Below are 115,343 nucleotides of genomic sequence, written 5' to 3'. Positions count from 1 at the left end.
GTTCCAATCGCGTGTGCAGCACTTCCTAGCCCTACCCCTCTCCCAATTACGCCATTTATGTTAAATAGCTTTAATAGAAGCGGTCCAAAGACAACCCCTCCAATTCCAGCTACCATAACAAAAACAGCTGCAAGAGCAGGAATTCCTCCCAACATAGACGCTACCTCCATAGCCACAGGTGTTGTTACAGACTTAGGCATAATCGAATAGATAATTACATCTTCAATCCCTAGGATTTTTGATAATTGGAAACCACTGATGATCCCAAGCAAAGCTCCAAAAGTTACAGCAATGCTTAATGGGATAAAGTACGTTTTTAACAATCTTCTTTGCTTGTAAAGTGGAAATGCAAGGGCAACAACTGCTGGGCCTAATAGCTGTTCAATCCACTTTCCACCAACCATGTAGGTGTCATAAGGAATACCACTGACTGTTAGTAGCGTGATGATTAGTAACGTTCCTATCAATAATGGTAATGTAAAAGGAAACGGATAGTGAATGTATAGTTTTTTTGAGATAATATAGCACGCAAATGTTGCTAGTATCGCCATTAACGCTGTTACAATAGTTATCATTGTTGTCTCTCCTTTTTCTCTACCATCTTCTGCCCAATATATGCTGAACTTACCATGACAATTAATGTGCTTACTACCACAACGACAATCAATAGCATTCCTTTTCCTTGAAAAAATGATAAATGATTAAGGATCCCAACGGTGATTGGTAAAAATATAAAAGGCATATGACTAAGTAAAAGCTCTGAGCCTTTCTCAAACCATTTAGTAGGAAATACTCCTGTTAATAACACGATAAAAAAGAGGACCATACCGATCATACTGCCAGGGACTTTTAGCTGAAGAAATGTTTGGAGCCATGTTCCGGTTAGGAAAAAGCCATATAAAACGGCTATTTGTATGATAATTTGAAAAAACTTCATGTTTATCACCTGGCTTTTCGTTTACTATTACAAAAACTGGAACGTAGCAACAACCTCATATTTTGGAATTCGCTTTAAGTGTGTTTGATAAATAACAAATGATGAAACAGTCCAGCTTTCATTTTTTAGATATTTTTGAAACGACTCTTGTAGATGTTCCTCAACGTAAGTACCTTCACCTATATATTTTCTTGCCAACGTAATATGCGGGCTATATGCTCTTTTCTCTAGTTCAATCCCTACATCAATGCAAGTTTGATATACTTCATTTTGGAGCTGAAATAATTTATTCTCTTGTTTAACACTGGCCCAAAAAATTCGTGGTGACTGCTTTTGTCCGAAATGACCTAGAGTGTCGATCGTTAATGAAAATGGGTCAAGGTTCCTAGTGATTTTTAGTAACTTATCTTTAAGAGCATCAAGGACCGGAAGTTCTAACCCACCGAGAAAAGCTAACGTTATATGCAGATCATCTTCATGTACAAATCGTTGAAATGGTGGAAGTTCCTTTGTGTTCCATTCTGAAAGCTTTTGTTTTACTACTTTATCAATAGGGATAGCAATAAAATAATGTGTTTGGGTTGTCATTCTTTCACCTTGCCTTATTTATATTTGTTATGATACAACGTAACCTGTTATAATACAATGGTTTTTTAAAATTTTTAGTTTCAAAGTTATCCTTTACCTAGTTATTTTGTACCCGAGCAGATAAATCATACTCAACTAAGATAATTCCAATTTAAATGATAGGAATTATCACTATAATTATGATAAAATGTTATGTAAATAATAGTAGTAAATCCGACTCTTTAAAAAAGGAAGTGTAGGTAAATGCGCGTAGTTAACAATATTGCTGATTTAATAGGCAATACCCCATTAGTAAAGTTAAATCATCTTCCGAGTAAAACAGGAGCTGATGTTTACTTAAAATTAGAATTTATGAACCCTAGTGGCAGTGTAAAGGATCGGGCTGCTTATCAAATGATTTTACAAGCAGAACGCGATGGCTTAATAAAAAAAGGAGCTACCATTATTGAGCCCACTAGCGGAAATACTGGAATTGGGCTTGCCATGACTGCAGCTGCCCGAGGCTATAAGGCTATTTTAACAATGCCTGATACGATGTCCAAAGAACGAATTAACATTTTAAAAGCATACGGTGCAGAAGTTGTATTAACTCCTGGTGATGAAAAAATGCCTGGAGCAATTCAAAAAGCCCATGAGCTTGTCAATGAAGTGCCAAACAGCTTTATGCCTATGCAATTTGAAAATGATGCAAATCCCGAAGCACATCGCCTAACAACCGCCTTAGAAATAAAAGACGCATTAGATAGTATCGGCAAGCAACTTAACGCCTTTGTTGCAGCATCTGGTACTGGCGGGACCATTACAGGTACTGGAGAAAAATTAAAAGAACTTTACCCAGGGGTTAGTATTCATGTCGTAGAACCAGCTGGTTCTCCTGTTTTATCAGGTGGAAAGCCTGGCCCACATAAACTCGTCGGAACTAGCCCTGGCTTCATTCCACCAATCTTAAATGAGGACGTCTATGGTGAAATCTTTAAAATTGAAGATAATGATGCATACAACGTAACGAGACGACTTGCTCGTGAAGAAGGAATTCTAGTAGGCCCTTCATCAGGTGCAGCTTGCTTCGCTGCTCTCGAAGTAGCAAAACGCCTTTCACCAAGTGATGTAGTCGTTGCCATCGCTTGCGACACCGGCGAACGCTACTTATCAACAGACTTGTTTGATTTATAAGGTGCCACTATAAGGTGCCTGGCACCCTTCGTGGACAATTCTTGTAAAATGTCCGCCTGGAATGCACACTGCATGATCCCGCTGAGATACTCAGTGGGATTTTTATCATGAGGCAATCTGTGCTAACAAGTGGCAGCATATATATAAATTGAAACTGTTAAAATATTCGACTTTATCAGAAAACCATGAAATAATAGTATAGGAGAAAAATTTAATAATACTAGATAAGGGGTAACTATACTATGAATAGACAAGCAAAAATCACAAAAATAAAATCGTCAATCGCTACAGTATTAGTAGGAAAAGAAGAGATGACTGAACTAGTTGTTATTTCTATTCTTGCTCGTGGACATATTCTCCTTGAAGATGTGCCAGGAACGGGAAAAACAATGTTGGCGAAATCGATCGCTAAATGTCTTGATGCAAAGTTTCGTCGCGTACAATTTACACCTGATGTATTACCGAGTGACGTTACCGGAATTCAATTCTTTAATCCAAAAGAACAGGCATTTGAGCTAAGACCAGGCCCTGTGATGACGAACATTTTGTTAGCAGATGAAATTAACCGAGCGACACCGCGAACTCAATCTAGTTTACTAGAAGTTATGGAAGAACGTCAGGTTACGATTGATGGTGAGACATTAGCACTACCAAAGCCATTTATCGTCATTGCTACGCAAAATCCTATTGATTCACAACAAGGAACTTTTTCATTACCTGAAGCGCAAATGGATCGTTTTTTACTTTTAATTAAAGTTGGTTATCCGACATTAGCAGAAGAAAGACAAATGCTCTCGATGTACCGCGAGTCAGAGCCGATTGATACACTTGAAGTTGTGCTTACTTTAGAAGAAATTGAAGAAATGCAAAATGAATTAAAGAAGGTCACTATATCAGAAGATATTGAAACATATATGCTGAAAATTGTTGCCGCAACGAGACAATCAGAATTTGTAGAGGTTGGTGTTAGTCCACGGGGAACGCTTGGCTTAATGAGGGCCATCCAAGCACGTGCCTATATTCACGGTAGAGATTACTGTCTTCCTGAGGATGTAAAAGTGATGGCACCTTATGTCCTTGCCCATCGTCTAGTCCTTTCTATTGAAGGCTCAATGCGAAAAACAAAAGAAGATGTTCTTCTCGAAATTTTAAAAAGTATTGAAGTGCCGGTCGAAGCTGGAGCTGTCCGTTAATGCGTTGGAACCAAGAACATAGTATTCCAAGAAAAATTTATGGGACATTGTTTTGGTCAGTTCCAATTCTACTGTTTATCGCACTTGTGATGAAATCACCGCTGATTTTTGGTTTAGCAACTGTTTTTGCCTTGTTTATTCTTTTAAACCATTATTATTTAAAGTACGTCTCAGAAAAGACAGATGTCTTTGATGAAATTGAAGTTGTCCGTTTATTCCCTAACGATATAAGAAACATTACTATACCACTTGAAAACAAAGGAAAGCTGCCAATATTAAATGCGCAAGTATCATTTACTTTCTATGATTACGATGGCGCAATCGAAGTGATCGGTAACGGAGACGCACAACAAGAATCGTATACATTTCCGTTTTCGCTATTGCCTTTAACACAAAAGAAGCGAAATGTAGAAGTGAGAGCATTAAAACGTGGAGTTGCGCAAATAAGGGCGATCGAATATACCGTTTATGACTTATTGAAGCTGAGTTCTTTACGACTTCACTATCTTGATTATTTCCGTCGCGAAATGATCGTTTATCCAACACCAACGCCAATCAAAGGGCTTGATCAAGTTGTTCAGCAAAAGCAAGGCGACATTCCTAGGCAGAGATCCCCCCATGAGGATGTGATGATGACGATGGGCACTAGAGATTATGTTGCTGGTGATCCATTTAATCGAGTTCATTGGAAAGCATCCGCAAGAAGTAACTCATTGCAAACAAAACTATATGAAAAAACAACAATCTTAAATTGGACAATTGTCGTAAATATTTATAATAAAGATCGTTCTAAATTAACAGTAGAAAACCTTGAGGAAGTTTTATCTCATGTTGCCTTTCTATGTCAGTTTGCTACAAAGCATCACATTTCCTTTGAACTTTATATAAACACTAGAGTGCCAAAGTTGATTTTTATTCACTTACCTCCTGCTAATGGGAAAGATCATTTAATGAAAGCATTGGAGCTACTAGCAAGAGTAAGTAAATATACGATTACAACCCATCCAATTGAAGTGTTAAAAATGGTCAAGAAGCGAATTGGACCGACCCCATTTATTTTTCATTTGGGCGGTTATAGTCAAACTGAAGAAAATTATTACCTAGAATGGAAAAGAGCCGGTGCAACCATTTACCGCGTAAAATCAAATGGTTATGTCGGACAGGTAGCCACAATTGGAGGTGGAAAAAATGAAACCTTGGCAAATTAAGCTGACACGTTTTTTCCACCTAAGCTTAGAAATGGTACTCCTATTTTTGATTATGATCCCGCTCTATTTTATGGAGGGAAAAGAGCTACCTATCATTGCTTTTAGCGTGCTAGTTGTGACGGCAATGATTTTTTATGATCCGTTTATCCGAAAATTTAAGAACGAAAAAATAGGTCTTCTATTAATTCCAATTATGTCTTTACTAGGCATTTCAGTTGGGTTTCACTTCTTTTTGTCACTTATTATAGTGACGACCGTCTTTTGGCGGGTATTATTTCATAATAAAGATAATGATCCTAATGAAATGGGACTGTTTATTGCTACTTTCGTGATAGGTGTAGTCTTTTATCTCCACTTTTTCTATATTGGAGCAAATGACATCTTTTTGCTAATTATCTTTTTGCAATTCTTTTTAGTTCTTAGCTTAAAGACCATTAAGCTAGCCTTTCAATCGACAAAATCTAGCACCGATAAATGGACACAAATGAAATGGCAACTAGGTAGTTTCGCTGCTTTAGGTGGTATTACTATTGTAGCAATCTTCTCTTACGAAATAATCTACAGCGTTGTTACTTTTATTTTAAAACAGATTTTCTATCTTATTTGGTTATTAGGCGTTCCTTTCATTTATTTGGCTTCGCTCTTTAATTTTGATCTTAGACGAAGAGGACCAGCAGAGGAAGGCGGGTTTTATGAAAATCCTGGCGAGCCAAATTTAATTGAAGAAGCTACAACGTCAAATCTTGATATGATCATTTGGATTGTCGGAGCTGTCCTCTTAGTTGTTGTCCTATTCTTTATTTTTAAAAGATCAGGATCATTTATACTTCGCGAATACATGAATACGAATGACCAAGAACAACTATCTTCAATTACGCATGTTAAAACGAAAAAAGGTTGGTTTCGCAGCAATCGTCCAAAAAATGAAATACGTCGTTTAATTCACGACTTTGAAAAATTTACGGCAAAACTTGGACAAGGACGAAATTACAATGAAACGATTGAAGATTGGTTTACGAGAATAAATGCTAGTGAAGAGCTCAAAAATAGTATCGCCAAAACATACCGTAGAGTACGGTATGGTGAAAAAGAGATTACAAAAGAGGAGAAAGCTCAATTTATTCGTGCACTTAAAGAACTAAAAAAAGCAATCAAAAAGGGTACCTAACCCCCTTTTTGATTGCTTTTATTTATTTATCTGTTAATAAATGATTTAACTGTTCCGAAAGCTGTTTCATTTCGTTTACTTTGTCAGCCATATAAGCAATTTTTGAATTTTGTTCTTCAATACTTGCCAACACCTCTTCAACTGAAGCGTTCAACTCTTCAGAAACGCTTGAAACTGAATTCACTTCCTCAACTACGACATTAGAGGATTTACTCAATGTTTTTACCTTAGCATCAATTTCATTGGAGCGAACTTGTAATTCACTAACAAGATTTTCGATTGAGTTAAATGTCATTCCGGTTTCTGTTGTTAATTGTTTACCAAGTCTAAACGAATTTTCACTATCTCCAACTCTATTTGCTGCTGTTCTTGCTTTCTTTTGAATCATTGTTAGTATAGTGCTGATCTCGTCAGTTGACCGAATTGAATGTTCTGCTAGTTTTCTTACTTCTTGGGCAACAACAGCGAATCCCTTGCCACTCTCCCCAGCTCGAGCTGCTTCAATCGCAGCATTCAATGCTAATAAATTTGTTTGGTCCGCAATCTCTGAGATCGTCTTTAAAATGTCCCCTACTTTAGATGTTGATTGATTTAATTCACTCATCTCTTTTGCTGTTAATTGGAGAGTATCATCCACTTCATGAATCGTTTCGTCTAGTAGCTTCACTTTTGCTGATCCTTCTAACACAAGGCTACTAGCACTTGTTGCATTCTCCTTCATCGTTCTAGCGCCACCGGAGATCACATTTACTTCTTGATCGATCGAAAAAATTGATTCATTCATTTCTGTTGCGCTATGCGCTTGACTCTCTACTCCACCAGCAATTTCATTAAATGTCGTCATCAGTTCAGCTGAGAAGTTACTCGTTGATTGAGAATGACTATTTAACTGTTCTGTTAGCTCGTCAAGCTTATCCACTGTATAGCGAACTTGATTAATCATTGCTTCCATACTCTCTTTTGATTTTAGAGCTTCAGAGGCAGCATCTTCTGAGTCCTTTTGCATATTTTTCCCGATGATACTTTGTGCGACTAAGAAACTAGTCATTAACAAAAAGAGTAGATTGAAGGATACTAAATAAACTGAGCTATATCCAACAATTGTTTGCTCACCAAAAGACAATAAAAAGTAATTTGTAATAACTAACCCCGCAAATCCTGAGACAAGGACGTAAAGATAATTATGATATAAAGACATGATAATAATGCTGTAATAAACAAGCAAGTATGTAGAAATCGCTGGTCTATTTCCGAGCATAAAGATAGTCATCAAAGCTAAACTAATAATTAATATATATGGAATCCAATTTGTCTTTTTGTTTAATTTATACAGAATAAACACAACTAAAATTGATGCCAAACCAAATGCCGTACCGATTATATTTGTCATCAACGGTAAGCCTCCAGCAAATAAGATAATTGCTGCTAGAACTACTGAAAGAATATATAACCTAATTAGTAACAGATTTCTTGCTTGAAAAGTGTAATTCTTTAATGCCATTACAATGATCCTCCTGAAAAAAATATTTAAGATTTAAAATGACTATTACTATCATACACTAACATTTTTAGACAATGTTAGACATTTTTTGAAAATCTCTAAAAAATATTAAAAAAAGCATTAAATAGAAAAAGCTGTCCCATAAATTTCAGCACCCTCAACGTGCTACAATAAATAGAAATGTATGGTTTGTACATAATCTAATTATTGTAGACGAGGTCACTGATACTTGGGACAGCCTTCTCCTTTTGTTCAAATAGCAAATTATGATAATGCCTCCACTTTCTCTTCTCCACTTAACATATTTACGACTAATGTAATTGCTCCTAATGTTGTTAATCCGCCAAAAAATAGATAAACAGTAAAAATGTCAAAGCGGTCTAACAGGAGACCAGCTACAAATGTGCAAAAAGATGTACCAATTCCACCACCTACCGACGAATAGATAGCAACTGCTGTTACCTTAACGTCTTGTGGCGCGATTTTTCTCACATATTGTAGAGCTGCAGGAATAAATAATCCGATCGATATTCCTTGAGCAATCGTTGTCATATAAATCAAGATAGGCGAGGGTTCGAAAGCATAAAAAAACCACCGTAATGCCGATACAACTGTTGCAATGAATAGGATTTGTATTAATCCGGCACGTTGTATCCAATAGCCGACCCATTTCATGAACGGGATTTCACTACCTGCTGCAAGTAAAAATGCAATTCCAACCCCTGTTAACGTTCCACCTGCATCTTGAATAAGTAAACCAAAATAAAAGTTATTCGCAAAAATTGGACCGAACACGAAAAATGTCGTCAACATAAAAAGAACAAATTTTTTGTTATAAAAGAGCTGCGCGATCCCCCTACGTAATTGAACTTTAGGTAATCTACCTTCCTTTGGCATTTTTCTTGTGAAGTAGGCACACACCCAAAGGGAAACGGCAAAAACATAAAAGATAATCGTGAGACCAAACATATCGGAAAGACTTCCTACTAATAAGACAGAAATAGCAAACCCAGCTGCTCCCCAAAGTCGAATATCACCGTAGTTTCTCCCTTTTTCCTGAACATAATTGAGCGTAATACTATCCGAAATCGGGACAATTGAACCTTGGAAAACGGCTACTAATGCGGCGATAAACACAAAGGTCATGTAGTTTGAAAAAGGAAGATACAACAAAGCTATACCACCTGTGATAACCATTGTCATTGATAGTATTTCTCTCGGTTTTTGTGTATAGTCGCTCACCATTCCCCATAACGGTTGCGCAAAAATCATGATGATTGGACCTATTGAGATGATCACACCAATTTCTGCTCCCGATAATCCTTCAATCTCTCGTAAATAAACACTTAATAGCGGAAACAGTCCGCCAAAACCAAAAAAGATTAAAAAATAGACTGATTTTAAATAGACGGTGACAAACCGCTCCTGTTCCATTGACCTCACCCCATAGATTGTAAAGTTGCGATAGCTACTTTCAATCATTTTATTGCTTATCGTTATTTCGCTAACTCGTAGATTGCTTCTGCGTAGATCGCTGCAGCCTTCATTAAATCGTCAACTTCAATATATTCGTCCTTTTGGTGGGCTAATTCCGGACGCCCTGGAAATAATGCCCCAAATGCTACTCCAGCACTAAGACTTCTAGCGTATGTACCTCCACCAGTAGAGAGTAATGTTGCTTTTTCACCGGTTTGTCGTTCATAAACTCTCTGTAAAGTTTGAATTAATGGGTGATCTGCTTTTACATAGTGAGGCTTTGCATGTGTTTTAATATCAATAACAATTCCGAATTTATCAACAAATGCCTCTAATGACTTTAAGCCTTCTGCAAACGAATACGTTACTGGATAACGTAAATTAAGCCCAAGTTTTCCACCTTTATCACTAAATTCAATAATGCCAACATTAATCGTTAAAGGACCAGTTTGTTCATCCTCAAAATTTAAACCAAACGTTCTCCCTCTTGAATCCTCATAAAAATGTTCTTTAATAAAAGCTACAAATTTAGCTCCGTCACCTTGAAGTTGTAGCGTATTCAAAAATTGGGCCAGAAAAATTCCGGCATTCTTCCCCTTATTGGGCTCCATTCCGTGAGCTGAAACACCGATAAGTTTAAAGCTAATCTCTTGACCAACTACTTTGGTTTCCCCTTTCAAGCCGTTTTGTTCAAGATATAAGCTAAATTGACGAGTCACCTCTGTTGTATTATCAGTCTTAACAACTGCTGTCGCTAAGTCTGGCACCATATTAAATCTTCTCCCGGCCTGGAACGAGAGTAAGGAACCTTCTTCAACTCCGCTTGAAAAGACAAGTTCCATATCACAAATACCCTTCTCTGCATTAATAATTGGAAAATCAGCATCAGGTGCAAACCCCATCGTTGGCATCTCTTCTTTTTGAAAATAATGATCTACACACCGCCATTGACTTTCTTCATCTGCACCGATAATTAGCCGGACCCTTTTCGAGAGTGATAATCCTAATTCCTTAATAATTTTCATTCCATAAAAGGCAGCCATTGTCGGGCCTTTATCATCTATTGCACCACGGGCAAATATCTTTCCATCTCTAATTTCAGCACGATAAGGGTCGCTCGACCAACCATCGCCTTCAGGAACAACATCGATATGCCCTAAAATTCCAATTAAGTCTTCCCCTTCGCCAAATTCAATGTGACCCGCATAACCATCCACGTTTTTAGTAACAAAGCCAAACTCCTTGCCTTTATCGAGCATAAATTGAAGTGCTTCATTAATTCCTTCTCCAAAAGGAGCAACAACCGTCGAACCTTCTTCATCTAATACGCTTTTAATTTTTAGTAAGTGACAAGTATCAGAAACTAAATCCTCACTTCTTTTTTGAACTTCTTCATTCCAATTGATTGCCATAGTTATAGCCTCCTGTATTATGTAGTAATTTTATCATTTGGGGCCAGAAGACCCCCACTTCAGATTTCCAAGATAAATTTAAGTGGCGGGTAGTTCACTTTTTAACATGATTGTAATCTTTTAACACAAAATTAACACCCTATTTTACCGCTTTCCTTTGCTAAACAATTTAAATTATTGTACAATTGCGATAAAGGAGGGGTAAACAAAAAACGCGTATAATGCTCATGTATTCACCATAAAAATGAAGTAACCTTCATTTTGCAACTGCTGTCTAGTTGCATTAGAAATACACCGTATTTCTTTATGATTGAAGAAATGAAAATGATAAGGAGTGGTTTTTTGGAAACTTCAACTGATCGGATGTTAAACCGAATTAAGTCCGTCTACCTCTATATCAAAAAAAGGGGAACCGTCACGACGAATGAATTGGTTGAAGAATTTGGAATTACCCCGCGGACAATTCAACGAGATTTAAATGTCTTAGAGTATAACAAACTCGTCAAAAGTACTACTCGTGGCAAATGGACCACAACTAGCAAAAGAACGAAAGTTTCCTAATTCATTCTGGTAAATGAAAAAAGCTTATATAGCACCAATTGTGGTTGTCCCCTAAGTAACAGCTCACCTCGTTAGGCACGAATTTTGTATTGTTTTCTACTGTAACTTTACAAGTCGTAGCTAAGGTGACTGTTACTAGAGCTTGGGATAACCTCCTTTTATTTTATGAAGTACTTGTGTATCTATTGTTCGCGATTTACTAACAACTCAATTTCCTCATCAGTGAGCTCTCTGTACTCTCCTAATTCTAATGTGGGATCTAGTTTTAAAGGACCGATCGATAATCGTTTTAAGTATGTAACTTTTTTATCTACTGCGATAAACATTCGTTTTACTTGATGAAACTTCCCTTCTGTAATTGTCAGTTCAATTTCAGATATCTCCCCTGATTTTAAAATCACTAGATCTGCCGGCTTAGTTTCATAGCCATCATCAAGCGTGACTCCAATTTTAAATTTGGCGACGTCTTCTTCTGTAACTACACCTTGAATGCGTGCATAGTAAGTTTTCGGTACATGTTTTTTTGGTGATAGTAACTCATGGGCAAGCTTTCCGTTATTTGTTAGTAAAACAAACCCTTCTGTATCTTTATCTAGTCTGCCAACTGGGAAAGGCTCATAGCGTGCGTCCTCAAGCTGTAACAAATCGACCACTGTTTCATCTTTTGAGTCTTCCGTTGCCGAAATAACTCCTTGCGGCTTGTTCATCATTAAGTAAATAAATTCTTTGTACTCAATTACCTCGCCATTTACAATAACTGAATCTCTGTTTACATCAATATGTACCTTCGCATCTTTGACCGTTTCATCATTCAGACGAACCGTCCCAGTTTTTAAAAGCTTTTTAACCTCTTTTCTCGTACCAAAGCCCATATTCGCTAAAAATTTATCTATCCTCAATTTATTGCCTCCCTTTAAACATTTATCATAAATGAATATTCTATGAGTACTTCTTCTTCGGTTCCATAAACCAGTGCAATACTCTCTCGGCTAGTTTACCAAATCAGATGAGTAAATACATAATAACATCCCCTAAATTTGTAAAACAAAGAAAAGGCTGCAATCAATTGATTAACAACCTTTCTAATGTTTACACTAATTCCTCAGAACCAAACATATAATGTCTTGTTCGGATATTAACATTAAGAACAATCCCAATGGCAATCATGTTTGTTAAAAGCGCACTTCCCCCGTAGCTAATAAATGGAAGAGCTAAACCAGTGATCGGCATAAGTCCAATCGTCATACCAATATTTTGAAAGATTTGAAAGACAAGGAGACCGATAACTCCAGCAACTAAATAGCTTCCATAAATATTATTGCAACTGAAAGCAATGATAATCATTCGGTAAAAAAGAATGAAGTAAATGACGATTAAAACTGTCGCTCCTAGAAACCCAAATTCCTCGCCAATGACTGTGAAAATAAAATCGGTGTGGATTTCAGGTACAGCACCACTTTTTGATATTACTCCTTCTGTAAATCCTTTCCCGTAAAGTTTCCCTGAGCCAATTCCTTGTATCGCATTTAAAAGTTGATAACCCATACCAACGGGATCACTTTCGGGGTCTAACCAACCATAAATACGTTTTAATTGATGGATTCTTATTATATGTTCTGAGAAAAAATCAAAGTAATTGTTATGAAGCCAAACCAATGTCCCTAAAAAGGACACGACAAGTGCACCGAGGGCAGTAAAAATTTTCCACGATATGCCCGCCATTAGGAGCATCGTCGCCATAATACTTGCAATGACTAAAGCTGTTCCTAAATCAGGTTGGATAAGGATTAAGAAAAATGGCGGAAATCCGACAGCGACTACTTTTAATACGATCATACAATCTTCTTTTAGCGTTCGCTCACGATTTTCTTTTGTAATGATAAAGAGCAGGTGGGCGAGGGCAAGGACTAGAAAAATTTTGACAAACTCCGAAGGTTGAAAGTCATTTCCAGCAATACTAATCCACCGTTGTGAGCCATTTCGTTCAATCCCAAAGAAGTGAACCCATACTAAAAGAATAATTCCAATGACATAGAGAGGAATTGTAAAGTTTTTAAACATATCATAATCGATTAACATTGCTCCAACCATTACCAATGTCCCAATGATAAAGAAAACCACTTGTCGCTTAACAAAATATGATGGATCGAATTTATACTGACCTGCAAGTGCAGCACTATATATAGCAAGTAAAGAAATACACATTAATAAAAAAATCAAAAACAGTAATGTATAATCCAACTGTTGAATAAAATTTTTGCGTTCATTCACGGCACATATTTCCTCCTATATAAATTAAGAAAAGACTAAGCATACCGGTTAGCTAGCCATCTTTCCAATTCAAATATGTCTTCCTAACATTCGACTCCGGACTGTGAAAGTCCTTTCTAATGTTATCATAGCCACTTTATTAAAACAAAGGTATTTTTAACAAATATGGAGGAGAAAACGCTACCGCTAAGTAACATCTGTTTTTCGCTGTCAACTAAAATAAAACCGTTGGATTTCCTCACACTTCGCTGTAAATCTCTAACGAATTTTAGAGACTTGTTCAAGTAAATTCAGCGACATCTATTTTCTCACAAAAAGAGCTATCTCAAAATATAATGAGTAGCCCCTATCATTATTCAGGTTTAGTTATTTGCTTAGGTAAAACAATATCAACAGTTGTCCCTTTTCCTTCTTCACTTGTAAAGTTCAGTTTTCCTTGATGTCCTTCAATAATCTTGTAAGTAACTAGAAGACCTACGCCAGTTCCTTTTTCTTTTGTCGAGTAAAAAGGTTCTCCTAACTTAGGAAGTCGCTCACTTGAGATTCCACAACCTTCATCAGCAATTCGTATCATTATATATTCATCGTCTAACGCTTTTAGTGAGACATGAATTGAACTATTTTTACCACTCGCCTCAATTGCATTTTGAATGATATTAAGAAATACTTGTTTCATTTGATTGCCATTGCACTCAATTACAAGATTTTCTTCCTCAGTATTATTAACTATTTTTACCCCATGGATAAGAGCTTGGGCCTCAAGTAGATGAATGACATTATCTAGAATTACATTAATACTTGTTTTTTCCATCGCTGACGTTTCGTTCGGCTTTGCCAATGATAAAAATTCATAAATGATTGCCTCCGTTCGTTCCAGTTCAGATAAAATAATATCAATGTAAAAATCTTTAAATTCCTTCGTTGATTTTACTAATTGCATAAATCCTCTAATCGAGGTCATTGGATTTCTAATTTCATGGGCAACACCAGCGGCAAGTTGTCCAACCAACGATAACTTCTCGGTTTTCTTTAGCCATTCTTCCATTTTTTTCTGTTCAGTTATATCAAGAAAATAGATTGAAATAATATCCTCTATCGGATACATCCGTATCGCAAAGGTCGCCTCTAAGTTCTCACTGTACATTTCAAATTGCGCAGCTTTTTTTTCCTGTTTAACGACTTCATAGTAGCGTAAAAGTTCAGGTGTGATAAATTCAGGAAGGACTTCCTCACATACATAACCTAATAATTTATCTCTACTCGTTTTTAAAATTTCAACAGCTGCTCTATTCACAAATATAAAACGAGCCTCATTATCTATAGCAACAAAACCATCTGAAATACTTTCTAGTATATTATGTATTCTTCGATTAGACTCATAGAGTTTTTTTTCTATTTTTTTACGTTCTGTAATATCGCGGCACATTAGTAAGATTTCATTTCGATGACCATTACCTTTGTTTTTTATGCATTTTAAGTTAGACTCTGTCCATACATAGTGACCTTCTTTATGCTGGATACGGTAGGTAATTGAGACCGTAGAATCTATATCGCTTTCTACTACCGATTTAATTGCATGATGAAATGATTGTTTATCATCATCGTGAATTAAATCTAGTGCACTTAGGCCAGTTAATTCCGATTGTTCAAACCCAAGCTGAGTAGTAAAAGCTGGTGAAACATAAATATAGTTACTATTTTCATTTAGGACAATAATTCGATCAGAGGAATTTTCTGCTATGATCCGAAACTTTTTTTCTTTTTCTAGCAATGTAGCTTCTATTTCCTTTTTTTCCGTTATGTTTTGAATTTGTGCCATAATATACTCCGGCGATCCAAATTCATCATAGATTAAATTGACACTTAATAACCCCCACACAACTTGTCCGTTTTTGTGGATGTAGCGCTTTTCTATTTGAAAATGACAAATTCTACCCTCAAGTAAATCTGCTATTTTTTTTGAGTTAACTTCTATATCGTTAGGATGGGTAAATTTTTCATGCGTTTCATTAATAATTTCTTCTTTTTTATAACCTAGTAGATTACAAAAAGCATCGTTTACAAATAGGAGCCTTCCATCAATAGTAGTAATAGCCATTGCTATTATAGATTGTCGGAACATTGCGTTAAATAGATTCGAGTTCATATTACTCCCCCTGATTCAACTACTGCTTTTATAATTAGACATTTATCGTCAATATCCTTTTTAAAGTCATTAGAAATTTCTAATTTCTTATTTAGTTTCAATTTTAGTTACCCGTGCTCCACCATCTTCATTGAAAAGTCGTAATCTTCCCTTTTTGAAAAAAAGTCTGTATCGTAGATTACATTGTAATCTACGATACAGACTTTAATCTTAGGTAACTGGATGTCCTTTGATTAATTATTGATCCAATTTCTAATTTTTCCATTAACTAACTTTAGTAAGTTCAACTGAATTTTCTTCTGTTTTTTTCCTTGAGCTTCTGGCGATATTTGCTAAAATCCCTAAACTTATCGCTGTTATCATCAATGAGGAACCGCCGTAACTCATAAACGGAAGTGGAATACCTGTAATCGGAAGTACTCCTGACATTGCTCCTACATTCAAACAGATTTGTAAAGCAATTTGAAAGGAGATCCCAAAAGCTAATAGACTACCAAATGGTGTACTAGCCCTCGTCCCAATGACAATTCCCCGAAAGACAATTGTTCCTAAACAAAGAAAGACAAATAAGACTCCTAACATACCTAGCTCTTCGGCAACAATAGATAGTATAAAATCAGTATGCGCCTCAGGTAAATAAAACAGTTTCTGAACACTTTGGCCAAAGCCAGCCCCTGATACTCCGCCATGAGCCATTGCAATATAGGACTGAATTAATTGATAGCCTGTCCCTGTTTCATCTGCAAATGGGTCCATAAAGCCAGTTATTCGATTCATTCGATATACCTCAGACTTGGCATATGTCCAGACAACAAATCCTGAAATACTTGCTAAAGAGATCAAATGAAACATTTTTGCCCCTGAACAGAACACCATTAAGCCAGCAACCGCCAAAATTAAAGAAGCAGTTCCTAAATCGGGTTGCGCCATTATGAGAGCGAAAATACCAACGATGATGATTAATGGCGGTAAAACCCCTCTAACAAACTGATTAATATACGTTTGCTTTCTGGAGTAGACGTGAGCTAAATAAATGATCATCCATAGCTTCACGAATTCAGATGGTTGAAGATTCGTAAAACCAAGATTAATCCAACGTGTCGCACCTTTGACCTCATATCCCAAGGGGGTAAGCACTAACCCTAATGAGATAAATGAAACAAGGACAATCGGAAAAACTAACTTTTGATAAAGACGATATGGAAACATCATAAAAAAGATAAAAAAGACCGATGAAATGACGATCCATTGAAGCTGTTTTTTAAAGAAGTATAAATAATCACCATTATGGCGATCAAAGCCAATCACATAACTAGCACTATAAATCATAATCAAGCCAAATGAGGCTAGTAGAATTACAGCTGCTATTAATATCCAATCCGTCTCTTTTTTTGTTGAGCTTGCCATAATAACCTCCCGTCTTTGACTCTATCGATGTTTTAATTATAGCAGACTACTATTTCAAGAAAAAGGAATTTAGATAGAAAATTGAACACATCCTTTGCCTATTTATTCATACATTAGGCATCTCCCCACGCCCTTCCACCATCTTGGGCATAGACTGTTTAATGAGTGACAATCACCTAATTGAAGGAGCGATCTTATGTACGACTATAGACAATTCCCTGGTTCACAAACACAATTTTATCCTGGTTTTCCATTTTTTCCACCAACACCTGCTCCTGGTCCAGGACCAGGTCCCTCACCACTTCCGCGCGACATCGAACGTCGTATAGTTCAATTGGAAAGAATTACACAACGCCAAGGTGAGGAAATTGAACGACTCAATCGCCGTGTTCGTCGATTGGAACGGCAAATGGGCTTTGGAATCGGAGGACCACAGTATTAGCTAGTTTAGTAAAGAGTTGTAGTGTTTGTTATTCCTGATTAGGGGATTGCAATCATGACAACTCTTTACTTTTTTGTTTTTTCTTCAAAATTTTAAAACGCGCACCTAAAATTTGCCCTGCCAAATTCGTTCTTACACCTAAATATAAGTAGACAATTCCTCCTACCACTACTGATGTTAATAAAACAACGAGTGCATTGAGGCGATTTTCGATCGGTAAAGCGAGAGTTAGTAACTCTCTCATAAAAATAACGACAGCTGCCATAATCCCAGTAAAAATAGAAATTAGGAAGAAGCGTTTCAACATAAAACGATAATTGTAATTGCCGTACTTTCCAATCGCCCAAATATTGACTCCTAAAGACGTTAGATAGCCTAACCCTGTAGCATAGATTGCCCCTCTAGTTTCAAATTGGGACAATAAAATGACATTTAAACTAAGTTTTACAAGTAAACCAGCTACTAAACCAATAACAGCGATTCGTTGCCGATTAATCCCTTGTAAAATAGCCGACGTTACTGCAAATAACGAGAAGAAAATGGCAATTGGTGCATAGTACTGGAGAATTGCTGCGCCAATTTCGATGTTTCCAACTCCGAACAACCCCCCATATGCAGGATAGGCCAAGATCGACAAGCCAACAGCTGCAGGGAGCGTTAAATAAAGAATAATTTGATATGTTTGTGTGACTTGCCGCTGCAACATCGCATGATCTTTATTAATAAAAGACTTAGTGATCGTTGGCAACAGTGTTAACGACATCGCCGTTGCAATTGACACCGGTATTAAAATAAGCTTATGGGATGCTTGTACGAAGGCGCCAAAGGCTACTTGGGCCGCATCCTCATCAACACCTATTCCTATCAATGCTTTATTAAACGTCAACATGTCTATTGTCTGATATAACGGGATCGCAAGACCGATAAACGATAACGGTAATGCATACGAGACAAGCTCTCTATACATAGAGGAAAGTGGTAAGTTGTGATTAACTTTACTCTCCTGATACTGTTTATGAAAATATTTTTTTCGTTTGAACCAGTAGATGAGAAGAACCGTCATGCCACCTAGTGCTCCTACAAATGCCCCAAACGTAGCGAACGCTACAGCTACTCCAATCGAACCGTTCATCAATGTCACAATAACAAAGGTTAAAGAAAGGATAAAAATGATCCTGACAATTTGCTCAATTACTTGGGAAACAGCCGTTGGCCCCATTGATTGATATCCTTGAAAATAGCCCCTTATCAAAGACATGATCGGCACAATTAAGAGTGCGACACTGACCATCCTTATCGTTAAAATAACGTCCGTAATCGAATTTCCTTTTAAATCCTTGTCACCTACTACTATATTTGCAATCGGCCCTGCCAATGAAAATAAGATAAGGAACGCAACAATACCCGTGACGGACATCACGATTAGACCAGACTTAAACAACCGCCGGCCAGTTTCATAATCTCCAAGTGCATTGTATTTTGATACAAATTTAGAAACGGCTAAGGGAATTCCGAGTGTAGCGACACTAAGAAGAACAGTATATGGAATATAGCCGTATGAATAAAGAGCTAACCCTTTTTCGCCGACAATTGCTGTAAACGGAAATATGTAAATAAGACCTAGTATTTTTGATATAAAGATTGAAGCCGTTAATATCATCGTACCTCTTACTAACTTCGAGTCAGTCATAAAACACCTCTTTTTACATTTAAATGGTGAGTTGTTTCTATTGTTTTAAAATGGAAATAGTAATCGAAACTTCAATCACTGTCATTCATTTTATCAGTTTGCATCTTAACGTACAATGATGAGAAGATCATTTACATAAGAAAATTCAGTAGTTTTTCACTTTTTCCCGGAAAATTCTACTCATTCCTGAAGCTCGTACTATATAATAGAGATATTATTTATCTAGGAACTTAAGGGGAGCTCAAGATGCTTTATAGACCAATTACAGAAGTAGCCTCAGGGGATATTAACGGGAGAAATATTTATGGGGCAAGTAAAACAATATTAGTTAAAGAAGATATTATTTTAACAGTTGGAATGATATCCAAGCTGAAAAAGTTAGGAATTAGTGGGATATTTGTTAAAAATAAAAACCTTCCTAATGTCGAACTTGAAGAAAACGTCTCTCAAGAAACAAAAATTGAGACGCTAGCTTGTCTTTATTATGTCGTCGATACCATCAATAGCAATCAAGAAATCGACCTCATCCCAATTCGAATGAGTGTAGAAAAATTAATCCAAGAAATTGAACTTCACAAAGATATATTAGTTCAATTTATCGATATCCGTTCCAAAGAAAATGAAGTATTCATCCATACTCTACAAGTTTGTATCGTTGCAACTACCATCGCGACAAAATTAGGAATATCAAAAGAAGGTTTAAAGACAGTAACAACAACAGCACTTCTTCACGAAATGATTAAAAATGACAATAGTAAAAAACATTTACATGAACTAAACAAGATGAGCGCAGAGGTTTACGCTTTATTTAGAGAAATGAAGCAGAAAATTCAATTTTACTTAACAGACAAAGTTCCATTCCCACCGTACAAAAGACATACGAATAATGAAGTTCAACTATATGCTGAAATCCTAGCGATTGCCGATTGCATTGATAACTTATCATCGCAATTTTCTAAGTATCCTATTTTGGCTCCGTATGAAGCTATTGAATTTATGATGACTTTAGCTGGAAAAATTGTTCACATTGATGTAATGAATGCTTTCATCCGTACTTTTTCATTATTCCCGAATGGGCATTCTGTAAAGCTCGATAACGGAAAACAAGGTTTAGTCGTTAAGCAAAATCCTGCTCTACCAACAAGACCCGTTGTTGGCGTTTTTGAGGGCGATTTTGAAAAAGACGAGGCAATTACAATAGATGTAGAAGAGTTTGACCTATCAACAATGCCTACTGTCTTCATCACAGAAATGATTAGCCCTAATAGTATCGCTTTAGAAGAAGAAAAGGAAAGAATAGAGAAAGAAAAAGTTCTACAGAACATTGATTAGGCTTCTAATATCGCAGCTTTTTTGTTGCTAGATTTTTTACCGGAATTTATGTTACAGTAAATGGGTTCTATAAAAATGAAATGCGGAGTGATAGACGTTGAAAAAAATGATTTTCATCTTTACCTGTTTATTATGCAGTTTTTTAGTAGCCTGCAATGGATCTAATAAAGAAATAGCAGAACAAAAAAATGCCCTAATCACCTTTCAAAATGTAACAATTACTGAAATGGATGCCCTAAATGCCCAGGTTACACCTGAAGAGTCATTACAAGACGCGGCAAGGGATTTGCTATTTCAAGAAATAATGATAGTCGAAGCAGAAAAAGCTGGAATTACTTATGATGAATTTAGTCTTGATGGCCTAGTAAATCAAACTCACGCCATTTTTGAGTACGATCAAGAAGCGATTACTTTCATAACTGCTAAGAGCGAATTATATAACTTAACTCCTGAAGACTACATCGATACGATTTGGAAAGAGGGTCTCAAAAAGAAGTTAATCGCGAACAATTACTTAATGGAGCATATTGACTTCAATGAGAAAGAAACAGCTGAAATAGAAGCAGAAGTAGAAGAGATCCGCAATGAACTTTTAGCAAAATATAAAGACGAAATTGAGTACCATTTTTAAATAAACTATTAGACAAGCCAACGTAGCTGATACGTTGGCTTGTTTTTCTCAGTCGCATTATAATTAAAGTCCTAATTGATTTTAAAATTAAAATAAATAATGACCTTATTCGATTACTTCGAATAAGATCATTATTAGATATTCATTCTATACTTTTAGCTTTAAAACTATTTTTCTTACTTTACTTACATTGTTTAATGCAATTCCAGTCATATGTCCATCCTCAGGAAAACAAATCATTACGTCTTCAGGATTCATTGCAATCGTACTTTCAATCTCACCATCGAAGATTATTGCATCTTTTTCTGTGTTGTATGGTTCCATCATCACTAGCCGGTCAATATGTTCAATAGCAATTTTTTCCTTGCCTTCAATAATATAATGAAGGTCTAAATTGGTTTTGTGCGATTCCCAAAAACACTTTTCCTTTTCTTTCGTTTCATATTCTATAACTACAAAGAAAGAATTTTCATCAATTTCGTGTACTCCTAATGAGTCCTTACTAAAATCATGTTCCTTTAAAAAAGCTAACCCTGCTTGGATCTTTTCTTCAAGAACCATTTTTTCTAAATCTTGAATTTTGCCATAAATCATAGGATCCATCTCCTACTATAATTAATATTATTTTATTAACGTGCTAACCAGCCACCATCGATCGCTAAAATGTGACCATTCATGTAATCAGATGCTTGGCTTGATAAAAATACAACTACTCCTTGTAAATCTGATGGATCAGCCCATCTTCCAGCAGGAATTCGTGCAAGAATTTCTGCATTACGCTTTTCATCTGCACGAATCGGTTCAGTGTTTGCAGTTGCAACATAACCAGGAGCAATCGCATTAATTTGAACGTTATGATGGCCAAGTTCATTGGCAAATGCTTTTGTAATACCTGCCACAGCATGCTTACTTGCAGTATAAGGCGGAACGAACTTCCCTCCTTGGAATGATAGCATAGACGCAATATTAATGATTTTCCCACTCTTTTGTTCAACCATCACTTTGGCTACTTCTTGACTTAAGAAATAAACCGAGTTTAAGTTGATATCCATTACGGCATTCCAATCTTCTTCTTTGAATTCAAGAAGAGGAGCACGGCGAATTGTCCCTGCATTGTTAATTAAAATGTCAATTTTTCCATACACATCTAAGCATGCGTCTACTACACCTTTAATAGCTTTAGTATCTGTTAAGTCTGCTTGATGAAAATGAACTTTTCTTCCTGCTTCTTCAATTAATTCCCTTGTTTCTTCCCAATTTTGATCATAAGTTACGATAAATAAATCTGCTCCGGCTTTAGCTAATGCAACTGCATAGCCTTGACCAAGACCTGTGTTTCCTCCTGTAACGATCGCAACTTTATCTGTTAATGCAAAATAGTCTAATGAAAAATTTCCTAAGCTCATGTTAGCACCCCTATTATTTTATTTTTGGTTTCTTGCTTCTTGTACTTTATTTACATATTGCTTTGCAAGTTGAATAACCTTCTGATAATTCCCATCTTTTTTAGCTGCATTTACCAAATTACCTCCGACACCAACAGCAATACAACCACTTTGTAGCCATTCACCAATATTATCCAAACTCACTCCCCCAGTTGGCATAATATCTGCTTGTGGTAAAGGAGCTTTAACTGCCTTTACATAATCTGGACTTACAACACTTCCTGGAAATAGCTTTATTACATCTGCACCATAAGTGAGTGCTTCTTTCATTTCACCAATAGTTAAGCAGCCTGGCATATACGGAACACGATATAGATTACAAAGCTTTGCAACTGATCTATCAAAAGCTGGACTTACGATAAATTCAGACCCTGCTAGTATGGCTAATCTTGCAGTTGTCTCATCTAACACTGTTCCTGCACCAACCACTACGTCACTTTGTTCTTTGTATAGCTTTACAAGCTCTTTGATTGCTAAGTCTACATCAGGTGTGGTGTAAGTAACTTCTATCGTCTTTATACCACCCTCGATACAAGCATTTGAAATATCTATCGCTTCTGAAGCTGAATCTGCTCGAACTACGGCTACAATGCCCGTTTCAGCAATTTGTAATATTGTCTTCATTTTTTTCATGGTATGTTCCTTTCCTAAGTAAGAAAGTTTATTTTATTTGATCCATTGTTACTTGATCCATGTCTGTATACGTTTTGTTTTCTCCAGCCATTGCCCAAACAAATGTGTAGTTACTAGTTGCACAACCACAATGAATTGACCATGGCGGTGAAATAACTGCTTGTTCGTTTTTCATAACAAGATGTCTCGTATGTGTTGGTTCACCCATGAAATGAAACATTCTGGAGTTTTCATCTAGATCGATGTATAAGTATGCTTCCATTCTGCGATCATGAGTATGTGTAGGCATAGAATTCCAGACACTTCCACTATTTAATTGAGTCATGCCCATAACAACCTGACAGCTCTGAATACCATCGTTGTGTATCATACGGCGAATTACTCGATCATTAGCATTTTCTTGGGAACCAAGTTTATTACCTTCAATATCCTTAAATGATACCTGCTGAATAGGGTATTCCTTGTGAGCAGGAGCCGAAAAAATATAAAACTTTGCTAGCTCACTATTGCTCTCACTTGAAAAAAGTAATTCTTTTTTTCCAAGTCCTACATATAAACAATCCTTGTTCTCCATATTGAACTCTTCGCCATCAACCACTACTTTTCCATTGCCACCTACGTTAATAATTCCAACTTCTCTACGCTCTAAAAAATATTCAGCTTTAATTTGATCTGAACCTTCTAAAGCAATAGGAGCATCGATAGGTGTTATACCACCAATAATCGTGCGATCTTCCATTGAATAAACAAGCTTGATTTCTCCAGGAACGAATAATTCCTCTACTAAATAATGTTTTCTTAACTCATCCGTTCCCATTGTTTTCGTATGTTCTGGGTGTGTCGAATATCTCATTTCCATTTCATATCTCTCCTTTTAAAAATCTGTTATCTACCAAGCCAACCGCCATCGACTGCCATCGTAAAACCATTTACATAATCAGAGGCAGAAGATGCTAGAAAAATGGCTGCACCTTTCATATCTTCAGGTTTCCCCCAACGACCGGCTGGAATTCTTTCTAATATTTGTGTATTTCTTTTTTCATCAGCTATTATCGCTGTATTCATTTCTGTTGTCATATAGCCAGGTGCTATACAATTTACATTAATTCCATACTTAGCCCATTCATTCGATAGAGATTTTGTAAACTGCATAACAGCGCCCTTACTTGCAGCATAAGCTGGGACTGTAAGCCCACCTTGAAAAGAAAGTAATGATGCAATATTTATAATCTTTCCATATCCCTTTTCTAGCATAAGCTTTCCAACCTTTTGGCACATAAAAAACACTGCATTGGCATTTACATCCATTACAAAGTCCCAATCATCTTTAGGAAAGTCAACAGAAGGATGACGTTTCTGTACACCAGCGTTGTTTAATAAAATATCTATTTGACCCATCTTATTAACAATCTGATCAATCAAAGCATCATATTGATCAAAATCTAATAAATCAAAGCTGATACCTAGAGCTCTAACACCTTCATTTTCAATTTCTTTAACAACTTGAGGATCTACAGTTCTTCCAATGATAACTACATCAGCACCTGCATTTGCTAAGCCTAATGCCATATCCTTTCCGAGACCTCTCGTACCACCTGTTACAACTGCTACTTTTCCACTTAAGTCAAATAAATTAGTCATTATAGTCTCCTTCCAATTTTAGTCGAAGCAATACATGACCTTAATAGCATCAGAAGCATTTGTTAATAAATCAAAGCCATTTTGAGCTTCTTCTACTGAAAGTACATGAGTTATGATTTTTTCAAAAGCTGGCTCTGTTTCAAGCAGATCTTGAGCCAATTGAAAATCTTTTTGTGTATATACTCTAACGAAACTCATATTTAATTCCTTGAACATTCCTTGTAATAGGTTCACTTCTGGTGGTTTTTTGTAAGCTGCAACAATGATAATTTTCCCTCGAACCTTTACAGTTTCTGTTAACTGCGGAACTACTGAAGGGTGTCCAGCACAATCAATCACAAAATCTGCACCTACACCATGAGTATTTTTCAAAATCTTTTCTTTCACGTTATCCGTTAATGGATTAATTGTTTTAAAGCCTAGCTCCTCGATTTTCTTGATTCGTAATTGGTTTGGCTCAACAATCATAATATTAGTAGCTCCATAACATTTTAAGGTCATAGCCACACATAATCCAATCGTCCCCCCGCCAAAAACTACTACACTATCTCCAGGAATGTAAACACCTTGTCTTGCTGCATGAACCGCAACTGCAACAGGTTCCATTAATGCTGCTAGTTTAATAGATAAATCTGCAGATAAAGGGAGAATACGATCTATTGGGGCTAAGACATATTCTGCCATTGCCCCGTCACAATCAATGCCTACTAATTTCAATGTTTCACATACATGACTTTGACCCGTCACACATGGTGTACAAGTCCCACAAGTGAGCAGTGGATTTACCGTTACACGAGTTCCTTCCTGTAAGGTTGGATGACCAGCTGCAATATAACCTGAAAATTCATGACCCATTACTAGCGGAGCAGTAGCTCTTGGATGTGCTCCAGCAAAGATATTTAAATCAGTTCCACAAATACCTACATGAGACGTTTTAATTAGAGCCCATCCCTCTCTTATTTCAGGAATTTCTTTTTCTGAAACAGAAACAGTATTTGCCCCTTCATAAATAATTGCCTTCACCTTCGACACTTCCTTAATATAGAGATTTCTTTACACTTTTTGCGATAAAATAAATTGATCAATATATTCCTTCGTTGGTAAACCTTCATTATCACTAGGAGATAACAGTTGAATAGCTCCTATTGCATTACCTCTTGTTACAGCTTCTTCAATAGAAAGGCCTTCTACCAAGCCACTAATGACACCTACAGCAAAACCATCTCCGGCCCCTACTGTATCAATGACTTCGTCTACTTTAAAACCTTCAACAAACATTCCTGGTTGATCGATACCTTTAATATAAGCACCTTTATCGCCTAGTTTAATTACAACAAGCTTGGCATGATTAGAAAGATAAAAATCAGCTATTTCTTCAGGCTGATCTGATCCAGTTAATATTTTCCCTTCAGCTATTCCTGGCATAATAATGTCACATTTATACGCTAATTCATTAATTGTATTTTTCATTTCTTCCTGACTTTCCCAAAGATTAAATCTCAAATTTGGATCAAAGGTAATCATTTTCCCATTTTTCCTTGCTTCATCCGCAAAAAAGTGAGAGACAGCCTTTGTTTCAGGAGAAAGTGCTAAGAATATGCCACTAAGATGTACAAGATCAAAGCTATCAAGTTGAAAATTAGTAAAGTACTCCATACTAAGCTTTGATGCTGCACTGCCTTTTCGAAAGCTAGCTACATAAGGATCGCCTGTAAGAGTTCTTTCCTTCATCATTAATCCAGTAAAAAATTTATCGTTTTCATACACAAAGTCACTTTTAATGTTTTCCTTTTTAATAAATTTTTTAATGAATTTACCAATAGGATCATTACCGACCATCGTTACGTAATAAGCTTCATGATTAAGCCGGGCTAATCCAACGCAAACATTAAATTCAGCTCCCGCAATGTAACGTGTAAATTTATCTACATCCTCTAGGTTACCTATCTGATCTGCAACAAATAAACCCATTGCTTCACCTATCGTTATTATCTTTTTTTTCACGGTCATCTTCCTCATATTGTAAATATTTTGTAATACAAGGGTCCTTTTCAAGTTTTCACACTTATTAGGACCCTTAATTAGTATGAACTTAAAGTCTAGCTTTATTTAATTAAGTCTAAAAGTCTTGGAATTGTTAAAGATATTTCTGGAATAAACGTTATTATTAGTAACATAACAACAGCTACTGCAAAAAACGGTAATAGAGGCCTTATGACACTCTCAATTTTTAAGTTAGCTACCTTACAACCAACAAAGAGAACTGGTCCCACCGGTGGCGTAATTGTACCAATACATAAATTAAAGACCATCAGAATTCCAAAATGAACAGGATCAATTCCTAAACTCAGCGCTATTGGTAATAATATTGGTGTGAAGATTAATACCGCTGGTGTAGGATCCATAAAAGTTCCAATAATGAGTAGGATTAAGTTCATGATTAAAAGGATCATAATAGGGTTGCTTGTAAAATCTAACAACGCTTGTGCTAGCATCCCTGGAATATTTGTAAAGGCCATTACCCATGACATGATTGATGATACACCGATCATAAAAATAACAATCGCTGTAGTTCTAGCCGAATCTAATAATATTTTCGGCAAATCCCTCACTTTTATCGTTCGATAAATAAATGACAACAATAACGCGTATACAACTGCAATCGCTGAGCCTTCTGTAGCTGTAAAAACTCCACCAATAATCCCACCGATTACGATAACGATTAACATGAGGCTTGGTATGGCATCCAAAAATACGAGTAAAGCTTGCTTGAAACTTATACCTTTATCATTTTTATAACCATATTTTCTTGCTAAAAAGTAAGCTACGATCATACAACCTAGTCCCCATAGAAGGCCTGGAAGATATCCAGCCATAAAAAGAGCTGCAACAGAGGTACCACCGCTGACTAATGAGTAAACTATTAATGTATTACTCGGTGGAATAAGCATACCAGCAGGGGCAGAGCCAATGTTCACTGCAGCGCTAAATTCTCTTTTATAGCCTTCTTTTTCCTGAAGAGGTGACATTGTTCCACCAACTGCTGCTGCAGCCGCAACAGCAGATCCACTGATAGAACCAAAAAGCATATTTGCAACAATATTCGTATGCGCTAAAGATCCAGGTAACCTTCCACTTACAACCTTTGCACAATTCACTAGCCTTATGGCAATTCCTCCATTATTCATAATGACACCAGCCAAGATGAAAAATGGTATCGCTAGCAGTGAGAAGGAGTTTATCCCTGTAAACATTCGTTGTGATGATGTTAGCATTGCCTTATCTAAGTCCATCAAAGATAAAATGGCAACTGCTGAGCCTATACCGATACTAATACTAATTGGGGTTCCAATAAGGAGTAACACCCCAACGATAACTAACAAGATTAATGCAACCTGAACTGCTGCATCCATATGATCGACTCCCTTCTACCAAATAAGCACATCATTAATTTTGAACACTTTTTAGTTTACCAACATTTTCAAAGATGTTATTAACACAATAGAAGACAACAATTACTCCACTAGTTGGCAAAGCTGCATACAAGTAGCCTATTGGTATTTGAAGAGCAGCCGACAATTGGCCCATAGTCATAGAAGTTGCATCAAAGCCACCTTTTATTAACACTAGAGTAGCGAAAACAATGATAACTACTTCAATAAAAATCTCCACTACTGACTTTATTTTTTCAGGCAATTTATCCTTTAGAAATTCAATAGCCATATGACCACGTTCACCAAAGACAAAGGCTGAACCGAACAATACGAGCCAAACAAAACAATACTTTGCAAGTTCCTCGGAAATTACACTAGGGTTATTTAAAACAAACCTAGTAAAGACTTGCCAAGTAACAAGGAGAACTAAGAAGGCAAATAGCATAATGCAAAATGTTCCTAATACTTTATCTACATATTTTTTTATAACCGACATGGGTATCACTCCAATTATTTAGCGGCTTGTCTTACCTTTTCATATAATGCTTTAGCAGTATCTCCAACTACTTTTTCGTCATGAAGAGGAAGAACTTCGTCTTGGAAAACCTTAATATCTACAGTATGGAATATTCCTCCTGCTGCTTCTGCTGCTGCTTTCGCTGTTTCTACATCTACAACCCATAATTCAATTGCATAATCTACTGCTTCTTGGAATAGTTGCATAAATAGCGCTTGGTGCTCGGCACTCATCATATTAAATACATCTGAATTCGTAATTAAATAGTCAGGAATCATTAAGTGTTGTGTATACGTAAAGTGTGGTGCTACTTCTACATGCTTTAAGTTTGAGTAAATTAACTCGTTATTCTCTCCACCGTCTAGTACACCTGATTGAATAGCTGTATATACTTCACCTTGACCCATTGGTGTACCTGTACCACCCATGGCTGCCATCATCTTAATGTTCGTATCACTTTCCATTACACGAATTTTTAATCCCTTTAGATCAGCTGGCGACAATACTGGCTTCTTCGTGTAAACGTTACGAGTCCCACTGTGGAAGGTACCTAATACGAACATCCCTTGTGATTCAGTAGAGCGGAAAAGATCACCTACGATTTCTTGATCGTTTAATACTGACATTTGGTGCTCTCGACTGTCGTAAACATAAGGAAGGTTGAACACTGCATAATCTTGGTTAAAATTTTCCATTAAGCTTCCTGCCACAATCGACATAGCGATTGTACCTGATTGAACTAACTCGATTGTTTCACGTTGTGATCCTAATAATTCATTTGGAAAGATCTTAATTTCATACTCATTATTTGTTTGTTCGGCGAATTTCTTACTTAATTGTTCCATTGCTTTGTACTGTGGATGATTTTCTGGTTGGTTAAAAGCTAACTTTAATTCTTTTGTTTTTACAGTTGCCGGTGCTTCTGTTCCACCTGTTTGTGGTTTTTCATTTGTTTTATCGGCGCTTTGGTCTGAGCCTCCACAACCTACTACTGCAACGATTGCTAGTAGAAGTGTAATCAATAACGTTAATGTTTTTTTTCTCATTGGTAAACCCACCTTTTTTTATTTTTGTATAATATCTCCATTAAGGAGTATTTACTGGATAATGTACTTTCTCGTTTTGTAAAAACCTTATAACTTCCTCAGCAACCTTACGTTTTAATTCTTTTGCAGATTGCTCTGAATACCACCCCATGTGAGGTGTACATAAGAAATTTTCATGCTTTAGCAAAGGTGATGCAACACCGAGTGGTTCTTTTTGAGCAACATCTACAGCAGCCCCTGCAATCCAACCTTCTCTTAAAGCCTTATCAAGAGCTGTTTCATTTACAATACCGCCTCTAGATACATTTATCAGGTAGGCAGTTGACTTCATGCTTTTCAACTGCTGCTCATTAATTAAATCCTCAGCTGTTTCTAATGGACAATGTATAGAAATTACATCTGAATGCTCTAATAATTCTTGAAAAGAAACCATTTCTACAAACTTACTTTGATTTTCTTTTTTACGAGGATCAAATCCAATAACCTTACAGCCTAGCGACTGAACTTTTTGTGCAAAGGCTGTTCCTATTCTACCTAAACCTATTACTCCTATAATTTGTTCACTATGTCGAAAGACAGGAATACTCTTTTGATAGTCCCAAATTCCATTTCGGATCAAATTGTTCATTTGAGTTATTTTCCTTGTAAGGTTAAGCATCATTGCAAGTGCATGATCTGCTACCTCGTGAGTTCCGTAATCTGGGATATTACAAATTTGAACTCCAAGGGCTGTAGCCGCTTCCAAATCAACCGTATTAACTCCAACACCATAGCGAACTACCAATCTTAAATCTGGTAAATATTCTAAAACCCTTTTGGTAATTGGGGCATATTGAATCGCAAAAGCCGCTGCTCCTTGGCACTCATCAATTAATTCATCTTCTGTTTTACATTGCTTTAATTCAAATGGTATTGAGTAATCTTGAAACAATTTTGTTTCTATATGAATATTGTCATGATCAAGATCTGTAATAATAACTTTAGCCCGTGACATAATCACACCCCTATGGATCAAGTTAGAACTAATTCCGTTCCGTATCGTGGAACGCTGTTCTATTAATTTAATTATAGCGCTTTCAGTGTTGTTGTCAATAAGCCTTTTTTTCGAAAAAAACACAACATTTCAAGGAAAAACTGTGTATTTGCCTATGTTTTTTGCAATTTTAATCTCGAGTTAAACACCTTCAGAATAGCAATTTTCACAAAAAAATCATAATTAGTCTTAAACATTGTTAACCGTTTACAAATTAGAAAAAATAGATTATTATAAAATGAAACGAAGTTCCATTTAGGAATGTAAGCGAGGGATAATGATGAGTAATAATGTACAATCAATTGAACGGGCATTAACGTTATTAGATATGTTATCTGAATATCCAGACGGTATCCAAATAACTCGATTATCTGACTTAGTCGGACTGAACAAAAGTACAACTCATAGACTTTTATCCACATTAGTGAATATGAATTATGTAGTAAAAGACGAGACTACTGATAAATATAAGCTTGGGCTTCAAATTGTCTATCTATCTAGAAATATTCTTAGTAATATGAATATTACAGAAGTATCAAAGCCTTATTTAGAGAAATTAGTTAAAGACGTAAATGAAACTGTCCATTTATGTATCGAAGATAATGGAGAGATTATGTATATTGATAAAATTGAAAGTAATCAAACGATTCGAATGTATTCTCGTATTGGTAGCCGAGCTCCCATGTATTGTACTGGAGTAGGAAAAGTTCTACTTTCAGGAATGTCAGAAACGAAATTTAACAAAATCATATCGAAGATGGAATTCTATCCAAGAACCTCTACAACGATTACTTCAAAGGAAGAGCTTATTGAAGAGGTTGAAAAAGTAAAGAAACAACAATATTCTATCGATAATCTTGAATACCAGGATGGTGTTAGATGTATAGCTGCACCCATTTATGACTACAACGGTAATATCATTGCTACATTTAGTATTTCAGGTCCTAGTAACCGAGTAACTATGGATGTAGTTAACAACTTACTCATAGATAAGGTTAGACAAACTACAGCAGAAATTTCGTTAAACTTTGGTTATGTTGAAAAGAAAACTAATACTGCATTCTAAATAACAAAAAAAAACGCATAAGCTCATGCGTTTTTTTGTTTAACTTCTATATTTAATTTCAATTTCCGTAATACTATTGCATATTTGAGTAAAAACAGACTTTGCCTTTTAGTTTTAGCAGATCGATCATTTGTAGCTACTTTATTGATGACAGCTCATATGTTAGTTGATCAATGTTTTGCATATTACGAGCGATTTCTTTTGCCTCAGACGATGATTTAGTCTGACGAAGCAAAAGTTGAGTTATACTATGCTATAATACAGAAAATAAATAAGAGATAAATTTTGGTAGGTGTATAGAAATGTACGACGTAATCGTAATAGGTGGTGGTCCTTCTGGACTTATGGCGGCTATATCCGCAAGTAAACATGGCAGTAAAGTTCTGCTTGTCGACAAGGGTGACAAGCTTGGTCGGAAGCTAGCGATTTCTGGTGGTGGACGCTGCAATGTCACTAACCGGATGGCGACAGATGAGCTTATTAAACACATTCCTGGAAATGGGCGCTTTATGCATAGTCCTTTTTCGGTATTTAATAATGAAGATATCATTAAGTTTTTTGAAAAACTCGGAATTAAGTTAAAGGAAGAAGATCGTGGGAGGATGTTTCCTGTCAGTGATAAAGCAACTACTGTCGTTGAAACGTTATTGCAAAAGGCGCGTGACTTACGTGTCGAGATGTGGACAAATACTGCGGTCAAAGATGTCCTTTATGAAGATCAACAAGTTGTCGGGATTAAACTAGAAAATGGGAAAGTGATTAATAGTAAGGCTGTCATTATTGCTGTTGGGGGCAAAAGTGTTCCTCATACCGGCAGCACAGGTGACGGCTACCCGTGGGCTCGTAAAGCTGGGCATACGATTACAGAGTTGTTTCCAACAGAAGTGCCGATTACTTCGAACGAGTCGTTTATTCAAAAGAAAGTGCTACAAGGATTGTCATTACGAGATGTACAATTATCGGTGATCAATCCAAAAGGAAAAATAATTAAAGCTCACCAAGGCGATATGCTATTTACCCATTTTGGCATTTCAGGTCCAATTGCACTACGCTGTAGCCAATATGTCGTTAAAGCTTTGCAGAAATTTGCTGTGAACGAAGTCGAGATGAGTGTTGATCTTTTTCCGAATAAAAATGAGGAAACGATCTTTCAAGAGTTAAGACAAATTGTAAAAGAAGCGGAAAAGAAAGCGGTCAAAAACGGTTTAAAAGGCTATGTTACGGAAAGACTGTTACAGTTTTTTCTAGAAAAAGTTGAAATTGACGCAAATGAAACCTTTTCTAATGTTCCCCATGAGAAACTACGTGAGTTGGCGAAGCTGATGAAAAACTTTTCATTTAAAGTTAACGGAACCTTATCAATCGAAAAAGCTTTCGTTACTGGTGGCGGCGTATCTGTTAAAGAAATTCATCCAAAAACAATGGAATCAAAACTAATGAATGGTCTTTTCTTTTGTGGAGAAGTACTAGATATTCATGGTTATACAGGTGGCTATAATATTACCGTGGCATTCTCAACAGGGTATACTGCCGGAAAAGGGGCAGCCGACAGCCTTCGTTCTTAGAGTGAATAGTGATACCAAATATTAACTTGAAAAGAACTGTCTAGAAAGTGCGTTCGCCTCCCTTAAACGAGCTACTAAAATTGGTTACTGTTTTAAAGTAAGGGAAATGAATTTGAACGACTTTTCAATCTAAATGTATAAGAAAAAGGCTGTCCCATGGCAAAGTATCAGTCACCTCGTCGACTAGAAATAGCATGTGTCAACGTACACTTCTATTTCCAGTATTACGACTAGGTGCTCCGACACTTATCGGACAGCCTTTCTATATTAAATTAGTTAGCGACGAAATTAACTAGCTTATTAGGGACAGCGATCACTTTACGGATTGTTTTACCTTCAAGCTCTTCGCTCACCTTCGCATCTTCTTTAGCCAATTGTTCCATCTCTTCTCGGCTCGAATCTTTCGGGATCAAGATTTTCCCTTTTAGTTTCCCATTCACTTGAACGACAACTTCCACTTCATTTTCAACAAGCATGTCTTCGTCAAATGTTGGCCAAGCTTCATATGCTAATGTACCGCTATGACCTAACTTCTCCCAAAGCTCTTCGGCAATATGTGGAGCAATTGGTGCTAATAGTTTAACAAAGCCTTCGACGAAACCTTTTGGAATTGCACTTTGCTTGTAGCTTTCATTCATGAACACCATTAATTGAGAAATTGCAACGTTGAAACGTAGTCCAGCTAAGTCATCTGTCACCTTTTTCACTGTCTGATGATAGACGCGTTGGTAAGCTTCCGTCCCTTCAGTATCAGTAATGACTGAGCTTAGCTTTCCATCTTCAGTGACGAACAAGCGCCAAATACGATCAAGGAAACGACGAGCTCCATCTAAGCCATTCTCACTCCAAGCAATTGATGCATCTAGTGGACCCATGAACATTTCATATAAACGAAGGGTGTCAGCACCGTGGCTTGAAACGATATCATCAGGATTTACGACATTTCCTTTTGATTTACTCATTTTTTCATTGTTTTCGCCTAAGATCATTCCCTGGTTATAAAGCTTTTGGAATGGCTCTTTTGTTGAAACTAAACCTAAATCGTACAAGAACTTGTGCCAGAAACGTGCATAAAGCAAGTGAAGCACGGCATGCTCAGCTCCACCAATATAGATGTCGACAGGTAACCATTTCTTTAATTTTTCCGGATCTGCCAATGCATCTGAATTTGTTGGATCAATATATCGTAAATAGTACCAACAGCTCCCTGCCCAGTTGGGCATCGTGTTTGTTTCACGTCTTCCCTTCTTACCAGTTACAGGGTCAACGACATTTAACCATTCTTTATTGTTCGCTAACGGTGATTCGCCCGTATCAGAAGGTCTGATCTGATCCATTTTTGGTAAAAGTAGCGGTAACTCTTCTTCTGGAACTGCTGTCATCGTTCCGTCTTCCCAGTGGATGATTGGAATTGGTTCACCCCAATAGCGTTGGCGACTAAATAGCCAATCACGTAATCGGAATGTGACTTTACCGTTACCTTTTTGTTGTTCTTCTAACCAAGCAATCATTTTTGCGATTGCGTCTTTTTTTGTTAAGCCGTCAAGGAAGTCGGAATTCACTAACGTACCATCACCTGTGTAAGCTGCTTCTTCAATATTTCCGCCAGAGACAACTTCAGTGATTGGTAACTCAAACGTCCGAGCAAATTCGTAGTCACGCTCATCATGTGCAGGTACTGCCATGATCGCACCAGTTCCATATGTCACTAATACATAGTCAGCAATCCAAATCGGTAGCTTTGCTCCATTTGCTGGATTAATCGCATAGGCTCCAGTAAAAACACCTGTTTTCTCTTTAGAAAGCTCAGTGCGCTCAAGATCACTCTTCATTGAGATTTGCTTTTGATAAGCTTCAACAGCTTCTTTTTGTTCTTCAGTAACAATTGACTTCACTAACTTATGTTCAGGAGCTAAAACGGCATACGTTGCTCCAAATAAAGTATCTGGACGGGTTGTAAAAACGGTAAACGATGTCTCATGAGCATCAATGTCAAAATGAATCTCTGCTCCTTCAGAACGGCCAATCCAATTACGTTGCATGTCTTTAATGCTCTCTGACCAATCAAGCTCATCTAAATCATCTAATAGTCGATCAGCATAAGCAGTGATTTTCAACATCCATTGTTTCATTGGGCGGCGTTCCACCGGGTGACCACCACGCTCACTCTTGCCATCGATCACTTCTTCATTAGCAAGAACGGTGCCAAGCGCGGGACACCAGTTAACAGCAACTTCATCAATATAAGCAAGGCCCTTTTCGTATAGCTTTAAGAAAATCCATTGGGTCCATTTATAATAGTCTGGATCTATTGTATTTACTTCACGATCCCAATCATAAGAAAATCCTAGCGACTTAATCTGGCGACGGAACGTGTCAATATTTTTGTAAGTAAATTCAGCAGGATCATTTCCTGTATCAAGCGCATATTGCTCTGCAGGTAAGCCAAATGCATCCCAGCCCATTGGGTGAAGGACATTATAGCCTTGCATACGTTTCATTCTTGAAAGAATGTCTGTTGCTGTATAACCTTCTGGGTGACCAACATGAAGACCTGCCCCTGACGGAAAAGGAAACATATCAAGAGCATAAAACTTTTCTTTCGAATTATCTTCCTCCGTTTTAAACGTTTTGTTCTCTTCCCAATACTTTTGCCACTTTTTCTCAATTTCTTGATGTGAAAAAGACATGTAAACAACCTCCTTATTTTTTCTTTTTCTAATGAAATTCATCATATGGTTTGACCGCAACTTAAGATCCTAGTTTAGAACCAAATATTCTAACTGTGACGGATTTAATGTAATGATGAACTTCTTATGTAAAACTTTGAAAACAACATAAAAAACCTCCCACCACTAACGTTAACGTTAGGGACGAGAGGTTAATAACATAATTATTCCCGCGGTACCACCCAATTTAGTGTTGGATACACTCACTTATTAGACACCTTAACGCGGCCGGACGACAAGAGCTACTTATACGTTCACCCTTGCAACTTATAGGCGAGTTCACGGATCTCGATGATTGACTTGCACCAACCGTCAATTCTCTAAGACACGAGGTTCCATTACTACTCCTCATCATTGTTTTTAACATGTAGGTTTGTTAACTCATAATTTGTATTGTATGAATATGTCGAATAAAAGTCAAGAGCTTATTTCACATTGTTGTCAAAAAAATAATATTCTATTCTATGCATTCAATAAAAAATTAGCACAAAAAACATGCATGATCCGAGCTCAATCCTGAATGAAGATATCGGCCGACTGCTTTCGCCAGTTCATGTATAAGAGGTTTGCTCAAGAACTCGCCCGAAATTTTTTTCACAGAAAGAAACTCTTCGCCATAGTATCAGTTCTCTTAGATCCAAACGCTGTTTACAATCATTTAAGTAAACGAGGTGACGATACACTACTTTAAGACAGCCTCTATCCCTTAACTTGCATGAACTTGTTTTTCTACGACAGTTTCTTGTAAGTGACGATCATACAGATACGTACTTAAAAAGCTGATCAAAAAGATAACTATTAACCCATAAAATAACGCCTGCATCCCAAACAGATCAACGACAACGCCACCAAAGAACGGACCGATCATTCGTCCACCTGTTGCAACACTGTTAACGACACCTTGATAGAAACCAGCTTTCCCTTTAGGGGCTAACTGGTGAGCGATTGTTGGAACCGCTGGCCAGACGAACATTTCTCCAATTGTTAAGATAATCATCGCTACAACAAAAATCATGAAAACTTCTGCTTGTGCGAGGATGAAAAATGACACCATGAATACAGCAAGACCAAAATATATTTGCCCCTTTAATGTATGGATCCATTTCTTAATTAACAAAGAGATTAACGGCTGCCCTAAAACGATTAAAGCTCCGTTAACTGTCCAAATAAGACTATATTGACTTAAGCTTATTCCTAGTGATTGAGTATGAACAGAAATCGTTGTTTGCCATTGAACAAAAGCCATCCAACAAATAATAAAACCGATGCAAAGAATTAATAACGCTTTAAACCTAGCCTTATTCTCGATCATAACCCCTTGTTCCAAAATACTCGTTTGCCTTGTTTCAGAGCGGTCAACCTTCATATTCTTAAATCCGAAAAAAGCAATGAGGAAGAACAGGATGTACAAAAAGCCATTTGCATAAAAGACATAATCGAATCTAATCGAAGCGACTCGACCACCTAAAGCAGCTCCAACAGCAACTCCTAGGTTTTGGGCAACGTAGATCGAGTTAAATGCCTTTCTTCCTCCTTCAGGCCAAACCGAGCCAGCCATTGCATACATCGATGGGAATGTAACCCCCGAACCAAATCCTATCCCTACCATTAATACAACATAATAAATCCAACTGTGATAAAAAGCTAACGTAAACGCACTCACCATTGTAATGGAAATTCCCAATAAAATGGTTTTGTAACCACCAATTCGATCAAAAAGTCTGCCACCAACTAAATTGCCGATAACACCAGCTCCTGCATTTAGCATAAGCACGAGTCCTGCGACACTTAAAGATTTTCCCAGCTCTTGATGAATGAATATTGTGTTAAGTGGCCACAAAAAAGAAGCGCCCGTTACGTTAATCACCATTCCGATGACAAGTAACCATAACGCCTTTGGCATAATGACCTCTACCTCTCTCTTATTTCGTCTCTCTAAGAAAAATTGTAGTTGATTTAGTTGCATTTAGCAACGCATATTTTTGTAGAAAAAAGTGGATGGAATTCTAGATCAATTTTTCTACATTGTCGTTGGATTCCCTTGAACAATCCTCTAAAATTCGTTAGAGTTTTACAGCGAAGAGAGAGGGAAGCCAGCGACGCGACTTAAAAATTTTTATTTAATATCTTACGTACGACCATTATTCAATAGCAACACAAAGCTTTTTCTAGAAGTTAGAAGTCAATGTATGATAAAATGCTGAAAAAGCGTGAATTTGGAGGATTACCATGATCGATTTACGAAGTGATACAATTACAAGACCAACAAAACAAATGCGCGAAGCTATGTTTGCGGCTGAAGTTGGCGATGATGTGTATGGGGAAGACCCAACAATCAATAAATTAGAAAAGCTAGCAGCCGAAATGTTAGGAAAAGAGGCTGCACTATTCGTTACCAGTGGCACCCAAGGAAATCAAATTGCAGTTTTAACTCATTGCAGGCAAGGCGATGAAGTCATCTTAGATGAAGACTCCCATATCGTTTTTTATGAAGGTGGGGCAATTTCTGCTTTTGCAGGTGTGCAGCCACGGACAATTAAAACAGAAGGCGGATTTATGGATCCACAAAAATTACAAGAGGCTATTCGGACGAATGATATCCATTTTCCCGATACTAGCCTCATTTGTTTGGAAAATACTCATAATCGAGCTGGCGGTGTAGCCATCCCACCGAGTCATATGGCCGAGTTGTACGATGTCGCAAACCAAGCTAAGCTTCCAATTCATTTAGACGGTGCCCGTCTCTTTAATTCCGCAGTTGCTTTAGGCGAGCCTTTAACAGCATTTACTAGGTACACGACAACTGTTCAAGTTTGTTTATCAAAAGGATTAGGTGCACCTGTCGGCTCAATTTTAGCTGGTCCTCGAGACTTCGTTGATAGAGCACGAAAATGGCGAAAACGACTAGGGGGTGGCTTAAGACAAGCTGGTATCCTTGGCGCAGCCGGAATTATCGCATTAACTGAAATGGTCGAGCGTTTATCAGAAGATCATGCTAATGCGAAAATACTTGCTAATGGCTTAAACCAGCACCCAAAACTTTCTGTCATTAATCATGTTGATACGAACATTGTTTTAATTGATATAAGTAAGACAGCAATTGATTCTTCAACATTTATCGAGAAACTTAAACAAGAAAATATTCTAGCCGTTTCCTTTGGCCCGACTACAGTTCGTTTTACGACACACTATGATGTAAAACGAGACGAAATTGAACAAGCTATTGATATCATTTCAAAAATTGATTTTTAAAATAATGAATTTCATAATTCATTATTTCCGCTACTAAGTTCTAAATGTAGTTGCGTAGAAACCATTCGCAACTACGTTTAGATTGATATAGCTCGATTAAAGTAATTATGAAATTCACTAAATTGAAAAGTGTACTTCTTTTCAAATGAGAAAGGAACAAACAATGAATATTAATTATGAACAAGTACCGATGATGTTCGGTGATAAAAGATATCATTCTTGGAATTTTCACCTCCGCCAACAATTCGGTGAAAAAATTTTTAAAATCCCTTTAGATGCCGGATTTGATTGTCCTAACCGCGATGGTTCTGTTGCTAGCGGTGGCTGCACATTTTGTAGTGAGCGAGGTTCTGGAGATTTTGCTGGTGACAGAAAAGATGACCTTATTACTCAATTTCATACAATTAAAGAGAAGATGCATTCGAAATGGCCGACTGGAAAATATTTAGGTTATTTTCAAGCGTATACAAATACGTACGCCCCTGTAGAGCAATTAAAAGAGATGTATGAGGTCATTTTAGAGCAAGAAGGTGTCGTTGGTCTTTCGATTGCAACTAGACCAGATTGTCTCCCTGATGATGTTGTTGAGTATCTTGGGGAACTTAATAAAAAAACGTATCTATGGGTGGAATTAGGTTTACAAACCGTTCACCAGCGTACGGCTGATTTAATTAATCGAGCCCACGATTATCAAACATATGTCGATGGCGTAGAAAAATTACGTAAACATAACATCCGGATTTGTTCTCATATTATTAACGGTTTACCCCTTGAAAATTATGAGATGATGATGGAGACTGCCAAAGAAGTAGCTAAGCTTGATGTTCAAGGAATTAAAATTCACCTTCTCCATCTATTAAAGAAAACACCTATGGTGAAGCAATATGAAAAAGGAATGCTTGAGTTCATGAGTGCCGAAGAATACATTAAGCTTGTCTGTGATCAGCTTGAGGTCATTCCACCAGGGATGGTCGTTCATCGTCTAACTGGTGATGGACCAGCTGATTTAATGATTGGGCCAATGTGGAGTTTAAATAAATGGCAAGTACTAAATGGCATTGAAGACGAATTAAAAAATAGAAATAGTTGGCAAGGCAAGTACTATCAAAGGGGGAATTGATTTGAAAGTATTAGGAATTCTTCCCTTTGCAAGACAACTTTTAATCAATGCAGTCACGATTGGTGATCTCGTCATTGACGGCACTGCTGGAAACGGGCATGACACACTTTTTTTAGCAGAGCTTGTAGGTGAGTCTGGCCATGTCTATTCGTTCGATATTCAAGAAACTGCGATAAACAAAACAAAAGAACGGTTAATAGACCATCAGGCTTATAGTCAAGTCAGCCTTTTTCAAAAAGGGCATGAGGAGGCAATAAATGTCATTCCAGAACATGAGCACGGAAACATCGCTGCAGCTATTTTTAACCTCGGTTACCTACCAGGTGGTGATAAAAGTATTGTTACAAAGCCTGAAACAACGGTAAAGGCACTAACTGACATTCTATCATTGCTTAAAAAGGGCGGAATTATCGTGCTCGTTATTTACCATGGTCATGAAGAAGGTAGAAAAGAAAAAGATCAGCTTCTTGAGTATGTCAGTAACATAGACCAATTAAAAGCGCATGTATTAACCTACCAATTTTTGAACCAAAAAAATAATCCACCTTTTATAATTGCCGTTGAAAAACGCTAATTCTTTTATGAAGTATTCAGAAATTTAAAATACCATTTGACTTCCCTAAAATTTTCAATAAAACTATTTAAAAAGGGGGAAGGCGAATGTCATTATTAGATCAAATTTTAACGTTTAACGAAACATTTGTAAGTGAAAAGCAGTACGAACCATTTATGACAACTAAGTTTCCGAACAAGAAATTAGTTATTCTAACTTGTATGGACACAAGACTTAAGCAGCTACTTCCTAGGGCTATAAACTTACAAAAAGGTGACGCAATTATTATTAAAAATGCCGGTGCCGTTATTTCACACCCGTTTGGAAGTATTATGCGAAGCATCATTGTCGCTATTTATGAATTAGGTGCCCAAGAAGTGCTAATCATTGGTCACCACAACTGTGGTATGGCAAAACTTGAAGCGAATTCGGTTTTAGATAAGGCTGGAGCTAGGGGGATTAACGAAGATACTCTTGAGGTCTTGCGCTATTCTGGAATTGATATCGACTCTTGGTTAAAAGGGTTTACCGAAGTAGAAGACAGTGTCAAACATAGTGTTGAAATCGTCAAAAACCACCCGTTATTACCTGTAAATGTACCAGTTCATGGTTTAATTATTGATCCTAAAACAGGTAGGTTAGATACGGTAATTAATGGCTATCATCATCCAGTTACATTGTAAAATATAAGAGAGGCTGACAAAATGTCAGCCTCTTTGCTCGTTAGACAGCTGGTGTTGCCCAAGAAGCACCAATGATCACCAATAGAATAAACAATACAACGATTAACGCAAAGCCACGTCCAGCGCCAAAACCATGCGCTACTGGAGCTGCTGGCATCGCACCAAAGCCACAAGCATCATGAGCAGCCCCATAACCATATCCAGCCATAGGAGCCGCACCGTAAGCTGCACCTGCTAGAGGCGCTGCCGGTCCTGCGAATGGAGCTGCCGCAAAGCCTGCTGCGGTACCGGCCGCTGCGCCAGTTACTGGTCCAAATCCGTACATAATAACACCACCTTCCCTGTTTCATAATTCTAACCTATGCAAGATAGGTGGAAAATGGGTTAGGCATGAGCGGAAATGCCGAAAAACTATTTATCAATTAGCGCTAGTTATACATATTCTTCCCATAGAATATTTCATCCATTTCCATAGTTAGCTTCTCTGTTATTTCATTTACTTCATCTGGAGCAAGTTTTTCCTTTTTAAATCCAAATAAGTAATTATTTAAGTCAAACTCTTTTAGCTTACACTTTGTATGAAAGATATTTTCTTGGTAAACATTTACATCAATCATATCAAATAAGTGTTTTACTTCATCAGGAATGTAGTTTTGAATAGAATTAATCTCATGGTCAATAAATAGTTTATGCCCATGAATATCCCTAGTAAAGCCACGAACACGGTAATCGATCGTCATAACATCCGTTTCAAACGAGTGAATTAAGTAATTTAGTGCTTTTAATGGAGAAATTTCTCCACATGTAGACACATCTATATCTGCTCTAAACGTACTAATCCCTTCATCTGGGTGATACTCAGGGTACGTATGAACAGTAATATGGCTTTTATCTAATGCCATGACAACCGAATCTGGCAAAGGGCCTGGTGACTCCTCAAATTGATCAGTAGGCACCTCAACAACCGGCTCCTCGGATATGAGCATCGTTACACTTGCTCCTTGTGGTACATAGTCCTGCTTGGCAATGTTTAAGACATGGGCACCGATAATATCCGAGACTGTTTTTAAAATGTGAGTTAGCCTTTCTGCACTATATTGCTCATCAATATACTCTATGTAGGCTTCTCGCTCTTCTTTAGTTTTTGTATAACAAACATCATACATATTAAAACTTAATGATTTCGTTAGATTATTAAACCCGTGTAAAGTGACTCTCTGTTCTGGTGTAAGTTTCATGATAAAACTCCCTTACTAGATAATTTGAACATATCAACAATAAATAATATTATCTTACCCAAAATAAAAGAAAAAACGCATATCCTATGGATATACGCTGTATGGAAGATAAGATACCTTCTTAGTCTAATTACTAATACTTTTTCCCATAATAAGTGATGTTGATGCTTGCGATAACACGTTTTTAATTACCCTTGCTTTACTTCTTTAATCTACGATAAATCCAACCATTTAAAAAGAAAAACATTGTTGAGCCACCGCCGACACGGATAAGCCTTCTAGCAATTTCTCTCACCTTCTTTTGCTTCCGGACTTTTTCGTCCGCAAGATAAATCGCTAACAACCCTTTGTTTATAAAGAAGTGAAATGGTTGATCAGGTAAGGTAGCAATGCTCTTATTAGCCTCAACTGCAAAACGTTCTAGGCCTTCAATTAACTGTTGATCATCTGGATAATAAAAGCAAAAATTCAAATCACCACCTTGGCGGTCCTCTTCTTGATCAATAAAATAATCAAGCATAATATGAAGTCCTTGCACCCAAGGGAAATAGCTTTTCAATACTTTATTGGCTTCGTTTTTAGTGAAAGTTTCATTTGTAGCATAGGCTACAAGGCAGAAGATACCTAACGTTGAGCCTGCGCAAGCCGAAAACTCGTACCAACTCATCTTTGGTAATTGTTCTTTATGACCATTAAACCAATCCTCAAGTCGTAAGACACGTTCTTCTTTTTTGACATGCTTATGTACTTGAAGGTCACAATAATATTGCGCAAGCTGTAAATTAAACTCTTTAATATTGTCATAGGCTAGTAAATTAGCTAATACCTCTTGACAAGTTCTCACAAGTTCATGCAAATAACCACCATCATCTTGCTCGTCACGGTAGCGATAGTAATTTTCTAGTGGTGCATCAGGTGTTAGCGCATGTAACATCGAATCATGCAAGGCACGAAAATCAGTAGGATCTAAAGATGTACTTCGATCGCAAAGATTATCTAAGTAATCACTTATTGTTTGGTAGGCAACAACAAAACGGATGACCTCTTCAATTTTTTCTTCAGCTAATAAGCCGTAAATACTGCCACCTTCACAATGAAACGTTTTTGACTCAATACTCGCTAACGCTTGTTTTCGTAGTTCCTCATTAGGGATGTTACTTGCTTTCTGTTTCCAGCTATTCAAATTTGTATGAACAACTGGCAAAACATCTTTATATATTTTCGCCATCATCGTCCATGGCTTCTTTGGAATACTCAATAGAACTACTCCTTTTTAAGAAAGTACGATTGTACGATTTTTTTGTGCAGTCCTACAAATGTAGTTCTGCAAATTGTTTTGCTACATGAAACACTGTTTCCTTTTCTGGTTCATTAAATACTTCATGGTACAATTCTGGAAATTCCTTATAATATTTATTCGTTATTTGTAATTGATTAAACCATTGCGAGACAGCTTTTTTGTCAACGATTAAATCACTTCCACCTTGCAGCACTAACAGAGGAATATCAGGGAAATTCCCTACCTCTTTATTGCTGTTTGCCATAGCTTTTGTTAGTTCGTTGTACCAGCGCACAGACACTTTTTTTACGATAAATTGATCTGTTTCATCTCGCTTTATCATTTCTTCACACCGAGTAACTGCGGCTAAATTCGTAGGTAAACGTAGCTTAGGGGTAACTTTATTAAGGATATTTGCGCTATATCTCTTTAGCTTTGATGGTGGGTCAACCAAACCTAGGCATGGTGACGATAAGATTACTGCTCTGACAGGTAGTTTTTTCTGTAACATCGTTTGGATAACCGCTAGGCCACCCATACTATGACCTAATAGGAAAATGGGTAACTGAAATTGTTTCGCTCGTTCATACCATTGTTCAATAGTATCGATATATTCCTGAAATGAATCGACATGGCCTTGCGATACCGGGTTTCGCCCTTGCCCAGGTAAGTCTCCCATGACAACATGATAACCTTCGTCAATAAGCTTTTGAATTAACCATTGATAGCGAACATGATATTCGTTTGCCCCATGGACTAACACAAAAACCCCTTTCGCTTTCTCACACTCCCAAACCCACATTAGATCATCTCCCTAGATTTTATTTCTATAAATTAGCGAAGAATTTTGATAAGCTTTATAATAAGCCTTATGTAAATATATTGGTAATTTAAAAATAACATGACTTAAAGGGGGATTCAAATATGATCTATCCTTATAAAGGAAAATTTCCTGAAATATCTGAAACTGCATATATTGCTGATTTTGTTACGGTCAGTGGTGATGTCAAAATCGGTGCCTACTCTAGTATTTGGTTTAATAGTGTTATTCGCGGCGACGTCTCACCGACGATTATTGGTGAACGCGTGAATATCCAAGACAACTGTACGCTTCATCAAAGTCCCAAGTACCCTTTAATTTTAGAAGATGATGTAACGATTGGTCATCAAGTATTACTTCATAGTTGTCATATTAAGAAGGGTGCATTGATTGGGATGGGCTCTATCATACTAGATGGTGCCGAAATAGGTGAAGGAGCATTTATTGGCGCTGGTAGCCTCGTGCCACAAGGTAAAAAAATCCCACCTAACAGCTTAGCTTTTGGTCGTCCGGCAAAAGTCATTCGCGAGCTGAATGATGATGATTTAAAAGATATGGCTCGTATCCGCAAGGAATATGTAGAAAAGGGTCAATACTATAAAAGTCTAAATGTAGAAAAATAATGGGGGGAAGCCCTCTCAATATATCATTTTTGTGAGACTTCAGGTGGTTACTCTAGGAGGTAAATGTGTCAGCCCTAAGTTCCTTTATTAAAGGACTATTTACTAAATCAAACTGGCTGACACATCTTAAACTCTATTCTATTACTCTAAACTTACCTTTGATCCACTTCCATTTTTTCTGTTTTTTGTGATGAAATTTTTCTTTCTCTTGTTCATCATCATCATCTTCTTCGTTCTCATTATCTTCATCATCATCTTTGTTTTCATCTTCATTCTCTACTTCATCAGCTTCATCTTTTTCCTCAGGTTCTTGATCGATTCCATTTTCATTATTGTTTTCATCATTATCGCCATTACCATTCTCTTCTTCTGGGCAACCAATATTTATATTTATTTCATCACCAATGACGATCTCACCTGTTTCGATTTTTGCATTCGCTTGATGCCCCTTGTGAATAGCGGGTCCAAAGTTAATCGAAGCCCCACCAGAGACATTATTTATTTTTAAATTTCCAATGGTTGTCATAGGAGTTCTAAAAGGTTTCACTAGCCGTCCTCCTTTCGTATCTCTTAATCTAAGATACGAGATAAAAGGACAACCCGTATAGATGAAAGTACTATACTCTCTTAAAATGTACGATCGTCCACGCTTTCATAGGAATTTTCATCACTAGGTAGCAGTGTAGCAAAATGCGCCCTGACTTTTGCATTTAATGAAAGGAAAGCTTATCGAGGTTTTCACTAGAGGCTAGCAAATAAAAAAAGGCTAGAGTACAAACCCAGCCTTTCATTAACTATCCAGTATTTCGCTCAAAATAACTACTTTACTGTAAACGGTCTAATTCCCCATATTTCTGTCGCATACTCGCTAATAGTTCGATCGCTAGAAAATTTCCCTGAGTGGGCAATGTTAATGATTGCTTTTTTCTGCCATTCTTTTGGATCACGGTAATGGAGATCTACTTTTTGATGCGCTTCTACATAACTATCAAAGTCTTTTAAAACAAAATATTCATCGTTATTAGATAAGATTTGATAGTAAATATCTTTGAACTCTACTTTATCATTACCACAGAAACCATTTAATAGTTGATCAAGGACTGTCCTGATACGCTGATCACTGTTATAAACATCCCGTGCGACATAACCACCATAACTATAGTAATTCAACACTTGTTGTGATGATAAGCCAAAAATAAAGATATTGTCCTTACCAACCATGTCATGAATTTCGACATTAGCCCCGTCAAGTGTACCAATAGTTAAGGCACCGTTCATCATGAACTTCATATTTCCAGTACCTGACGCCTCTTTACTCGCCGTTGAAATCTGCTCACTAACGTCAGCAGCTGGAATGATTTTTTCGGCCATTGAAACGCTGTAATTTTCCAGAAATACAACTTTTAATTTCCCTTGAATGTAAGGGTCATTATTGACGACACTTGCTACAGTGTTTATAAGTTTAATTATTTTTTTTGCAAAGATGTAACTTGGTGCGGCTTTCGCTCCAAAAATAAAGGTGCGTGGAACCATATCTATATTTGGATTTTCCTTTAGTAAATTATACAACTCCATAATATGGAAAACGTTAAGCAATTGCCTTTTATACGCATGAAGTCGTTTCACTTGCACATCAAAAATGGAATGCTCGTCCACAATAATACCCGTTTTCTCCTGAATATAAGTGGCTAAAGCTCGTTTATTTTCTAGTTTAACTTCTGCTAATTTTTCTTGGAATGAAGCATCATTTGCATATTTTATTAAACCTATTAAATCGCGCGGTTGAGTAATCCACCGCTTCCCAATTACCTCTGTAATATAGTTCGACAGTTTTGGGTTAGCATTCATAAGCCAGCGTCGATGTGTAATTCCATTTGTCTTATTATTAAATTTCGTAGGAAAAACAGTATAAAAATTGTTCATCTCTCGTTCTTTTAAAATATCTGTATGCAGTTTTGCTACACCATTAACACTAAAGCTCCCTACAATTGCAAGATGAGCCATACGAATTTGATTATGCGCAATGATTGCTAAGTTACTGATGCGATCAAACTCGCCAGGATACTTTTTCCACAACTCCTGACAAAAGCGTTCATTAATTTCTTCTACAATCATGTAAATCCGCGGCAAAAGTTCTTGAAATAAATTTATAGGCCACTTTTCTAGAGCCTCTACAAGGGTCGTATGGTTCGTATAAGCACAAGTCTTAATTGTAATATCCCATGCTTCCTCCCAGCCAAATCCTTCCTCATCGATTAATAAGCGCATAAGTTCAGGAACGATTAATGCTGGATGGGTATCATTAATGTGAAAAGTCGCCTTATTAGGTAAATCCTTTAACCCGAAATTTTTGTTTCGTTTATAAGCACTTAAGATACTTTGTAAGCCAGCAGAAACAAGAAAATACTGTTGTTTTAAACGAAGCTTTTTACCTTCAAAGTGAGAATCATCAGGATATAAAAATTCAGAAATCGACTCTATTGATCGTTTATGACTTAAAAATTTATAATAATTATCTCGATTAGATGTGTGAATATCCACATCTTTCATAGAAGGCTCAGCGCTCCATAATCGTAACGTATTAACCGTTTTGTTTTCAAAGCCAACGACTGGAACGTCATAAGGGATTGCGATAACAGTTTCATAGTTTTTATGATCAAACACAATATTAGCATCGACTACTTTCGTTTCAACGTAACCACCAAAACGAACTTGAACAGCGCGGTCAGAACGACGTACTTCCCAAACATAGTCCTCTTTTAACCAATAATCCGGTAGTTCGACTTGATAACCGTCCATAAGCTTTTGTTCAAATAGCCCATATTTATAACGAATACCACAACCGTGCCCAGGTAACTGTAAAGAAGCGATTGAGTCTAGGAAACAAGCAGCAAGACGACCTAGTCCTCCATTCCCTAAGCCAGCATCATGTTCTTGTTCTGAGATCGTGGCTAGTTCAATACCAAGTTCTTTTAGACCATCCTCTACTACATGTAAAATACTTAGATTAAGCATATTCGACTCAAGCAGTCGACCCATTAGAAACTCCATCGAAAAATAATAAACTTGCTTTTCACCATTTTGCTTATACTGCTTATTTGTATCAATCCAATTCTTACTAACATGCTTACGAATCATTAATCCTAGCGTGTTATATAAATCTCTAGAAGAAGCTTCATCAAGGGCTTTGCTACTGTTATTAGCTAGTGTCTTAATAAACTCTTTTATAAAAGTTTGTTTGTCTGTAAACAGATTTGACTCTTCTAAAACTAGAGAGGCATTTACCTCGTGGTCACTTCTCATGATTTCTTTACAACCCCTCTGCTATTTCTTTATAAAGCACCACATATTCCTTAGCAGACTTGTTCCAGCTACTATCAGTTTTGGTCATATTTCTTATCAAAGCTGCCCATAATGTTGGGTCTTGATAAACAGTTAGCGCTCTTCGAATTGTGAATAGGAAGTCGTGAGCATTGTAATTCGAGAAACTAAAACCGTTACCTAGTAACTCCTCTTCATTAAAAGCTGTAACCGTATCAACTAAACCGCCGGTCTCCCGAACAATAGGTGCACTTGCGTAACGAAGTGCAATCAGTTGACCAATTCCGCACGGTTCAAAGCGTGAAGGCATGAGAAACATATCGCTTGCTGCATATATTCGTCGGGCAAAGCCCTCATTAAAGGTAATATGAGTCGAAACCTTTTCTGGGTAACGTTCTGCTGCATGTTTGAAAAAGTGTTCATACTCCTTGTCACCCGTTCCTAAAATTACAACTTGAACATCCTCTTGGACAAGTTCATCAAAAATATGCCTAACTAAGTCAAGCCCTTTTTGTTCGACAAAACGTGTAACGATCGCTAACATCGGTACATCTTCGCGAACTGGTAAACCTAGTTGCTCTTGTAATTCCAGCTTATTTTTTTGTTTTTTAGCTCTTGCACTACGATATGGATATGTGAGATTAGGATCTTTCATTGGGTCATATTCTTTATAATCAAGACCATTCACAATACCATGTAAGTCGTTACAACGGTATCTTAAGAGACCGTCTAATTTCTCCCCATAGTATGGGTTTTGAATTTCTTTAGCATATGTGGCACTTACCGTCGTTAATAAGTCGGCATGAACAAATGCACTTTTTAAGTAATTTACACATCCATCAAACTCAACACCTTCAAAGTGCTCGTCCCCTAATGAAAGGAGTTCGTGTAGGACTTCTCTTGGAAAAATTCCTTGATACTTTAAATTATGAATGGTAAACATTGATTTTATCCCAGTATAAAACTGATTTTGTTGATAGTGTGTTTTTAAGAATAGCGGGATTAGCGCTGCCTGCCAATCATGACAGTGGATGACATCTGGGTGAAAATCAATTTCAGGCAACATTTCTAACACTGCCCGGCTAAAATAAGCAAAGCGCTCTGCATCATCGTAAAATCCATAAAGACCTGTTCGTTTGAAATAATATTCATTATCAATAAAATAAAATGTGATCTCATCTTTTACGAGCATTTCAACACCTAAGTACTGGTTTCGCCAACCTACTGGTGCGGTTCCTGTGTAAATTGTGTTCAGTTCCTTCTGAAAGCTTTCAACAATTGCCTCATATTTCGGAAGAACAACACGGACATCAATGCCTTCTTTTTTTAGTTCCTTTGGCAAAGCACCAATAACATCTGCAAGCCCCCCTGTCTTAATAAATGGGGTACACTCAGTCGCAACGAATAGGACCTTCATTTTCTCCAACATCTCCTTCTAGACTAAGTTTCAAAAAAACTGATAAACGAGCAGCATGATCTTGATTAAAAGAATAGAACGCAACAATTTTTGCTAGTTTTCATGCCGTTCGTTATCGACCATTTTGAAAAAAATGATTAGATTACTTTTTGTTTTGGAATTACAAATGGCATATGTTCATTACCAATTAATCGCTTTCCTTCTGTTAAAGTAACATCTTTATCTAGGATGACATTTTCCAATATTGTATTTTCTTGAATTTCACAACGTTGCATAATAATTGCATTTTTAACTACTGCTCCTTTTTTAACGACAACACCACGGAATAAAATGCTATTTTCAACGGTTCCTTCGATAATGCAACCATTTCCTACTAACGAATTTGTGACATCTGCTCCGTGCAAATATCTTGCTGGAGGTTCATTTTTCACCTTCGTTAAAATCGTTTGCTCGCTATAAAATAATTGACGATAAAAATCAGGATCTAATAGTTTTAGATTATTTTTGTAAAAACTTTGAACTGAATTGATCACTGAATGGACTCCCTTATATTCAAAGGCTTGAACATTCAAGTTTGCTAGTTCACTAGCAATACAATCGTTAAAGAAATGCGCTGCGCCATGAGCAATTCCATGCTCAACAAGTTGTAAGAGTAGCTTTTTATTAACAAGGTACATGTTCATATAAACGTTGTTATTGTATTCCTCATTCGTAACTTTCAGGACATGGCCCGCGTGTGATGTTTCGAGCTTTTGGCATTGCTTATGTTCTGGCTCCAACATATCGACCTTTTTATAAATAACAGTAATGTCTGCATTTGTTTTTACATGTTGTTCAAACACTTCTTGATAGTCAATGTTACAAATATGCTGGCTACCAGAGATTAGCACGTAATCAGCTTTCCCCCGATAAAAATAGTTTTTATTATTATGAAAATGCTGCAAGTCTCCTTTAGAGACATCTGTCGGATCATTCCAATCAGGAGGTAAAATAAACAATCCACCATACTTCGTGTCTAAATCCCAAGCTTTTCCCTTCCCAAGATGATCCATAAGTGAACGGTATTTTTTTCTCGTAAAAACAGCAATATCTGCCATACCTGCATTTGTCATATTAGAAATACCAAAATCAATGAGGCGGTATCTTCCCCCAAACGGGACAGCTGCACCACAACGAAAATAGGTTAATTCATTTAGAAAATCTTGCTCATTGTCCAAGTTTAAAACGCCCATAATTTCCATGTGTTACCCCTCCTAGTATGTTTCGGTACGAACTGTATCGTCTGCTACAATATGACTGTTTTCACCGATTAATGTAATGTCTCTTTCTTGGCCAATTTCAGCTCGGATAATTGCCCCATCCTCAATAATAGTGTTTTCACCGATAATCGCTTTTTCAATTACGACGTTTTTACCTATTTTTACATTAGGCATAATTACTGAGTCTTTAACTATACTTCCTTCGCCAACTTGAACACCGAAAAACAGGATCGAGTGGTCAACGGTCCCTTCAACTAAACAACCTTCATTAATTAGAGCACGGTTAACGGTCGCTGTATTAGAAATGAATTGCGGAGGTTGGTTAGGATTTACTGAGTACATCCGCCAACCAGTTTCATTTAAATTAAATTGTGGTTCATCATCTAGTAAGTCCATATTAGCTTCCCATAAGCTTTCAACTGTACCTACGTCTTTCCAATAGCCTTCAAATTGATATGCAAATAGTCGTTTACCATCCTGTAGCAAAGTTGGCAAGACGTTTTTCCCAAAATCATGACTCGAATGTGGGTTTTGAGCATCCTCAAGTAAATAGCTTTTTAATAGTTCCCAATTGAAAATATAAATTCCCATTGATGCCAGATTGCTTTGTGGGTTTGCTGGTTTTTCATCAAACGTATGAATGCGTAAATCATCGGTTGTATTTAATATTCCAAATCTACTTGCTTCCTCCCAAGGCACTTCAAGGACGGAAATCGTTACATCTGCTTCCTGTTGCTTGTGGTATTTTAACATTTGGGCGTAATTCATTTTGTAAATATGATCACCCGATAACACTAGGACATATTTCGGATTGTATTGCTCAATAAAATTAATATTTTGATAGATTGCATCAGCTGTACCCTTGTACCAATCGCCACCATTTTGGGCTTGGAATGGTGGTAAAACGGTGACCCCACCATGTTTACGATCTAAACTCCACGCAGAACCAATGCCAATGTAGGTATTTAAGACAAGCGGTTGGTATTGTGTGAGTACACCAACTGTATCAATCCCTGAGTTCGTACAATTACTTAATGGGAAATCAATAATTCGATATTTCCCACCAAAATAAACAGCCGGTTTAGCTAGGTTTTTGGTCAGAAGTTCTAATCTTTTCCCTTCTCCCCCTGCTAGTAGCATTGCGACGCATTCTTTTTTTCTTTTCAACTTTATTACCCCCCTCAATAGTTTCAGTTACTGGAAGATTGATAGGACGAAAAACAACAATCGCTAGCGGCGGAATAGTTACCTCAATATGATAAGGTTGATTATGCCAATTTTGATCGCAGGCTTTTAATGGCGTGTTGTTCTCTTGTCCAGAACCACCAAACTCAGATAAATCACTATTAAACTCTTCTTGGTACTCACAAAGAAATGGAACGCCAACTTTATAGTTATGATAGACAACAGGAGTAAAATTACATAAAATAATTAATTGCTCTTTTTCCTGGCTGCCTTTTCTTATAAATGACACAATACTTTGATCACAATTATTCGGGTCAATCCATTCAAAACCCTCTTGCTCATGATCCAATTGCCAAAGCGCAGGTTCTTTTAAATAAAATTGATTTAAGCTTTTAACAAAGTGGTGCATCTTTTTGTGCATATCGTAATCTAGTAACTCCCAATCGAGATCCTCAAGTTCCTTCCATTCATCAAACTGACCAAATTCACTCCCCATAAACAATAGCTTTTTACCAGGGTGTGTTGTCATAAATCCATGAAAGGTACGTAAATTAGCAAATTTTTGCCAATAGTCTCCAGGCATTTTATTTAATAATGACTTTTTCCCATGGACCACTTCATCATGAGAGATTGGTAATATAAAATTTTCGGAAAATGCATATAAAATAGAGAATGTAATGAGTTGGTGTTGAAACTTTCGATGGATCGGATCTAGCTCCATATATTTAAGCATGTCGTTCATCCAACCCATATTCCATTTGAAATTAAAACCAAGGCCTCCTAAATACGTAGGTCCACTTACATTTGGCCACGCCGTAGATTCTTCAGCCATCATTAACGCATTTGGGTAATAATGAAAGACCGTTTCATTTAATTTTTGTATAAATGAAATCGCTTCTAGATTCTCATAGCCTCCATATTGGTTTCTAACTACGACTTCATCATCGCTTTTACCGTGATTGAAATAAAGCATGCTAGAAACAGCATCGACGCGGAGCCCATCAATATGATAAACATCCATCCAAAAAATGGCGTTTGAAATTAAAAATGAGACAACTTCTGGACGACCAAAATCAAAGGTAAGCGTGCCCCATTCCTTTTTCTCAGCCTTTTGTATATCTTTATATTCAAAAACTGGTTCTCCATCAAAAAGACGTAAGCCGTGGTCATCTTTACAGAAGTGACCTGGAACCCAATCTAGGATGACACCAATTCCTCTTTGGTGGCAACAATCAACTAAGTATTTAAAGTCATCTGGGGTACCAAAGCGGCTTGTCACTGAAAAATACCCTGTTAACTGGTAGCCCCATGATTTATCAAATGGGTGTTCTGAAATAGGTAAGATTTCAATATGTGTATAGCCCATTTCGCTAACATAGTCCACAAGTTCATGGGCAAGCTGGCGATAAGTATACAACTCTCCATCTTTATTAACCTTCCATGAACCAAGATGAACTTCGTAAATCGAGAGTGGTTCCTCATAAATCGTTTGTTTCTGCTTTTGTTTTTGCCATTGCTCGTCTTTCCACTGGTAACCATCAAGAGAGGTTATTAAAGAGGCAGTATTGGGACGTATTTCGGAGTAAAAAGCATAAGGATCAGATTTATGAAACGTCTTACCTGACTTGCTTTCTAATTCATATTTATACAAATCGCCCTCTTTTAGACCTTTAATAAACAGTGTCCAAATTCCATTTGGTGTTACTCGTTTCATTGGGTGTTTTTCCCCAACCCATTGGTTAAAACTACCAACTACATTGACATTAACTGCATTTGGTGCCCAAACTGTAAAACGTACACCATCTTTCCCTTCCTCTACTTTAGGATGTGCCCCCATAAAGCTATAGCTTTTAAATAAGTTGCCTTGGTGAAATAAATAAAGATCGTGATCACTAGGTTTAGTTATCACAAACTCCCTCCTCAAACACTTTTTACATAATATTCTTAATATTACATTTCGACGGTAAAAATAGTAATACCTCTATATTAATCCCAAATCTATGCAATTTTCATATAATTCTTGTGACAAAATCTCTCATTATTTTCCTGATTTCATAAATACTTGGCTAGGAAAAAAATTGATATCTTTTCCTACCTACAAAGAAAGCGTTTGCCCTATTCGCTAAAAAGTGACAAAGGGTTGTGTCTATTTTTTGAACAAAAAAAAGCTGTCCAATAAGTTTCGGTTCACCTAACGTACTATATCTAGAGGTGTATGTTGTACACGATCTATTTATACTACGTTAGGTGACTTTACTTTTGGACAGCCACTTTTCTATTATTTTAGAGCTTGAGCTTTTAATGCTTCTGCTTTATCTGTGAATTCCCATGGTAACTCAATATCTGTACGTCCAAAGTGCCCATATGCAGCAGTTTGCTTATAGATCGGACGACGTAGGTCTAGCATTTTGATAATACCAGCTGGACGAAGGTCAAAGTTTGAACGAACAACTTCCACTAATATTTCTTCAGAAACTTTCCCTGTGCCAAATGTATCAATTGAAATAGATACTGGTTGCGCTACACCAATTGCATAAGCAAGTTGAACTTCACAGCGATCAGCAAGTCCTGCGGCAACAATGTTCTTCGCAACATAACGAGCTGCATAAGCTGCTGAACGGTCAACTTTTGTTGGATCCTTACCAGAGAATGCTCCACCACCATGGCGTGCATAGCCCCCATAAGTGTCAACAATGATTTTACGTCCTGTTAAACCAGCGTCACCTTGTGGTCCACCGATAACGAAACGCCCTGTTGGATTAATAAAGTATTTAGTCTCTTCATCAATTAAATGAGCAGGTACAACTGGCTTAATCACATACTCTTTTAGATTACGTTGAATTTGCTCTAACGAAATTTCTGGATGATGTTGGGTTGAAATAACAATCGTATCAATTCGTGTAGGTTTATTATTCTCATCGTACTCAACGGTTACTTGCGTCTTACCATCTGGACGTAAATAAGGAAGGATTTCTTCTTTACGAACTTCTGTTAAACGACGAGCTAGCTTGTGAGCAAGTGATATTGGTAGTGGCATTAATTCAGGTGTTTCGTTATTTGCATAGCCAAACATTAACCCTTGATCTCCTGCCCCAATTGCTTCGATTTCTTCATCTGTCATTAAACCCTCTCGTGCTTCAAGAGCTTGATCAACACCTTGGGCAATATCAGCTGATTGCTCATCAATTGATGTCAATACTGCACAAGTTTCAGAGTCAAAACCATACTTAGCGCGGTTGTAGCCAATGTTACGAACCGTCTCACGTACAATCTTAGGAATATCAACATATGTAGATGTTGTAATTTCTCCTGCAACGAGTACTAAACCAGTTGTTACTGATGTTTCACACGCAACACGGGCATTAGGATCATTAGCTAAAATAGCATCAAGAATCGAATCTGATATTTGGTCACAAATCTTATCTGGATGACCTTCAGTTACACTTTCTGATGTAAATAAACGACGTGTTTTCTTATCTGTCATTTTTTGTACCTCCTTCAACCTTTTTAGGGTATGTACTTCTTTGATACGGTACTCATTTTCCCTATTGACTGTGTAGTCAAACAGAATTTTTTGAAAGAACAAATCATTTCCTTTTAAACCTAGCTTAACCATTTTTTCTATGGTTACACTAAGATTAGACTAATTTCTTTCATCTTCGTGAAAGTCACGGTACATCGTTGACAAACACAAATAATTTTAGCCTCATATGAAAAAACCTTTCCCAAAGATGAGGAAAAGGTTTTGATTATAAGCCTTTCGCCTCTTATCGATCAAGACCGTAGTCTTGCAGGTTAGCACCTTTTCACTATGATGGAATGTTAGCTAATGAAGCAAACATTTAAGTGTTGGTTGCTGGGTTTCTTCGGGCCTGTCCCTCCACCGACTCGGGATAAGAGTATCCGTTCGGGTCATATCATATCGTAACAGTTATATAAAGTCAACCTATTTTCGTTGATCTTGCCTAGTTTTGTCGATAATTACTTTGCTTTTTTCCCTCACTCCAAATCATTCATCGAGAGTAACCAAAATGCTACTTTAATTAAGTGAATTTCATCATTACCTTAATCGAGCTATATCAAACTATATGTAGTTGCGAATGGTTTTAACGCAACTACATTTAGAACTTAGTAGCGAAAAGAAAGAATGATGAAATTCATTATTGTCGAAATAAAAAAAGGTGAATAGTATAGACTATTAATCTTAATGTGTTATACTAATTATTGACAAAGAAGGTAATTACAGCATAAATTAAAAAGTATAGTCATTGATAAACGGTCAACTGTATTTTTTAAACTTTTATTCTGACTAGCTCTTAAATCGAGTGTTGGACGCTCGTCAAAACAGGCTTTATGGAAGTCCAGAAAATTTATTCTTTAAAAAAACAATATTAGGAAGGGTTTTGGTGCGAATGAGTACACTTAGTTATGAAACAGAATTAGAAAATGTTTTGAAGGGTGATAATATTTGCCACGACTTACCGATATCACAATTAGTGGAAAGTGCTCTTGAGCGAAAAGAAGGCAAATTAACTTCCACTGGAGCCCTTCTTGCAACAACTGGTAAATACACAGGACGTTCACCTCAGGATAAGTACATCGTAGAAGAAACTTCTGTAAGAAACAAAATTAATTGGGGGGCTGTAAACCAACCGATTAGTAAAGATGTATTTGAAAATTTATATAAAAAAGTACTAGCATATTTAAAAACAAAAGATAAAGTCTATGCTTCAAAAAACTATGCAGGTGCAGATAAGGGATATCGCCTCCCAATTCGTGTTATAAATGAGTTTGCTTGGCACAATCTCTTCGCTCGCCAATTGTTCATCCGCCCTACAGAAGCTGAGCTAGCGACTCATGAGGCTGAGTTTACGATTATTTCAGCACCTGGATTTAAAGCTAATCCAACAATTGATGGTACCAATTCAGAGACGTTTATTATCATCTCTTTTGAGAAACGTACAGTTCTTATTGGTGGTACCGAATATGCTGGAGAAATAAAAAAATCAATTTTTTCAATTATGAACTATTTATTGCCTGAAAAAAATGTCCTCTCTATGCATTGCTCAGCAAACGTTGGAGATGAAGGTGATGTAGCTTTATTCTTCGGTCTATCTGGAACAGGGAAAACAACTCTCTCTGCTGATCCAGATCGCCATTTAATCGGTGATGACGAGCATGGGTGGTCACACACTGGTGTTTTTAATATCGAAGGTGGTTGCTATGCAAAATGTATCAGTCTTACCGAGGAAAAAGAACCACAAATCTACAACGCAATTCGCTTTGGCGCAGTCTTAGAGAATGTCGTTTTAGATAAAAATTTTAATCCAGATTATCATGATACATCATTAACTGAAAATACTCGTGCTGCCTACCCACTTCAATCGATTCCAAATTCAGTCATTCCAAGTGTCGCAGGCCACCCTAGTACAATTATTTTTCTAACGGCGGATGCTTTTGGAGTATTACCTCCAATTAGTAAACTAACAAAAGAACAAGCCATGTATCACTTTCTATCAGGTTACACAAGTAAGCTAGCAGGTACTGAACGTGGTGTAACAAGTCCAGAAGCAACATTCTCAACTTGCTTTGGAGCACCATTCTTACCACTTCCAGCCTACCGCTATGCCGAAATGTTAGGGGAGAAAATTAACCAACATAATGCCCAAGTATTCTTAGTAAACACTGGCTGGTCTGGTGGCGAGTATGGCGTTGGTAAACGTATGAATTTAGCTTATACTCGTGCGATGGTTCAAGCCGCTCTATTAGGCGAATTAAACTCTGTTGAAACAATTGTCGATCCGATTTTCGGATTAAATATCCCAACTCGGTGCCCAGGAGTACCTGATGAAATTCTTCAGCCTAAGGATACATGGACAGATAAAAAGGCATACGATGCCAAAGCAAAGTCTCTAGCTACTAAGTTTCAAGAAAACTTTAAAAAGTTTGCGGAAATAAGCGATGAGATCCGCAATGCCGGACCAAAATTCTAAATCTAAATTCTAAAAGAAAACCTAATTCTATAGAAAATCTTAATTCTAAAGTTGAAGAGGCTGACTTAAGAGGTTATTGTAAAATGACTTTTGAGTCCAGCCTCTTTTTTTTCCTTCCTAAAAACAAGCTAGAAATCATATTTACTTGCCTCATTTACCATTTTCCCCCTCCATTATTCTCTATTGTAAGGCTACAATATTGGCGACACAAAGAACCCTTTTCTACTATGTTTCCCTTTACGACGGCCTGGCTCTCCTGACGGGCACGTTGCCGGCTTCAATGTTCCCTTTACGACGACTCGGCTCTCCTGACGGGCACGTTGCCAGCTTCAACGTCACCTTTACGTCGACTCAGCTCTCCTGACGGGCACGTTGCCGGCTTCAACGTTACCTTTACGACGGCCTGGCTCTCCTGATGGGCACGTTGCCGGCTTCAATGTTCCCTTTACGACGACTCGGCTCTCCTGACGGGCACGTTGCCGGCTTCAACGTTACCTTTACGTCGACTCAGCTCTCCTGACGGGCACATGGCTGACTTCCATGTTACCTTTACGACGCCCTGACTCTCCTGACGGGCACGTTGCGGGCTTCAACGTGTCCCCTCTCTCCTAATCTTTTTTTAGGATTAACACACATCTGGGCGAATTGACATAGAGTATTACATCAGAAGATATCACATTGTTTATAACAGGAGGAGTTTAAATGGCAGGTTTAAGAAAAATATTATTCTTTAGTTTCATTACTGTAATGACTGCTTTTTTAGTAGTGGGCTGTTCTTCTAGTCAAGGTATAGATAAGGTTCGCGTCGCAGAGGTAACACGGTCAATCTTCTATGCTCCACAATATGTAGCGATTTCTGAAGGCTTCTTTGAAGAAGAAGGAATTGAGATTGATTTAACAACTACTTGGGGTGGGGACACGACGATGACGACTCTCTTAGCAAATGGTGCTGATGTCGCCCTAGTCGGAGCGGAAACATCAATTTACGTTTATGCTCAAGAAGCTAATGATCCACCGATAAACTTTGCCGCTTTAACGCAAACAGATGGAACCTTCCTTGTATCAAGAGAACCAATTGAAGATTTTAATTGGAGTATGTTAAAAGGGAGTACATTTCTTGGTCAACGTAAAGGTGGAATGCCTCAAATGGTAGGTGAGCATGTCTTAAGAAAGCATAATATTGATCCGCAAAATGATTTAAATTTAATCCAAAATATTGATTTCGGGAATATCCCAAGTGCCTTTGCATCTGGAACAGGTGAATTTGTCCAACTGTTTGAACCAACAGCAACACAATTCGAACTAGATGGAATTGGTCACATTGTTGCATCATTCGGTGCTGAATCTGGAGTTGTTCCTTATACTGGTTTCATGGCAAAAAAGAGCTATCTTGAAAAGAATAGCGACGTCTTAGAACGTTTTACAAGAGCTTTATATAAAGCACAGCAATGGGTTCAATCTAGTTCAACAGAAGAGATTGCGAAATCAATTCAACCTTTTTTTAATGACACATCGCTAGAAATCATTGAAAATGTCGTTGAAAATTATAAATCTCAAGGGTCATACGCTACTTCTCCGAGAATTAAAGAAGAAGCCTGGGAAAACCTTCACACGATTATGGATCAAGCTGGTGAATTACCAATGACAGTAGAATATAGTGAACTAGTGAATACAACTATCGCGGAAAACGTAACAAAGTAGTTTCAAGACTATTGAGTATCCAGAGTGCTTTGTCATAGTGTTATCACTAATAATTACAACTTCAATAACTGAGCACCAAAACTCAAAACCAAAACTTTATACTAACAAGGGAGGTTTTTTGCATTGTCGATTGTTCGTATTAAAAATGTCGATAAAACATTTTTTTCACAAGAAGCTGCAACAACCGCCCTCAACGATATTTCACTCTCTGTTGCAAACGGGGAATTCGTTTCCTTGATCGGACCTAGTGGATGCGGAAAGACAACACTCCTTTCTTTAATTGCAGGCCTCATCCAACCGACAAATGGAGAGATTCATATTGAGGGGCAGCAAATCTTCAGGCCATCCCCAAAAACTGGTTATATGCTCCAACAGGATTATTTATATCCTTGGTTAACGATTGAACAAAACATTACAATTGGTCTAAAAACAATGAAAAAACTAAATGTAGAAACGAGAAGCTATGCTTTAGCACTGCTTGAGAAAATGGGACTTCTTGATAAAAAAGATGATTATCCAAGTCAACTATCTGGAGGAATGCGGCAACGGGTCGCTCTCGTTCGCATGTTAGCAACCGAGCCAAAACTGCTACTATTAGATGAACCGTTCTCGGCCTTAGATTATCAAACAAAACTAAAACTTGAGGACCTTGTGTCATTTACGCTTAAGGATCAAGGCAAAACAGCTATTTTAGTTACCCATGATATCGGAGAAGCCATCGCCATGTCTGATCGAATTGTGCTCTTATCTGCAAGACCTGGTAGAGTGCATAATATATTTGAAGTTCCTGAAAATTTAAGATTATTAGCACCTTTTCAAGCAAGAAACCATCATAGTTTTAACAAACTCTTTCAACAAATATGGAAGGAGTTGGAGAGCTTTGAAGAAGAGCGTATCTGAGCTTCATGAGCAATACAAGCAAAAGAAACGAGTACAAAACATTCAAATTCGCTTTAGCCAATTGTGTATATTACTTCTTTTCTTTGCAACGTGGGAAATTGCCGGAAAAATGCGCTGGATCGATCCACTGCTTTTCAGTATGCCTTCTAGGGTATGGAAGTTATTTTTAGAAAAAGTCCAGGATGGTTCATTATTGACCCATACGTCAGTAACACTATTTGAAACAATTGCTGGATTTATCTTAGGGACAGTAATTGGAACATTAATTGCTGCGATGCTCTGGTGGTCACCATTTTTATCAAGAGTTTTAGATCCGTATCTTGTTGTTCTTAACTCAATGCCTAAAATTGCTCTTGGGCCAATTTTAATCGTCGGACTTGGTCCTGGGTATTTATCGATTATTGCGATGGGAGCACTAATCTCAGTCATTATTACAACTCTTGTTGTTTACAATGCCTTTAAAGGTGTTGACGAAAATTATTTAAAGGTTGTCCAAACATTTGGGGCAGATAAATCACAATCATTTAGATCAGTTATCTTACCAGCGACTATTCCAACGATTATCTCAACTTTAAAGGTCAATGTTGGCTTATCATGGGTAGGAGTCATTGTCGGGGAATTTCTCGTATCGAAACAAGGATTAGGCTATATGATTATTTACGGCTTCCAAGTTTTCAACTTCAACTTAGTTATCCTAAGCTTATTAGTTATAGCTGTATTAGCGACTATAATGTACCAAGGTGTTGAGTTGCTTGAACGAAAGTTAATAAAACATCACAGATAAGAAAGTCTATCCAATAAGTATAAATGTACCTTGGCGTGAAACTAGAAATAGCTTGTGTAGGATTGTACACAAGCTTTTTTCTAGTGGACGAGGAAACTCTTCCTTTTCTTATGGAACCTCCTCATAGAGCACCATCATTACGGTAAGAACTGTGAATAGGTGGCGCTATACTTATAGAATATCTAGTCTAACAATTAAGGCTAATAGGAGTTGTAATAGAATTTGAATGTTTAATGCAACTTGCGTGTCTGTAGTTGTTACATTAACCCCTTGAGAGCCTTCAATAACGACTTTTTGGAACGTTTGTTGCTTCGTCTTTGTTGTTTGCATTAAGTCTTGTGTAATTCTTTCCGCTTTTGAGCTATCGGCGATTGAGACGCTAATGATTAATGCAATCGCCGCTTGTAATGAAGCCTGAAGAGACACAGCAGCTTTCGTATCTGTTGTATTCACTGTCACATCACAAGAGTCGATAATATGAATAAGCTCTTCAGAAAGTTGAATATCTTTATTTATTTGATCTGCATTTTGGTTTATATTGTCACTCATGTTTGTTCCTCCTTAACTCGTGATAATGTATCCTATGTAATAGTCCACTTAATGATTGGACAATAGACCAAGGCGTTTGCTCATTTTCAAGAAAAACTAGGAGCGCTCTACTTATAATGCTCAATTATCAAAAGCGTAGAACGGCGACAAGCAACTTCTTCTCTATTTTTGATCAAAGGTCTATCTGGAGCACGACTAGCCTGTTATTAGCATTAAATCTTTTTATAATATAAAAAAAAAACAGCCTTCATCACTCTTTGAAGTGACGAAAGCTGCTATTTTAACTTCAAATTATTCTCTAGCCATTCCATACTATATTTAAGAACATCATCCTTCATTATAAAACTAAATAGATGATTAATTTTAATATTAGGAGGCAATTCTTTTAATAAAACCGGGCCAGCTGTTTCAAAGTAATGCTCTTTTGCATCAAGACCCTTAATATTGGCAAAATAAACATTTTTGATGACAACCTCTTGCTTTCCTGTGACACGGTATTGACCAATATAGGTTAGGGTTTCGACACTGCCCCCAGTTTCTTCATAAACTTCTCTTTGAGCCGCTTCCTCAGGGGTTTCCCCCGCCTCCACTTTCCCACCTGGAAATTCAATTCCACGATCTTTATGTCTAGTTAAAAGCCAATGGTTACCTAAGCGGCAAATAATCCAAACATGCCTAGGATTTGTCGAAAATGGCTGATTTTCAAATGAAAACTCCACTTTATTTTTATAAAAATCGATAAATGAATAAAATTGATTATGCAATGTACCTACTGACACTCCAATCTCCCTTGGTTTTCTTTTTATTATACACAACCTTTGCTATAAAAAGCATTGATTAACTCTTAATCGTCTTCAGTAGGTTTGATAAATGTAGTCGTGATTAAAACTGCGATGATACTTATTAAAGTTATTGCTGCAAATAAAACAAAATGAGATATCTTCATTAAAACTGCAACAACTGGCGGTCCTAAGGCAACACCAACAAAGCGCATACTACTATAAATCGAGGTAATAGTGCCTCGTTCTTCCTTTTCAATTCCTTCAGTTACTAAAGCATCTAGACTTGGCAAAGCAAAACCGATCCCAAGCCCTGACGCAAACATGGCAGTTAGTAGTACATAAATATCCTTTGAAAAGGCAACAGAAAAATTGGCAATCGTTAATATAACTAAACCAACGACAGTGATAATTTTCATTTTTTGTTTATCCTGACCTATTGTTTTACCTGTAACATATGATGAAAAACAAAGCGCAGCTAAGGGTATGGCTAATATAATTCCTTTTTTTATTCCGTCAATTTTGTGTTGTTCCTCTAACATTGTCGATAAGTAGAATAAAACACCAAACAGAACAAACATGCATATACAACCTATCGCAAAGACGGCATATAACCAACGACCTTCACTTTTAAATATATATTTTAATGAGCGAATAAATGCTTTTAGCTTTGGCGGTTCTGTAGCTAAAGGTGGTGTTTTTACGAGAAAAATCATCATTAGAATAGAAATTAAACAGAATACTGGAAATGCAAAAAATGGCATAAACCAAACGACCGCTGCAAGCACTGCACCCAATATAGGACTTAAAACTTTTCCAAACGTATTTGAGGTTTCAATTACTCCAAGTCCATTACTAACATCACTTTCATTTTGAAAAATATCACCAACTAACGGCATAACAATAGGAGCAGCCCCAGCAGCTCCCACGCCTTGAAGTAGACGGCCAATAATAATAATTCCATAAGCATCCTTTACTTGCCATGCAGCCCATCCCGAAATTAATCCCCCTATAGCTGCAATCATTAAACTAGGGATAATAATTCTTTTTCTTCCATATTGATCAGATAAATAGCCTGCAATTGGTATTAGGATAATCGCAACAACTGAATAAACCGTAATAATCATACTTACTTGTAAAGAACTGATATCCAATTCTTTTTCAATCGTCGGAAGGACAGGGATTAACATTGAATTCCCAAGTGTCATAACTAAAGGAATTGACGCTATGGATACAAGATCCCACGTTTTTTTTTCTTCCATAAGAAACCTCGCCCTCTTTTGTCATATGATCATTTTATTTTTAGTATTTTAGAATTTAACGAAACTATTCCTCTCTGTAGCAATAAACACTCAGAAGGAAAATTTGATGGGAAATTTAATTTCCATGAATAATCGAATCAGATTTAGGTCACTATAAAAAAGCCATTTACTTGAGGAACAAAAGTAAATGGAAAAATTTTAGGTTAATATTTAGGAGGAATTTTTTAATGCCACAAGGTAAAGTTAAATGGTTTAATGCTGAAAAAGGGTTTGGATTTATTGAAGTAGAAGGACAAGATGACGTTTTTGTTCATTTTTCTGCTATTCAAGGTGAAGGTTTTAAGTCACTTGATGAAGGTCAAGAGGTTAGCTTCGAAATTGAAACTGGCAACCGTGGCCCACAAGCAGTTAACGTAGAAAGAATATAATAGGATAATTTGCAAAAAACCTAGACCTCGCAAAGTTTTTCTATAGCTTTAGAAACTATGAATTTTTTCATATAATTTGGGCTTCAAAACTAAGTAACAGTCACCTTAGGTACGACATCTACTGCTATAACGACTAGATGTCAAACCTAGCCGTGGGCTGTCTCTTACGAACACCCTCATCTGAAAATTTAGAGTTACTAATGTAAAAAAAGAAAGGGAATGGATAAATTATCCATCCCCTTTCTTTTTTTATCTTCTGATATGTAATCTAGATTACATATCTTTATATTTACTCTAAATTATTTTTCGTCTTTTTCTGTTTCAGTCTTTTTCTCATCATCTAAATCGCTCGTTAATTCTCGTGTTGATTTTTTAAACTCTTTAAGCGTTTGTCCAACAGCTCTACCCATTTCTGGTAACTTTTTCGGACCAAAAATAATTAAAGCAATAACTAAGATTAATATTAAACCTGGAATTCCAATATTTCCAAACATGTTTTCTCCCCCTCAAGTAAGGTTAATTTTAAAAAAAATTGGGTACACAATCACTCACAACTTTATAGCCACCTAATTGTTCAACAGCTTTAACAAATTCTTCAGACTTAATAATTTCTAAAAATAACTGAGCTCCTTCACTTTCGTAAAAGGCCCTCGTCATTACTAGATCATAACTTTCATCCGCAACAGGGACAAAGTCAAGCCCCATTGTATTTGCAGCAGAGTAAACACCTAAGCCAACACTGTTTTCTTTTTCTTTTATTTCAGCCGCTACACTTAGGTGAGAATACATTTCTCTCTCGTAACCTTGAATATGTTCGAAAGAAAGATTATGTTTTTTTAACAATGAGTCAAATAATATTCTCGTGCCTGCCCCCCGTTGGCGATTTACATACGCTGCACGTTTCTCTACAATATCTTCTAGAGTTTTTATGTTTAAAGGATTACCTTTAGGTACAATCCACCCTTGCTCTCGCTTTAAAAAAGGAAGCATAACTACATCCTCACCAGCAAGGTATTTCTCTACATACGGTAGATTATAGGTTTCTAATTCTGGATCTAGAAGGTGGATGCCAGTAACATGTGCCTCACCTTTTCTTATTGCCATTATACCAGCCAAACTACCAACATGGGACGATATGATTTGTCTATTTACGTCCTTTTTCTTAATTAAAGTAGAGACAATGTCAATAGACAAGTCATGGCTACCAGTAAATAAAATCCCCTTTTCGATTGCCTCTATTGGTTTGTAGAGTTCTATTTCTACTTCTTCACCTTGCTCTAGACCTTGACTCTCTGGGGGCACGATTAAAATACCATCGGCACGAACCATTGACATCGTTACGCCAGCCGCTCTCGTTAACGGGTTAGCAATATATTCCCCATTTACATAACCAATATTCATTCGAACAAAATCTTCTGCTCCCATATTGGAAACGATTCTTCGGCCTAAGCGAACGGTTAACGTTTCACGTTTCGGCTCTTGAATACCTTGATAATGGTAGACCAGTGGTCTTAGGAACCATTCTAATGCAAGATAAGCAGAAACTGGGTAACCAGGGACACCAATAATCGGTTTTCCTTTCACCTCACCTAGTATTACTGGTTTGCCCGGACGAGTCGCAATCCCATGTGTATACACTTCACCTAATTCGCTAATGACATGATACGTATAGTCCTTTGATCCGGCAGAAGAACCAGCATTAATGATAATCATATCAGCCTCGGCGGCAGCTTTTTCAATAGCTTGACGAATTTGTTCTGGGTTATCGACAATAATGTTTGAAAGAAGTGGCTCTCCCCCCCATTCATGGACGAAGCTTGCAAAAACGGTGCCGTTAAACTCAATAATATCCCCTGGCTTCATTGGCGAACCAGGTTCGATAAGTTCATTTCCTGTTGGTAAAATAGCGACTTTTGGTCTTTTTATAACTGGAAGTTCAAGGACTCCCCCAGCAAGCAACGCGCCAAGATCAACTGAGCGAAGACTATGTCCTTGTGGCAAAATCATTTCCCCACAAACAACATCCTCACCAACCGGGCGAATGTGTTGCCAAGGTGTAGCAGGCGCAATAATTTCTATTGTCCTTGCATCAACCTCTTGAATATCCTCGATCATAATCACTGCGTTATATTCATTCGGAATCGGGTTCCCAGTATCAACATACACAAAATCTTGATTTTTTTCCAAGTGTAGTGGTCGTTGTTCATGGGCTTCATAGGTATCTTCTGCTCTAACTGCAATTCCATCCATTGCCGCTGCATGATAATGAGGCATCGAAAGATTTGCAAAAATTGGTAAAGCTGTAACCCTTCCTAAAGCAGTTCTTGTTGGAATTGATTCTATTTCAGGAATTAATTTTAATTTTTCCAATAACTCTTCTTTTGCTTGTATTCTTGGTTTATCTTGGAGATAAACTTTTCGGTTGAACTCCTTACTACTCAACACAACGCCCCCTAACGCAACAAAATGGCTGGTACAAATTCGCCTTGTCTTGCCCCTTCGAATTCTGCGGTAATTTCCACAATAGCATCACTTTGAACAAGTGTTGAGATAAGGCCAGATTTTCCGATAATTGGTTCTGCCCACCACTGTCCATCTTCCTCAATTAATTTTACCCTAATATAATCTGTTCGTCCCATTGAAGAATGGATGTTTTTTGTCAACCGAACTTGAACTCTGTCTAACCTGTTATGAGCTTTTTCACCGCTAAGCTTTTCAATGATTTTTTTTGCAAATAAAGAAAAGATGATCATCGCTGATGCAGGATGCCCTGGTAGGCCGATCACAGGTTTTTGATTTGCGATCGCTAAGATCGTTGGCTTTCCTGGCTTAATCGAAATCCCGTGGGTAAAAACTCCAGGCGCGCCAAGAGATTCGATTACCTTCGTTGTATAATCCTTTGCACCAACTGAACTGCCTCCCGAGAGAACAAGACAATCTACTTTTTCAAAAAGATCTTTGGCTCGGCTTTGATATTCTTGAAAGTCATCCGTAACTATCCCAGCATAAATAGCCTTGGCTCCCCATTCTTGTACTAAACTTGTAATCGTAAGAGCATTAATATCTCTTACTTGACCTATTTTTAAACTTTCAGTTTGATAAGGGACAATTTCATCACCACTAGATAAGTAACCGATCGTTAATTGCTTGTATACCGTAACTTCAGTTTGACCAAGCGCAGCAATTGCTCCTAACTCTTGAGGGCGAAGTTTCGTACCTTTCTCAATTAGGACAACGCCTTCTTTTACATCCTCTCCAATTTGAATAACATTTTCACCCGGGGCTACTTGCTTATACATATTTAGTAAGCCTGCAAGATCCTCGCAATGTTCAATCATGATAACGCTATCACTATTAGGTGGAAGCATTCCACCTGTTGGAATGTAGATAGCCTCACCCACTTTAAGAGGAGTTGTCACTTCTTCCCCCATCTTGACACTGCCAGCTATATTTAAAAAACCAGGCATTGTTTCAGAAGAGCCAAACGTTTCTTTTGCTCTCACTGCATACCCATCAACAGTGGATCTCGGAAAGCTAGGAACATTTTCTGTCGCTGTAATGTCTTTAGCTAGTATTCGATGTAGAGATTGCTCAAGGGGAATTACTTCAATATCTTGAACTGCTTTCACTAAATCTTCAATAAGTGCAAATGTTTGTTCAACGGTTTTCACCTTAAAAAATTGCATCAAGTTGCATCCTCCCTCTTTTTCTACGAGAATACTATTTTTTGGTTAAATTTACTACTTTTTCATATTCCCAAGGTTGATTCATATTATAGAAAACTTGGTCAAGTTTATCAATTTCTTTATCAAGAAGATCGTCTTCCGTATTGTATTTAACGTGAACACGGTCTAGTAAGTTCTTAATGCGTAATTGATCTGTTTGTAAACAATCATCTAAAGTTGGTAGGATCGCTTTTTTATAAACTGCAAATAATGGATGTTGCTTACCAGAAATAACTGGAACTACTGCATCATAATCATTGCTTTCCTTTACTAACTTTATTGCAACAAGAGGTGAAATGAATGGCATGTCACATGCAATGATGAGGTTTGTCTCATATTTTGCTGCAAGAAGACCAGCCTGAATTCCTGCTAGTGGACCTTTATCAAGCACTTTATCTTTTATAATTGGCAGATTTAAAAATCGATATGCGGCTTCATCGTTAGCAACTATGATTATTTCCTCAAAAACTTCTGCCAAGATATTTTTAATTCTCTCGATATTAGTAACCCCATCAATTGGTAGCAATGCCTTGTTTGTTCCCATTCGGCTAGACTTGCCACCTGCAAGTATAATAGCACCGGCTTTCATTTTTTTCACACCTTTACGAATTGTTATTTCATTTTAAGTGAAGGTTCACTTGGATCAAACTACTACTTCTTAGTTAGCTTTTCATTTCTTCCGCTTCATTCTGAACTCCAAAGCCATTTTCTTGGGCGACAAAATCAAGTTGGATGGTTGTGACATCAAGTAAAAAGACGGTTTGTTTTTTAAACAATTTTCTTGTGTCAATAACCTTAATATAGCTATTGCAGTTCCCACAAACCTCTAACTTTGAAGCCTTATCGTTCTCAACTGTATAATAGCTTAAACTTTGATGATCTTCATTACCGCAAAATGAGCAATGCAAACGCTTTTGATTCCACTTCGCCTCACAACGAGGACATACAATCATTTTTAGCCCTTTCCCTTCCAAAACTGCTAGTCGGATTGGCTCGCCACAACAAGGACAGCTTCCTTTTGTATTTAAATTAGGCAATTCTTGTCTATATACATCAGAAACCACTCGCAAAAAAGGACGTAAACTATGCTCAGCTAAAAAATAGGGTAGCCATTCTGGCAATTCATTTTTTTCTGCAAAAGATTGGAAATAAAGTTGATTAAACGCCAAAACCTCATTTGCCCAGTTCATCAAAGTTGCTTCATCAAGCATTGTTTTTATTTTCGTAAGATCGCTGAGTAGGTTACCATCTTTCTCAATTAACACGTCTGCTAACTCAATAATCCATGTTTTGTATTGATCAAACTGAACATTGATAGTTAGTTGAGCGATAATTGGAACTTGTTTATGTTGTAATGATTGCTTTTCTACCACTGTGCTTTTTTCTAGCGAATTCGTCCACTCTGTTTGTTTATTAGAAATTTGCGTTTGCAATTCTAAGTATTCATTGGAGATTACTGTTGGTTTCATAATTCTATCACCTCAAGAATTTAATAAATTGAATGTTGAATGTTGAGTTACGATATAAGACTTTTTGTCGATTTTAGGTGTCTAACGAATAGTATTTACCAAAAGCTCATAAATCAAAATTCAAGATCCATTTGTCTTAAGTATACCAAATGACTAGTTTCTCCCCTGTGACAAATAACACGTTGAACATTATATGGGTAACTAAATTGCTTTATATTTCATAGATTACTATGGTATGAAAAGGAATAGCTGTCCACAAGGGACAGCATTCCTTTTCAAACTATTGTTAGTTTTAGAGCCGATTAGGCTCCTTTACCCTTTTTAACAGGTTTTTCTTCTTTGATTTCGCCTTTAGCTACCAACTCATCGTACCATTTACCGTGATGTTCTTTCGCATATTTCACTGGAACGTCACCTTTTGTCATTCCTTGCATTGATACTTTAGAACCTGGATGGCCAAGACTTAAGTAGATATGGCCAACGACAACTGCTACTGAAAGTCCAAAGGCAATATTATGGATTGGGTATGCCCACTGAATAAGCGCTAGTGGGAACCATTCTGGCATCCACATGACAATCCCTGAACCAATGAGCATAGCTGCACACGTGATCGTTAGTAAAGAGTTTAATTTCTCACCAGCATTAAAGAAATCTTGTTTCGGCATATCTTTTACGTGACCACCAAAAAATTCTTTTGGAAACTTTACGAAAAATAGAATGTCTTCTTTTCTCCAAGTAAGAGTTTGCTTAAGCCAATGGAATAAACTCTTTGGATCCACAAATAGCATAACTATTGGTGGTAAAACAAACAAGACTGCAAAGATCCGATGTAGCAATCGTAAATTTTCTGGACCACCAAAGATTGGATACATCCAACTGAAGAAGTCAGTATATAGTGGTAGAGCTGTAATATAAAGGGCGAAGAAAGCTAATGCATTCGTCCAATGAGCAATAATTACCCACTTGCTAAAACGCTTGACCGTTTGTTGTCTATTACTCATCGTGATCGCCTCCTTCTTCCCCTTGTTTATTAAATAGTTTGTTAGAGATAAATCCGCCGATAACTGCCATTGTCGTTACACCAAGCATCGCTTTTCCAAGCGGTTGCGCGTAATCTTTCCAAATCGTTGCCGATGTTGGAACCTTTGGGTTTTCTGGCAAATTATAAACACTTGGTTTATCAGCTAATAAATAGAATGTTTGTGTTCCATCTACACCAATTGGGTTGTAAATGTTTGCATTTGGATAGCGATCTTTGACTTGAGCTAAACGCGCTTCAGCTAAAGCGACCATTTCAGCTTTATCGCCATAAACTAATGCGTCCATATGACATACATCCACACATGAAGGCATTAACCCTTCGCTAAGTCTGTCTACACACATCGTACATTTTTGTGCTTGTTCATACTCTTTGCCTTTTTCGTCAACAAGTGTTGCTAATTGAACGATCCCGAATGGACAGTTTTGTACGCAATATCCGCAACCTACACACTTATCGTAGTTTGTATTTACTGTTCCAAACTCAGTATAATGCATCGCGTCTTCAGGACAAACTTTTACACAAGCAGCATCTGTACAATGCATACAAGCACTATGACGGAATAACCATTCGAAATTACCGTTATCTGATTCATGCTCTGTGAACGTAAGAACATTCCACGTGTTAGCCCCACACTTATCATGAGATTGGTAGCTTCCTTTAAACTCTTCTGGTTCAACAGGAAGGTCATTCCAGTTTTTACAAGCAACCATACAAGCTCGACAACCGTCACAACGAGTTACGTCTACTAGTTTTGCATATTTAGTCGTCATTAGTTTGCCCTCCTAACATTACCGAGGAATGCTTTATACTCAGGAATCATTGTATTTGCATCACCAATATGTGGTGTTAGTGTGTTTGCAATTGCACCAGTAGCAATACCCATATAACCAAAATGCCAAGGCATTCCGATATGATGGACTTTCTCACCACGAATTTTATATGGCTTGAAGCGTTTTGTTACCATTGCATAAGCTTCTATTTCACCACGAGCTGAGCTAATGATCACTTTATCTTTATTGCTAATTCCTTTTTCTTGAGCTAAGTCTTCACTCATTTCGACAAACATATGACCTGAAAGTTCTGATAACCATTCAAGGTTACGAGTCATTGAGCCTGATTGCCAGTGCTCTGTTAAACGATACGTTGTCACAACAATCGGGAAATCTTTTCTATCACCCTTTTCGTTATGTTCACCTGACCAGATCTTAACAGCTGGATTTAGATCAACGCTTGAGAACGCATTTGGAACTGGGCTTTCGTATGGCTCATAGTGCTCTGGGAATGGGCCATCGTTCATTGGTGCAAATAAACCACCTAGCCCTGTACCACTCATAATAAACGGATCTATCCCTCGATGACCTGCTAAGCCTGGTGCACCTGGATCTGCTTCAGTGTCAGGTGCTTTCGTAGGTGGGAAATCAGGTACGTCATAATGACCTGCCCACGTTTCACCGTTCCACCTAATTCCTTCACGGAAGTCCCACGGTTGACCTGCTGGTGTACAACCAGCACGATTGTAAAGGACACGGCGGTTCAACGGCCAAGCATATGACCAGTTCAAGTAATTCTCCATCCCTGTGTCATTGTTATCACGATCTTTGGCGCGATTTCGATCTGTATAGAATCCACAGTAAATCCAGTTACCACTTGAAGTCGTTCCATCGTCTTTTAATAAACCGAAGCTTGCTAATGTCTCACCTGTTGTTAGATCATATCCATTAATTTCTTTATTAATCAGATCATTATCAGGATAATTCTTATCGTTATTACCGAAATTCCAATCTAACGCATTCACAATTTTACCCTTATTTGATGAATCACCTTTATAAAGATCCTTCACACGTAATGCTAAGTTGTGACAAATCCAAGCATCAGATTTCGCTTCAGCTTTTGGCTCAATTGCTTTCCAACGGAACTGCATCCAACGTCCTGAGTTAGAAACTGAACCTTCTTTCTCGTATGGTCCACAAGCAGGTAATAAGAATACTTCTGTGCTAATGGAAGCTGGATCACTTTTAGCGTCTTTCTTCCAAAATGCAGCTGTTTCAGTTTCCCATAGGTCAATGGCTACCATCCAATCAAGTTTTGCTAATGCTTTCTTCTCTTTCGTCGTGTTCGGTCCCCCAACAACTGGATTTTGCCCCCAAACTAATAAACCTTTAATGTCACCATCAAACATAGCTTCGAATAGTGAAATATGTGAGCTATCTCTACCACGCTTCGGAAGATAGTCATATAGGAAATCATTATCAGGAGTTGCATTCGCTCCATAGAAAGATTTTAATAAACTAGTCATAAACTTTGGTCGATTGTTCCAGAAACCACCATGAGGAGTTTCTGCTTCATTAAAGCTAGCGAGATCTTTGTTCTTCTCAAGAGCCATTGGAGTCGGGATATATCCAGGTAAAATGTGGAACAGAAGTCCAAAGTCAGTTGAACCTTGAACATTACATTCTCCGCGAAGCGCGTTTACGCCACCACCAGAACGTCCAACATTCCCTAATAGCAATTGCAGCATACCGTATGAGCGTACATTTTGTGATCCTACAGTATGTTGAGTTGTTCCCATTGCATACATGATTGTTCCAACTTTGTCTTCTGCGCCAGTTGAACAGAAGCTTTCTGCCACTTTCAGATAATCCTCTTTCGGAGTACCCGTAACTGAACATACTGTATCAACATCATAACGTGAATAGTGCTTTTTCATTAATTGGAATACACATCGTGGATGTTTTAACGTAGTGTCCCTTTTAAAGTCACCATTTTCTTCTTTTTCGAAAGTCCAAGTACTTCTGTCATAGCTGCGTTTTTCTGCATCATAACCTGAGAAAATACCATCTTCGAACTTAAAGTCTTCATTAACGATAAGTGCTGCATTTGTATAATTAACAACATACTCTTTGTGGAATAAGTTATTTTCAAGTGTATAGTTAATTAAGCCACCAATAAATGCGATATCTGTACCAGAACGCATTGGTGCATAAACGTCTGCCTGAGTTGATGTTCGAGTGTAACGAGGATCTACTGAGACAACCTTACCGCCACGCTCTTTTGCCTTTTGAATATATTTCATACTTATTGGATGATTTTCTGCTGGGTTTGCCCCAATAATTAAAGCACAATCAGTGAATTGAATATCAATCCAGTGGTTTGTCATTGCGCCACGACCAAGTGTAGGTGCCAGACCGGCAACCGTAGAACTGTGTCATATCCGGGCCTGATGCTCAATAAAGGTTGAACCAAGTCCTCGCATAAACTTTTGGATTAAGTAACATTCTTCATTTTCAAGAGCTGCTCCACCTAATGAAGCAATCGCTTCAGTACGGTTTACAGTAATGCCGTTTTCTTGCTCAGTGAAGTTATTATCACGAGTATTCTTTATATTTTCGGCAATTTTATCTAAAGTCCAATCCCACTCTTTAACTTCCCATTTGTCGCTACCTGGAGCGCGATATAAAGGCTTCTCTATACGTCTGTCAGAAGTGTATAGCTGACGAATTGACGTCCCTTTACTACATAATGATCCGCGGTTAATTGGGTGATCTGGATCTCCTTCTGTAAATAAAACATCATTTTTTTCTTCATTGACATGAACTAAAATCCCACAACCTACTGAACAATAAGGACAGATCGTTGGTGTTGTAGTTGTACGAGCGATTTTTAGTTCTTTTGCCTGTGCAGAGACTTCTTTTGGTTTGAAGCCTAACTCAACAACTGCAAGCGTTGCTGCAGTTGCACCAGACATTTTTAGAAACTGTCTTCGTGATAAATCAAACATCACTTATTCCCCCCTAAATAAATATGTTAAAAAACTTAACATTCCCCTCAAAAAAGTTCATTCATGAAAACTAAGATTAACCTAAGACAACCAATATGCGGTCTATCTCTCTACTTTACTAGATTTCCAATGTTCTTTTTTAAGCTTGCTCCCCAGCAACCTTTGAAACATCATTTAACACTTTTCCTTGAGAAGTATAGACGGTCGCCATTTTTCCCCTAATGTAACCGACGATCTCAATCTGCAAGAAGTTTGCTAGTTGAACGGCTTGTTTCGTTGCAGCAGTTCTTGTACCAATTAGACCAATACCGAAACGGGCTGCTTTGGACAACATTTCATACGAGACCCTACCGGTTGTGAGCAAAATCAAACTTTGCGGGTCAAGTCCAGCGCGAACAGCGTAGCCAAGCACTTTATCAACTGCGTTGTGACGACCTATGTCTTCGCGAACAATAATGTTTCCATCTTTATCAACGAGACAAGCGCCATGCATCCCTCCAGTTTCTAAATAAAGCGGTGAATTTTGTGCAAATTCATGCCGTTTCTTTAGTAAATAAGAGAGCGTCACAGTTCTTGTTGTCGTGATTTTTGGAAAGTTCTTCACATCAGTCATTGAAAAGAACGTAACACCTTTTCCACAACCTGCTGTGAAATGCTTTTGTTTTTGCGAAAACGCTTCAGCATCGAACTCATTATGTGTATCTACAAGCACTCTGCCGTGGTCTTCATCTATAGTTAACCTTTTCAGGTCACCGGGCCCACTAATAATTCCTTCCGAATATAGATACCCGACTGCCCAATCTTCAAGATCCGCTTTCGTTAATTGGTATGTTGCTAATTCGTAGCCATTAAGATAAAGCGTAATTGGAAATTCATCCGGACAATATTTTCGAGTCATCGATATCCCCCCCTATTTTGATTAGCGTAGGTACTTCAACAATTAATCACTAGCACCTATAGCTAAACAATCATTCAATATGATACTACCCCGTTTGTAAACGTTTTCTTAAAACCCCTTAGTTACTCGTAAAACTAGATTTCTATCTAATTATGAACATTCCATGGCAAAAATAAGAGATTTAATAATTAAGAGCCTTCCCCTAGGCCCTCGTCTTACACATTTATAACCTATTATCCTTGACTGACTGTAGAATACCATTTTGGATCACTAAACTTCTGTGACTTTCATCACTCTTGTGAACACTTTGTTACAATGGAATTTGTAGAAAAAACTCACATTTGTTTTTCTAGTAAAGATTATACAACAGAAATTTAATACTTTTGTCGTTTTAAACACTAATAACACTTCCAAATTACCAATTCCACTCATTTTCAAAGATATATTAAGATAATTTTACCTTCCATTCATTCACATTTATTTTTTATCGAGTTCACAAAATGTTTATTGTTTTTTTTCAAAAAAAGCGAATTGTACTTTTTTGCACTAACTTAGAACATGGTAATTATTTGAGTTATTTTACCTACACCAACTTCCATTTATTGCTCTTAACACTCCCTTCAATGGAAACTATTAGGTATTTTGAGGCTCGTTGAAGGAAATCATGCGACAGCTACTAAAAAGTTGTTATAATGTCAATGTGAACTACCCGCCACTTTTTTTCTATTTAAATAAGACCAACATCGACGGCGCGAGACGAATGAGTTTTAGGTAAAATGTTCATAACAAATATGTTTAGTTGATGAAAAAAACCGGTTTTTCGCCTAATTCAATGAAAGGAAAATAACTATGCGCAACATAATACTAGTTTCAATGGTGATGATCACTCTTTTTATTTTTATATTTGTTTCTGTAGATAAGGAATCCATTCTAATCGGAGACGATCACGAGATTATCGAAAGACCTCCTTTAAACCAGGTTATTGGAACTTCGCTTCGGCTTAACAACAATGATTTGGAAAAATTAAAGTTTGCGATATCAAACGTTAAGAATACTAGATTTGACAAACCATCAGAATGGGGGGAGAGCGTAACTGGAGTTATCCAAAGGATTTCCACTGAAGAAAAAATCGTTTCCCTGACGTTTGATGCATGTGGTGGAGAATGGGGCAGTGGCTATGACGAGGCATTGATAAACTATTTAGTTGCAGAAAACGTTCCTGCTACTTTATTTATAAATAGTCGCTGGATTGATGAAAACTTAGAAACATTTTTATATTTAGCTTCACTTGATCAATTTCAAATTGAAAACCACGGCACAGAACACCGTCCTTTATCTATTACTGGTAAAACAGCCTGGGGGATTAAGGGAACAAGTAGTGTTGATGAGGTAATTGGAGAAATAGTAACAAACTTCGAAAAAATAAAAGAGCTAACAGGCCACTCTTCACGCTATTTCCGTTCGGGGACTGCGTTCTATGACAACATTGCTGTCGAGATTGTAGAACAATTAGGAATGAACGTAGTTAATTATGATATTTTAGGTGATGCAGGGGCAACTTTCTCAGCAACACAAGTTAGAGATGCATTATTAACTGCCAAGCCAGGTTCGATTGCATTATTACATATGAATCAACCTACGAAAGGGACGTTCGAAGGCGTTAAAATGGCAATTCCTTTACTTCGGGAACAAGGGTTTACTTTTGTCACTCTCGATGAAGGCTTCAACCTTTCAATTCGATAACTATACCAATACTAAAAAGGCCTCACTCCTGTATAGAGAAGTGGGCCTTTTTGCCATTATGTCCCTCACATGCGCCTTCATTAGTTCATTGTCGTAATGAGGTTTCTATTTTTACTGCTCTTTGTTGGTTAGACCCATCTCCGCACGTAAGGCCTCTAAATCAGCACTCGCACTGCCTTTATTCAAGTCACGTAATTGTGATTCTAAATCATTTTTACCTAACTCTTTAACAGCGTCTACTCTGCGAGAACGGCTTTCTACTTTTTCTTCCATTCTATCTAACGTATCAAAAACGTTATTATCAAAGCTTTTTGTCATTACTTTTGATACTTTTTCATTTGCAGATGCGATCTTATCTTTAGCTATTAGAGTATCTTTTCTACGTTTTGCTTCAGAAATTCTATTGCCAATTTCCGTTAGACTTTCACGGAGTACCTTAACTTGCTCTGATTGCTCTTCGACTTGCTCTGTATATTCTACTACCAATGCTTCATTTTCTTTTTTTCTTTGAAGGCATTTTAATGCCAATTCTTCGTTCTCTTGCGCTAAAGCTTGACGGGCACCAGCATCCCATTTCGCTACTTCTTCATTAGCCTTCTTTAGTAAGGCTTCAACACGTTTTTGTTCAGCCATACTGTTAGCTACTGCTCCAGTGGCTTCTCGTTGTGCCTTCTCTAAGTCAATAATGGCTTGATTAAGAACAATCTCAGGTTTTTCTAAACTGTCTACTGCACTGTTTGCATACCCTTTAAATACTGTTGAAATACGTTTGAAAATTCCCATTTCTCTACCTCCATGTTTTTTAAAATTTTATTTACAAACACCTTATCCTAAAAGTATAATATACAGTTATCACATAAGTCACTAAATTCTGTAAAAATAGTAACTTCTTTGTAAGGTGTAGTTTGTTTTTTTCTTGCTTTCCTTGACTTTTTTCTAGTGCTCAATTCGTTCAATGATCGTTGCATTAGCCATTCCATAGCCTTCACAAATCGCTTGTAATCCAAACTTCTTACCAGTACGCTCTAATTCATGGAGCATAGTTGTCATAATTCTTGCTCCAGATGCTCCAAGGGGATGCCCTAAGGCAATCGCACCACCATTTACGTTCAGCTTACTCATGTCGATCTGAAGCTCCTTTGCCCATGCTAGCACAACAGAAGCAAACGCCTCATTGACTTCATATAAATCAATATCATTTAATGAAAGCTTTGCTTTAGCTAAGACTTTTCTTGTAGCACTTATTGGCCCGGTTAGCATGAGCGTAGGATCAGACCCAACGACGGCTCGAGCGACAATCCTAAATTTTGCTTTTAATCCTAATTGCTTTGCTTTTTCGCTGGACATAATCAATATTGCCGCAGCACCATCACTAATTTGACTAGCATTGCCTGCCGAAATTGAACCATTTTCTAAAAATGGTGTTTTTAACATACCTAGACGCTGAAGCGATGTATCAGCTCTTGGTCCTTCATCTTCAGACACCAAGATCTTTTGACCATCCTTTTCAATTTCAATAGGCATTATTTCCTTTATGAAATATCCATTGTTTTTGGCGTTTAAAGCTTTTTGATGACTTTGAAGAGCATATAAATCCAATTCTTGACGGCTGAGCTGCCACTTAGATGCAATTCGTTCAGCTGACAACCCTTGGTGGATGATTTCATATTGATTTAAAAGCTTCTCGCTTTCTAATCGACCATGAAATTGTGAAAACATCGGTACCCTTGACATGCTCTCCACACCACAAGCGATCACACAATCCATATCACCACTTAATACAGCTTGTGCCGCAAAGTGAAGCGCCTGCTCACTTGATCCGCATTGCCGATCAATCGTCACTCCTGGAACTTCTGTGGGAAAACCTGCAATGAGTACGGCAACTCTAGCAATGTCAGCAGACTGTTCCCCAGCTTGGGTGACACAACCTGCGATAACATCTTCTACCTCTGCTTTACTCACTCCTGCACGCTCAACGACCTCGTTTAAGACACTAGCTAGCATTTCATCAGGACGAATTTGACTAAGTAGCCCATTTCTTTTACCTATTGGTGTTCGAACTGCTTCAATTATAACTGCTTCTCTCACGTTTCCACATCCCTCCTAACAACTGTTTGCGTATTATTAGGTTATAAAATCAGCCTAGATAAGACTCCTCAACACGTTTTTTCTTCCTTCTCACAAACTTAATAATTAATGAACCGACACTAATTGTGATAACGAAAGCAACGGTGATAAAGATTGCAAGATCGTCATTCTTCCCAGTAAACATTCCTAATACGAAAAAAATACTAAACCATAGTAGCGCCGTTAAATAAGAAAGAGTAGCAAAGCGTACGTATGAAAGACGCATCATTCCGTATAGAAATGGCACAAAAATTCGAACACCAGGAATAAAATAACTAATAACTAATGAATAGACATGATATTTTTTAATTAGATAGAGCGCCTTGCGAATTGAAGTTTTCGGCCCTTTCCTTTGTGATAAATAGCTTACTAGTTTTTCGCCAATAAATCTTCCTAATAAATAACTTGTCGTCAAACTTGCGAGAATACCAAAATAACCCGCCAAAAAAACTTTGTCACCTTGCAAAATGTGTGTTGTTGACAAGTAACCAATTGTCGTCACGATCGCTTCATTTGGAATGGGAATTCCTATCATCCCAAGCCAAAGCCATAGAAAAATGCCGACATATCCTAACTCTTTTAAAACAGCTGTTAACAGTACATCTAGCTCCATTTTATCTCCTGCTTCCTTTTTGGAAAAAAGTTTTTGGAATGACATCTAGAGTGAAACTGTACATAGTTGCAAGTTAGCGTAAAAAGTTACTTATTATTTTAAATGGTGGATAGGCACCACGTAAATAATATTGTCATATTTTTCTTACTACTTTACGAGGTGACCTATAAGAAGGTTTCAAATTTTTTCATTTTTTTCTATTAAGTGAAAGAAGTTGCCTAACTTCCCCATTCTAGGTTGAGAGCAAGAGTTTATAGAAGCTTCTTACCAATCAAACAGCCATGTTTTCAATATCGCTATGTATTCCCTTGTCCATAGTTTCTCCCTTACGATCCGAGGTGTTTCAGCTGCTAATGGAAAAGGCTCAAATCCTTGACGCCTTGCAATGACCATCGATCGGTAAAGATGAAAATCATTTGTCACAATGACAACCTCTTTAATATCCGCTCCTAAAACTTCACGACTAAACGAAATATTTTCAAGTGTCGTTGTCGATAAATCTTCAAGGATAATTCGATCTTTAGCAATACCGTTTTCGATAAAGTAATTCGCCATAGCTTCAGCTTCAGTGATCCATTCATCCGGACCTTGCCCGCCAGAAACTACGACTTTCGTTTCCGGATTTTCCTGCAAATACTGTAGCGCTTCTCTAACTCGATAGTAGAGTGAGAGACTCATAACGTCGCCATTTAATTTCGCCCCCAAGACGATTAAATGGCCCACTTCCTTGGGTGGTTCTTGACTGGCTGCTTTTGTCATTAATGTATGAACAATCGCTATGTAGCTTAAAAGTATTAAAAGCAAAACAGCCCCAATGATAAGTAATTTTTTCATTTGTTTCCCTCGTCTCTTTCTACTATCAAAATAATTTTATTATAAGATTGTTCTCATTGTTAACGGTAAAACTCTCTCTCATTTTAACATATATATCCATTGAGAGATTGGAATTTCTCTCAATTAAATAGTTCCTATCTAAAAAGCTCGTTCAAGAACTCGCAGGATTTTTTTCATATAAAACTCATATTACGGCGGAAACCATGCAACCATCATTTGCAATGAAAAGTCGCCAGATCCCCTTTCTCTTCGCTGTAAAACTCTCACGAATTTTAGAGGTTCGTTCAAGAAAATCCAGCGACATATTTTAATAAGGATTTTGATGACCTTATAAATTAGTGATAATACTATTTTTAGTTAATGCTCAAACTTTTTCATAAAAAAACGGAGTATAAATCTTAGTCGAAAACTAGGATTCATACTCCATTATCGTCTATTTCCATAGGTATTGCCTCTTACTTGTTTTTTATCTACGTTGAAGATTAACACTCTCATCAGCTTTGACCTTAACATTACCAGGAACCTGAATATGAAGAAGATTGGCGCTCCAACTGCTATCATAATCGTCAAACATTTTTTCGTCAGTAAATTGGGTAATTGTAAATTCTTTATGAAACTTTACTAATCTAATTTCGGACCGCCTTGAATACTTTATCGTCAGCCTATCATTCTGTAACTCTAGAGTAGGTTTAGGGACGAGGTCCGTATAATCGATCTCATCAACCACATATGGTGTGATATAACGTTTAATCTGGATCTCATCATGTAAATTCTCATTCTTTTCTACGACAACCCAGGTGTAGACATGATCATCATTTGGTAGGATGGTATTGATGTCTAGCAAATCCCCTGCAAAAGGAAAGTTCCATTCAGCATCAAAACTTACCCCTTCGACATCAGCGATATTTCCACCATTATTTACTATATTATAGAAATTTTCAGTAATAACATGAGCTTGTTTTGTTGTCATATCACTAGCTTCAGTTGGGATGGTATACGTATATATAAGCGATATAAGTAAGATCGCTACGTATCCTGCCATAAGTGACATAATTACATTGCCATTAAGAAATTTTGCATTTTTTAAAGTAGCTTTTATAAAAGCAAAAACTATTGCCGCTATAACTAAAAAGATAACGATTTGGAAGATAGCCGTAATTAAAACATTCATTTTCTAACCTCCACCTTATCTGACATGATAATCGCAGCGTACGAGAGGACGCCTACGACTGTTAACACTTTCACAGCAAAAACGAATAGCGATGTTTCGCTCAGAAAGAATTTGAAAACAGCAGCTAATAATCCTTCACCGTTTGTACGTCCTTCAACAAATAGTAAGCCTACAAATAAGATCGGTAGTAAAACAACAAATAGTTTATTTAGTTGGGTAAGAATTGCTACTGTATACCCCACTGCACCTAAAAGCGTCACATATAAGACAGCAGCTATTACCCCCAAAAACATTTGCGAAAGTGGCACAGCATACGATTGAGCGACAATACTCTCACCTCTTATGAAATAGTTAATCGTTTTTAACAGCGAACTAGCGAGCATCGCTGTTACCCCACCTATAACCGTCGCAGTTAGTAAAAAGGCGAGATTTGATAAATTACTAGTTAAGCGGTTTGTAACAAAGGAAAAATCACCGTCTCTTACAAGCTTTGAATTCAATGAGAACCCGCTTATAAATGCCCACACCATTGTAAAAGCAATAATGATATTCCCTGTGTAATAAGTAACGTAAACTGTAACCTGTTCATTCCCTGCCCCCATTTGTCCAGTTCCCATAAAAGAAAATGCTAAGGCAACCAACTGTGTTAGTAATAATGACGAAAAAATCCCATAATGAGCACGTATTTTATAGAAATACTGTTTTTTTGTAACTTCCGCTAGATCAGCGTTTGTTAAAAACATCATCAATTCCTCCCTTAGTCTTACTAGTTAAGTAAACACAAACATCTTCGGCAGAAACACTACTAACCTCAACACCACTTAAACGCGCTTTATCCAATTCTTCTTGTAAAAAGTTATGGTATACAACAACGTAAACACGATCAGTACCAACCGTTTTTTTATAAATGATTTCTTTTCCGACTGTCCAATGATTTACAGCTTCAATCTTTCCGCTAAGCGCTACTGCAGACTGTCGTAATTCATCTACTGAAATGTGGAGATGTTTCTCGCCCTCTTTGATAAGCAAGACGTCTTCAATTAAATCTTCAATCTCATTTAAATGATGACTCGATAACAAAATTGTTCGTGGATGTTCAAGATAGTCCTTTAATAACGCTCTGTAAAAATCTTTACGAACAGACGCGTCCATCCCTGTCGTTGGCTCATCAAAGATGGTTAACGGACAGCGCGAGGCTAAGCCAATTATCGAATTGAATGTACTTTTCATTCCTTTTGATAGATTTTGCTGAAGAGTATCTGGATTTAACGAAAAATACTCAAATAATTTAGTCGCTAATTCCATATCCCAATTCCCATAAAATTTACTTGCGGAGTGAAGAATATCCATTAAACATAACGATTGTGGCAAGGTCATATTGTCATCGATAAAAATCAGATTTTGCGAGACTTTTAAGTTATTAAATGGGTTCTCTGAAAAAACAGTCACTTCCCCACTCGTCGGTCTCAAAAATCCTGCAATGATTTTCAGTAGCGTCGTTTTTCCAGCACCGTTCCGGCCAATTAAGCCTGTTATTTTGTTTTGTTCTATCGTAAACGACAAACGGTTTATCGCTTTGCCTGTTCCATATGTCTTTGTTAATCCGTTGCATTCAATCACATTCATTGCTATTCCTCCCCACTATTGTTGTTCGCAGCTAATTTAATCATCTCGATCAATTCATCTTCACTTACACCAAGGCGCCCTGCTTCGACTACTATTTCTATCACTAAGTTTTTCAACGTTAAACTTTTTCGTTTTTTCATAATGAGTTCAAGCGCATGATTTGTCACAAACATTCCAAGCCCACGCTTTTTATAAACGATATTTTCATCAGCTAATATATTTAACCCTTTTGCTGCTGTAGCTGGGTTAATATTAAACATCTCGGCAAGCTGATACTGAGAATATACTTTCTCGCCAGCAGCAATAGTTCCTGACAATATCTCGTTTTCTAACCACTCGGAAATTTGAACATAGATTGGTTTTGTTCCATCAGTATTTAAAATCAAGGTGCACCTCCTACCTTCTCCTTTTTACGTTCGTAACACCATATCAAAATTAGTGCATTACTGTTGTAATGTACTATATAATATTTTGGTAAATAATGCAAGGGGTCTTTTGAAAATTAGGCTTTGTTAATTGAGAATATTTATAGTAGTCCGGCTTGCGGCGAAAACCATACCGCCACCATCTTCAAAGGAAAAATCGCTGGCTCCCTTTCGCCTCACTCGTATCTAGTCCTGTATAAAGAGGCACGCTTAATAACTCGACCGTAAATAATTTCACAAAAAAACCTTAGCTAGATTTTTTATCTAACTAAGGTAGTAAATGTCTAAAACTAAATGTAAACGTCCCCCACAATAAGCACATTCCATTAAAAAAAACGGCGAAGCGGACCATTGAAAATGTCCCTTCTAACTGGAACATTAAATATTTTTAAAGCTGCTCCAGTTGTCACAAAGGACAAGCCTATTACAAGTAACTTATATTGCTTGAATAAGTAACTATATACATACATTTTTAAATACAACATCGCTGACCAACCAATGTGCCAGCCTCTCTTGAAAAAAATAACACCTTGTTTGACGGCAAACATCTCACATATAGTTGAACCAATGACCCATTTAGTAATGTATAGGACACGATTTTCTTTAGGGAAGTTCGCTAAGTATAATAGAATTAACAGGGGAATACATACAAAAATATGTAAAGCTCTAACGGTTCTGACACTCATGAACTTCGCTTTAAAATCCCATAATAAATAATGCTTGCATAAATAATAATAAAGCATGTTAAATGTCATTACATAAATAATACTTGGTGCATGTGTTTTAAGTTGCTTAAATGACCTTGATCTTATATTTAACAGGAACAACAGAGTTATGACAATAATGTTCAAGTGATTACCTTCTTTCGTTAACTCACCTATATAATTTACTTTTTTTGTAAAATAATACACCTGTTATAACAAAAATTTATGGAATAAATACCGAATATAAATTATTTCATAATAACCACCAAGTTAGTGGTGGCGAAAAATAATAACTGGTTCCTATCGCATTAACACTATAAAAACGGCTAAGTACATTTTAAAGGGGTTAAAAGAAGGATTTGTGCGGCAAAGATGTCTTAGAAACTAAATAGCCTAATAAAGTGTTCAACTTATTATTAGGCTATAACTATATTTAGTCTTAGACATTGATTTCCTGATTATTTATCTATTTCTTCTTTATAATTTTTAACTCGGAATATGATTTTGTTTATTAATTCCGAATATAATTCTAAGATAATTACTATAAAACCAAAAATAAATAGTACGGATCCTATAATGAATGGACCGCCTAAAAATAAACTGTCTGTATAGTTCATGTCTTTAGCACCAAAAATCACAAACCAGAGCTTTGTTCCTCTCCACTCACTTATCCTTGGTACGACACTACTAGCAAGTGTTATGATAGTTAGGCAAATTAATGTTCCGTGGAACATTAACAGCCCCCCTATTATGGTTTTCTTCATATTTCCACCTCCAATTCTTTTCAGAAAAACCCCTATTAAGTAAATTTTCGTTCGAAATTGAACATTTGATGTCAGCGTTCGCTAGTGAGAATCATAATGTAAATACTGGAGCTAAAAATTAACAACACTAATGTAATACTCTACTACTTTTTACTTAAGTAATTTTAACACTATTTTCCAAGTGAGAGAACAATTTTTTCAATACAAAAAAAGACCTGGTTTAATTAGTAACCAAGTCCATCACTGCCATATTTCATTAAAGCTTAATTGTAATGTATAAGTAAATCAATTACATTTTTATCTTTACAAACTTACGTTTCCCAATTTGGACAACTAACCCTTCTGTAATAGGTACTAGCAACCCTGTATCTTCAATTTTTTCTCCGTTTATCTTTACACCTTTATTCTCAATCATTCTTCGTGCTTCACTTTTTGAACTTAACAAATTTATATCTACTAGTAATTCTAGGACAGGTATTTCTAATTTACCTTTCCATTCAACCACTGTTATCTCATCAGGAACCGCGCCCTTTTGAAAGACAGAGATAAATTGTTGTTCTGCTTTTTCTGCTGCTGCTGTTCCGTGGTACATCGTTACTATCGTTTTCCCTAAAAGCATTTTTGCATCTCTAGGATGTAACTCGTTAGAATTTATTTCCTTTTTTATTGCTTCTATTTGGTCAAAAGTGAAGTCTGTAACTAATTCGAAATACTTATTCATTAGTTCATCTGGAATAGACATCGCTTTTCCATACATTTCTTGCGGATTTTCATCAATTCCGATGTAGTTTTTCTTTGATTTCGACATCTTTTCAACACCGTCAAGCCCTTCAAGTAAAGGCATTAACATTGCTACTTGCTTTTCTTTTCCAAACTTCTCTTGAAAGTGTCTTCCCATTAAAATGTTAAAGTGTTGGTCGGTCCCACCTAGTTCAATGTCACATTCTAATACGACAGAATCGTAGCCTTGCATTAATGGGTAGAAAAATTCATGAAGCGATATAGGCTTCCCAAGAGCTATCCTTTCTTCAAAGTCGTCCCTTTCCATTAATCTTGCCACTGTTATTTTTCCTGCTAATTGGATAACATCTTCAAAGTTTAACTTCGATAGCCACTCCGAATTGTAATAGAGTTCAACCTTCTCCATGTTCATCACTTTTCCAAATTGTTTAAAGTAGGTTTCCGCATTATGCTTCACTTCTTCATCCGTTAATGCCTTTCTTGCGACTGATTTGCCTGTAGGGTCGCCAATCTTTCCTGTAAAGTCACCAATCAAGAGCTGGATGATATGCCCGTTATCCTGAAACTGTCTAAGCTTTTTTAAAACGACAGTATGGCCAAGATGTACATCTGGAGCTGATGGGTCTAATCCTAATTTGATTTTCAGTGGTCGGTTTTCCAGTACAGATTTTAAGACTTTCGTTTCTAATTCTTCCACAGGAATAATATCTTGTACACCTTGCGTGTATAAAGCCATTTGTCTCTTTACTTCAAGTAACTGTTCTGGTGATAGTTGCTTAATAACTTCACTCACTTTTCGTTCCTCCTATTATCGTCTAAGGCACCAGCACTCGGTTGCCTTAAAATTGGTTCTGTTTGATTACTTTCCTTAATAAAGTGGAGATGTTCTTTTGCTCTTCAACCGTAAGACTGGAAACAATCTCTGCCTCACCCATATGAAACCTTGGATAGAGTTTCTCCATAATATTTCTGCCTTTATCCGTTATCGTCACGTACGTGTTTCTTCTATCTCGATTGTCTACTTTTCTATAGCAAAGCTCTTTTTGTTCCAAAGTTTTCGTGATATTACTTATTGTAGCCTTCGAAACGCCAGCAGACTCAGCTAATTTTTTTGTTTCAACCGAATTCCCAATCCATAAATCATAAAGGAGGGAAAACGCAGTCCATGATAAGCCATACTCTGATAAAACCTCACGTTCCATCTTATTTCTTAAGCCCTGTGCAATACGATAGATATTTGTTACAACCGCTATCGCATCCAAGTTTAGGGAGTCCATCGGTAGTTTCGTTAAGATGTTTATCGTATTTTTTTCTTCAGGGAGCAACTCCCCTTTTTCATTAAACGAATGAATAATAACTCCCTCCTTTAAATTAACATCTAAATTTTCATAATCGTTAGCTATGAAACGATAATAACAAAAACTGAAAAAGAGTGCAACACCAAGTTTTGGTTCTTCAACTAACCTCCATACCAATAAGCTCTACCGAAACAACCAGTGGAACCGAGGAGTTCCGGTATATTACTTAGATAATAAACACTCATTTACAGAAAAATGGAACTTATAAAGTCCCAACTGATCAAAAATGGGCTATAATTAGCACTAAGAAAGGGAATTTAATAGAGGTGGATGATGATGACTAAAAAAACGATACATACGCTTGATACTCCTACTTTACTTCTAGATCTTACAATCTTAGAAAAAAATCTAGACGAAATTAGTTTAATTACAAAAGAGAATAAAATTAATTGGCGTCCTCATATAAAAACTCATAAAAGCATTGAAATAGCGAAAATGCAGCTTGAAAGAGGGGCTTGTGGAATTACCGTAGCAAAGCTTGAAGAAGCAGAGGTTATGGCACTTGGAGGAATTAATGATATTTTAATTGCTTATCCGCTTTCAAGTCCGCCAAAATTAGAGCGACTAAAAGCGTTAACTGCAAAAGCAAAAATCACGATTGCCATTGACTCATTGGCACAAGCAGAAAAAGTAAACGAGGCGTTTTCTGGGGCTAGTCTGTTACCTGTTTGGATAAAAGTTAATTCTGGTTTAAACCGCTGTGGTGTTGAAGTGGATGAAGTCGTTGAACTAGCCATTCAAATCTCTATGCTCCCTTACTTACAGCTAACTGGTATTTTTACTCATGCTGGCCACTCCTACGCGGCTAAATCACTTGAAGAAATTAAAGAAATTGCTTACCGTGAAGCAAAATCAGTAGTAGAAAGTGCAAACGCATGTGAGCTAGTAGGCATTAAAATTCCTCATCGCAGTATTGGTTCGACACCAACGTTTAAATACGGAGCAGCAATCACCGGAATTACAGAGATCCGCCCAGGGAATGCAGCTTTTTACGATATGTGTCAGGTAGGTCTAGGTGTAGCGGAGGCTTCACAATGCGCCCTAACAGTTCTTGCTTCTGTAGTAAGCGTGAAAAAAGATCGAGTTATTTTCGACACAGGAAGTAAGGCACTCTCGCTAGACCAAGGTGCCCATGGAAACAAAAGTGTCGTAGGTTATGGGAGTGTAGTTGGTCATTCTGAAATGACCATTGCAAGACTTTCTGAAGAGCACGGCGTAGCCCTATTACATAGTGATACAACTTTGACCCTTACAGACAAGGTTCAAATTATTCCTAACCACGCCTGCGTTGTTGCAAATCTATTTGACGAATACACTATTTTACGAAATGGTATCGTCATTGACAATTGGCCTGTTGACGCTCGCGGAAAAATGAAGTAAGGAAGCTTTAAGCAAACAATAGTATCGCAAAAAAATGGACAATCGTTCCTGCTAGGACAAATAAATGCCAAACCATATGGTGGAACGGGAACCAGCGAAACATATAAAATAACGCACCGATTGTATAAAGTAAACCACCGATTATTAACAAAATCACACCAACATCATCAAAGTTCGTCACAAGAGGTTGCCATGCAAACACGATAAGCCAGCCCATAAAAATGTATAAAGCTGTAGAAGCATATAGAAACCGTTTGACGAAGAATATTTTGAATAAAATCCCGAGTACCGCGATGAACCATAAGACTGCTAGTAGGAACATCCCTAATTTTCCACCTATAACGTTTACAAGAATAGGTGTATACGAGCCTGCAATAAATAAGTAGATTGACGAGTGATCAAATATCTCAAATATGTTTTTTACTTTTCCCTCTGGAAAGGCATGAAGAAGCGTTGAGGAAACATATAAAAGCATCATTGTCACTCCGTAAACTGTGTAGCTAATAATTGAAGCTACAGAACCTTCTAACGCTGCAAAAACGATCAATAACGTTAACGCTGAAATACTAAAAACAATCCCAACACCATGAGAGATGGCATTAGCTATTTCTTCTCCTTTTGAATACGTATGTGTTGTTGTCATTAAAGAGTACTCCTTTCAATTCGGATGATTTCTAGCTTTATCATCTAGTCAAATGCCTATTAGCCTATACCATATCCTATTGTATCATTAACCGAAATGTGAAAAAATATGAGCGAATATTTTCCTTCTAAGTTTTTACTAAAAAGACTAGTCTCTAACAGCACTTTTTTAAAATGGAAATAGGAAAAAATCAGCGAAATATATTAACAGTTTCTTTGATGGTTAAAACACCTCTACCAAAAAAAGTGCATATAATTTGATTCTCTATGTCTATACTGGTACTGTATTCTCATCTGCAAAAATAGGAGGTTCATCGTTATGTCATTAATTTTACATCAGCTCATTTCAGTTTTATTCGTCGCTATCGTACCACTACCAATTCTCGCTTTTATTAAAAGTCGTAACGGACAACCGTTAAATTCTGCTCCAATTTGGAAAGGCTTAGTGATGCTCGCTAACATAGCGTTATTTGTAACTCTTATAACTGGCTTTATCCTATATCCTGTCATAATGTCGTTTCGGGTTTGGTTATCTGTTGTGCTAGTATTAGCGATTGGTGCGTTCCTAGGAATATTCTCAAAACGCCTTAAGCTCTATCGCTTAGAAACAAATGAGGAAATGAAGGGGAAACACTTAGATAAAATTGCAAAGATCGGTTTCGTCTATATTGCAGTTCTTCTTGGTACATTTATATTTATGACTTATTGGTATAGTTTTTAAAAAAAGCGAAAGGGCAGACTATGATGTAGCTCTAGCCAATTGCTACTAAACAAAAATGTAATTCTTTCATAAATAAAAAAGTGTCAACACCTTGGGTGGCTTGACACTTTTTTTATTTTGCATGGGGAAACACTAGTGTAAATACGGTTCCTATACCACGCCGACTTTTCACCTCCACTTTACCACCCATTGCTTTAATAATCTGATAGGCAACCATCGTCCCAAGGCCCGTTCCGGCATTTTTTGTCGATGAAATTGGTACACCCATTTGGTCTATTTGTTCTTGTGCCATGCCAACTCCTGTATCCTTAATTGAAATCACCACTCCTCTACTTGTTGTTAAAGCATCAATGACCAACTGGCCACCATTTGGCATTGCCTCAATGCCATTTTTCACAATGTTAATTAAACTTTGACGAAATTTATATCTATCACCTAAAATGTATCCCTCTTTTAAACTAGCATTGCTAACTTCGACCCCCTGCATTAGCGCATATGGGGTCATGACTTTAACAACATAATTAACTTCTGTTATCGAGCTAAGTTTTTCAAGTTTCGTTTTACCATTCGGTTTCGCAAGAGTTAAGTAGTCCGTAATAATCGACTGCGCCCTATCTAATTCATATAGTGATAGTTCTAAATATTCTTTTCTCTTTTCATATTCAATATGATCATCATTTAGTAATTGCAGAAATCCTCTTGTTACAGTTAACGGATTTCGAATTTCATGAGAAACACTTGCAGCTAATTGGCTAATGACACGAAGTTTTTCAGCGCCATTTAATCCTTCTTTATACCGCAAATTTTTAAGAAAGTACTCAATAATATAGAGCACTAACAAAAAAGTTAGAACTTTAAAAAGAAAATGGCTCATTAACACTATGATTAGTCCGGTATTTAGCAAATCAGCATAAAAGAGTAAATAGACAGTGTAGTTTACAAGCCACATTGCCATCATGAACGGGAGGGTTATTAACAACTTCCTTGAGAACTTCCCCTTTATAAACTGCCCAGTAAAAATATAAGTAAAAAATAACATTCCAAATGCCTGGACAACCGTTACATATAAACCTGGATTTAATCCCATCAAGAAGCGGAAAGAAATTAATCCTACGAATAAAGCAAAAGCTACCTTTCTACCACCATAAAGGGCCCCTAGCAAAAAAGGAATAGTGCGCAAATCATAAATAGTCCCATTAACATCGTAGTAAGGAAACATTATACAGAGAGCGATTGCTACCATGGCAAGTGAACCAACAATAAACTGACGATATTTAGTTTCAAACATTGGATTTAAAAGGAAGATATAGTAGATAAAAGTGCAAACAAAAATGATAAGAACATTTAAAAATAAATTTATCATTGAGACTCCACCTTTTAGCCATAATTAATTTTCGCTTAGCCGATAGGACCTATTGTGTTGAACCTTGCGCTTAGTTCAGAACTTCTAATTTGTTAAACGTTAAACTAAAAGTAGTTCCTTTCCCTACTTCACTGTCAATTTCGATTTTTCCTTGCATTGCTCTAATAATGTTATGAACGACGAGTAAGCCTAGCCCTGTTCCCGATTCCTTCGTAGATTGATAGGCTAATCCAAGGGAAGCGATTTGTTCTTTTGACATTCCAATCCCAGTATCAGATATAGAGACTATAACCTCATCTTCTTGAGAGTCTACAACAATTGTTATCGTTCCACCTTGTTCAATTGCTTCGATTGCATTTTTAATAATATTGATTAAGCATTGCCGTAGTTTTTGTTGGTCACCGACAATATAACAGTCATCAACAACTTGCATGCTTAATTCGACATTTCGTGTGCTGGCAAGATGGGTCATTACTTTCGTAATATAGTCTATTTCTTTTGTAAGATTTATAATTGGCTCATTAACTTGCCCCGTTGGATTGGCAAGGGTAAGGTATGAAGTAATGATCTCCTGAGCTCGATCTAATTCTTGTAACGACAACTGTAAAAATTCTGTTCTTTTCTTTTGGTCTAAGTTTGGATCATTAAGAAGCTGGATAAACCCCCTCGTAACTGTTAATGGATTTTTCACTTCGTGGGAAACACTAGCCGCTAATTCACTAACGACACGGAGCTTCTCAGCCTCGAAATATTCCTTCTCTATTATTGTACTTTCCCTTATGTATTCGCTAATAAAAATGATAATCCCTAATGAAATTACTTCTATCACACCGAACAACAAAAACAATCCAAACTGATCTTTAATTCCCTCGATCATCTGGATATTCAAACCTAATGATAAACATGAGAAAAAAACTAACGTGCTCATCAAATACGTCATTTTTTTCAATTTAGATAATCCAGCATATTTGGGTATCAGTATATAAACTATCGTTAATAGCATCAAAAACTGAATGACTATACTATTTAAAAATTGCCCCTCACCACTATAAAAGTCAAATCCAGTTACGGTTAAAAATAACCCAATGGCTATAGCACGCCCACCATAAATTGACCCAAGCAGAAAAGGGATATAGATAAATTCAAAAATACCATCAAATATTCCTGGGCCAGGAATCTGTTTACAAACAATTATCGCTACAAGTGTATAGAACCCAATAAATAAACTTCTATTTTCTATTTCTATCTTTCGTTCGTAGAGGAAAATATGATATATAAAAATACCTATCAATAAACATAAAAGATTTAATAGAAAAAAAGCCACAAACCTCATCCCCTATATCTTTATTCTATAGTAAAAAGATTGGCAAGCATGTGTATCTAGTCTCTAATCTTAGTATTTTGATACTACAGTCTTCTTTTGGTACTAATTGGATAAAATTAGTGTACACATATATCGAACGTTTTTTTTCTGAAAATGTTACAATAAATCAAAAATATTTTAAATAATTATGTCACATTACTTTATTAGTAACGTCTGTCCTCTGTTCATTCCTGCTTTTTGTAGGACGACGCAAACAAAAAACTTAGCATATTTTAGGTTTCTCCATTCAATTAGAAAAACCTTCTGAATTTTTAAAAAACTCATACTAAAAAAAAGACTGTCCCAAACATAAGTATTTAGTCACCTCGGCCTACTATTTATTTGTGTAAAAGTTATACACTCTAATAATAGTATCACTTCGAGATGAGCTAACACTTATGGGACAGTCTCTTCATCGGTTCATATTTTATGCTTTACGAACGTTAGTCGCTTGTGGACCACGTTGACCATTTTCGATGTCAAAAGTCACTTCTTGACCTTCATCTAATGATTTGTAACCGTCGCCTTGAATAGCTGAGAAGTGAACGAATACGTCATCTCCACCTTCTCGCTCAATGAACCCAAAACCTTTCTCACTGTTAAACCATTTTACTTTACCATGTTCCATTCTTATTTCCTCCTAGCATGTAGCAAATACATGAAATTGCAAGTTATCTTGCTTTGTTATTATACCCATATATAATTATTTTAAACGATTGTAGACTAAACATAGCAATAAATATGAGTTAAACTGAGAAAAGTTTAGTAGTTACTGATAACTTCTTTCAAGTTGATCGACAAGTTCTCCAACGTAAGAAACGGCTTTCCTTATTGGATCTGGTGTAGACATGTCAACGCCGGCGTGCTTCATTAAGTCTAGTGGTCTCATTGTTCCACCAGCTTTTAGTACTTCAATCCATCGATCAACGGCTGGCTGACCTTCCTCTTTAATCAGCTCGGCAACCGCAGTCGATGCCGTAAGACCGGCAGAATAGGTGTATGGATATAATCCCATATAGTAATGAGGTTGGCGCATCCACGTTAGAGCTGCTCCCTCATCGATCTCAACAGTATCTCCCCAGAAGTTTTCTAACAACTCTCTCTTTTGTTCACTAAGGGTTGAAGCTGTAATTGGTTTTCCTGCTTCAGCTAATGTATAAACTCGACGTTGTAACTCCCCCTCAAGCAAGTGTGTTACAAAGTTATGGTAATACGTTCCTAGCGACTGTAATAATAACCATCGCTTCATGCGAGTATCATCTGTTGTTTTCAACAAATGTTGACTTAATAACAACTCATTAATCGTTGATGGTGCTTCGATAAAATAAAGAGATGGGCGCGTATTAACGAGACGCTGATTTCCACCAGCATAATAAAAATGACCTGCATGGCCTAATTCATGTGTAAGGATAAAGGCGCCTCTCATCATATCTGTCCATGTAATTAAGATATAAGGATGAACTCCGTATGGGCTCGAACAAAATGCACCAGTAGCTTTCCCTACGTTTTCAGCTAAATCAACCCATCTTTCTGTTAAGGCTTTTTTCATGACACTATGATATTCAGGTCCCATCACTTCTAACGATTTTAAGATCGTTTCAGATGCTTCTTCATAAGTTGTTGTTGGATTAAATTCAGAATCAAGTGGTGCTTTCAAATCGCAAAACATCATTTTATCTAAACCAAGGACACGTTTCTTTAACTCAGCAAAACGGCGCATATGCGGTGCTAATTCGTTTTGGATAATATCTAATTGATTGTTATACATTTCTAAGGTGACTTGATGAGGTTGCAATAACATATGAGTTACACTTTCATACTTACGCTGACGTGCTAGGACCACTTGCTTTTTAATTTCAGTTGAATAAGTTGCAGCAAATGTATTCTTGTATTGATTTAACGTTTTCGTAAAAGCTTCATATGAATTTCTGCGTACGGCTGTATTAGCCGATAATTCATATCGGTCTTCAAATAAAGCAAAGGTTAACGGCAAATCGTTTCCTTGTTCATCTTTAAAAGAAGGGAAATCCATATCTGACGACTTACTCATTTCATACGTCATGTAAGGTGAAGACAAAACTTGACCTAAGGCAGCTAACGTTTCTTCTGTTTCTGGACTAAGCTGATGAGGCTTCTTCTCCATTAGCTCCTCAAGATTTTTACGGAAATCCTCTAAACCTTTTTCTTCCTTTAAGTATTGATCAATTGTTCCATCTGGTAACGCAAGGATCTCTGAATCAACAAATGTTAAGCCTGCTTCCACAGTAGCAAGTACCGCTCCAGTGCGGGCAGAATTCCCTTGATTTTCTGGGTTCGTCCCATCTTCCGTTTGTTTTAATTGTGCATATGTAGCGACAAGGATTACCCTTCTATATAACTCCTCTTGAGCATTTAAACAATCTAGTAAAACACGAGCACCCTCACCTAATCGCCCTTTATATTGAGTCACAGTAGGTAAATCTGCTTGAACTGCGGCAAGTTCTTTTTCCCAAGCCTCTTTTGTCTCAAATAAATCATTTAAATTCCATGTTAGTTCAACAGGAACTTCACTTCGCATTGTTTTTTTCGCCATTGTTAAGTTCTCCTCTACTATTTATTTCGTTTCTCTAAAAATTAGTATATCTTAAAAATAACTTAATGACAAAATATTAGAAAAACTTAACTCGAGCTATGTTTCCTTTCACTATAGCCGTTTTGAGGGATGAAACCAGAAGGATTGAAAACCAAGACTATTTGCTCATTTTTTCTTTTATTAACAGCTTTTTGTTTTGGTTATAATATAATGTCTAATAAACATTGAAGGTAGGTTTATCATGGATCTTCTTGAAAAACTTAAAGAAAAATCTACATCAGTAACATTAGAACTGAAAAAACCTTATAGAGGGTTAACTTCAGTGTACGGAACAATCTTAGATATAGACAAAGGAAAACACTCACTTTTATTTTATACCGTTGACTTTCATGTCGTAGAACATTTTAATCTAAAGGACATTGATCATATTGCCGCAGGTAATCAACTACTATCATTTATTTTTGTTAAAGAAGATTAGTGATCACTTACCTCGATGATATATTCTTCTTCTTCCAGGGACATTGCATCTTTAACATGGACCGACCAAAGCTTTGAGTTCGTGTCGTAACTCACAAATCTAATTGTGTAGATAGACATGTCGTTTAGTGCATCGTTCTGCAGTGCTTTTGCAATAGCTTCATAATAACTCTGCAATTCCTCCTGTAGCACTAAAATCTTAATTCCCTCAAGATAAACGTTTGGTTAGATATAATATTACACCTTTTTTCATAAAAAAAAGTTTAGTCAAATTGACCAAACCTAAAATACATCTAATTTATCTTTTATTTGCTTGCTCCCACTTACTGAGATGAACGGCGCCTAGCTCTGGGATGGGGTCTCCTTGGAGAACAGTAATATATTCTAACGAATTCCCATCTTTATCAGAAAAATAGTAACTCGCTGCTGGCATCCATGAATGCACAACGGGTTCACTTGCATCCAGTCCAAAACTTGCTGTTACTTCAATCCCTTTTTGTGCTAGATAGCTGGGCACCTTCAATAATTCTTCAAAAGGAATGTAAAATGCAAAATGTGATTTTCTAAAATGTTCACTAGAAACTTCCCATATACCTAACATTTGCTCTTTTTTTGAACTGTCACCTAGCCAAAAAAACGCAACACGCCTTTCTTGAAGCACAAAAGCTAGCTCTAAATCAATACTTTGATAGAATGCAATAGCTTCTTCTAGATTAGTTGTTTGAATATGCGTTTCATATAAACGAGCATTTTTCATGAGTAATCCTTCCTTTACCAAGGTATTCTAAAACTTAAAGCCTAATAAGTTATTTTAAACATAAATACTAGTAGTCTGGCAATTTTTAGGATTTGTTAATGAACCGAGTATAGGAAGGAGAGATTTTATAGGAGCATTTCTGCTCCTTAATCCCACTTATGTACATATGCAGGTTGATAATTTTGTAGCCTATGTATTAGTTTTGCTGGATCATTTTCCATGATAATTAATGGGCGATATTCCTCTTTAACAAAGCCTTGTTCAATCATATGATCGAATAGACTTAACAGAGGCGTGTAGTAATTATTTACGTTCAACAAACTACATGGTTTTTGATGATAACCTATTTGGGCCCACGTTAACACTTCAAACCATTCTTCTAATGTTCCCGAGCCACCAGGCATGGCAATAAATCCATCGGCTAGTTCAGCCATCATCGCTTTTCTCTCGTGCATCGTTTTAACGACATGAAGCTCTGTTAAGTTCTCATGAGCAATCTCAACTCGCATCAATTTTTTCGGGATTACTCCAATTGCTTTACCACCGTTTTCGATAATGGCATCTGCGATTGCTCCCATACAGCCGACCCTCGAGCCACCGTAAATTAGTTCAATCTTCTCTTCTGCTAGCTTTTTTCCTAATGCTCTAGATGCCTCCATATAACAAGGATCAAAGCCTCTGCTTGATCCGCAAAAAACAGCAATCTTTTTCATCTGTACCACCCTTTGTTTTTTAGTTTCTAATTAGTATACAACGTTTTCATCCCTGATTATCTTTTTTTTACTTTATTTAATATTGATTTTAGAATTTCACATAAATAATTATTGTCCATAGAAAACATACTAAATAAAAAATGGTGGGTGATATCTATGTTCAATTTTCACTTTAAACGATTATTGATTAGCAGCACAATATTATCAAGTTGTTTAAGTTTTATTATTATAGCCTTAACAATTGTTCATCACATGAAGATGCAAGAAGCAATAAACGATATTAAACATAACGGATTTATTTAATCAATTGCAATGAAGAAGCTCGTTCAAGATTATAACTTGAATGGGTTTTTTTATTTCTAACAGAAATTAACTAGAAAAAAGAAAGCATATTATTTGTAGCGATTTGGACCGTCATGGTAAATTGTATGTAGACCAATTGGTATAAAAAATTGTGGTTACATTGGAGTTGGTGCGTTTTGAATACTAAGGATAATTCCAAAATGAAGTTGCTGAAAACTGCTTCCCGTCTCTTTCAATTACAGGGGTATCACGGAACCGGTTTAAATCAAATCACAAGAGAAAGTGGGGCACCAAAAGGTTCCTTATACTATCATTTTCCTAATGGGAAAGAAGAATTAGCTGTTGAAGCAGTGAAACTCACTGCAAGTCTAGTAACAAAAAGAATTGAAAACGGTATAAACAGTAATGAAGACTTGGTCACCGCTCTTTCAAACTTCTTGGAAAAAATGGCGAAGCATTTTCAAGAAGAAGATTGTTCTAAAGGGGTGCCGATAGCTGCTATTGCATTAGAAACGTCTTTAGTTAGTGAGCCCCTAAGAAGTACTTGCCAAAATGCTTATCAAAGCTTTGAAACAGCCTTCTCAAAGAAGCTGTTACAAGGTGGATACGAAGAAGCAGAGGCTAAAGAATTGGCTATTTTGATTAATTCTATGATCGAAGGAGCCTTTATTTTATCTTTCACAAAGGGGACAAACGAACCTTTATTAATTTTAGCAAAACAAATTCCAAAACTTTTAAAATAGGATTTGGAATTTTTTATTCAACATATTATATAGACTGGTCTAATTATAGGAGGGGAATTAAGATGGGGATTTCTGATTTAAAAGGACTTTTTCAAAAACATGTATTGCACTTTACTGGTTTACAACTAGAACATGAGAACGTTTATTCTTTCGTCTTCAAACCTGAAACACCTTTTGAGTGGAAGGCTGGCCAACATGGAGGACTTAAAGTAAATGGCAAAGGAAAACCATTTACAATCGCCTCATCATCGAAAGAAGGCTTTCTATTAATTACTACAGAAGTTAGAGAAGACAGTGACTATAAAAAAGCTTTAATGAACTTAAAAGAAAATGACACTGTTACCTTTATGGGACCGATTGGTAGCTTCTATATTAAAGATCATTCATTACCACATCTGCTTGTTGCCGAAGGAATTGGAATTGCTCCTTATCGTTCTATTATTAAGCAATTACTTGAGGACAATCTATCTTTAGATACCTTTCACTTGGTCTGTTTAACCGATAAGCCTCTTTATCGTGATGTTTGGGAAGAAGCTAAAGAAAAAGGAGCAAAAATTGAATTTTATGACGAAGAAACAAGTTTTAAGAAACGAATTAAAGACTATAGTAGCAACCTACAACAAAATGGTAACTTTTTTGTTTGTGGAAAACCAAGTTTCGTAAAAGAAAATGTTAAATTTTTAAATAACCTAGGGATAAAGAAAGTTCACAAGGATGCTTTTATGGGGTATTAATTGTTAGTTCAAAGAAGGTCGCAGCACAGTGCGGCCTTTTTTATTTTGGTTGATGGGGATTTTTGGTTTATAGTTTTAAAATAAAACTTTTTTGAATAACTCTGGTCTTGTTTGAAATAATACTGATTAAAGGAGGTGCCAGAATTGACCAATGAACAACTGGTACTTACTATCATTTGGCTCAGTTGTACCCTAATCCTATTATTTGTTGTTCCTAGAAAACGCGTTCGTGAAATGGTGGCTGTCTTTCTTTTCTTTCAAACGTTAACATGGCTATTTAGTATAGCGCTAAGTTACCATGGCTTACTTTTTGCCCCTGTTCGTGAATTTCCCGATGCAACCAAAATCAGCTTTACTTTAGAATATATTGCTTTTCCCTCAGCAGCTGTTTTTTTTCAACTTTGGTACCCAGAAAAAAGTGGAAAGGTTAGGCGTACTGTTCATTATGGTTTAAGTGTCGGTGGAATATTATTGTTTATGCTTGTTGTTGGATCAGTAACAGAACTTATGACAATAGAGGTCGATAACTTAATCCGAAGTTTTTGCAACTTCACAATAGAGTTACTTTTATGTAGACGATATATTGTCTGGTTTATGAAACCAACTGCTAACAAAAAGGAGGTAACTCCACTATGAGTATTGAGGTAACTATTCTTTATATAGTTTGGTCTTTCACGACTTTTTTGTTGCTTTTAATTCCTAGCCATCACTATCGCAATGCAAGTATTTCATTTTTATTTCAACAGTTTTCCGCTTGGTTTCTAGGGATATTAGTTGTGCAATGGAATTTAATTGAGTATCCAGTCCGAGAATTAGCTGCTGTAAATAGAACAAGCTTCACATTTGAGTTTTTTGCCTACCCTGTCGTAGGAATTTTTTTTAATTACTTTTATCCAACCAACCCAAGTCTCAAAAAAAAGTTTTTATACTATAGTTTGTTCTCTACAGCTATAACAATTCCTGAATATTTGTTGGAAAAATATACAGACCTTATTCATTACGTTCAATGGCATTGGATCGTTACTTGGGTAAGTATTTTTGCAACTTTATTTATATTGCGAGGTTTTTACGAATGGTATTTCAAGAAAGATTTACAACATTCTTAGTGTAGTAATTAAAAATTAGTTATGACATGAAAAACTGTATTCCATTTACAAAAAAAAACTGCATCCATTTGTGTTTAACAACTGGGGTGCAGTTCGTTTGGTCCTACTCGGTTTTAATCTTTGCTTAATTTCTCTCTAATAAAACTTGGTGCATGGTTGATATCAATTGTTTCAAAGAATGGCATAGCATGTTCCGAAGCAAAATAATAACCGATAACGTATCCTCCACTATCATTCCAAGTTGACAATTTTAAACATTCTTCGATTTGATCACCATCGACAATTTTAATGGCATCAGGTCTAGTTTTAAAGTCATCCATTGTCTCGTCAGAGCGCCAGTAGTCGTAAAGATAAGCTCGATCTCTTTTAATGACAACTGCGTAAGCTATATCATCTGCGGTGATACGTGCTTGTTTTAACAAGTTTCTCTCCTCTAACCATGCCTCAACACGATCATAATTTTTGTACCAAGATGAATAAATGTGCTGATCGTTCTGCAATGAATAATCTACAGTACCCCAAGAGCCTTTGATCATTTCGTTCACTTCAATCTTTTCTTCTTTTAGTTCTTCTTGAAACATTTTATGAAAGCTCTCAATATCTTCACGTCGTGTAATCGTTAAATGTTGCATACCATGATTTGAAAAGATCGATATTTTGTCGATCATTGCTACATCATTTAGTCTTAAAACACCGTAAGTATTTAACTTATGTTCCTCTGATTCTAAAATATCTTTATATAACTGGTTGGGTTTTAAATAGAAGTCTTCTGGTACTCTATATTGGCGGACAATTTTCTTGCCATTCACTAATTCATAGCCGAAAGCGACTTGGCGATAGTATCCTGAGTATTCATCAAACCTATCTTGCGTTTTTATGATTTGTTCATGAAGTTTGCGAATATTTTCGATATTAGTTGGATCCTGATAGTAGAACCGTTCTGAAAATTCCTCTAGTCTATATTCGCTATATCGCATCTCATCCATCATATAAATGCCCTCACCGAAATAGACACGCTCGATTTTTTCTAATATAGGAAGACGATTTTCATAGCCTGTTACATCGACTTTAATTAAGAGGGCGATGATGACCATAACTCCTACAAAAAAGCTATAGCCCTTCCATCTTGTTAGGACTCGCCATGACTTTTGTAAGATCATTAATGCTACGAAATATCCGATGATCGATGCTACAATGTAACCAAAGATACGCCAGCCAATTGTTCCTTGCGTTTCACCAAAGTATAAACCGCCTAATAACATTGAACAAAAAGTAACTCCATATAAGAATACTGGCTGAAGAGAGCGGAATGCAATCGCTTGTGTAGCGGTTTCGACTTTTCTAAGTCGATAAGCTAATAGTGCTATTAAATAAGCGACTACAGTTAATAGGATAAAGAAAGTAACTTCCTTTCCTGATAATGGATCGTCCATCAGTCTCGTTGCTCTAACAAAAGGCACTATCTTTTCAATATTATGATTAAAGTAATAATCACCAACAAATCCATGCAGGATATAATTTACGTTCATAAAAAACAAGATCGTAACTCCTGCAGGAAAAATAAACAAAATATACGTTAGTACACCTTGAAAAACAGAAATCCCTGTAAACATTGCCACAAATACAGATACCGTAAATACAAAGGTGTTTATGAGGATGGTCGTTCCAACCCATCGAGTAATCATCGTTATATTTAAGATTTTAGGCGCATCTACAAAACCACTAAGTAACATCAAAGTGATTCCTGTAATCAAAACCGGAATCACTAACATAACAAATCCGAAAAGCAAGTTTTGATGAAATAGTGCTACTCGTTTAATTGGTAAACTATGAATATAATCTGCAGACAATTTAACATGCATATAACGAAATAAGAAAATCGCTAGCAATATTGGAACTGTAAACATAAGAATTATTTGAAAAGCATCTGAAAATTGAAATAAACTTACTGCGTTAAATAAATAATGTTGCTCATATTTTTGATGAGTGCTAGCTATCATTATGACTTGTAAAGGTATGGAAAATAATAAGCATAAGACATAGGCGATGCCAAGCCAACCTACATTCTTGAGATTTTGCGTATAGATGCCACGGTTAAACAATAAGGCTTTCAACTGCATAGCCAACGTCCCTCATTTCATAAATGAAAATTTCCTCTAGTGTAAGTGGAAGTATATCAAATAGTACTGGTTTCGTTTCATGGACATGGGTAGTAATGTCACTTTCTATTCCTCTTACAATGTACATCCGCACACTTCCACGCTCTTCTTTGTAAAGAACGTCCATACCTTGTAAGAAGGACTTAGGTACATCACCCTTAAACGCCACTTGGATCTTATGAATATCTGATTTTAAGTCATCCAAATCCTTTTCAATCATAATCTCGCCTTGATGAAGGATACCAATATGATCGCAAAGGTCTTCTACTTCACGTAAATTATGAGACGAAATTAAGATTGTCATTTCTCTCTCTGCAACGTCTTGAACAAGTAAATTCTTTACTTTTTGTCTCATCACGGCATCCAAACCATCAAACGGTTCATCTAGAATAAGCAACTCTGGCATCGTCGATAATGATAACCAAAAAGCAACTTGCCGTTGCATCCCTTTTGACATTCGATGGATTTTCTTATTAACAGAAATCGGGAAAACTCTACTTAATTCTTGATAACGTTCTTCGTTCCAGTATGGATAAACACTTTGATAAAATTTCGCCATTTGCTTAACGGTTGATTGCGGGAAAAAGTAAAGAGAATCTGTGAGTACAATTGTTTTACTTTTCATTGCGACATTCTCATACATTGCTTCCCCATTGACAAAAATGTCACCACTATCCTGCTTGTATATACCGCCGATCATTTTAAGTAATGTTGTTTTCCCTGCACCGTTTGAGCCTAATAAACCGTAAATCGATCCTTTTTCGACTTTTAAACTCAAGTTTTTGACTGCTTCGATGCCTTCAAATATTTTTTTTACCTTCACAATATCAATCACTACTTCCCCCTCCTTTCACCGTTTGTTCCGCTTCCGAAATTAATGATAAAATTTCTTCTTTATTTATCCCTAAATATAAAGCTTCAGAAATGAGCTTAATTAAGTCTTTTTTCATCTTCTTCACCTTTTCATTATTAGTTGCATGAGCTTGTGGTGAGACAAACTTGCCTTTACCCGGAATCGAATAAATATAACCTTGGTGCTCTAACTCCCGATACGCCTTTTGTATTGTGTTTGGATTAATAGTCAAGTCACCTGCCAATGCCCTAACCGATGGAAGCTGCTCATCTTTTTGAAAAACTTCATGAATGATCAATTCTTTTAATTTTTCTACTAACTGTTCATAGATTGGAACTCTGCTTCGCAAATCTAACTGAAACATCATAGTCCTCCTTTCTTAAAATTTCTAGTTTACATTAAATTTTTTAGGTATTAGTAAAACTTAGACACCTGAATCTAAGTATGAAATCTAAACGCTACACGTGTATTATGTGTATTACTTTAACTAGTACAGTTTTATTATAACCGTTACATAAAGTTTCGCAAGCACTTTACAAAATAATTTATGAACATTCGTTAACTATCTAATACTAAAAGGAAAGGTGGTGAAATTCATGACTGAACAGGTAGTAAAAGAACTAAATGAGTTTTTAAAAGGACAATACATGGGAATTCATTCATATGAGCATTACATCCAAAAGCTCGATGATGCCCGTGTAAAAAAGGAATTCCAAAAAATTCAACAAGAACATAAGCAACATGCAATGATGGTGGCAGAACGAATTCAAAATCTCGGTGGCAGGCCAGTTGATGATGAAGGAATGATCGGGTCGATACAAGGTTTTATTAGCAAGTTAAATCTCCCAGATACAACAGAAGGTTTAATTCACGGCGCTTTAAAAGGAGAAGCTATGGGCATAAAAATGTCAGAGGAAATTGTCAAAGGCGATTTAGATGAAGAAAGTCGACAACTTATTGAAGAAATACTAGATCATGATCGACAGCATACTTCGTTATTAAATGGGTTCTTGCAATAAAAACTCAAAATAGAAGGAGGCTAGGACAAAAGTGTCTCAGCCTCCTTCTGAAAATTAAATGTTCTTTTTCCGTTCTAACAATCGTTGAAACTGTTGATCCAATTTTACATAATCTGCATCCCCAGGTATGCAATTACTTAACTGTGCCAAAATAACTGCAATTTCATTTTCTAAAAGCATTTTCTGCTGTTCTCCATCGTTTTCCTGATTAGTTCCTAGACCAGTAAACTGTGAGAAACCATATTCTACTTTAGTTATTTTTTCATCTTGAAAAACTAATAGATGATTACAAGTACGTTCTAATAAATAACGGTCGTGAGTAATTAGCAGTAACGTGCGATTGTATTGCAATAACGCGTCTTCAAGCTGCTCTCTAGCGTGTAAATCTAAGTGGTTTGTTGGTTCGTCTAAAATTAACAAATCGTGATTGTTCAGTAGCAATTGAGCGATCTTCACTTTTGTTCGCTCTCCTAAACTAAGGCAGTTTACTTTTTTCCTCACTAATACCTCGTCAAAGCCTAAATTAGCAAGCATCGTTCGGACATTGCCTTCTTCCTCTCGATTATTTATATCGAACAACTCTAGGACATGCTCATCCCCTTTTAAATCAAAGACATCTTGGCTCAAGTATCCGATATTCACTGAAGGACTAACATATACCGTTCCTTCAAGTTCAACTTCTCCTAATAATCCTTTTATAAATGTAGATTTTCCAGAACCGTTATTTCCAAACAAACCTATGCGTTCTCCACGTTGGATAGTAAACGAACTGTCTTTGAAAAGTGATCGTTCACCAAACTGTTTCTTCACATTTTTTGCTTCTAGGATAAGTTTTCCTTTTTTCTCTGTTTTCTTAAAAAGAAAATAAATGTCTTCCTCTTCTTTCGGTTTTTTCAATCCTTTATGATCAATCTTCTCTAAACGTTTAATTTGAGATTTGATTTGTTGATCTTTCTTTTTTGCTTTAGCTCGAAAATATTCTTTTGCTCCTATTTTCGTTCCTGATTTCAAGCCTTTAGTTGTTGAGTCCCGATGGGCTTTATTCGACCAATTTTTCAACTGCTTAATTTGCTGGTTTATTCGCTCTTTCGTTTTTTCCTGCTCTTCATAAGCATGCATTTCGCTTGCATACTTGCGTTTCTTTTCTTCCCTATAAAAACTGTAGTTTCCTTTATATTCTTGAATTTCACCTGCTTCTATTTCTAAAATCCTCGAGACTGTCTCGTCTAGAAAATAGCGGTCATGGGAAATGATGAGTACTGTCCCTTTATATGTTTTTAATTTTTGAATAAGCCATTGTGTTCCTTCATAATCTAAATGGTTCGTTGGTTCATCTAAGATCAGAAAATTTGGGTTAGTGGACCAAACATTAGCTAAAGCAAGCTTTGTTTTCTCACCACCACTTAAGCCATCAAGCCTATCTCCTTCCCATTGTTGGACTTGTTTTGCACCTAATAAACTGGTTGTTTCTAGAAAGTCTTGAATTTCAACCTCTTGTTCAAAAAGCTTATTAAAAGTACTAGACGTATAGTAAACGGATTGTTGTAAATAGCCCAATTTCACATTAGATTGGAACCAAATTATTTGGCCAGCGTCTGGCGCTAAATTTCCAAACAACAGATTTGCGATTGTCGACTTACCCGCTCCGTTCTTACCTACTAAACCGACTTTCTCGCCAATACGAATATCCAAGTTAGCTTTTTTCAATACTTCTTGTTCTAAATAATCTTTTTTTATATTTTTACAACTACATAATAGTGTCATCATATCACCTCAAAAAATTTAACGTACAAAAAAGCCGTTAATGAACACAAAGTTCATTAACGGCCTAACCTACAAATTATAGGCATAAGGGTAGCTTAAAAAACGCATTAGTGCGTTTGTCTAGTCAGGCGTTAATATTGTGTTCTTAGCTATTGCACGTTTAAAGGTACTTGGTGGCCAAAAGCCCACTCTAATTTGTTTTACTATTTAGACATAGTAAATAAGACACACTCTTAGTGATATTTCTAGAATGCGTTCCTTTAAATCAATATGCAATTCATTTTTTAGCTAAGAACTATATACGCATCGGCTGACTCCTTATACATTCGTTATATTAAATACAATTAAATTATAACCAGTTTGGTGTTTTTTTACAACAATAATTGCATAATTTCATATTATCCCCATTAAGATCTATATGCAGTTGCGTTATTTCGCTAGCAACTACATATATTTTGACCTGGCTCTTTTTTAGTATTTATGAAGTTCACTCAATTAGAAAATTTGACTAATTCTTACTCAGAAAAGAACACGAATTAGTCAAGCTTACTAATTCATATTCTTTATAGAGGTGAATGAGATGCTAAGATTGCTGTTGGTTCTATATGTGTTAAGGAAAACAAAAGTAGTGAAACAGAAATTTGTTTTTTTCATAAACATTTAATGTCTAATGATTTTTCGAATCGTAAAGCCAATTATTAAACCCGGAATTAAAAATAGCATTGGCAAGAAGACAGGTCCTGGTAAAACGCCAAATATCGTTAATCTCTGCGAATAAATGAGACCAACAGTTACAGAATATGCGCTAAATGCAAATGGTAAAAAAAGAAGACGATCTATGTCTTGATTTGAATCCCGAAACGCATCCCATAATGAATATATATAAAAACAAGGATAAAACATTAACCATTGAAAATTTGTTACTTCAATGGCACCGTATATGTTTCCATTGAACGATTTTAAAATCGCGAGGTTAAAGTTACTCATGACGTTAATAATGACCTCAAAAAAAATAAGAACTATTCCTTTAACAATTTTTTTGTTAAGAAACTGACCAAATCCTGGCAGGGCAATACTCCATAATAAAGCCTCATAATTTAGTTTTGATTTAACTTCTTCCATAGGCTACGTCCTTACTGACTATCTGCACTTAAAGCAGCAGCGTTAGATCGATTTTTTCGGTCTGGACAATTTATATACACTATCCATTCATTTATTGGGAATAACTCTCCAAACCAACCTCCTTGTTTTAGAACGGTTAAGTAATTATTTTTCTGCATTCCTAGAAGTGATATCATCATATTCCTCCTGTATTTCCTTCCTAACAGTATCTTTCTCATAAACACACTATATTTATTACAAAAATTGTAAAAATGTTACAAGTCAATAAAATCCTCATTTTTCTTTATTTAGCTAACTTATTGCGATCTTCCATTTGTGGCGGCTCTTCCATCCAATTATTTTTTATCATTAGCTTTGCTCCTTTATGAGCATACTCTAAGAAATCTTTTACAAAAACACTTGCTTTTGTAGGTAAATCATTTCGTAAAGAAAATGCCGTACCTAACGAATTACTCCCAATTGAAAAATTACATAATAAACTTGTACAATACATCATCATTTTTTCAGAAAAAGGACCATCCACAGATGTAGTTACATTTCCGCCTGCTGTTGCTGGAGGTTGAATATCTGTTTCTTGTAGAAACTCACTAAACTCCTTAATAACACTTTTTGCCAGCTCTTTTCCTTCTAGAAAATAACTAATAACTTCTTTATCCTTTGCAGCTTGTGCAAAACCAGTAATCATTTGCAAGCCTGTAATGTTCGCTTCTATCGAAGCGGAAATATGGGAAACCTCAATTGTATTTAAAGCACGTTTAGTGCTTAGAAATTGTGTTCCACTAAAATAATGATTACTTTCGACAAACTCAGTTTTTTTCGGCATTGTCACAAAAGGGGACTTTACTAAAACTCCTTTTTCAAGTAAATATTGTGAGCAATCTATATAGCACTTTTGGGTTATGGCCGTCATCTCACTAATCATTTGCTGAATATCCTGACGATACACCATCGTGAGGTGTAACGAATGGAGACCAGTACTAATCTTCTTCATGAGGCGAACAAACATAATATCAAAACAGTTATCGATTAATTTCGGCACCCCTTTATTGACATCCTGTGTAGTAAATCAAACAGGAATGGCGGCACCTTCCTCCTGAAATATTTCTTCAATTTTTGTTACGTAAGGGCTTATTTGGTTGTATAAATTATCCATGATTGCATGAGCTTTCGTATCATCGACGTGCTCGATAAAATGTTCTAAAAAACGCATGACCATTGTTTTTTGCTGATATGTCATCCATAATGTTCCTAGTTCAGACGAAGTAATTGCTGTTTTTTTTGGCATAATAAATCCTCCGATAAATAATAAATTTGTTAAAATGGCTATAACTTATCGTAACTATACTTTTTGGTTAGTTTGTAACAAAGCGAGATTATTTATGAAGGGATATTAAAACATGATTTTCAAAGTGACTTATTTATCGAATGGATTGAAAGTCAAAGGATACCTCGGTGTGCCTAACAACTTTAAGGTTTCCAAAGAGGAAATTGCAGGGTTATTTGGCAATCTTCCTGTCTGTGAAGTTGCCAAATCTATCGTTTCAAATCAGATTAAAATTAGACAATCTCACCTACCTGCCTTAATTTATTGTCGCGGCGGGATTGGGCATTTTGGGCGAGTTAAACCTAGCTGGGTGGAAGCCTTTGCCAATCATGGGTATATTGTCTTCGCCCCCTGCTACCGGGGCCATGAAGGCGGCGAAGGTCAAGATCGATTCGGGGGCGCAGACTGTGAAGATGTTCACGCAGCATTCCGGCTAATAGAGTCCTTTCCATTTGTCGATAAAGAAAAAATTTCAATCATGGGCTTTTCACGTGGCTCGATTAACGCAACGAGAACAGCAATTGAAATGCCTAGTACGAACAAGCTTATCCTTTGGGGAGGAGTTTCAAGTTTAAGTCAGACATATGAGGAAAGAGTTGATTTACGACGAATGCTCAAGCGGGTGATTGGTGGGACTCCAACTAAAATACCGTTAGCTTATCAAGAACGTTCACCCATCGATCTTGCCTCAAGGATTCGGTGCCCTGTACTGATTATGCATGGACAAGCCGATACTCAAGTTTCTGTTCGTCACGGTCTTAGCATGTATGAAAGACTAAGAATACTAAGCAAAAAAACATCGCTTCATTTGTATGAGGGGTATGGACATCATTTGCCTTATGTAATTCACAATGAAGCAATTAATCGAATGTTTTCTTGGATTGATGCAACAAATTAGTGAAAACGGTTATAAGTTTTAACAAGAAACCAAATACTATCTTTATTAATTTTATGAGAACGTGGTGGTTGTCTTGGTAAGGAGAAAAGCAAATAGATATCCGTTTATCTTTCTAATCTTCATTCATATAAGTATGCTAATGTACACCTTGTACAAATCCAAAGATCGTAAACGGATTGTCACGTTATTACTTTCTAATATTGGAATGGCTTATCTTTTTGAATACGTTGCTTTTAATATTTTACAATCGTACACCTATAAACCAAATTTTTTGAAGATAAGAGCTCTTGATAATACGATCGGTGCAATTCTTTCCCAAGCAATCTTTGTGCCTATTACCGCCATTTTTATCACTACATTTAAATATAGTTGGAAAACAAAGCTTTTCTTTAGTATGTACTTTTTTGTCATAGAAAAAGTGTTTATCTTTTTAGGGATCTTTAAAACCAATTGGTGGCGCACACTTTACACTGCAACATTAATTCCATGCTATTTTTATCTTAGTGATTTATGGGATAAACATTTGCAAAAAGGCACACCTATCGTGCTGCTCCTATCCTTATTCAATTCAATGGTGGTTATTCATAGCACCATTCTTTATAGTTTAGCAATCTTTAGAAAAATGCGATTTGGTGTAGGGGTAAATCATTCTTGGCGTGAGCATTTCATCATTGCCCCAATCTATACAATTGCCTTAGCGGCTATAACAACTTGGTCGATGCATTCAAAAAACATTCCAATAATAATAAACCTCTGCTCCCACCATATTTTAGATTGGGTACTAAAAAAGCAGCAAGTTCTTAGAACAAAACTTACATTTAGTTTTGAAGTTCTCTTTCATTTCTTCATGATTTTTGTCGCAAAAGGATTGAAAGACTTGATCTATTCCGAACAAAAAAATAAATAATTTTTTTCTTTTAAAAAAATAGTTTACAATAGAAAAATTTATGGATATAATTTCCTCGTAATCCAATTTTTCGAAAGGAGCTGAACGAAATGATTAAAATGAGTTTATTTGTATTAACAATTACATATACGACCAATTCGTTCGGTTCAAGTGCTGCATAAATTATTATTGTCTTATTTCATGCCACAGACGAGCGCATTGACTGTGGCATTTTATTTTGCTTTCGTTACTTAAGCAAAAATATGGGTCTCTTCTGATATAAGACGGGACTATATTTTCCAATGCAGTAGAACTATACTAGTTGTTTCTACTTCGTTTTCTATGCCATAGGAATTTTCCTATGGCATTTTTTATTATAAAAAACATAAATAGAGGAGAAAAAATAATGATCCATGTGAAATCTTTATCAAAAAACTATCAAATTGTAAAACGTGATCCAGGTTTAAGAGGAGCTATGAAAGCTTTACTAAAAAGAACGTATATGACAAAACATGCAGTAAAAAACATTGATTTTGATATCGAGCAAGGTGAAATGATCGGCTATATTGGTGCAAATGGTGCTGGAAAGTCAACGACGATTAAAATGCTTTGCGGTATTTTAACGCCTACTGATGGCGAAATTACTGTTAATAGTATCGTACCGTATAAAGATCGACAAAAAAACGCCAAGAATATCGGTGCAGTTTTCGGGCAACGAACACAACTGTTTTGGGATATTCCTGTTCGCGAATCATATGACCTGCTTCGCCATATTTACGAAGTGCCTGAAGAACAATATAAAGAAACGTTAGCTTTATTTACTGAAGTTTTGAACCTTGAGCCCTTGCTAGCTATTCCTGTTAGGCAGCTATCTTTAGGGCAAAAGATGCGCTGTGAGCTTGCTGCTGCTTTCCTCCATCGTCCAAAGGTAGTTTACTTAGATGAGCCGACTATTGGCTTAGACATTGCTGTAAAGGTGAGAATTCGCCAGTTCATTAAACAAATGAATAAAATGTGGGGAACGACAGTTATTCTCACCACACATGACATGCAAGATATTGAGGAGATTTGCACACGAATAATAATCATTAATGAAGGAACGATTATTTATGATGGCAACTTACAGTCAATCCAAGAAAATTTTGGACATAAACGCTTAATTCATTTTGAACTTGAAGCAGATGAAACTATTAAACTGCCAGAAAAATTAAGTGGAATTGCTGAGATTGATAGTTACGATCAGGAACATAGAAAAGTAACTTTATCAATTACAAGTAAGGAATTGTCTGCTGCATCGATTATTGCAACGATGATGACTGAATACGCGATTCGTGATTTAACGATTGCCGATCCAAAAATTGAGACAATTGTCGAAGAAATATTTAATCGGGGGAGTTAGAATGCGTAAATATCTAGAATTTATGAAAGTAATGATGAAAGTAGAGACTGCGTATGCTGCTTGGTATTGGGCGGGGACTTTTGCTACTGTCGTCCAATTACTGATTCTGTATTATTTTTGGAACGCAGTATACGAAAATCGGACGACAATTGCTGATATGCCACTTGAAATGATGCTTACCTACATGGTTATTGCAATGTTAATGTCTGAATATGTTTCGGGGGTTGGTAATCAACTTGCTGAGGACATTCGCGAAGGAAATATCGCTATTGAACTTATGCGACCATACCACTTATTAAATAAATTAGTTGCCATGGATATCGGCTTTAAACTATCAAGTTCTTTACGAAGTGCATTACCGATGTTTATGATCGCGATCTTTTTTATCGGTATTTACATACCAACGTCTATCGAGGGGTGGCTTTTATTTAGTATTAGTGCGGTTTTAGGTGTTTTACTAGGTGCTCAAATTGATTTAATTATTGGTGTTGTCGCATTTTGGACGATAAACATTTGGGGATTACGTGTATTTAAAGAAGCAATCATTCGTTTTTTCTCTGGGGCTCTTATTCCTATTTCTCTTTTCCCGATGTGGTTTCAAACACTTAGTCAATACTTACCGTTTCAATCAATGGTGTTCGTCCCTGTTTCTATTTATACGGGGGCACTTTCTGGAAGTGCTGCATATATGGCCATCGCCATACAATTTGGCTGGCTTGTTGCCATCTTTACGTTCGTTCGGGTTATATGGGCGTTAGCAGTAAGAAAGGTCACAATATTTGGCGGATAACCTTAACTTGGCGAGGAGATTTTGAGGTTTTACTCACAATCATATTATAGTCTAATTCATAAAAGGAAGTGATCGTATGATCAACCGGTATTTAAAGCTTTATTGGCTTTATTTTAAAAATCATATCAAAGTAATGATGGAATATCGAGGCGATTTTTTCATTGGGATGGGCTCGGTAATTTTACAGCAGGTTACAGCAATCTTTTTTGTTGGTGTTGTCTTTCAACATATTGACGATATTAACGGGTGGAGTTTTTATGAGATATTGTTCATCTATGGTATTGCTATGACGGGTCGCTCCATTCATCATATCTTCTTTGATAATCTGTGGACACTTGGATGGCAGTATATAAAAAATGGGAACTTTGACCGCCTCTTAATTCGTCCTGTTAATCCGTTGTTTCAAGTTTGCGCTGAGAGAGTTCAACAGGATGGCTTTGGGCAGTTAGTCATTGGGCTTATTGTACTCACAACCTCAGTGACAAAGCTTGGTTTACAATGGTCGATGCTAGATGTAATTTTCCTTTTTATCTTAATTCTATCAAGCGGCTTTATTTTTGTTGCCATTAATCTATTCTTTATTACCTTTTCTTTTTGGATGGTTGATAGTTTACCTATTGTCTGGGCAACCTTCAACTTGAGCGAGTTTACGCGCTACCCACTTACTATTTATCATAAAGGAATCGCATTTTTATTAACTTGGATCATACCGTATGGCTTCACTGCATTTTATCCGGTGACATACTTTATTGAACATTCAGGGTATAAAGCATTTGCTTTATGGACCCCTGTTGTTGCTATTGGTTCTTGCGCTATTGCTTACGCTTTTTGGAACAGAGGGATAAGAGCATTTACAAGTACAGGTAGTTAATCTGAACTTAAAACATTTGAGCATAGATCAAATATAAAGACTAGATTTGTCAGGTGATTTTTAGAGCAAGCCTGATTACTGAAACTCGGTAACAGCGCTGCGAAAGAAATCACCTGACATTGACATTCTAGGTGGCTGCTTTTTAGTAGTTACTTTAAAAACATCTTAATCTTCTTAAGACCGTCTTTTACGTTTGGATAACGGAACGGTATATCAAATTTAGTCGTTTGCTTTAATACGCTTTTTTCATGAGAAAACGTGTCAAAGCTACCTTTTCCATGATATGCACCTATCCCACTACTACCAACACCACCAAACGGTAAGTAAGGGGAAGTAATATGGTAGATCGTATCGTTTATACAACCACCTCCAAAGGATATATGATTGATAACTTTGTTTTGGACATCGTTGCTCTCTGAAAATACATAGAGCGCTAATGGATTAGGTTTTTCTTGAATTTCTCGGATAACCTCTTCAATATCTTCAAACTCTAGGACTGGAAGAATCGGTCCAAAGATTTCATCAGCCATAACGCGATCATCCCAAGTGACATTTGTCAGAACGGTTGGCTCAATTTTTAATGCATTTTGATCTGAGCCGCCACCGACATAGATCAAGCCGTCTTGTAAGAATTCCTGCAGACGTAAAAAGTGCCTTTCACTGACAATCCTTGTGTATGTCTCTATTTCTCCAAACATATCGGCAATTGCTTCCTTCAGTAAAAGTAAGAATGGCTCTTTTATACTTTTTTGTACATATAAATAGTCTGGGGCTATGCACGTTTGACCAGCATTTAAAAATTTCCCCCAAGCAATCCGTTTTGCAGCAAGTTTTAAGTTTGCCTTTTCGTCAACAATACACGGACTCTTCCCACCAAGTTCTAACGTAACCGGAGTCAAGTTCTTTGCAGCAGCCTCCATAATGACTTTGCCAACAGGAACACTCCCTGTAAAAAAGATGTAGTCAAACCGTTCT

110 protein-coding genes, 1 pseudogene, 1 riboswitch and 1 other annotated feature (2 of these 113 cut by a window edge) are annotated in these 115,343 nt (G+C 36.7%); of the genes and pseudogenes, 35 read left to right on the top strand and 76 right to left on the bottom strand.

Annotated elements, in window-relative coordinates:
- The 3 genes in view from ACK4M9_RS07170 to thpR are tightly spaced (at most 27 nt apart) and all read right to left on the bottom strand, a layout consistent with a single transcriptional unit that may run on beyond the window.
- Window positions 1-575 carry the 5' portion of an LrgB family protein gene (locus ACK4M9_RS07170; RefSeq protein ID WP_409848922.1) on the bottom strand. The gene continues 115 nt to the left of window position 1, outside the view, so only the first 575 of its 690 coding nucleotides appear in the window; its start codon is at window positions 573-575; its stop codon lies off the left edge, out of view.
- Window positions 572-937 (bottom strand): CidA/LrgA family protein, encoded by a 366-nt coding sequence (locus tag ACK4M9_RS07165; RefSeq protein ID WP_409848921.1) that lies wholly within the window; start codon window positions 935-937, stop codon window positions 572-574. Before ACK4M9_RS07165 ends, ACK4M9_RS07170 begins: the two co-directional genes overlap by 4 nt.
- 27 nt (window positions 938-964) lie before the next feature.
- Window positions 965-1,525 (bottom strand): RNA 2',3'-cyclic phosphodiesterase, encoded by a 561-nt coding sequence (gene thpR, locus ACK4M9_RS07160; protein ID WP_409848920.1) that lies wholly within the window; start codon window positions 1,523-1,525, stop codon window positions 965-967.
- A 243-nt stretch (window positions 1,526-1,768) separates the two neighbouring features.
- Here thpR and cysK point away from each other — a divergent pair, with 243 nt between their 5' ends.
- From cysK to ACK4M9_RS07140, 4 genes are all read left to right on the top strand, one after another.
- Window positions 1,769-2,698, top strand: a complete 930-nt coding sequence (gene cysK / locus ACK4M9_RS07155; protein WP_409848919.1) for a cysteine synthase A — start codon at window positions 1,769-1,771, stop codon at window positions 2,696-2,698.
- Between the two features lie 242 nt (window positions 2,699-2,940).
- Entirely contained in the window at window positions 2,941-3,891 is a 951-nt protein-coding gene (locus tag ACK4M9_RS07150) for an AAA family ATPase (RefSeq protein ID WP_409848918.1), read from the top strand.
- Window positions 3,891-5,099, top strand: coding sequence for a DUF58 domain-containing protein (locus ACK4M9_RS07145; RefSeq protein ID WP_409848917.1), 1,209 nt, complete (start codon window positions 3,891-3,893; stop codon window positions 5,097-5,099). Before ACK4M9_RS07150 ends, ACK4M9_RS07145 begins: the two co-directional genes overlap by 1 nt.
- The gene (locus tag ACK4M9_RS07140; protein WP_409848916.1) at window positions 5,080-6,267 is read left to right on the top strand and encodes a hypothetical protein; all 1,188 of its coding nucleotides are present in this window, start codon (window positions 5,080-5,082) and stop codon (window positions 6,265-6,267) included. The genes ACK4M9_RS07145 and ACK4M9_RS07140 overlap by 20 nt, the downstream gene beginning before the upstream one ends.
- Window positions 6,268-6,289: 22 nt before the next feature.
- On the opposite strand, the gene ACK4M9_RS07135 is transcribed toward ACK4M9_RS07140, so the two are convergent.
- The 3 genes from ACK4M9_RS07135 to pepV form a co-directional block, all read right to left on the bottom strand.
- Complete coding sequence (locus ACK4M9_RS07135; RefSeq protein ID WP_409848915.1) at window positions 6,290-7,768, bottom strand: methyl-accepting chemotaxis protein; 1,479 nt, start codon at window positions 7,766-7,768, stop codon at window positions 6,290-6,292.
- A 264-nt stretch (window positions 7,769-8,032) separates the two neighbouring features.
- Complete coding sequence (locus tag ACK4M9_RS07130; RefSeq protein WP_409848914.1) at window positions 8,033-9,202, bottom strand: MFS transporter; 1,170 nt, start codon at window positions 9,200-9,202, stop codon at window positions 8,033-8,035.
- 62 nt (window positions 9,203-9,264) lie between these two features.
- On the bottom strand, window positions 9,265-10,656 hold the full coding sequence (gene pepV / locus ACK4M9_RS07125; protein WP_409848913.1) for a dipeptidase PepV: 1,392 nt from the start codon (window positions 10,654-10,656) through the stop codon (window positions 9,265-9,267).
- A 342-nt stretch (window positions 10,657-10,998) separates the two neighbouring features.
- On the opposite strand from pepV, the gene ACK4M9_RS07120 reads away from it, so the two are divergent.
- Window positions 10,999-11,217 (top strand): DeoR family transcriptional regulator, encoded by a 219-nt coding sequence (locus tag ACK4M9_RS07120; protein WP_409848912.1) that lies wholly within the window; start codon window positions 10,999-11,001, stop codon window positions 11,215-11,217.
- A 182-nt stretch (window positions 11,218-11,399) separates the two neighbouring features.
- Here the strand turns inward: ACK4M9_RS07120 and ACK4M9_RS07115 are convergent, their stop codons facing one another.
- The 4 genes from ACK4M9_RS07115 to ftsW all read right to left on the bottom strand — a co-directional run bounded on the left by ACK4M9_RS07115 (window position 11,400) and on the right by ftsW (window position 17,041).
- A complete protein-coding gene (locus ACK4M9_RS07115) occupies window positions 11,400-12,116 on the bottom strand; it encodes a pseudouridine synthase (protein WP_409848911.1) in 717 nt (238 codons plus the stop codon).
- Between the two features lie 190 nt (window positions 12,117-12,306).
- On the bottom strand, window positions 12,307-13,488 hold the full coding sequence (gene rodA / locus ACK4M9_RS07110) for a rod shape-determining protein RodA (protein WP_409848910.1): 1,182 nt from the start codon (window positions 13,486-13,488) through the stop codon (window positions 12,307-12,309).
- Window positions 13,489-13,840: 352 nt separating this feature from the next.
- Complete coding sequence (locus ACK4M9_RS07105) at window positions 13,841-15,634, bottom strand: PAS domain S-box protein (RefSeq protein WP_409848909.1); 1,794 nt, start codon at window positions 15,632-15,634, stop codon at window positions 13,841-13,843.
- Window positions 15,635-15,898: 264 nt separating this feature from the next.
- Window positions 15,899-17,041, bottom strand: coding sequence for a putative lipid II flippase FtsW (gene ftsW, locus ACK4M9_RS07100; protein WP_409848908.1), 1,143 nt, complete (start codon window positions 17,039-17,041; stop codon window positions 15,899-15,901).
- A 196-nt stretch (window positions 17,042-17,237) separates the two neighbouring features.
- Between ftsW and ACK4M9_RS07095 the strand changes: the two genes are divergently transcribed.
- Entirely contained in the window at window positions 17,238-17,483 is a 246-nt protein-coding gene (locus ACK4M9_RS07095; RefSeq protein ID WP_409848907.1) for a hypothetical protein, read from the top strand.
- A gap of 52 nt (window positions 17,484-17,535) precedes the next feature.
- On the opposite strand, the gene ACK4M9_RS07090 is transcribed toward ACK4M9_RS07095, so the two are convergent.
- The gene (locus tag ACK4M9_RS07090; protein WP_409848906.1) at window positions 17,536-19,173 is read right to left on the bottom strand and encodes a putative polysaccharide biosynthesis protein; all 1,638 of its coding nucleotides are present in this window, start codon (window positions 19,171-19,173) and stop codon (window positions 17,536-17,538) included.
- 246 nt (window positions 19,174-19,419) lie between these two features.
- Between ACK4M9_RS07090 and ACK4M9_RS07085 the strand changes: the two genes are divergently transcribed.
- The gene (locus ACK4M9_RS07085; RefSeq protein ID WP_409848905.1) at window positions 19,420-20,505 is read left to right on the top strand and encodes an HD-GYP domain-containing protein; all 1,086 of its coding nucleotides are present in this window, start codon (window positions 19,420-19,422) and stop codon (window positions 20,503-20,505) included.
- Between the two features lie 97 nt (window positions 20,506-20,602).
- Window positions 20,603-21,136 (top strand): hypothetical protein, encoded by a 534-nt coding sequence (locus ACK4M9_RS07080; RefSeq protein ID WP_409848904.1) that lies wholly within the window; start codon window positions 20,603-20,605, stop codon window positions 21,134-21,136.
- Between the two features lie 147 nt (window positions 21,137-21,283).
- On the opposite strand, the gene ACK4M9_RS07075 is transcribed toward ACK4M9_RS07080, so the two are convergent.
- The 11 genes from ACK4M9_RS07075 to ACK4M9_RS07025 all read right to left on the bottom strand — a co-directional run bounded on the left by ACK4M9_RS07075 (window position 21,284) and on the right by ACK4M9_RS07025 (window position 30,846).
- Window positions 21,284-21,730 (bottom strand): NanQ anomerase/TabA/YiaL family protein, encoded by a 447-nt coding sequence (locus ACK4M9_RS07075; RefSeq protein ID WP_409848903.1) that lies wholly within the window; start codon window positions 21,728-21,730, stop codon window positions 21,284-21,286.
- Window positions 21,731-21,765: 35 nt separating this feature from the next.
- The gene (gene kduD / locus ACK4M9_RS07070; RefSeq protein WP_409848902.1) at window positions 21,766-22,542 is read right to left on the bottom strand and encodes a 2-dehydro-3-deoxy-D-gluconate 5-dehydrogenase KduD; all 777 of its coding nucleotides are present in this window, start codon (window positions 22,540-22,542) and stop codon (window positions 21,766-21,768) included.
- A gap of 18 nt (window positions 22,543-22,560) precedes the next feature.
- Window positions 22,561-23,214, bottom strand: a complete 654-nt coding sequence (locus ACK4M9_RS07065) for a bifunctional 2-keto-4-hydroxyglutarate aldolase/2-keto-3-deoxy-6-phosphogluconate aldolase (RefSeq protein ID WP_409848901.1) — start codon at window positions 23,212-23,214, stop codon at window positions 22,561-22,563.
- A 28-nt stretch (window positions 23,215-23,242) separates the two neighbouring features.
- Window positions 23,243-24,073, bottom strand: coding sequence for a 5-dehydro-4-deoxy-D-glucuronate isomerase (gene kduI, locus ACK4M9_RS07060; protein ID WP_409848900.1), 831 nt, complete (start codon window positions 24,071-24,073; stop codon window positions 23,243-23,245).
- Window positions 24,074-24,099: 26 nt separating this feature from the next.
- Window positions 24,100-24,855, bottom strand: a complete 756-nt coding sequence (gene kduD, locus ACK4M9_RS07055; protein WP_409848899.1) for a 2-dehydro-3-deoxy-D-gluconate 5-dehydrogenase KduD — start codon at window positions 24,853-24,855, stop codon at window positions 24,100-24,102.
- 18 nt (window positions 24,856-24,873) lie between these two features.
- Complete coding sequence (locus ACK4M9_RS07050) at window positions 24,874-25,878, bottom strand: zinc-dependent alcohol dehydrogenase (protein WP_409848898.1); 1,005 nt, start codon at window positions 25,876-25,878, stop codon at window positions 24,874-24,876.
- Window positions 25,879-25,908: 30 nt separating this feature from the next.
- Window positions 25,909-26,859 (bottom strand): sugar kinase, encoded by a 951-nt coding sequence (locus ACK4M9_RS07045; RefSeq protein ID WP_409848897.1) that lies wholly within the window; start codon window positions 26,857-26,859, stop codon window positions 25,909-25,911.
- 101 nt (window positions 26,860-26,960) lie between these two features.
- Window positions 26,961-28,268 carry a TRAP transporter large permease gene (locus tag ACK4M9_RS07040; RefSeq protein WP_409848896.1) on the bottom strand — a complete coding sequence of 436 codons (1,308 nt, stop codon included), beginning with the start codon at window positions 28,266-28,268 and terminating at the stop codon, window positions 26,961-26,963.
- Window positions 28,269-28,302: 34 nt separating this feature from the next.
- On the bottom strand, window positions 28,303-28,785 hold the full coding sequence (locus tag ACK4M9_RS07035) for a TRAP transporter small permease (RefSeq protein ID WP_409848895.1): 483 nt from the start codon (window positions 28,783-28,785) through the stop codon (window positions 28,303-28,305).
- 14 nt (window positions 28,786-28,799) lie between these two features.
- The gene (locus ACK4M9_RS07030; RefSeq protein WP_409848894.1) at window positions 28,800-29,852 is read right to left on the bottom strand and encodes a TRAP transporter substrate-binding protein; all 1,053 of its coding nucleotides are present in this window, start codon (window positions 29,850-29,852) and stop codon (window positions 28,800-28,802) included.
- A 40-nt stretch (window positions 29,853-29,892) separates the two neighbouring features.
- Window positions 29,893-30,846 (bottom strand): C-terminal binding protein, encoded by a 954-nt coding sequence (locus ACK4M9_RS07025; protein ID WP_409848893.1) that lies wholly within the window; start codon window positions 30,844-30,846, stop codon window positions 29,893-29,895.
- Window positions 30,847-31,165: 319 nt separating this feature from the next.
- Between ACK4M9_RS07025 and ACK4M9_RS07020 the strand changes: the two genes are divergently transcribed.
- Window positions 31,166-31,951, top strand: coding sequence for an IclR family transcriptional regulator (locus tag ACK4M9_RS07020; protein ID WP_409848892.1), 786 nt, complete (start codon window positions 31,166-31,168; stop codon window positions 31,949-31,951).
- A 302-nt stretch (window positions 31,952-32,253) separates the two neighbouring features.
- Complete coding sequence (locus ACK4M9_RS07015) at window positions 32,254-33,516, top strand: BaiN/RdsA family NAD(P)/FAD-dependent oxidoreductase (protein ID WP_409848891.1); 1,263 nt, start codon at window positions 32,254-32,256, stop codon at window positions 33,514-33,516.
- Window positions 33,517-33,788: 272 nt separating this feature from the next.
- On the opposite strand, the gene leuS is transcribed toward ACK4M9_RS07015, so the two are convergent.
- Together leuS and ACK4M9_RS07005 are read right to left on the bottom strand one after the other, a co-directional pair.
- Window positions 33,789-36,206 carry a leucine--tRNA ligase gene (leuS, locus tag ACK4M9_RS07010; protein ID WP_409848890.1) on the bottom strand — a complete coding sequence of 806 codons (2,418 nt, stop codon included), beginning with the start codon at window positions 36,204-36,206 and terminating at the stop codon, window positions 33,789-33,791.
- Window positions 36,207-36,382: 176 nt separating this feature from the next.
- Window positions 36,383-36,609: a binding site (T-box leader), on the bottom strand.
- A 342-nt stretch (window positions 36,610-36,951) separates the two neighbouring features.
- A complete protein-coding gene (locus ACK4M9_RS07005; RefSeq protein WP_409848889.1) occupies window positions 36,952-38,148 on the bottom strand; it encodes an MDR family MFS transporter in 1,197 nt (398 codons plus the stop codon).
- A 326-nt stretch (window positions 38,149-38,474) separates the two neighbouring features.
- Between ACK4M9_RS07005 and ltaE the strand changes: the two genes are divergently transcribed.
- The 4 genes from ltaE (at window position 38,475) to ACK4M9_RS06985 (ending at window position 41,853) form a co-directional block, all read left to right on the top strand.
- Window positions 38,475-39,497 (top strand): low-specificity L-threonine aldolase, encoded by a 1,023-nt coding sequence (ltaE, locus tag ACK4M9_RS07000; RefSeq protein WP_409848888.1) that lies wholly within the window; start codon window positions 38,475-38,477, stop codon window positions 39,495-39,497.
- A 163-nt stretch (window positions 39,498-39,660) separates the two neighbouring features.
- A complete protein-coding gene (mnmL, locus tag ACK4M9_RS06995) occupies window positions 39,661-40,617 on the top strand; it encodes a tRNA modification radical SAM protein MnmL/YtqA (protein WP_409848887.1) in 957 nt (318 codons plus the stop codon).
- A gap of 1 nt (window position 40,618) precedes the next feature.
- Window positions 40,619-41,191, top strand: a complete 573-nt coding sequence (gene mnmM / locus ACK4M9_RS06990; RefSeq protein WP_409848886.1) for a tRNA 5-(aminomethyl)-2-thiouridylate-methyltransferase MnmM — start codon at window positions 40,619-40,621, stop codon at window positions 41,189-41,191.
- 86 nt (window positions 41,192-41,277) lie between these two features.
- Complete coding sequence (locus tag ACK4M9_RS06985) at window positions 41,278-41,853, top strand: beta-class carbonic anhydrase (RefSeq protein WP_409848885.1); 576 nt, start codon at window positions 41,278-41,280, stop codon at window positions 41,851-41,853.
- 40 nt (window positions 41,854-41,893) lie between these two features.
- On the opposite strand, the gene ACK4M9_RS06980 is transcribed toward ACK4M9_RS06985, so the two are convergent.
- The 4 genes from ACK4M9_RS06980 to ACK4M9_RS06965 all read right to left on the bottom strand — a co-directional run bounded on the left by ACK4M9_RS06980 (window position 41,894) and on the right by ACK4M9_RS06965 (window position 45,172).
- Window positions 41,894-42,178 (bottom strand): YjcZ family sporulation protein, encoded by a 285-nt coding sequence (locus ACK4M9_RS06980; RefSeq protein ID WP_409848884.1) that lies wholly within the window; start codon window positions 42,176-42,178, stop codon window positions 41,894-41,896.
- Window positions 42,179-42,281: 103 nt separating this feature from the next.
- Window positions 42,282-43,091 (bottom strand): adenosylmethionine decarboxylase, encoded by an 810-nt coding sequence (gene speD, locus ACK4M9_RS06975; protein ID WP_409848883.1) that lies wholly within the window; start codon window positions 43,089-43,091, stop codon window positions 42,282-42,284.
- A gap of 199 nt (window positions 43,092-43,290) precedes the next feature.
- A complete protein-coding gene (locus ACK4M9_RS06970) occupies window positions 43,291-44,349 on the bottom strand; it encodes a tetraprenyl-beta-curcumene synthase family protein (protein WP_409848882.1) in 1,059 nt (352 codons plus the stop codon).
- 52 nt (window positions 44,350-44,401) lie between these two features.
- The gene (locus ACK4M9_RS06965; protein WP_409848881.1) at window positions 44,402-45,172 is read right to left on the bottom strand and encodes an alpha/beta hydrolase; all 771 of its coding nucleotides are present in this window, start codon (window positions 45,170-45,172) and stop codon (window positions 44,402-44,404) included.
- Between the two features lie 122 nt (window positions 45,173-45,294).
- Between ACK4M9_RS06965 and ACK4M9_RS06960 the strand changes: the two genes are divergently transcribed.
- The gene (locus ACK4M9_RS06960; RefSeq protein ID WP_409848880.1) at window positions 45,295-45,813 is read left to right on the top strand and encodes a gamma carbonic anhydrase; all 519 of its coding nucleotides are present in this window, start codon (window positions 45,295-45,297) and stop codon (window positions 45,811-45,813) included.
- A 133-nt stretch (window positions 45,814-45,946) separates the two neighbouring features.
- Here ACK4M9_RS06960 and ACK4M9_RS06955 read toward each other — a convergent pair whose 3' ends face one another.
- The 7 genes from ACK4M9_RS06955 to metK form a co-directional block, all read right to left on the bottom strand.
- On the bottom strand, window positions 45,947-46,360 hold the full coding sequence (locus ACK4M9_RS06955) for a spore germination protein (protein ID WP_409848879.1): 414 nt from the start codon (window positions 46,358-46,360) through the stop codon (window positions 45,947-45,949).
- A gap of 272 nt (window positions 46,361-46,632) precedes the next feature.
- Window positions 46,633-49,116, bottom strand: a complete 2,484-nt coding sequence (locus tag ACK4M9_RS06950; RefSeq protein WP_409848878.1) for a glycogen/starch/alpha-glucan phosphorylase — start codon at window positions 49,114-49,116, stop codon at window positions 46,633-46,635.
- Between the two features lie 7 nt (window positions 49,117-49,123).
- Window positions 49,124-50,551, bottom strand: a complete 1,428-nt coding sequence (gene glgA / locus ACK4M9_RS06945) for a glycogen synthase GlgA (RefSeq protein ID WP_409848877.1) — start codon at window positions 50,549-50,551, stop codon at window positions 49,124-49,126.
- A gap of 137 nt (window positions 50,552-50,688) precedes the next feature.
- The gene (gene glgD, locus ACK4M9_RS06940; RefSeq protein ID WP_409848876.1) at window positions 50,689-51,792 is read right to left on the bottom strand and encodes a glucose-1-phosphate adenylyltransferase subunit GlgD; all 1,104 of its coding nucleotides are present in this window, start codon (window positions 51,790-51,792) and stop codon (window positions 50,689-50,691) included.
- Window positions 51,793-51,804: 12 nt separating this feature from the next.
- Window positions 51,805-52,950 (bottom strand): glucose-1-phosphate adenylyltransferase, encoded by a 1,146-nt coding sequence (locus tag ACK4M9_RS06935; RefSeq protein WP_409849189.1) that lies wholly within the window; start codon window positions 52,948-52,950, stop codon window positions 51,805-51,807.
- Complete coding sequence (gene glgB / locus ACK4M9_RS06930) at window positions 52,892-54,904, bottom strand: 1,4-alpha-glucan branching protein GlgB (RefSeq protein ID WP_409848875.1); 2,013 nt, start codon at window positions 54,902-54,904, stop codon at window positions 52,892-52,894. The genes ACK4M9_RS06935 and glgB overlap by 59 nt, the downstream gene beginning before the upstream one ends.
- A gap of 369 nt (window positions 54,905-55,273) precedes the next feature.
- Window positions 55,274-56,479, bottom strand: a complete 1,206-nt coding sequence (gene metK, locus ACK4M9_RS06925; protein ID WP_409848874.1) for a methionine adenosyltransferase — start codon at window positions 56,477-56,479, stop codon at window positions 55,274-55,276.
- A 280-nt stretch (window positions 56,480-56,759) separates the two neighbouring features.
- Window positions 56,760-56,895, bottom strand: a riboswitch (SAM riboswitch).
- 512 nt (window positions 56,896-57,407) lie between these two features.
- On the opposite strand from metK, the gene pckA reads away from it, so the two are divergent.
- The 4 genes from pckA to ACK4M9_RS06905 all read left to right on the top strand — a co-directional run bounded on the left by pckA (window position 57,408) and on the right by ACK4M9_RS06905 (window position 62,373).
- Window positions 57,408-58,988: a phosphoenolpyruvate carboxykinase (ATP) gene (gene pckA, locus ACK4M9_RS06920; RefSeq protein ID WP_409848873.1), complete on the top strand. Its 1,581-nt coding sequence runs from the start codon at window positions 57,408-57,410 to the stop codon at window positions 58,986-58,988.
- Window positions 58,989-59,735: 747 nt separating this feature from the next.
- A complete protein-coding gene (locus tag ACK4M9_RS06915) occupies window positions 59,736-60,689 on the top strand; it encodes an ABC transporter substrate-binding protein (RefSeq protein WP_409849187.1) in 954 nt (317 codons plus the stop codon).
- Between the two features lie 123 nt (window positions 60,690-60,812).
- Window positions 60,813-61,589 carry an ABC transporter ATP-binding protein gene (locus ACK4M9_RS06910; protein WP_409848872.1) on the top strand — a complete coding sequence of 259 codons (777 nt, stop codon included), beginning with the start codon at window positions 60,813-60,815 and terminating at the stop codon, window positions 61,587-61,589.
- The gene (locus ACK4M9_RS06905; RefSeq protein WP_409848871.1) at window positions 61,570-62,373 is read left to right on the top strand and encodes an ABC transporter permease; all 804 of its coding nucleotides are present in this window, start codon (window positions 61,570-61,572) and stop codon (window positions 62,371-62,373) included. The genes ACK4M9_RS06910 and ACK4M9_RS06905 overlap by 20 nt, the downstream gene beginning before the upstream one ends.
- 171 nt (window positions 62,374-62,544) lie before the next feature.
- Here the strand turns inward: ACK4M9_RS06905 and ACK4M9_RS06900 are convergent, their stop codons facing one another.
- The 3 genes from ACK4M9_RS06900 to bcbE all read right to left on the bottom strand — a co-directional run bounded on the left by ACK4M9_RS06900 (window position 62,545) and on the right by bcbE (window position 64,963).
- Window positions 62,545-62,922 carry a spore coat protein gene (locus ACK4M9_RS06900; protein WP_409848870.1) on the bottom strand — a complete coding sequence of 126 codons (378 nt, stop codon included), beginning with the start codon at window positions 62,920-62,922 and terminating at the stop codon, window positions 62,545-62,547.
- Between the two features lie 275 nt (window positions 62,923-63,197).
- On the bottom strand, window positions 63,198-63,701 hold the full coding sequence (gene ytkD / locus ACK4M9_RS06895) for an RNA deprotection pyrophosphohydrolase (protein WP_409848869.1): 504 nt from the start codon (window positions 63,699-63,701) through the stop codon (window positions 63,198-63,200).
- 65 nt (window positions 63,702-63,766) lie between these two features.
- Entirely contained in the window at window positions 63,767-64,963 is a 1,197-nt protein-coding gene (bcbE, locus tag ACK4M9_RS06890) for a bacillibactin exporter BcbE (RefSeq protein WP_409848868.1), read from the bottom strand.
- Window positions 64,964-65,190: 227 nt separating this feature from the next.
- Between bcbE and ACK4M9_RS06885 the strand changes: the two genes are divergently transcribed.
- Window positions 65,191-65,391, top strand: a complete 201-nt coding sequence (locus ACK4M9_RS06885; protein WP_409848867.1) for a cold-shock protein — start codon at window positions 65,191-65,193, stop codon at window positions 65,389-65,391.
- A 299-nt stretch (window positions 65,392-65,690) separates the two neighbouring features.
- Here the strand turns inward: ACK4M9_RS06885 and ACK4M9_RS06880 are convergent, their stop codons facing one another.
- From ACK4M9_RS06880 to fdhD, 9 genes are all read right to left on the bottom strand, one after another.
- A complete protein-coding gene (locus ACK4M9_RS06880) occupies window positions 65,691-65,885 on the bottom strand; it encodes a twin-arginine translocase TatA/TatE family subunit (RefSeq protein WP_409848866.1) in 195 nt (64 codons plus the stop codon).
- Between the two features lie 28 nt (window positions 65,886-65,913).
- Entirely contained in the window at window positions 65,914-67,836 is a 1,923-nt protein-coding gene (locus ACK4M9_RS06875) for a molybdopterin biosynthesis protein (RefSeq protein ID WP_409848865.1), read from the bottom strand.
- Between the two features lie 8 nt (window positions 67,837-67,844).
- Window positions 67,845-69,077 carry a molybdopterin molybdotransferase MoeA gene (locus tag ACK4M9_RS06870; RefSeq protein ID WP_409849185.1) on the bottom strand — a complete coding sequence of 411 codons (1,233 nt, stop codon included), beginning with the start codon at window positions 69,075-69,077 and terminating at the stop codon, window positions 67,845-67,847.
- 34 nt (window positions 69,078-69,111) lie between these two features.
- On the bottom strand, window positions 69,112-69,705 hold the full coding sequence (gene mobA / locus ACK4M9_RS06865) for a molybdenum cofactor guanylyltransferase (protein ID WP_409848864.1): 594 nt from the start codon (window positions 69,703-69,705) through the stop codon (window positions 69,112-69,114).
- Between the two features lie 73 nt (window positions 69,706-69,778).
- Complete coding sequence (locus ACK4M9_RS06860; protein ID WP_409848863.1) at window positions 69,779-70,585, bottom strand: formate dehydrogenase accessory protein FdhE; 807 nt, start codon at window positions 70,583-70,585, stop codon at window positions 69,779-69,781.
- 302 nt (window positions 70,586-70,887) lie between these two features.
- Entirely contained in the window at window positions 70,888-71,586 is a 699-nt protein-coding gene (locus tag ACK4M9_RS06855; protein WP_409848862.1) for a formate dehydrogenase subunit gamma, read from the bottom strand.
- Window positions 71,579-72,397 carry a 4Fe-4S dicluster domain-containing protein gene (locus ACK4M9_RS06850; protein WP_409848861.1) on the bottom strand — a complete coding sequence of 273 codons (819 nt, stop codon included), beginning with the start codon at window positions 72,395-72,397 and terminating at the stop codon, window positions 71,579-71,581. The genes ACK4M9_RS06855 and ACK4M9_RS06850 overlap by 8 nt, the downstream gene beginning before the upstream one ends.
- On the bottom strand, window positions 72,397-75,405 hold the full coding sequence (fdnG, locus tag ACK4M9_RS06845; protein WP_409848860.1) for a formate dehydrogenase-N subunit alpha: 3,009 nt from the start codon (window positions 75,403-75,405) through the stop codon (window positions 72,397-72,399). The genes ACK4M9_RS06850 and fdnG overlap by 1 nt, the downstream gene beginning before the upstream one ends.
- Before the next feature lie 139 nt (window positions 75,406-75,544).
- Window positions 75,545-76,303, bottom strand: coding sequence for a formate dehydrogenase accessory sulfurtransferase FdhD (gene fdhD, locus ACK4M9_RS06840; RefSeq protein WP_409848859.1), 759 nt, complete (start codon window positions 76,301-76,303; stop codon window positions 75,545-75,547).
- Window positions 76,304-77,152: 849 nt separating this feature from the next.
- On the opposite strand from fdhD, the gene ACK4M9_RS06835 reads away from it, so the two are divergent.
- Window positions 77,153-78,046 (top strand): polysaccharide deacetylase family protein, encoded by an 894-nt coding sequence (locus ACK4M9_RS06835; protein WP_409848858.1) that lies wholly within the window; start codon window positions 77,153-77,155, stop codon window positions 78,044-78,046.
- Between the two features lie 111 nt (window positions 78,047-78,157).
- On the opposite strand, the gene ACK4M9_RS06830 is transcribed toward ACK4M9_RS06835, so the two are convergent.
- The 12 genes from ACK4M9_RS06830 to ACK4M9_RS06775 all read right to left on the bottom strand — a co-directional run bounded on the left by ACK4M9_RS06830 (window position 78,158) and on the right by ACK4M9_RS06775 (window position 88,328).
- A complete protein-coding gene (locus tag ACK4M9_RS06830; protein WP_409848857.1) occupies window positions 78,158-78,829 on the bottom strand; it encodes a PspA/IM30 family protein in 672 nt (223 codons plus the stop codon).
- A 153-nt stretch (window positions 78,830-78,982) separates the two neighbouring features.
- Window positions 78,983-80,134 (bottom strand): thiolase family protein, encoded by a 1,152-nt coding sequence (locus tag ACK4M9_RS06825; protein ID WP_409848856.1) that lies wholly within the window; start codon window positions 80,132-80,134, stop codon window positions 78,983-78,985.
- A 49-nt stretch (window positions 80,135-80,183) separates the two neighbouring features.
- Complete coding sequence (locus tag ACK4M9_RS06820; RefSeq protein WP_409848855.1) at window positions 80,184-80,786, bottom strand: DedA family protein; 603 nt, start codon at window positions 80,784-80,786, stop codon at window positions 80,184-80,186.
- Between the two features lie 264 nt (window positions 80,787-81,050).
- Window positions 81,051-81,620 (bottom strand): YdcF family protein, encoded by a 570-nt coding sequence (locus ACK4M9_RS06815; protein ID WP_409848854.1) that lies wholly within the window; start codon window positions 81,618-81,620, stop codon window positions 81,051-81,053.
- A 466-nt stretch (window positions 81,621-82,086) separates the two neighbouring features.
- Window positions 82,087-82,791 carry a hypothetical protein gene (locus tag ACK4M9_RS06810; RefSeq protein ID WP_409848853.1) on the bottom strand — a complete coding sequence of 235 codons (705 nt, stop codon included), beginning with the start codon at window positions 82,789-82,791 and terminating at the stop codon, window positions 82,087-82,089.
- Window positions 82,788-83,537: a hypothetical protein gene (locus ACK4M9_RS06805; protein ID WP_409848852.1), complete on the bottom strand. Its 750-nt coding sequence runs from the start codon at window positions 83,535-83,537 to the stop codon at window positions 82,788-82,790. Before ACK4M9_RS06805 ends, ACK4M9_RS06810 begins: the two co-directional genes overlap by 4 nt.
- Window positions 83,515-84,417 carry an ABC transporter ATP-binding protein gene (locus ACK4M9_RS06800; protein WP_409848851.1) on the bottom strand — a complete coding sequence of 301 codons (903 nt, stop codon included), beginning with the start codon at window positions 84,415-84,417 and terminating at the stop codon, window positions 83,515-83,517. The genes ACK4M9_RS06805 and ACK4M9_RS06800 overlap by 23 nt, the downstream gene beginning before the upstream one ends.
- Before the next feature lie 2 nt (window positions 84,418-84,419).
- The gene (locus ACK4M9_RS06795; protein ID WP_409848850.1) at window positions 84,420-84,803 is read right to left on the bottom strand and encodes a GntR family transcriptional regulator; all 384 of its coding nucleotides are present in this window, start codon (window positions 84,801-84,803) and stop codon (window positions 84,420-84,422) included.
- Window positions 84,804-85,168: 365 nt separating this feature from the next.
- The gene (locus ACK4M9_RS06790; RefSeq protein ID WP_409848849.1) at window positions 85,169-85,693 is read right to left on the bottom strand and encodes a CBO0543 family protein; all 525 of its coding nucleotides are present in this window, start codon (window positions 85,691-85,693) and stop codon (window positions 85,169-85,171) included.
- 311 nt (window positions 85,694-86,004) lie between these two features.
- A complete protein-coding gene (locus ACK4M9_RS06785; RefSeq protein ID WP_409848848.1) occupies window positions 86,005-86,310 on the bottom strand; it encodes a hypothetical protein in 306 nt (101 codons plus the stop codon).
- A gap of 289 nt (window positions 86,311-86,599) precedes the next feature.
- Window positions 86,600-87,787: a tyrosine--tRNA ligase gene (gene tyrS / locus ACK4M9_RS06780; RefSeq protein ID WP_409849183.1), complete on the bottom strand. Its 1,188-nt coding sequence runs from the start codon at window positions 87,785-87,787 to the stop codon at window positions 86,600-86,602.
- A 103-nt stretch (window positions 87,788-87,890) separates the two neighbouring features.
- Window positions 87,891-88,328: a MarR family winged helix-turn-helix transcriptional regulator gene (locus tag ACK4M9_RS06775; protein WP_409849181.1), complete on the bottom strand. Its 438-nt coding sequence runs from the start codon at window positions 88,326-88,328 to the stop codon at window positions 87,891-87,893.
- A gap of 354 nt (window positions 88,329-88,682) precedes the next feature.
- On the opposite strand from ACK4M9_RS06775, the gene ACK4M9_RS06770 reads away from it, so the two are divergent.
- Entirely contained in the window at window positions 88,683-89,789 is a 1,107-nt protein-coding gene (locus tag ACK4M9_RS06770; protein WP_409848847.1) for an alanine racemase, read from the top strand.
- Between the two features lie 7 nt (window positions 89,790-89,796).
- Here the strand turns inward: ACK4M9_RS06770 and trhA are convergent, their stop codons facing one another.
- Window positions 89,797-90,432, bottom strand: a complete 636-nt coding sequence (gene trhA, locus ACK4M9_RS06765; protein WP_409848846.1) for a PAQR family membrane homeostasis protein TrhA — start codon at window positions 90,430-90,432, stop codon at window positions 89,797-89,799.
- A gap of 318 nt (window positions 90,433-90,750) precedes the next feature.
- On the opposite strand from trhA, the gene ACK4M9_RS06760 reads away from it, so the two are divergent.
- Entirely contained in the window at window positions 90,751-91,152 is a 402-nt protein-coding gene (locus ACK4M9_RS06760; RefSeq protein WP_409848845.1) for a hypothetical protein, read from the top strand.
- A 112-nt stretch (window positions 91,153-91,264) separates the two neighbouring features.
- Here ACK4M9_RS06760 and ACK4M9_RS06755 read toward each other — a convergent pair whose 3' ends face one another.
- The 4 genes from ACK4M9_RS06755 to pepF all read right to left on the bottom strand — a co-directional run bounded on the left by ACK4M9_RS06755 (window position 91,265) and on the right by pepF (window position 96,450).
- Window positions 91,265-92,515, bottom strand: a complete 1,251-nt coding sequence (locus tag ACK4M9_RS06755) for an ATP-binding protein (RefSeq protein ID WP_409848844.1) — start codon at window positions 92,513-92,515, stop codon at window positions 91,265-91,267.
- 70 nt (window positions 92,516-92,585) lie between these two features.
- Entirely contained in the window at window positions 92,586-93,839 is a 1,254-nt protein-coding gene (locus ACK4M9_RS06750) for an ATP-binding protein (protein WP_409848843.1), read from the bottom strand.
- Between the two features lie 466 nt (window positions 93,840-94,305).
- Window positions 94,306-94,506, bottom strand: coding sequence for a cold-shock protein (locus ACK4M9_RS06745; protein ID WP_409848842.1), 201 nt, complete (start codon window positions 94,504-94,506; stop codon window positions 94,306-94,308).
- Between the two features lie 141 nt (window positions 94,507-94,647).
- Window positions 94,648-96,450 carry an oligoendopeptidase F gene (gene pepF / locus ACK4M9_RS06740; protein ID WP_409848841.1) on the bottom strand — a complete coding sequence of 601 codons (1,803 nt, stop codon included), beginning with the start codon at window positions 96,448-96,450 and terminating at the stop codon, window positions 94,648-94,650.
- Window positions 96,451-96,691: 241 nt separating this feature from the next.
- On the opposite strand from pepF, the gene ACK4M9_RS06735 reads away from it, so the two are divergent.
- Window positions 96,692-96,928, top strand: a complete 237-nt coding sequence (locus ACK4M9_RS06735; protein WP_409848840.1) for a hypothetical protein — start codon at window positions 96,692-96,694, stop codon at window positions 96,926-96,928.
- Here the strand turns inward: ACK4M9_RS06735 and ACK4M9_RS06730 are convergent.
- From ACK4M9_RS06730 to ACK4M9_RS06720, 3 genes are all read right to left on the bottom strand, one after another.
- A complete protein-coding gene (locus tag ACK4M9_RS06730; RefSeq protein WP_409848839.1) occupies window positions 96,925-97,104 on the bottom strand; it encodes a hypothetical protein in 180 nt (59 codons plus the stop codon). The two genes, ACK4M9_RS06735 and ACK4M9_RS06730, sit on opposite strands and share 4 nt — an antisense overlap.
- Window positions 97,105-97,225: 121 nt before the next feature.
- The gene (locus ACK4M9_RS06725) at window positions 97,226-97,684 is read right to left on the bottom strand and encodes a VOC family protein (protein WP_409848838.1); all 459 of its coding nucleotides are present in this window, start codon (window positions 97,682-97,684) and stop codon (window positions 97,226-97,228) included.
- 146 nt (window positions 97,685-97,830) lie between these two features.
- On the bottom strand, window positions 97,831-98,397 hold the full coding sequence (locus ACK4M9_RS06720) for an LOG family protein (protein WP_409848837.1): 567 nt from the start codon (window positions 98,395-98,397) through the stop codon (window positions 97,831-97,833).
- 156 nt (window positions 98,398-98,553) lie between these two features.
- Here ACK4M9_RS06720 and ACK4M9_RS06715 point away from each other — a divergent pair, with 156 nt between their 5' ends.
- The 5 genes from ACK4M9_RS06715 (at window position 98,554) to ACK4M9_RS06695 (ending at window position 101,283) form a co-directional block, all read left to right on the top strand.
- Entirely contained in the window at window positions 98,554-98,700 is a 147-nt protein-coding gene (locus tag ACK4M9_RS06715; RefSeq protein WP_409848836.1) for a hypothetical protein, read from the top strand.
- 176 nt (window positions 98,701-98,876) lie between these two features.
- On the top strand, window positions 98,877-99,443 hold the full coding sequence (locus ACK4M9_RS06710) for a TetR/AcrR family transcriptional regulator (RefSeq protein ID WP_409848835.1): 567 nt from the start codon (window positions 98,877-98,879) through the stop codon (window positions 99,441-99,443).
- Window positions 99,444-99,505: 62 nt separating this feature from the next.
- Window positions 99,506-100,177 carry an FAD-dependent oxidoreductase gene (locus ACK4M9_RS06705; protein WP_409848834.1) on the top strand — a complete coding sequence of 224 codons (672 nt, stop codon included), beginning with the start codon at window positions 99,506-99,508 and terminating at the stop codon, window positions 100,175-100,177.
- Window positions 100,178-100,321: 144 nt separating this feature from the next.
- Entirely contained in the window at window positions 100,322-100,813 is a 492-nt protein-coding gene (locus tag ACK4M9_RS06700) for a CBO0543 family protein (RefSeq protein ID WP_409848833.1), read from the top strand.
- Window positions 100,810-101,283 (top strand): CBO0543 family protein, encoded by a 474-nt coding sequence (locus ACK4M9_RS06695; protein WP_409848832.1) that lies wholly within the window; start codon window positions 100,810-100,812, stop codon window positions 101,281-101,283. The genes ACK4M9_RS06700 and ACK4M9_RS06695 overlap by 4 nt, the downstream gene beginning before the upstream one ends.
- 113 nt (window positions 101,284-101,396) lie before the next feature.
- On the opposite strand, the gene ACK4M9_RS06690 is transcribed toward ACK4M9_RS06695, so the two are convergent.
- The 3 genes from ACK4M9_RS06690 to ACK4M9_RS06680 are packed head-to-tail and all read right to left on the bottom strand — an operon-like array spanning window position 101,397 to window position 104,659.
- Window positions 101,397-103,403 carry a multidrug ABC transporter permease gene (locus ACK4M9_RS06690; RefSeq protein WP_409848831.1) on the bottom strand — a complete coding sequence of 669 codons (2,007 nt, stop codon included), beginning with the start codon at window positions 103,401-103,403 and terminating at the stop codon, window positions 101,397-101,399.
- Window positions 103,378-104,277 carry an ABC transporter ATP-binding protein gene (locus ACK4M9_RS06685; RefSeq protein ID WP_409848830.1) on the bottom strand — a complete coding sequence of 300 codons (900 nt, stop codon included), beginning with the start codon at window positions 104,275-104,277 and terminating at the stop codon, window positions 103,378-103,380. Before ACK4M9_RS06685 ends, ACK4M9_RS06690 begins: the two co-directional genes overlap by 26 nt.
- Window positions 104,270-104,659: a GntR family transcriptional regulator gene (locus ACK4M9_RS06680; RefSeq protein ID WP_409848829.1), complete on the bottom strand. Its 390-nt coding sequence runs from the start codon at window positions 104,657-104,659 to the stop codon at window positions 104,270-104,272. The genes ACK4M9_RS06685 and ACK4M9_RS06680 overlap by 8 nt, the downstream gene beginning before the upstream one ends.
- 232 nt (window positions 104,660-104,891) lie before the next feature.
- Between ACK4M9_RS06680 and ACK4M9_RS06675 the strand changes: the two genes are divergently transcribed.
- On the top strand, window positions 104,892-105,314 hold the full coding sequence (locus tag ACK4M9_RS06675; protein WP_409848828.1) for a ferritin-like domain-containing protein: 423 nt from the start codon (window positions 104,892-104,894) through the stop codon (window positions 105,312-105,314).
- 54 nt (window positions 105,315-105,368) lie between these two features.
- Here ACK4M9_RS06675 and abc-f read toward each other — a convergent pair whose 3' ends face one another.
- The 5 genes and pseudogenes from abc-f to ACK4M9_RS06650 all read right to left on the bottom strand — a co-directional run.
- Window positions 105,369-107,081 carry a ribosomal protection-like ABC-F family protein gene (abc-f, locus tag ACK4M9_RS06670; RefSeq protein WP_409848827.1) on the bottom strand — a complete coding sequence of 571 codons (1,713 nt, stop codon included), beginning with the start codon at window positions 107,079-107,081 and terminating at the stop codon, window positions 105,369-105,371.
- 657 nt (window positions 107,082-107,738) lie between these two features.
- The gene (locus ACK4M9_RS06665; RefSeq protein ID WP_409848826.1) at window positions 107,739-108,200 is read right to left on the bottom strand and encodes a hypothetical protein; all 462 of its coding nucleotides are present in this window, start codon (window positions 108,198-108,200) and stop codon (window positions 107,739-107,741) included.
- Between the two features lie 11 nt (window positions 108,201-108,211).
- Window positions 108,212-108,379, bottom strand: coding sequence for a hypothetical protein (locus ACK4M9_RS06660; protein ID WP_409848825.1), 168 nt, complete (start codon window positions 108,377-108,379; stop codon window positions 108,212-108,214).
- 104 nt (window positions 108,380-108,483) lie between these two features.
- Complete coding sequence (locus ACK4M9_RS06655) at window positions 108,484-109,023, bottom strand: DUF3231 family protein (protein WP_409849179.1); 540 nt, start codon at window positions 109,021-109,023, stop codon at window positions 108,484-108,486.
- Window positions 109,024-109,485: pseudogene (locus tag ACK4M9_RS06650) on the bottom strand (DUF3231 family protein); the annotation flags it as partial.
- A 112-nt stretch (window positions 109,486-109,597) separates the two neighbouring features.
- Here ACK4M9_RS06650 and ACK4M9_RS06645 point away from each other — a divergent pair.
- The 5 genes from ACK4M9_RS06645 to ACK4M9_RS06625 all read left to right on the top strand — a co-directional run bounded on the left by ACK4M9_RS06645 (window position 109,598) and on the right by ACK4M9_RS06625 (window position 114,368).
- The gene (locus ACK4M9_RS06645; RefSeq protein ID WP_409848824.1) at window positions 109,598-110,422 is read left to right on the top strand and encodes an alpha/beta hydrolase family protein; all 825 of its coding nucleotides are present in this window, start codon (window positions 109,598-109,600) and stop codon (window positions 110,420-110,422) included.
- A gap of 73 nt (window positions 110,423-110,495) precedes the next feature.
- On the top strand, window positions 110,496-111,329 hold the full coding sequence (locus ACK4M9_RS06640) for a hypothetical protein (protein WP_409848823.1): 834 nt from the start codon (window positions 110,496-110,498) through the stop codon (window positions 111,327-111,329).
- A gap of 385 nt (window positions 111,330-111,714) precedes the next feature.
- The gene (locus tag ACK4M9_RS06635) at window positions 111,715-112,707 is read left to right on the top strand and encodes an ABC transporter ATP-binding protein (RefSeq protein ID WP_409848822.1); all 993 of its coding nucleotides are present in this window, start codon (window positions 111,715-111,717) and stop codon (window positions 112,705-112,707) included.
- A 1-nt stretch (window position 112,708) separates the two neighbouring features.
- Window positions 112,709-113,497, top strand: coding sequence for an ABC transporter permease (locus ACK4M9_RS06630; protein ID WP_409848821.1), 789 nt, complete (start codon window positions 112,709-112,711; stop codon window positions 113,495-113,497).
- 76 nt (window positions 113,498-113,573) lie between these two features.
- Complete coding sequence (locus tag ACK4M9_RS06625; RefSeq protein ID WP_409848820.1) at window positions 113,574-114,368, top strand: ABC transporter permease; 795 nt, start codon at window positions 113,574-113,576, stop codon at window positions 114,366-114,368.
- 149 nt (window positions 114,369-114,517) lie between these two features.
- On the opposite strand, the gene ACK4M9_RS06620 is transcribed toward ACK4M9_RS06625, so the two are convergent.
- A protein-coding gene (locus ACK4M9_RS06620) for an aldehyde dehydrogenase (protein ID WP_409848819.1) crosses the window boundary here: on the bottom strand, window positions 114,518-115,343 show its 3' portion. Its footprint extends 533 nt past the window's final position; 826 of the gene's 1,359 nt are visible here — the last part of the coding sequence; its start codon lies off the right edge, out of view; the stop codon is at window positions 114,518-114,520.

Origin of the sequence: Anaerobacillus sp. (genome assembly GCF_046314235.1) — a bacterium.
Taxonomy (GTDB): domain Bacteria; phylum Bacillota; class Bacilli; order Bacillales; family Anaerobacillaceae; genus Anaerobacillus.
The sequence above is the reverse complement of the archived record's forward strand: the minus strand, read 5'-3'. Positions and strand labels throughout refer to the sequence as shown.

Bases quoted from the DNA above. Each gene is read 5' to 3' on its own strand.
- ACK4M9_RS07165 (WP_409848921.1), bottom strand. From the start codon at position 937: ATGAAGTTTTTTCAAATTATCATACAAATAGCCGTTTTATATGGCTTT.
- thpR (WP_409848920.1), bottom strand. From the start codon at position 1,525: ATGACAACCCAAACACATTATTTTATTGCTATCCCTATTGATAAAGTA.
- cysK (WP_409848919.1), top strand. From the start codon at position 1,769: ATGCGCGTAGTTAACAATATTGCTGATTTAATAGGCAATACCCCATTA.
- ACK4M9_RS07150 (WP_409848918.1), top strand. From the start codon at position 2,941: ATGAATAGACAAGCAAAAATCACAAAAATAAAATCGTCAATCGCTACA.
- ACK4M9_RS07145 (WP_409848917.1), top strand. From the start codon at position 3,891: ATGCGTTGGAACCAAGAACATAGTATTCCAAGAAAAATTTATGGGACA.
- ACK4M9_RS07140 (WP_409848916.1), top strand. From the start codon at position 5,080: ATGAAACCTTGGCAAATTAAGCTGACACGTTTTTTCCACCTAAGCTTA.
- ACK4M9_RS07135 (WP_409848915.1), bottom strand. From the start codon at position 7,768: ATGGCATTAAAGAATTACACTTTTCAAGCAAGAAATCTGTTACTAATT.
- ACK4M9_RS07130 (WP_409848914.1), bottom strand. From the start codon at position 9,202: ATGGAACAGGAGCGGTTTGTCACCGTCTATTTAAAATCAGTCTATTTT.
- pepV (WP_409848913.1), bottom strand. From the start codon at position 10,656: ATGGCAATCAATTGGAATGAAGAAGTTCAAAAAAGAAGTGAGGATTTA.
- ACK4M9_RS07105 (WP_409848909.1), bottom strand. From the start codon at position 15,634: ATGAACTCGAATCTATTTAACGCAATGTTCCGACAATCTATAATAGCA.
- ftsW (WP_409848908.1), bottom strand. From the start codon at position 17,041: ATGGCAAGCTCAACAAAAAAAGAGACGGATTGGATATTAATAGCAGCT.
- ACK4M9_RS07095 (WP_409848907.1), top strand. From the start codon at position 17,238: ATGTACGACTATAGACAATTCCCTGGTTCACAAACACAATTTTATCCT.
- ACK4M9_RS07090 (WP_409848906.1), bottom strand. From the start codon at position 19,173: ATGACTGACTCGAAGTTAGTAAGAGGTACGATGATATTAACGGCTTCA.
- ACK4M9_RS07085 (WP_409848905.1), top strand. From the start codon at position 19,420: ATGCTTTATAGACCAATTACAGAAGTAGCCTCAGGGGATATTAACGGG.
- ACK4M9_RS07075 (WP_409848903.1), bottom strand. From the start codon at position 21,730: ATGATTTATGGCAAAATTCAAGATTTAGAAAAAATGGTTCTTGAAGAA.
- kduD (WP_409848902.1), bottom strand. From the start codon at position 22,542: ATGAGCTTAGGAAATTTTTCATTAGACTATTTTGCATTAACAGATAAA.
- ACK4M9_RS07065 (WP_409848901.1), bottom strand. From the start codon at position 23,214: ATGAAAAAAATGAAGACAATATTACAAATTGCTGAAACGGGCATTGTA.
- kduI (WP_409848900.1), bottom strand. From the start codon at position 24,073: ATGGAAATGAGATATTCGACACACCCAGAACATACGAAAACAATGGGA.
- kduD (WP_409848899.1), bottom strand. From the start codon at position 24,855: ATGACTAATTTATTTGACTTAAGTGGAAAAGTAGCAGTTGTAACAGGT.
- ACK4M9_RS07040 (WP_409848896.1), bottom strand. From the start codon at position 28,268: ATGGATGCAGCAGTTCAGGTTGCATTAATCTTGTTAGTTATCGTTGGG.
- ACK4M9_RS07035 (WP_409848895.1), bottom strand. From the start codon at position 28,785: ATGTCGGTTATAAAAAAATATGTAGATAAAGTATTAGGAACATTTTGC.
- ACK4M9_RS07030 (WP_409848894.1), bottom strand. From the start codon at position 29,852: ATGAGAAAAAAAACATTAACGTTATTGATTACACTTCTACTAGCAATC.
- ACK4M9_RS07025 (WP_409848893.1), bottom strand. From the start codon at position 30,846: ATGTCACGGGCTAAAGTTATTATTACAGATCTTGATCATGACAATATT.
- ACK4M9_RS07020 (WP_409848892.1), top strand. From the start codon at position 31,166: ATGAGTAATAATGTACAATCAATTGAACGGGCATTAACGTTATTAGAT.
- ACK4M9_RS07015 (WP_409848891.1), top strand. From the start codon at position 32,254: ATGTACGACGTAATCGTAATAGGTGGTGGTCCTTCTGGACTTATGGCG.
- leuS (WP_409848890.1), bottom strand. From the start codon at position 36,206: ATGTCTTTTTCACATCAAGAAATTGAGAAAAAGTGGCAAAAGTATTGG.
- ACK4M9_RS07005 (WP_409848889.1), bottom strand. From the start codon at position 38,148: ATGCCAAAGGCGTTATGGTTACTTGTCATCGGAATGGTGATTAACGTA.
- ltaE (WP_409848888.1), top strand. From the start codon at position 38,475: ATGATCGATTTACGAAGTGATACAATTACAAGACCAACAAAACAAATG.
- mnmL (WP_409848887.1), top strand. From the start codon at position 39,661: ATGAATATTAATTATGAACAAGTACCGATGATGTTCGGTGATAAAAGA.
- ACK4M9_RS06985 (WP_409848885.1), top strand. From the start codon at position 41,278: ATGTCATTATTAGATCAAATTTTAACGTTTAACGAAACATTTGTAAGT.
- ACK4M9_RS06980 (WP_409848884.1), bottom strand. From the start codon at position 42,178: ATGTACGGATTTGGACCAGTAACTGGCGCAGCGGCCGGTACCGCAGCA.
- speD (WP_409848883.1), bottom strand. From the start codon at position 43,091: ATGAAACTTACACCAGAACAGAGAGTCACTTTACACGGGTTTAATAAT.
- ACK4M9_RS06965 (WP_409848881.1), bottom strand. From the start codon at position 45,172: ATGTGGGTTTGGGAGTGTGAGAAAGCGAAAGGGGTTTTTGTGTTAGTC.
- ACK4M9_RS06960 (WP_409848880.1), top strand. From the start codon at position 45,295: ATGATCTATCCTTATAAAGGAAAATTTCCTGAAATATCTGAAACTGCA.
- ACK4M9_RS06950 (WP_409848878.1), bottom strand. From the start codon at position 49,116: ATGAGAAGTGACCACGAGGTAAATGCCTCTCTAGTTTTAGAAGAGTCA.
- glgA (WP_409848877.1), bottom strand. From the start codon at position 50,551: ATGAAGGTCCTATTCGTTGCGACTGAGTGTACCCCATTTATTAAGACA.
- glgD (WP_409848876.1), bottom strand. From the start codon at position 51,792: ATGGAAATTATGGGCGTTTTAAACTTGGACAATGAGCAAGATTTTCTA.
- ACK4M9_RS06935 (WP_409849189.1), bottom strand. From the start codon at position 52,950: ATGCTACTAGCAGGGGGAGAAGGGAAAAGATTAGAACTTCTGACCAAA.
- metK (WP_409848874.1), bottom strand. From the start codon at position 56,479: ATGACAGATAAGAAAACACGTCGTTTATTTACATCAGAAAGTGTAACT.
- pckA (WP_409848873.1), top strand. From the start codon at position 57,408: ATGAGTACACTTAGTTATGAAACAGAATTAGAAAATGTTTTGAAGGGT.
- ACK4M9_RS06915 (WP_409849187.1), top strand. From the start codon at position 59,736: ATGACTGCTTTTTTAGTAGTGGGCTGTTCTTCTAGTCAAGGTATAGAT.
- ACK4M9_RS06900 (WP_409848870.1), bottom strand. From the start codon at position 62,922: ATGAGTGACAATATAAACCAAAATGCAGATCAAATAAATAAAGATATT.
- bcbE (WP_409848868.1), bottom strand. From the start codon at position 64,963: ATGGAAGAAAAAAAAACGTGGGATCTTGTATCCATAGCGTCAATTCCT.
- ACK4M9_RS06885 (WP_409848867.1), top strand. From the start codon at position 65,191: ATGCCACAAGGTAAAGTTAAATGGTTTAATGCTGAAAAAGGGTTTGGA.
- ACK4M9_RS06880 (WP_409848866.1), bottom strand. From the start codon at position 65,885: ATGTTTGGAAATATTGGAATTCCAGGTTTAATATTAATCTTAGTTATT.
- ACK4M9_RS06870 (WP_409849185.1), bottom strand. From the start codon at position 69,077: ATGCAATTTTTTAAGGTGAAAACCGTTGAACAAACATTTGCACTTATT.
- mobA (WP_409848864.1), bottom strand. From the start codon at position 69,705: ATGAAAGCCGGTGCTATTATACTTGCAGGTGGCAAGTCTAGCCGAATG.
- ACK4M9_RS06860 (WP_409848863.1), bottom strand. From the start codon at position 70,585: ATGAAACCAACAGTAATCTCCAATGAATACTTAGAATTGCAAACGCAA.
- ACK4M9_RS06855 (WP_409848862.1), bottom strand. From the start codon at position 71,586: ATGAGTAATAGACAACAAACGGTCAAGCGTTTTAGCAAGTGGGTAATT.
- ACK4M9_RS06850 (WP_409848861.1), bottom strand. From the start codon at position 72,397: ATGACGACTAAATATGCAAAACTAGTAGACGTAACTCGTTGTGACGGT.
- fdhD (WP_409848859.1), bottom strand. From the start codon at position 76,303: ATGACTCGAAAATATTGTCCGGATGAATTTCCAATTACGCTTTATCTT.
- ACK4M9_RS06835 (WP_409848858.1), top strand. From the start codon at position 77,153: ATGCGCAACATAATACTAGTTTCAATGGTGATGATCACTCTTTTTATT.
- ACK4M9_RS06830 (WP_409848857.1), bottom strand. From the start codon at position 78,829: ATGGGAATTTTCAAACGTATTTCAACAGTATTTAAAGGGTATGCAAAC.
- ACK4M9_RS06820 (WP_409848855.1), bottom strand. From the start codon at position 80,786: ATGGAGCTAGATGTACTGTTAACAGCTGTTTTAAAAGAGTTAGGATAT.
- ACK4M9_RS06815 (WP_409848854.1), bottom strand. From the start codon at position 81,620: ATGAAAAAATTACTTATCATTGGGGCTGTTTTGCTTTTAATACTTTTA.
- ACK4M9_RS06810 (WP_409848853.1), bottom strand. From the start codon at position 82,791: ATGAATGTTTTAATTACGGCTATCTTCCAAATCGTTATCTTTTTAGTT.
- ACK4M9_RS06805 (WP_409848852.1), bottom strand. From the start codon at position 83,537: ATGATGTTTTTAACAAACGCTGATCTAGCGGAAGTTACAAAAAAACAG.
- ACK4M9_RS06800 (WP_409848851.1), bottom strand. From the start codon at position 84,417: ATGAATGTGATTGAATGCAACGGATTAACAAAGACATATGGAACAGGC.
- ACK4M9_RS06785 (WP_409848848.1), bottom strand. From the start codon at position 86,310: ATGAAGAAAACCATAATAGGGGGGCTGTTAATGTTCCACGGAACATTA.
- tyrS (WP_409849183.1), bottom strand. From the start codon at position 87,787: ATGGCTTTATACACGCAAGGTGTACAAGATATTATTCCTGTGGAAGAA.
- ACK4M9_RS06775 (WP_409849181.1), bottom strand. From the start codon at position 88,328: ATGGACTCCCTAAACTTGGATGCGATAGCGGTTGTAACAAATATCTAT.
- ACK4M9_RS06770 (WP_409848847.1), top strand. From the start codon at position 88,683: ATGATGACTAAAAAAACGATACATACGCTTGATACTCCTACTTTACTT.
- trhA (WP_409848846.1), bottom strand. From the start codon at position 90,432: ATGACAACAACACATACGTATTCAAAAGGAGAAGAAATAGCTAATGCC.
- ACK4M9_RS06760 (WP_409848845.1), top strand. From the start codon at position 90,751: ATGTCATTAATTTTACATCAGCTCATTTCAGTTTTATTCGTCGCTATC.
- ACK4M9_RS06755 (WP_409848844.1), bottom strand. From the start codon at position 92,515: ATGATAAATTTATTTTTAAATGTTCTTATCATTTTTGTTTGCACTTTT.
- ACK4M9_RS06745 (WP_409848842.1), bottom strand. From the start codon at position 94,506: ATGGAACATGGTAAAGTAAAATGGTTTAACAGTGAGAAAGGTTTTGGG.
- pepF (WP_409848841.1), bottom strand. From the start codon at position 96,450: ATGGCGAAAAAAACAATGCGAAGTGAAGTTCCTGTTGAACTAACATGG.
- ACK4M9_RS06735 (WP_409848840.1), top strand. From the start codon at position 96,692: ATGGATCTTCTTGAAAAACTTAAAGAAAAATCTACATCAGTAACATTA.
- ACK4M9_RS06725 (WP_409848838.1), bottom strand. From the start codon at position 97,684: ATGAAAAATGCTCGTTTATATGAAACGCATATTCAAACAACTAATCTA.
- ACK4M9_RS06720 (WP_409848837.1), bottom strand. From the start codon at position 98,397: ATGAAAAAGATTGCTGTTTTTTGCGGATCAAGCAGAGGCTTTGATCCT.
- ACK4M9_RS06715 (WP_409848836.1), top strand. From the start codon at position 98,554: ATGTTCAATTTTCACTTTAAACGATTATTGATTAGCAGCACAATATTA.
- ACK4M9_RS06705 (WP_409848834.1), top strand. From the start codon at position 99,506: ATGGGGATTTCTGATTTAAAAGGACTTTTTCAAAAACATGTATTGCAC.
- ACK4M9_RS06695 (WP_409848832.1), top strand. From the start codon at position 100,810: ATGAGTATTGAGGTAACTATTCTTTATATAGTTTGGTCTTTCACGACT.
- ACK4M9_RS06690 (WP_409848831.1), bottom strand. From the start codon at position 103,403: ATGCAGTTGAAAGCCTTATTGTTTAACCGTGGCATCTATACGCAAAAT.
- ACK4M9_RS06680 (WP_409848829.1), bottom strand. From the start codon at position 104,659: ATGTTTCAGTTAGATTTGCGAAGCAGAGTTCCAATCTATGAACAGTTA.
- ACK4M9_RS06675 (WP_409848828.1), top strand. From the start codon at position 104,892: ATGACTGAACAGGTAGTAAAAGAACTAAATGAGTTTTTAAAAGGACAA.
- abc-f (WP_409848827.1), bottom strand. From the start codon at position 107,081: ATGATGACACTATTATGTAGTTGTAAAAATATAAAAAAAGATTATTTA.
- ACK4M9_RS06665 (WP_409848826.1), bottom strand. From the start codon at position 108,200: ATGGAAGAAGTTAAATCAAAACTAAATTATGAGGCTTTATTATGGAGT.
- ACK4M9_RS06660 (WP_409848825.1), bottom strand. From the start codon at position 108,379: ATGATGATATCACTTCTAGGAATGCAGAAAAATAATTACTTAACCGTT.
- ACK4M9_RS06655 (WP_409849179.1), bottom strand. From the start codon at position 109,023: ATGCCGAAAAAAACTGAGTTTGTCGAAAGTAATCATTATTTTAGTGGA.
- ACK4M9_RS06645 (WP_409848824.1), top strand. From the start codon at position 109,598: ATGATTTTCAAAGTGACTTATTTATCGAATGGATTGAAAGTCAAAGGA.
- ACK4M9_RS06635 (WP_409848822.1), top strand. From the start codon at position 111,715: ATGATCCATGTGAAATCTTTATCAAAAAACTATCAAATTGTAAAACGT.
- ACK4M9_RS06630 (WP_409848821.1), top strand. From the start codon at position 112,709: ATGCGTAAATATCTAGAATTTATGAAAGTAATGATGAAAGTAGAGACT.
- ACK4M9_RS06625 (WP_409848820.1), top strand. From the start codon at position 113,574: ATGATCAACCGGTATTTAAAGCTTTATTGGCTTTATTTTAAAAATCAT.